The organism is Prauserella cavernicola (genome assembly GCF_016595675.1).
GTDB classification, from domain to species: domain Bacteria; phylum Actinomycetota; class Actinomycetes; order Mycobacteriales; family Pseudonocardiaceae; genus Prauserella_A; species Prauserella_A cavernicola.
Window position 1 is genome coordinate 1 of record NZ_JAENJH010000006.1, and the last position, 113,359, is coordinate 113,359.

Here is a 113,359-nt window from a genome sequence, read left to right on the forward strand (position 1 = left end):
TGCACCTGAGCCGGGCGACGGCATACGAACGGCTGCGGTCGCTGGAGCTGAAGCTGGGCACCGACCTTGCCGACGCCGAGGAGCGGACCGGACTTCACCTCGCGCTGATCGCCTACGGCCTGGGCCGACAGACCGTGGGGTCACGTGTCGAGTAGCGGTTCGATCGGGAGCGAGGTCGACGACGATCGCGGCGTCGGAGTGATCGTCTCCGCTGTCGCGGTGACCGGAGTTCGTTCGGATCGGTGGGACTCATGGTCGACCTCAGGACGACACTCGAGGAACTCCTGGAATGTCGGCAGCCGCCAGGACGCTAGTCGGCGACGACATGTCGTCGCCGACGCGTTGCACGAGTGAGTACGGGCCGTTTCCGAGCGGTGGCTGGGGTCAGATGTCGCTTTTGATTTTCTTCATGGTGAGGTGGGAGGTGACTCGCAGGACTCCGGCGAGTCCGGCGAGTTTGCGGGTCTGGAAGTCCTCGTAGGCGGCGTGGTCGGCCACGGCGACGCGGATGAAGTAGTCCGGGCGGCCGAACAGCCGCCGGAACTCGACGACTTCCTCGTAGGAGGCGACGGTGTCCTCGAAGGCTTCGATGGTCGCCCGGTCGGTCGCGTACACCTCGAGGTCGATGAGCACTTCCAGTCCGCGGCCGACCGCGGCGGGGTCGAGCACCGCCCGGTACCCGGCGATCACTCCCGCCTCCTCGAGGCGCTTGACGCGTCGCAGACACGGAGGCGGGGTGAGGCCGACGCGTTTGGCGAGCTCGACGTTGGTCAGGCGACCGTCCTGGCGCAGATGAAACAAAATTTCTCGATCTAGCCGATCCAGTGCCACTGTGTTGCTCATCAAGGCAGTTTAGCGTCATGATTGGACACCAAATTAGCCTTGTCGTGACGTAACGTTTCCGGCGTGGAATCCGCTGCTGACCTGGTTGTTCGTTCTCCTCCGCCCTGGCGGGCCGCGCTCAGGGACTCCGGCTCGGTTGGCCTGGCGCTCGTCCCGCTCGGGCTCGCGTTCGGCGCGGTGCTGACCCACGCCGGGCTCGACTGGTGGTGGGCGACGGTGTTCACCACGCTCATCTACGCGGGCTCGTTCGAGTTCCTGCTGATCGGTCTGGTCACGGTGGCCGCTCCGCTGGCGGCGATCGGGCTGTCGGCGTTTCTGGTCAACGTGCGCCACGTCTTCTACGCGTTGTCGTTCCCCCTGCACCGGGTGCGCGGACGTGCCGCGCGGACCTACAGCACGTTCGCGCTCACCGACGAGGCCTACGCGCTGACCACGACCGAGCGGTCCCGGAAGTGGCCGGGGACGCGGATTCTATGGGTGCAGTTGTTCCTGCACCTGTTCTGGGTCGGAGGCGCCACGGCCGGTGGCTTGCTGGGATCGCTGATCCCGGACAGCGTCGTCGGCCTCGAGTTCGCCATGACCGCCCTGTTCGCGGTGCTGGCGATCGACGCCGTTCGCGAGCGCCGGGGTGACGTGCCCACTCCCGTGCTCGCCGTGCTCAGCGCGGTCGCGGCCCGGCTGTTGTTTCCCGGTGAGATGCTCATGGCGGCGTTCGTGTTGTTCACCACGGGGCTGATCGTCCGGTACCTCGCCACGGGCAGGAGCGAGTGCGATGCCTGACACCGCTTACCTGTTCGCCGCCGTCGCGGTATCGGCCGGGATCACCTGGGCGCTGCGGGCGCTCCCGTTCGCCGTGCTCGCCCCACTGCGCGCCAGCAGGACGATGCGGTTCCTGAGCACCCGGATGCCGGCGGGTGTCATGGTGATCCTGCTCGTCTACTGCCTGCGCGAGGTGTCCTGGAACTCCACGAGCGCCCTCGCGCCGCTACTCGCACTGGCGGTGACCGCGGGCCTGCACCTGTGGCGCCGCAACGCATTGCTGAGCATCCTGGGCGGCACCACCGCGCACGTTCTCCTGGCGAGCCTGGTGTTCAGTCCGTGATCTCCGACTGCCCGGCCCGCATGCGTACTTTGTCGAGCTTGCCCACCGAGGTCTTCGGGACGGAGTCGGCCCGGACGAAAGCGTCCGGTACCCAGTAACGAGGGAACTTCACGCTCACATACTCCCGCAGCTCCGCGACCGGAAGGTCGCGGAACAGCGCGACGAGCGCGGTGACGTCGGCCGAACATCGCGATCGCCCTATCGCCGTTGTTGATGCGACCCAAGTCGACTTCGGCTGGCAGTCCGGCGGGCACGTCGAGACCGAGGAGTTCTTGAGCAGGTGATTCCGGCCGTCGCACTGACGAAGAAGGTCGCGGTCTACTTTGTGATCGGGGCTAGTCCATTAACGAGCGCGGCCGGCGCTGGGTCATGTACTGCGCGTTCAACCGGGAACCCGAGGAGCGCATCGGCACCTGGCGTTCAGTAGCGGCATGCACTGCTGCCTCGGCTCCAACCTCGCCAGCGCACTGTTCTGTATCGCGCTGTGCCAGGCCCCGTGCGGCTGCTCGACTACCCAGTTTGACAGACCGAGCGTGCCCGACAGCACAACGAGTCGGGCACGCTCGGTCTTGGTCATTTTGAGTTTCTCGTGGCCCGTCGAGGTCCGAACAGCCGACGTTGTGGACAAGTGCGTCGACGATCGTCCCGCCGCTGGAGCGCGTTTTCCGTCGTCGAGTGGTTTCAAACTCCGAGGGTCCGCGCAGCCCCGGAAGAGAAACGAACTTGAACTGGCGAAAGTTACGAATCGCCGCCCGCATGGATGATCAGGGCTTTCGACGACTGGACCGGCATCTCGGATCCGTCGTGGTCCACAAGAATTGGCCAAGGAACGCCGCCAGCGAGGTCAGCCTGATGACCACACTCGTCCCGTTACGGCAGGGCGTAGGACTTCAGGTTCGCGAACTGGTCCATGCCCGTGCGGCCGAGCTCTCGTCCGACACCAGAGAACTTGGTGCCCCCGAAGGGAAGTTCGACGCGCGCGGGCAGGAACTGGTTGACCCCGACGGCCCCGGTGTCGAGTGCCGTCGCGACGCGCTGGGCTTCCTGGAGGTCCTCGGCGAACACGGAGCCGCCGAGGCCGTACTTCGTGTCGTTGCCCAGTGCGATGGCGGCGTCGGCATCGAGCACCCTGAACACCAGTCCGAGCGGGCCGAAAGCCTCCTCGTGGTAGAGGCGCATGTCGGGGGTGACATCGGTCAGGACGGCAGGGCGGAAGTACGCTCCCGGGCCGTCCATCAGCCCACCGGGGGCGAGCACCGTGGCGCCCTTGTCGACCGCGTCCTGGTACTGCTCCTGCAACAGCTCTGCTGCCGCTTCGCTCGACATGGGGCCGAGTGTGGTGTCCGGGTCGAACGGGTCTCCGATGCGCTGGTCGGTGAAGACGGCGACGAACTTCGCGATGAACTCGTCGGCGACCTTCTCCGTCACGATCACGCGCTTGGGCAGGGCGCAGGCCTGGCCGCCGATGATCAGGCGGCACGTCGCGGCGGTCTCCGCGGCCTTCGCCACGTCGGCGGAATCCAGCACGACGAATGCGTCGGAGCCGCCGAGCTCCAGCACGACCGGCTTGATGTGCCGTCCGGCTTGTTCGCCGACGATCGACCCGGCCTGGTCGGACCCGGTCAGCGTCACGCCGCGGATGCGGGAGTCGCCGACGAAGGAGGAAACCTGGTCCCGGGACAGGAGCCCGGTCTGGTATACGCCTTCCGGGAAACCGGCCTCGCGGAAGATGTCGTCGAACAACAGCGTGGAGCCGGCGCAGATCGCCGCGGGCTTGACGATCACGGTGTTGCCGAGCATGAGGTTGGGTGCTGTCGCACGCATCGCCTGGTACAGCGGTGCGTTCCACGGCTCGATGCCCAGCACCACGCCGACCGGCTCGCGGCGCACAACGGCCCGCGAGATGCCCGGCACCGGAACCTCCTCGTCGGCGAGGAGGCCGGGTCCGTGTTCCGCGTAGTACGTGTACATCTCGGCTGCGCCGTGTGCCTCGGCGACCGCCTGGGAGAGCGGCTTGCCCATTTCGAGTGTCGTCTGGCGGCCGAGATCGTCGGCATGCGCGGTGATCAGCTCGGCGACCCGGCGGAACAGCCGCACGCGCTCCTCGACCGGCACGTCCCGCCACGCCAGGTAGGCCTGGTGGCTGCGCGACAGCAGAGTCTCGGCGCTCTCGTCGTCGAGCGCTGGCCACGAGCGCACCAGATCCCCCGTCGCGGGGTTGAGGGTGCGGTACGGGGCGATGCCCACGGTCGTGCTGGTCACGGTGGACCCTCCTCTTGGGAGCAGGCGAATGAGGTTGCGATGGTGCGGGGGAACGACGCGCGAGTTCAGGGCGCGGTGAGGTCGGAGGCGTGTACCTCGCCCGAGTTGGTGTGGACCAGGACGGCGAGGCGCAACAGCTGAGTTGCCGAGACCGAAGTCGTGTTCGCGTCGTCCATGCCGGTGAGGCCGAGGTCGGCGATGACGGCGGAGCCGATCTCGCCGAGCCGGTACGCGGTGTCCCAGACGAGCTCCCGCCAGCTCAGCCAGCTGAGTACGTCGCCGGATTCCGGGGCGCCCGGAAGGACTTCTGCGGCCCGCCGCGCCAGCTTCCAGATGCGCTCGATATCCACGGCCGTCCTCCTTTGGATGCTGTAGCGGGCCTCACAGGGAAGATAAGGATCGCTGGATTTGGTGTCAAGGGATGCCATTGACACGACGCTAGCGTCATCCAGTTATGTCGCTAAACTGCTCCAATGGTGGAGGGTGTCGACGGCATTTCGGACGCGCTGGAGGGGCTGGCCCTCGCGCTCGGCGAGAGCGGCGCGGTCCCCGCGGGTGAGCTCGTTCGTGCACTGGAACGCGCCGCCGACCGGTTGCGCAGGCGCGGTGAGCCGATGGTGGCGCCGAGCGATCTGGTGACTCAGGCGGAAGCGTCACGCACGATCGGTGTCAGCAGGCAGGCGGTCAACCAGTGGGTCCGGAAGGGGACCCTGCGCACGTATGCAACCGGCGACCGGCTCGGACACGGCGGATCCCGCGTCTCACTGTCCGAGGTGGCCGTGGTCGCGAACAGGCGCAGCCCCGTGCGGTTCTCGCTGACGCGTCGTGGGGAGCTGCTGGACTTCCTCGATCTCGTCGCCGACCCGTCGGCCAAGGCGCTCGCTCGCGACCTGCGGGAGGTCTTCGAGGGCGGCCAGGGGGAGTGCGGATACACCCAGGAGTCGCGGGTGCTCGGGGAGTTCGTCATCGCGGCGATGGAGACCGGCGATCGGCAGCGTGAGTTCACCGCGGACGGGGTGCGCCTGTTGGCAGATCTGCGGCCGAAGTTCGAGGTGGACCCGGCCACGTCGTTCGGGCAGCTGGCCCGCTCGCTCGACGTCCTCGTGACCTCGTCCAGCGGCGTGACGGGGTTCGACTCGCCGGTCACGGTGATCCTCGGCCTGCTCGCGGTCGCCACCGTGGGCGCCCGCTACTCGGGTGCGGACACGGACCTGGGCCGCGACGTCGCGAGGTCGGCCGAGGAGGTCTGGGGCGAGGACTGGCCCGCCCGGTTGTACGACGCCGCCTACCACGGCGGCGAGCTGAAGCCGCCGCCGCTCGTGCGCTACACGGCGTCGCTGACGTATCTGGACAACAACCGGTTCCTCCGTCAAGCGCAGAGCGCGGGCGTCACGATCTCGTACGCGCGAGGGCCGGGAGCCGTGCTGCCGCAACGGTTCTACGGGGCACCGCTGCACGACGACGTGCTCCGGGGACGCAGTCCGGGACCGGAGGTGTGGGCGTTCACCGAGGAGGCGGCCGCCGCGATCGGCCGGCCCTCGCGCAACCCGAGCGCGGTCAGCCCGTTCCGGGTCTTCAACTACGAGTACGGCCTGATGGACACCTCGATCCACGGCATTCGCCGGTACTGCTTCTCCGCCGCCGACGCGCGCGCCGAGTTCAGGGCGACACTGGGCCTGCTGACCTCCACGCAACGCAGGGCCTACATCGAGATGGCGATCGGGACGCTGGCCAAGACCGTGGGGCTGCCGCACGTCGAGCTGGTCGCCGTCGACGGTCAGGAGGACTTCGACTGGTGGAAGGACCACATCATCCGGTCCTCGGAGCGCGAGGTCCTGATCGGCCTGCGTGACGACGAGGCGCGCAAGGTCTCGCACGCACTCCTGGTCCAGACCGACATGCTGTCCACCGTCGTCGAGGCCGCCGACTCCGACAGTTCCCTGCGCGACCGGCTGCGGATCTACGTCAAGAACCTCGAGTTCGACGTCATCGAAGCCCGGTACCAGGACGATCTGCGTCGTGGCACGGCGCGCCTACTCAAGGCGGGGGGAGTCTCGCTGACACCCGACGAGAGCCGCGCGCTCGCCGAGGCCGAGATCGACTCCTACCTGACGTGACGGGACACAGCGTCGAAGTCGCCTCAGGTGCCTCCATGCTAATCTTGTTTGAAGACAATTAGTAGATAACTTGATGCTGCGCCCGTGGATCGGAGGGCTGGATGAAGCAGCCGTTACAGGTTGCCGTGGTCGGTGCCGGGATGTCCGGCCTGTTCCTCGGGTACCACCTCAAGCGGGCCGGGTTGCGGTTCACCATCTACGAAAAGCGCTCAGCCGTCGGCGGAACGTGGGACGCCAACACCTACCCCGGGCTGCACGTCGACGTGCTGACGCGCAACTACGAGTTCCCGTTCGCGCGCCGTCACCACTGGTCGAAGCGTTACGCACCCGGCGACGAGGTGCGCCGCTACCTCGCCGACTTCGCCGAGACCCAGGGCCTGCTGCCGCACATCCGGTTCGACACCGAGATCACCTCCGCCGGGTGGGAGAACGGCTCCTGGACGATCACGCTCGCCGATGGGTCCACCAGCACCGCCGACATCGTCGTCGCGGCCACCGGTTTTCTGCGCGTGCCGAAGGTGCCCACGGTGCCGGGTGCGGACTCGTTCACCGGCAAGCAGTTCCACTCCTCGCGGTGGGACCACTCAATCGACCTGGCGGACACGAGCATCCGCTACGGCGTCGTCGGTACGGGGTCCAGCGGTGTGCAGATCGTCAGCGCACTCGGAAAGACGGGCGCCGAGGTCACCCACTTCATCCGGACCCCGCAGTGGATGCAGGTCAAGCCCAACCCCGAGTACACGCTCGCCGAGAAGCTCATCCTGCGCATCCCGCCGCTGGCCACGCGCTACGACAAGCGAATGGCAGAGTTGCGGGCCAGGACCGACGGCAACGAAACCTGGCGGCTCGTGCCCGGACCGGATCGCGAGGAGATGAAGCGGCGGTTCCTGAAGATGCTCGAGGACGAGATCCCCGACCCCGAGCTGCGCGCCAAGTTCACCCCCACCGAGCCACTGGGCGTGAAGCGCATCGCGAAAACGCCCGACTACTACCGCGTGGTGCAGCGGGACAACGTCCACCCGGTGTTCGGCGGGATCCGGCGGGTCGGGCCGAGCGGGATCGTCGACGACGCCGGAACGCCGCACGAGCTCGACGTCATCGTCTGGGCGACCGGGTTCGACGCCCACGCCTACCTGCGCCCGATGGACGTGACGGGCCCGGACGGGCTGACTCTCGACGACGCGTGGCGGGACGGCGTCACCGCGTTCCGGGCCATCGGTGTGCCGCACTTTCCGAACTTCTTCCTGCTGTGCGGTCCGTTCGCGCCGGTCAACTCGCTCACGATCCCCACCACGCTGGCGCACGAGGTCGGATACCTCATGCGCCTGTTCGAGGCCATCGCGGACACCGGTCGCGGCTACGCGCCGACGGAGGCGGCGACGAAGGCGTTCGTCGACGAGGTCCGCGAAGCGCTACCCGGCACGACCTACGCGGAGGGTGACAACTGGTACAGCCAGGAGGTCGGCGTCCCGATCATCTGGCCGTTCACGCGAGCCCGGCACGAAGAGCAGTACGCCGAGCTCAGCCTGCACGACTTCGACGAGTACCCGATGGCGACCGGGGAGTGAGGCTCGTGATCGTCGACGCGCAGATCCATGTCTGGAAGGCCTCGACCCCCGATCGCCCGTGGCCGGCCGACGCCATCGAGCCACAGCGGCGGATCCCGCTGGAGGTTCCCGAGGTCGCTCGCCTGATGGACGAGGCAGGCGTCTCGGGCGCATTGCTGCTCGGGCCGACGTGGGAGGGTTCGCGCAACGACTACACACTCGCCGCCGCCGCGGCCGAGCCCACGCGGTTCGGCGCGATCTGCCGGTACGCGACGGGTGATCCGGCGGAGGTGGAGAAGCTCGCGCACTGGCGGGACGTCCCGGGCAGGTACGGGATCCGCATGTCGCTCAACCGTGGTGACGTCGACGGCGCCGTCGAGGCGGCCGCCGCCAGCGGCTTCTGGGCCGCGGCGCAACGGTTCGGGGTGCCGCTGAGCATCTACGCGCCGGGCCGGTACGCGCTGTACGAGCAACTCGCGCGGCAGTACCCGAGCCTGAGGATCACCGTCGACCACGCGGCCGTCGAGTCGGCGAACGTCGCGCTGGTGGATGCCGTCCGGCCGCTGCTCGCGCTCGCCAAGTACCCCGGAATCGCCGTGAAGGCTTCGGCGCTGCCGTGTTTCGTGCGCGAGCAGTACCCGTTCCCGTCGATATCCGAGGCGGTGTACCGGCTCGTCGACGCGTTCGGCGCTCACCGCGTGTTCTTCGGCTCGGACCTGTCCCGCCTGCCCATTCCCTACGGGCAGCTGGTGGACGTCTTCGTGAACCACACACCACGGCTCGGCGACGACGATCGTGCGGCGGTGCTCGGCGGGGCGCTGAGGGACTGGATCGGGTGGCGCGACTAGCTCTGTTGCCGGTCCGCCACCGCTCGTCGTGGTCGCTTCAGCGGGTGATCTCGTCGCGGACGCGTCTGGTCTCGCGCCACTTCATCGAGACCAGACGCGTGTGGATCCGCCAGCCGTTCTCCGTACGGCGGAGCTGGTCCACATAGGAACCACCGCCCGACACGCGGACGATCTCGCCGTCCTCGCCGCCGTTGCGCCCTGTCTCCACCAGGTAGTCCGAGTACGCCGTGGCCTCGTCGCCGTTCAGCTCGACGATCGTGTTCACCAGGGGATGCTGCGCGAACAGCCAGGCCGGGTCGGGCGCGCTCAGCCGGGCGCGCATCTCGGCCGGGGTCTCGCGCCTGCCACCCATGGGTGTGAAGTCGATGATCGCGTCGTCGGTGAACGCGAGGTCCCATGCCTCCCAGCGGCGCTCGTCGAGCCCGTAGGCATAGTGGCGCAGCGCCGTCTCGACACCGATGCGGTCACACAGTTCCTGGATGTCAGTCATCGTTTCCCTCCTGCCGGGGCACCGTGATCGTCAGCGGTTCGAACGGCTCACCCTCCACGTAGACGTCACCGAACAGCTCGACGCCGTCCGGGGCCAGCCGGACGTCGGTGGCCTCCCACCGGGCGAGCCCGTCCTCGACGTGCGGGCCGGTCAGGCCGAAAGTCACCAGCCGCAAGCGTTTTCCTTCCTTCGAGGCCGGGTCCAGTACCGTCATCTCGGCGTCGCCGTCGCGCACGACGACGCGCGGCTGGGCGATCTGGACGAACATCAGTCCGAAGTGGCCACTGAACCGCACGTCGCCCCCGAACGCGAAGACTCCGTCCTCGGGCGCCGTGTCGGCGTCGAGCGGAAAGGCGAGCTCGTTGCGCTCGGTCACCGCGGCGCCCGCACCGAGATAGGCGCGCCCGTCCGGCATCCGCGCGACGTAGCCGATGAAGCTCGCTTTGATCGCCCAGTTGAGGCCGTACGGAGGCGGGGCGGGTGTGTCCTGCTCGCCGGGGGAGTCCTCGGTCACGACTGGTTCCTTCCGCGACATGGCTGGTCAGCTCCCGGTGGGTGCGAGGTCTACGGTGCGCTCAGCGACGTGGTCGATGTGTTCCGCGGCCGACCCGAGGATCAGGGCATCGGTGGTCGCGCGCTTGAAGTACAGGTGCGGTGAGCCCTCCCAGGTGAACCCCAGTCCGCCGTGCAGCTGGATCGCGCTCGTGCTGATCCAGCGGTACGACTCCGACGCGACGGCCTGCGCGAGGCTGACCGCCAGCCGCGGATCGTCCGTGCCGTCCTCGAGCGCCCACACCGCGTGATAGGCGGCGGAGCGAGCCTGCTCGAGTGCGACGAGCATGTCGGCGCAGCGGTGCTTCACCGCTTGGAAGGCGCCGACGGGCTGGCCGAACTGGAGGCGGTCCCGCACGTGCGCGACGGTCTCGTCGAGCATCCGCTGCCCTCCGCCGACCTGTTCGGTCGCGAGCAGCGCGGACGCCACCAGCAGCGCGCGTTCGCACGCAGCCGCGCACTCGTCCTCTCCTGCGAGCAGTCGGGCCGGGGCGCCGTCGAGCGTGACGTCCGCCTGCCGCCTGGTGAGGTCGAGGGTCGACAGCGAGGTCCTGGCGACTCCCTCGGCGTCGCCGTCCACCGCGAACAGCGCGACCCCGGTCTCGGTACCGGCCGCGACGAGCAGCAGGTCAGCCGATGTCGCGTCGGGTACCTGGGCGAGGTGGCCCGACAGGGTCCACCCGTTCTCGCCGCGCGTCGCGCTGACCGCCACGTGATCGGCTGAGAAGCGGCCGCCTGCCGTCGGCGCCGCGAGCGTCGCGATCCGGTCGCCGTTGACCAGCGCGGGCAGGTAGTCGGCCCGGATCGTGTCGTCGGCCAACGCGGTCAGCGCGGGCATCGCCAGGCAGACCGTCCCGACCACGGGGCCGCACACCAGTGCGGCGCCGAGTTCCTCGACGACCACGGCCTGGTAGACGAGCCCGGCGCCCTCACCGCCGAACGACTGGGGCACCGCCAGGCCGAGTACGCCGAGCTCGGTCGCGAGACGGCGCCACAGCGCGGGGTCGAAACCGGACTCGGTGGTCATCGTCTCGCGGACGACGGACTGCGGCGAGACCTCGGCGCAGAACTCCCGAACCATCGTGCGCAGCTCGGTGAGCTCCTCGGTGAACTCGAATTCCTGTGTCATGGCAACCACCTGTGCTCGTGGCGGATGGGCAGCGAGGGACTCAGCGCGGGATCTCGCGCCACGGGATTCCCTTGTCGGCGCGAAGTTCCTGCGGGAGCTTGAGGACCCGTTCACCGATGACGTTGCGCTGGATCTCGGACGTGCCGCCCTCCAGCGTGGTGGCCCGCGACCGCAGGTACTTCCGCTGGATCGCGGTGGGTCCCGACTCGTCGTCGGGAGCGTCGGGGGAGTAGGTGTCGATGAGCGTCCCCGTCGGCCCGAGCAGGTCCACACAGAACTCGTAGATGTGCTGGGTCAGTTCTGAGCCCACCAGCTTGGTGATGGCGCTGCCCGGGCCTGCCGTCGCCTGCGTCGCGGCGGCGACGCGAGTGCGATCGGAGGTCAGCCGGTGCGTCTCGGCACGGATCCACAGCCGCGTGAGTTTCTCGCGGAGCACCGGGGTGTGGCGGTCGGGGTGCGCGTGCCACAGCTGGATCGCGTCGGCGATCGCGCCGCTGCCGCGTGCGGGCACCCGGTCGCCCAGTGAGGTCCGCTCGTCGCCCAGCGTGCTGTTGGCGACGATCCAGCCCTCGCCGATCCCGCCGAAGCGCTGGGGGTCGGGGATGCGGACACCATCGAGGAAGACCTCGTTGAACTGGGCGCGACCGGTGAGTTGCCGTAGCGGCCGGACTTCGATACCGGGAGTCGTCATGTCGACGATGAAGTACGTGAGGCCCTTGTGTTTGGGTGCGTCCGGGTCAGTCCGGGCGAGCAGCACCGCCCACCGGGAGAGGTGCGCGAGGCTGGTCCACACCTTCTGGCCGTCGATGATCCAGTCGTCACCGTCGCGGACCGCCCGGGTGGCCAGGCCGGCGAGGTCGGAACCGGCGCCGGGCTCGCTGAACAGCTGACACCACTTCTCCTCGCCGGTGGCGAGTGGCCGGAGCAGGCGCGCGGCGAACTCCGGTCCGGCGTAGCGGCGGATCGTGCCTGCCACGATTCCGTAACCGATGGTGTTGACGGTGCGCGGTTCCGGGCCACCCGCCTCCCGCATGATCCGGTTGACCACGGGCTGCAGGCTGCGTGGCGCCTCCAGGCCGCCGAGGCCCTTCGGAAAGTGCACCCACGTGAGCCCCGCGTCGTACCAGGCGCCCATCAGCTCGGTGACCGGCACCGCGCGAGGTGGGTGTGCGGCGACGACACCGCGAGCGGTCTCCTCGATCGCGCCGATGTCCGGGACGGCGGAAGGGGCTGTTGTGGTCACAGTGTGATGCTATCATGTTAAAACACCATTAGATGACCAGTAGGCATCGTCGAGGAGACCGTCATCGCCACCACTGGAACAGTGTCGCCGCGCCGCGAGTACAGCGAAGCCGACGTGCTCGCCATGGCCGAGCGCTACCGCACCTGGGGCAAGTGGGGCCCTGGCGACGAGCGCGGTGCGACGAACTACATCACGCCGGACAAGGTGCGTGCGGCCGCGGGACTGGTGCGCACCGGACAGGTGTTCGCGCTCGGCACCCCGTTCGACCGTGCCGGGCCCAATCGCGGCCGCCCGGGCAGTTCGCGGATCAACCCGCAGCACGTGATGTACAAGCACGGTGGCGACATGCTGGCGGACTGGGAGAACGCGCGGCACGGCATGCGGTCCACCGACGACGGCGTGTATCTGCCACTGCAGGCCGCCACGCAGTGGGACGCGTTCTGCCACGTCTTCTTCGACGGGCGTACCTACAACGGTCACGGTCCCGAATCGGTGACCAGCGAGGGCGCGGCGCACAACAGCATCACCGAGGTCCGGGAGACGACGACGGGCCGCGGTGTCCTGCTCGACTTCCCGCGCTGCTACGGCGTGGACTGGCTCGAACCGGAGCAGGCCATTCAGGACGACGACATCGCCGCGTGCGCCGAGCGTCAGGGCGTGGAGATCGGCGAGGGCGACATCGTGCTGGTGCGGACCGGGCACATGAAACGGCGTCGCCGGGAGGAGTTCTGGGGTGACTACGCCGCCGGGCCCGCACCCGGTCTCGGTCTGAGCGCCTGCGACTACCTCCTGCCTCGCCACGTGGCCGGCGTCGCTTCGGACACCTGGGGTCTCGAGGTCGTGCCGTGCGAGTCCTCGCCGCACGTGCGGTTCGGGGTGCATGTGGTGCTGCTCGTCAACGCCGGGGTGCTCATCGGCGAGATCTGGGACCTGGACGCGCTCGCCGACGCCTGCGCAGCCGACGGCGTGTACGAGTTCTTCCTCTCGGCGCCGCCGTTGCGGATCACCGGCGCGGTCGGCTCACCCCTCAACCCGATCGCCGTCAAGTAGGAAAGGCAGGACATGCCCGTCGAACCCGACGCGAACACCGTCCCCGACTACGCGTCCCTGATCCGGCTGGACGACCAGGTCCATGTCGTGCTGGGCGCGGGCCAGGGAATCGGCTATCAGACCTCGCACGCGCTCGCGGCGTACGGCGCGACGGTCGTCTGCGTCGACCGTGAACAGGACCGGGCCGAAGCGGTGGCCACGGAAACCGGCGGTGTGGCGTGGGTCGGCGAGCTGACCGAACGGGAGCCGGTGGCGGAGCTGTTCGAGTACGTCGGCCGTGAGCTGGGCAGGCTGGACGGCGTGGTCGACATCGTCGGCCTCGCGCGGTACAAGCCGTTGACCGACCTCACCGACGACGACTGGCGGTGGCACCTCGACATCGTGCTCAAACACGCGTACCTGGCGCTGGAGTACGCCGCGCGCTACTGGCAGCGAACCGGGACCGGCGGCTCGGTGGCGTTCGTGGCCTCGGTCGCCGGCAAGCAGAGTTCACCGAAACTGGCGGCCTACGGGGCGATGAAGGCGGCGCTGATGTCGCTGGTGCGCACCGCGGCGGTCGAGCTGGGACCACACGGTATCCGGGTGAACGCGGTCGCGCCGGGTGTGGTCCGCACGCCGCGTGCGCAGGAAAATCCGAAGTGGACGCAGGAGCTGCTCGACGCGAACATCGCGAAGACTCCGACCGGACGCCTGACCTACCCGGCCGACATCGCGTCCGCCCTGTTGTTCTTCGCCTCGCCACTGTCGCGCCAGATCACCGGCGAATCACTCGTCGTCGACGGCGGCAACATGACTCTGTTCAACGTGGACTCGCCGAGGCCGTAGCGATGTCCGGACACCTTTCAGGGGCTGATGTGAGCAGCGGTACCTATGACTACGTCATCGTCGGTTCGGGCGCCGGGGGATCGGTTCTCGCCGGGCGGCTGAGCGCCGATCCGGACGTCTCCGTGCTGCTGGTGGAGGCCGGCGGGACGGACCGCGCACCGATCCACCTCGTACCCAAGGGCTTCTACTACACCGTCGCCAACCCCAGGTACGCCAAGGACTTCCAGACCGAACCGTATCCGGACGGTTCCCACGAGGTGTGGCACCGCGGTCGCGTCATCGGAGGATCCACGACGATCAACGGGATGGTGTGGAACCGCGGCTGGGCAGCGGACTACGACCAGTGGGAGCAGGCCGGAAACAAGGGCTGGAACTGGGAGCGGTTCCGCGAGGCCTACCGCGAGATCGAGTCCCACTCGCTGGGCGGCACCTACTTTCGCGGGGCCTCCGGTCCTGTTCCGATCGAGATCGCCGGCCCGTCGGAACCGGTGTGCGATCTGCTGATCCAGTCGATGGACCGCAATGGCGTTGCGTTCGAGGACGACATGAACGGCAGTGACAACGACCGGGTGTCCTATGTCGCGTCGAACACCAGGAACGGGCTTCGCGTCAGCGCCTCCCGTGCATTCCTGCGCCGCGCACGCCGCCGCCGGAACCTCACGATCGTGCCGGACACCGAGGCCGAGCACATCCTGTTCGAGGGGACCCGCGCGGTCGGTGTGCAGGCGCGCAGGCGGGGTGAACCCGTTGCCTTCCACGCGCGCAGGGAGGTGCTGGTGTGCGGCGGCGCCTTCGACTCGCCGATGCTGCTGGAGCGCTCCGGCATCGGCGACCCCGACGTGCTCGCGGCGGCCGGGGTGCCGCTACGGGTGGCCAGTCCGCGCGTGGGTGAGAACCTCCGCGAGCACCGCGGGATCCTGTTCCAGCTGCGGCTGGACGGAGTCCGTGGGTACAACCACCTCGCGGCGAACTTCGTGCGCCAGATGTGGACCGGGTTCAAGTACCTGTTCACCCGCGACGGGCTGATGGCGCACGGCGGGTTCGCCGTCTCCGGGATCTACGCGTCGGATCCCTCCTCCAGCCGGCCGGACACGCAGAGCTTCTTCACGCCGATCTCGACGTCCGCGGTCAACCCGATGACGGGGAGGCTGGTGGTGGACAAGCACCCTGGCGCGCGGTTCGTGACGTTCCCGCTACACCCGACGAGCCAGGGCAACATCCACATCACCGGTCCCTCACCGACGGACGCGCCGAAGCTGGTGCCCAACTTCCTCAGCACCGAGCACGACCGCGCGCTGCTGCTCAAGGTGGTTCGCAAGGCACGGGAGATCCTGGCGACGCCACCGATTTCCGACCACGTCGTGGCGGAACTGGAGCCGGGACCGGGGATCTCCACCGACGAGCAGATCCTCGACTACGCGCTGAACAAGGGCAACGCCGGTTACCACACGCTCGGTACGTGCGCGATGGGCCCGGACGAACGTGACGTCGTCGACGACCGGCTCCGCGTGCGCGGCACCACCGGGCTGCGCGTGGTGGACGCGTCGGTCTTCCCCTGGGAGCCCTCGGGAAACAACAACGCGCCCACGATGGCGATGGCCTGGATCGCCGCGGACCTCATCCGCGCGGACCACGGCTGAGCGGCCATCCCAGCCCGAACCGCGACGCAGAAGGACAGGGACATGACACGGAACGACCACATCGCGGAGGCCGACTACGACGTGGTTGTCGTCGGCGCAGGGATCTCCGGCATCTACCAGCTCTACCGCCTCACCGAGCTGGGACTGCGGGTCCGGCTGCTGGAGGCGGGCTCGGGGGTCGGCGGCACGTGGTACTGGAACCGGTACCCGGGCTGCCGGTTCGACCTGGAGAGCTACAGCTACGGCTACTTCTTCTCGCAGGAGCTGCTCGACGAGTGGACGTGGTCGGAGGAGTACGCGTCCCAGCCCGAGACCGAGCGCTACCTCAACCTCGTCGTCGACAAGTTCGGCCTGCGCGAGAACATCCAGCTGAACGCGCGCGTGACGGCGATGGTCTTCGACGACGCGACGAGTACGTGGGCGACGACCACCGAGGACGGCACGCGGCTTCGGTCCACCTACGTGATCACCGCGGTCGGCATCCTGTCGGCACCGATCTACCCGCCGTTCCCCGGCCGGGAGGACTTTCGCGGCGAGACCCACCACACGGCGCTGTGGCCGCACTCCGAAGTGGACTTCCGCGGCAAGCGGGTCGCGGTCGTCGGCACGGGTTCCAGTGGGGTCCAGATAGTGCAGACCGTCGCGCCCGTGGTGAAGTCGATGGTGGTGCTCCAGCGCACCCCGAACTGGTGCACGCCGCTCAACAACGGGAAGATCTCATCGGAGAAGGCGGCAGAGCTGCGCCGGGGAGCGGGGGAACTGCACGAACGGCTGCTGTCCTCACCCGGCGGCACGCAGTACCAGGCTCGCGGCGAGCGTGCGGTGGACGTGAGCCCCGAGCAGCGGCTTGCCGTGTTCGAGGAGCTCTACGAGGCACCGGGAATGTCGATGGTGCACGCCAACTTCAGCGACGTGACACGGGACAAGGAAGCCAACGACCTGCTCAACCAGTTCCTCGCGGACAAGATCCGCGAGCGCGTCAAGGACCCCGAGACCGCGGAGCGACTGATCCCGAAGGACCACGGGTTCGGGCAGAAGCGCCCGCCGCTGGAGATCGACTACTACGAGGCCTTCAACCAGGACAACGTCCGGCTCGTGGCGACCGGCGAGGACCCCGTCGAGCGGATCACCGAGACCGGGATCCGGACCTCGGAGGGTTTCCACGAGGTCGACATGATCGTGTTCGCGACCGGCTTCGAAGCGGTCACCGGTTCCTTCCACCGCATCGACATCCGGGGCCACGACGGTGTCCAGCTGCGGGAGCACTGGGCGGGTGGGCCTCGGACGCACCTCGGCATCCAGACCGCGGGCTTTCCCAACCTGTTCATGGTCGGTGGCCCGCAGAGCACGACCGGCAACATCCCGCGCTACACCGAGGTCCAGGCGGACTGGGTGACGGCCTGCATCCGGCACATGCGTGAGCAGGGATTCGCTCGCGCCGAGGTGACCCCCGAGGCCGAGGACGGCTGGTCGGACCTGGCGTACTCGACGATCAAGGGCACATTGCAGGAATCGGCCAGTTCGTGGGCGTGGGGCACGAATGTGCCGGGCAAGAGGCGGACGTTCCTGCTCTACGGGGGAGGACTGCCGCGATACCGCTCCGAACTGGACGGGGTCCGCGATTCCGGTTACCAGGGAGTCGTGTTCACCCGCTGATCCTCGCGGGAAACTGGGGCGGCGCCGGCTTCGTGCCGACGCCGCCCCAGTTCTGTGTCGGCTATTTGGAGATCAGCAGACCGGGATAGCCGGTCCTCGCCATCGTGCGGAGCCGCTCGACGTACTCGTTCAACGCCCCGATGTAGGCGAGGTACACCCGCTTGCGCGGCGTGGCCTCCGGGTCGTTCTCGTCCGGCAGGTTGTCGCCGAAGTAGATGGATTTCGTCTGTGCCATCAAGCCGCTCGACGCGCGCCGCTGGACCTCGTCGGACCACTCGCGCTCGGCCTCGGGGTCGGCCTCGACCCGCCGGATGCCCTCGGTGAAGATGCGCTCGGCGAACTCGGCCATCCATTCCAGTACGCGCTCGGCGCACCGGGGACCGTTGCCGTGGCCGCCCTTGCCGTGCGGTCCGCCCATGATGAACAGGTTGGGGAATCCGGAGACCTGGACGCCCAGGTAGGTCACCGGACCGTCGGCCCACGCCTGCTGGAGCGTACGGCCGCCGGCGCCGGTGATGTCGATGCGCTTGAGTGCGCCGGTGAACGCCTCGAAGCCGGTCGCGTAGACGATCATGTCGACCTCGATGTCGCCCTGTGCCGTGCGAATGCCGGTCTCGGTGATCTCCTCGATCGGGTTCTCCTTGATCGAGACGAGATCGACGTTGTCCTGGTTGAACGTCTCGAAGTAGCCGCTCTCGCACGGGACGCGCTTGGTGCCGAAGTAGTGGTCGTCCGGGATCAGCAGTTCGGCGGTCTTGGGGTCGGTGACCCGGCCACGGATCTTGCCGGCGAGGAAGTCGCACCACTTCCGGTTCGCCGTCGCATCGGAGGCGATGTCGGCGGGCAGCCCGATCCACTTGGTGAAGCCGTGGCCGCGGTAGGCGGTCTCGAACCGCTCGCGCAGCCCGGCGTCGTCGAAGTCGGTGGTGGGTGTGGGATCCCAGTCGTGCAGGAAGCCGCTGAAGGTGTTCTGCAAGCGCTCGAACATCTCGGGGTAGCCCGCCCTGATCTCGGCCATCTCCCCGGACGACAGTGGCTCGTTGTTCAACGGCACGGCCCAGTTCGGGGTGCGCTGGAACACGGTCAGGTGCCCTGCCGTCTTCGCGATCTCCGTGATGACCTGGACACCTGTCGCGCCGGTGCCGACGACCGCGACCCGTTTGCCCTCGAACTCGACGTCCTCGTCGTGCGGCCACAGCGCGGTGTGGTGCACCTCGCCGCGGAACCGGTCCATTCCCGGCACGTGCGGATAAATCGGCGCCGAGAGCACACCGGTCGCGGTGATCACGAGGCGCGCGGTGAGCCGTTGCCCGGCTTCCGTCGTGACCGTCCAGTCGTCGGTGCCGTCGTTGAACGTCATCGCCGTGACGCGGGTGTCGAACTGGATGTCCTTGCGCAGGTCGTAGCGATCGGCCACGGTCTGGTAGTACCGCTCCAGCTCTGGCTGGGCCGCGAAGTGCTCAGCCCAGTCCCATTCCTCCAGCAGATCCTTGGTGAAGGCGTACTGGTAGCTGTAGCTTTCCGAGTCCAGGCGTGCGCCCGGATAGCGGTTCCAGTACCACGTGCCGCCGACGTCGCCACCCGTTTCGAGGACGCGCACGGTCAGCCCGGCTTCGCGCAGCAGGTACAGCTGGTACATACCGGAGATCCCGGCGCCGATGACGATCACGTCGAAGTCGGGTTTGCACACGGCCATGCTTGTCCTCCGGGAGAGTTCTGGATACGGATGTGGAGACGGGTCAGGAGGCGGTCGCGGGATCGAGCAGCCAGCCGAGGTTCAGCTCCCCGGCCAGCTCACGCTTGACGACCTTCCCGCTGGCGGTCCGGGGGAGCGGCCGGTGAATGATCGCGATGCGGGCCGGCACCTTGAACGGCGCGAGCCGCGCGGCGGTGTGGTCGCGCAGGTCCTCGGCGGAGACCGTGCTGCCGTCGGCCAGGTGCACGATCGCGACCAGCTCCTCACCGAGGGCCGGGTGGGGTGCGCCGAGCGCGGCCGCCTCGTGCACCTGCGGATGACTTCCGAGCGCGACCTCGACCTCCGAACAGCTGATGTTCTCGCCGCCACGGATGACGATGTCCTTGATCCGGCCGACCAGGAACACGAACCCGTCGGCGTCGATCCGGCCGAGGTCACCGGTGCGGAACCAGCCGCCGGAGAAGCTCTCGTCGGACTCGGCGCCCTCGTATCCCTGGATCACCTGCGGGCCGCGCACCGCGACCTCGCCCTCGGAGTCCGCGCCGAGGACCTTGCCTTCCCGGTCGAGGATCGCTATCTCCGCGGTGGGCAGCGCCCTGCCGACACTGGCCGGCCGCCTCGCGAAATCGGCGGCCGAGATCGCGACGACGCCGGAGGTCGTCTCGGTCATGCCGTATCCGGTGCGCGGGATGACGGCCTCGCCCAGAACGGCACGGGCCTGCTCGATCACGTGCGCGGGCGCGGCGGCGCCACCCATGCCGAGCGCGCGCAGCGAGGACAGGTCCCGGCCGGTGTCGCGCGCGGCGGACAGGAACGTCTGGACGATGTACGGCGGGCCGGAGAGCTCGGTGACTCGCTCGGCCTCGATGAGCCGGACCGCCTCGGAGGCGTCCCACTTGTACATCAGGATCAGGGACTGCCCCGCGTACAAGGTGTTGTAGAGCGTGTTGAGCCCCGCGATGTGAAAGAAGGGGAACGTGACCAGCTTGCACGACCGGGGCGGGGGCGAGACCACCACCGGCCCACCGTCGTCAGGCTCCGTGACCGGCACCGCGCGGATCAGCTTGTTGAGCAGCGAGGCCGAGTGGTTGAGGTGGGTGTGCACGGCTGCCTTCGGCCTGCCCGTGGTGCCGGAGGTGAACAGGATGGTGGCCACGTCGTCGGGTGTGACCGCGGTTTCCGGCGCGTCGAGCTCCGGCGAGAGCTCACCCAGCAGTTCCGCGTAGTCGGTCACACCGTCCGGGAGCTCGGCGCAGCGGACGCCGATCAGCTGTGGCGCGGCGATCCCGGCGTCGCGGGTGAGCTGGATCCGCTCCCGGTCGGCGAAGAGGACCGTGGGCTTGGCCTCGGCGACGAGCTCGGCCAGCTCGGGTCCCTTGAGCCAGGCGTTGAACGGGACGGCGACCGCACCGAGCAGTTGTGCCGCGCCGAAGACGAACACGAACTCCGGGTAGTTGCGCATGGCGATGCCGACGCGATCGCCCTTGGCGATCCCGAACTCGTCGCGCAGGACATGGGCCAGCCTCGCCGTCCGTGCCCACACGTCGGCATGGCTGTAGTGCTCGTCCCGGTAACCGATGGCGAGTGCGTCACCGTGCCGCCGGAGCGCCAGGAACGCGTCGCGCAGGGTGCGCGGATCACGGTCGAAGACCGTGACCGTCCGGCCGCCGACCGTCCGGTCGCGCAGGGGGAAGGCTCCGCCTGGCGCGGTCAGCAGCTCGAGTCGTCGCTTGTCGTCCAGCACCATCGGCGCGGTACCTCTCTCTGCTCGCCAAGTTATGTCATACTAGCAAAGTTCAATCATTAGTAGCATAATTAGATGTATGGACGTGACGCTCGCCCAGGGCACATTCCGGGGCGCCCGGGAACACGGCGTGCTGACGTTCAAGGGGATCCCGTACGCGGCTCCTCCCGTCGGTGACCATCGGTTCGCGCCTCCGCGGCGTCCGCTCCCGCACGAGGGTGTCGCCGACGCGACGGCCTACGGCCCCACGGTGTCGACGCCGCCGCAGCGGTCGGCGGTGATGGGCGAGCTACTCCCCGACCCCGTCCGGCCGGGTGCGAACGGACTGAACCTCAACGTCTGGACGCCGGACCCGGAGGCCAACCTGCCGGTGTTCGTCTGGATCCACGGCGGCGGTTTCGTCACCGGTGCCGGGTCGACCACCGCGTTCGACGGGACCGCGTTCGCCCGGGATGGCGTCGTTGCCGTCACGATCAACTACCGGCTCGCCGCGGAGGGTTTCCTGTTCCTGCCGGACGCCGTGCCGAACCGGGGCCTGCTCGACCAGATCGCGGCGCTGGAGTGGGTCCGCGACAACATCGCGGCGTTCGGCGGCGACCCCGACCTGGTCACGGTCGCCGGTGAGTCGGCTGGCGCGATGGCGGTGCTCACGCTGGTGACGATGCCCCGCGCGCGCGGACTGGTCCGCCGCGCGATCGCGCAGAGCGGCGACGGGCACCACGTGCACCCGCCCGAGGTCGCCCGTCTCTTCACGAGCGAGCTGTGTGCCGAGCTGGGAGTCCCGCGGAGCGTGGACGGCATCGCCGGGGTGGCCGTCGACGCGCTCCACGCGGCCACCAACGAGGTGATCACCCGCGTGAGCGCGGGACACGACCGGCGGTTCGCGGAGTTCCGCAGGCTCGCGCTGCAACCCGTGATCGATGGCGAGGTCGTGCCCCGGCACCCGGTGGAGGCGGCCGGTGACGGCGACACGAACGGCATCGACCTGATGATCGGCACGAACGCGGAGGAGTACGGGCTGTTCTGTGCGCCGACCGGGCTCGCCGACGCGATGGACGACCAGCTGCTCGCGGCCACGGTCGCGCGTCTCGGCGTGGACCCCGGGACGATGATCGAGCGCTACCGCTCGGAGATGCCGGGCGCGACACCCGCCGAGTTGTTCGTGGCCATCCAGTCGGACTGGTTCTGTGCCGTTCCGGCCGTGCGCTACACCGACGCGCGCCGGGAAGCCGGAGCGGCGAGCCACGTGTACGAGTTCGCATGGCGGCCGGACACCTACGGCGGCAAGCTGGGCGCCTGCCACACCCTGGAGATCCCGTTCGTCTTCGAGACACTCGACGACCCGTGGGGCATCGCGCTGCGCGGACCGGGCGCACCACGCGAGCTCGCCGCCGCAGTGCACCGTGCGTGGGTCGACTTCGTGACAACGGGAGACCCCGGCTGGGAGTGCTACGGCGCGGCGCGCAGAGTTCGCAGGCTGGACCTGTGCAGCACGACGGTCGAGGATCCCGGAGCGTTCCGGCGGCGGGCCTGGGAAAGCGTGATCCAGTAGGGCCCGTGCCTGGCCTCGTCAGGCTCCCGCGTGGCCGCCCGTCGTCAGCGCGACGCGCATGGCGTGCTCGAGCAGGCTCACCAGCACGAGTTTGGCCGAGTCGCGGTCGCGCACGTCGCACAGCCGCACCGGGACGTGATCGCCGATGTCCAGCGCGGCCCGCACCTCGTCCTCGTCGTAGACGTCCGCACCGTCGAAGCAGTTGACCCCGACGACAAAAGGGATGCCTCGGGACTCGAAGAAGTCGACCGAACCGAAGCAGTCCTCGAGGCGCCGCGTGTCCGCGAGCACCACGGCGCCCAGCGCACCGACGGACAGTTCCTTCCACATGAACCAGAACCGGTCCTGCCCCGGCGTGCCGAACAGGTAGAGCACCACCTGCGGGTTGATCGTGATCCGGCCGAAGTCCAGCGCCACGGTCGTCGTGGTCTTGCCCTCGACACCGGTCAGGTCGTCCACCGACGCGCCGATGTCGGAGAGCCGTTCCTCGGTCCGCAGCGGCGCGATCTCACTGACAGCGCCGACCATGGTCGTCTTGCCGACACCGAAACCACCGGCGATCAGAAGTTTGACCGCGCGCAGTCCGGCCAGTTCGCCCGTCGCCGGGCCGTCAGAGTTTGCGAACGCCATCGAGCACCGCCTGGAGCAGTTTGAGGTCGGGCCGCCCGTCGGCGGGCGGTGGTGGGGAGCGGAAGATCAGGTGCCCCGAGTCGATCAGGTCGCTGATGAGTACCTTGACCGCTGCCACCAGCAGGTCGAGGTTCGCGGCGATCTCGGCGACCGACAGGGGTCTCCGCTGGCACATACGCAGGATTTCTCCGTATTCCCGGTCGAGTGTGGCCGCGTCGGCGGCGGGCCGGACCGCCACCACGAGGGTAATGATGTCCAGGTCTTGCAGGTGGGCTCCTGCCCGGCCGCGGGTCACGGCGAACGGTCGGACCAGCGGGCCGGGGTCCTCCTCGAACCAGCGTTCGCCGTCGTCACGGGTCATGGTGCGTGCGTGGTCCGCGGCTCGGCGGGAAGCGCACGGGGAGCGGCCTTCATCGTGTCGCCCACCTGCCCCACGATCACGTTCATCTCGTACGCCACCATGCCGAGGTCAGCGGTGGCCGACGCGAGCAGTGCCAGGCAGGCGCCCTCACCGGCCTCGGTCACCACCAGGTAGCCGCCTTCGAGCTCGACCACGGTCTGGTGCACCGGCCCTTTGGAGAACTGTGTGCCCACGCCACGAGACAGGCTGCGAAACGCCGAAGCCATGGCGGCCAGATGCTCCCCGTTGTCGCGGCCGAGCTGCGTGGACCTGCCCAGCAGGAGACCGTCGGCGGACAGGACGACGGCGTTCTCCGCGCCGGCAAGTCTTCTGACCAGATCGTCGATCAGCCAGTTCAGTCGTTCGCCCTGGCCCCGGGAATCTTCGTTCATCGTGCGCCCCATCGTGTTCATCGGTTGCGTGCCTGCCGGGTTCCGCGCTGGAACGCCGACATCGAACTGCGTGCCTCGTCCGGACTGCGCCGGGCGCCGTCGTGTCCGGCGTCCTCCTGCGCGGTGTCGTCGAACTGGAGCTGCGGAACGAGGTGCTGCTGTTTGCTGCGCCGGGGCAGTGGGGCCTTTGTCCTGCCCGATGGCCGTGGTGCGGCCGGAGCCGGCGGTTTCCCGGACGCCGGGCTCGGCTCTTCCGTGGGCCACTCGTCCACTGTGACCTCTCTGTCGGGCAGGCGCGGAACCCGATCCCGCGCGGTCTCGGGCAGGAAGCTCCGCCGCTGCCGGTGCCGCCCGATATTCGGTTCCGCCCCGGGTTGTTCGTCGGGTTGCGCCGCCTCGCTCGACTCGATCACGGTCGTGGGGATGAGCACGATCGCTTTGATCCCGCCGTAGGCGGATTCGACGAGGCTGACCGAGATCCCGTGTCGCCGCGCGAGCTGGCCGATCACGAACACGCCGAGGTTGCGCTTCCCGGCCAGAGCCATCTCCTGGAACGCCGGCGGGTTGCGCAGCGTCTCGTTCAGACGTTCGCGTTGCTCGAACTCGATCCCGAGCCCCTGGTCCTCGACCTCGACCACGACGCCCTTGCCCACGACGTTGCCGCGGACGGTGACCGGGGCGTCCGGTGGGGAGAACGCCGTCGCGTTGTCGACGAGCTCGGCGAGCAGGTGCAGCAGGTCGGCGACGACCGCGCCCTGGACGCGTACCTCGGGCAGGCGCACCGAACTCACCCGCGCGAACTCCTCGGTCTCGGAGACCGCGCTGCGCACGATGTCCTCCAGCACGACGGGGTTGCGCCATTTCCGTCCTGGCTGGCCGCCGCCGAGGATCACCAGGCTCTCCGCGTTGCGCCGGGCGCGCGTGGCCAGGTGGTCGAGCTTGAACAACAGCTCCAGGTGTTCGGGATCGCTCTGTTTGGCTTCGGCGACGTCGAGTACCTCGAGCTGGCGGTGCACGACCAGCTGGCTGCGGTGCGCGATGTCGAGGAACACGCGGTTGATTCCGCCCCGCGTCTTCGCTTCGGCCGCCGCGGCGTCCACGGCGGTGCGTTGCGCCGTGTTGAAGGCATCCGCCACCTGTCCGATCTCGTCATCGCCTTCATCCACAATGGACATCTCGGTGTTCAGGTCGACGTGTTCACCGCTGTTCAACCTGCGCACGATCGAGGGGAGTTTCTCCTCGGCGATCCCCAGGATGGTGGTTCGGAGCCCACGCAGCCGCCGCACGAGCGCGCTCGCGAGCCGTGCGGCGACGGCGAACGCGCCAACGGCCAGCACGAGCACACCTGCCCCGGCCAGCACGGACTGCAGCAGTGACGTGCTGGCGGCGTCCTTCGCAAGACTCTCGGCGTAGCGGTAGTGGTCTCCCCACAGCCCCAGCAGCTCCGTCGACACGTGTTGCTCCGCCGCGAGCCAGTCCGTCATCGGCACGCCCGGCGTTCCGCGCTGCGCGAGGTTGTCCTCGGCGGTGGTCGCCAGTCGCCATTCGGGACTCGCGATCAGCGCCTCGTAGCGGGCGCGCCCGCTCTCGGTGAGCCGGGAGACCGAGGTCGTCAGCTGGTTGCGGTAGGCGCCGGTCAACTGCGCCTGGGTCAGGCGGTCGGCCTGCGTCAGCGCACCACCCTCCGCCGCGCCCGCCGCGAGCCCGACCGCCCGGGAGTGTGCGTCGCTGACCAGGTAGAGGTCGGTCGAGACCGTTTCCTCCATGGCGGCACGGGGATCCGGTGAGCTGCGGGCGACGCCTTCGAGGCCGATCACCACGAAGTTCGAGAGCTGGGTGAAGTAGCCGTCGACATCGGTGGCCGCCGCCTGACGGCTGTCGATGCTCTGGCGGATCACCGGCAGCCTGGCCCCGAGCTCGGCGAGGGCGGAGTTGGCCTCGTCGACGCCGGTGGGGTTGCTGTCCGCGGCGGTGGCGGTGGTCCCGGCGACGGTCTCGAGCACGGTGTCGGTCTCGGCGCGCCGGTCCGCCAGTTCGGCCGCGGCCTGCTGGTCACCCCCGACGGCGCGCAGGCTCGTCGCGCGTTCCGCCTGCACGACGTTGCCGAACCGCTCGGCGAGGTCGACCAGGTTGCCCAGATAGTCCGAGAAGTTGCGGGCGACGACGCCGTTGTGCACGAGCAGGCCTGCCACCGTGCCGCCCGTGATCAGCAGTGCGGCACTGGGGATGAGCACGATCGCCAGTACCCGGGTGCGGATGCTGGCCCGTTTTTTTCGAGTAAAGAATGCGCGCAATTTGGCCCTGTCCTGGCTTTTCGAAGATTTCGAGTCGCGGCGAAGGCGGATAGTAAACCATTGGTCCCGTTGTGTCGGAAGAGTGGGAAAGCCAGTCGTGGACGGCTACTTCCCTTGCAGGGCAGCACAAAAACCGGACCCCCGGACCATTCATCAATCGCCGGTTCTGGGTATTTCGGTGCTCCTGCCGCTGTCTTTTCCGAAACTTTTCCGCGGGGTCGCGACGGCGCGACCCGGTCCTCAGAGCGGGACCACCCGGTGCCGCGAACACGCGGCGGCGTCGAAGTATCGTCGGTACACCTCTTCGGGCATGACCAGTGGTGACAGATCCACCACTGCAGACGTCAGCGGCGGTGGCTAGTGAGGTTAGAAGTCAGGTTCTAGTCTTGTCAATGCAAGTGAGCATCAGTGGATCCGGGAGCGGTCACGAGGGCCCGCACACGTCCACGATGTGCGTGGTCCCGGTGACGTAGCAGCCGTCGTCGGAGACGAGGTACAGCACGGCGTTGGTGATGTCGTCCGGATCGAAGGTCGCGACCGGCATGCGCGTGAGCGTCCGGGTCGTCCTCTCGGAGCGTCGTGCGCCGAGTTCCGGCCGGAGCAGCCGGTGGAGGGCGTCGTCGAATGCCACATCGCCGGCGGTCGCGCGGGGTTGCACGGTGTTCACTCGGATCCCGTACTGGGCCAGCTCCGTGGCCAGCGTCTGTACGAGCGTGATCACCCCGGCTCTCGCGGCGCCGCGGTGTGCGGCGTCCTCGTTCGCCGGTGTCGCGAGCGGGTACGTGATCACGATCGCGCCGCCACGTTCTCCGTCGATCAGGTGGGGGATCGAGGCCTTGACCGTCCGCCACGCGCCGGTGAGGTCGAGGTCGGCAATGTCGTGCCGGGCCGGTACGGACGTCTCGAGCACGGACGCGGTAGTGGTGATGCCCGCGTTCGCCAGCACGATGTCGAGCCTTCCCAGCTCTGCCACGCCTTTGTCGACCGCGGTTGCCACGTCGTCCATGCTGCGCACGTCGGCATCGAGGGCGACGACCCGGCGGCCCGCGGCCCGGACGAGCCTGGCCGTCTCGTGCAGTTCCTCCGCCTGCGGGTCCGTCGCGATGATGTCGGCGCCTTCTTCCGCGAGCCGGACGGCGTGCTGCCTGCCCTGCTCCTTTCCTGCTCCCGTGATGAACGCGACCTTTCCTGCAAGCCGTCCCATGAGACGCCCTCCTGACATCGCCGCTGACGTCGGATTCGCCGATCAGGCAGGTTATGTCAGCCACTGACAAAAGTAAACCCCTGCGCGCGGGCGCCTCGTGCGACGATGGGCGGCATGACGGGATCACCAGCGCGAACGGGGGCCAATCTCGGTGGCAGGCCGGCGGCGACCAGCGCGCACAAGCTCGCCGAGGTGGCACAGGAGCTCTTTCTCGACAAGGGCTTCAGCGAGACCTCGGTCGACGACATCGCGGCCGCCGCGGGGGTCAGCGGCCGCACGTTCTTCCGCTACTTCGCCACCAAGGCCGACGTGCTGTGGATCAACACCCCGATCGAACTGGACCGGGTGCGGGAGGGGCTGGAGGCCGCACCCGCCGGTGAGCGTTACCAGGACACGTTGTGCCTCGTGGTGCCGACGGCGTACGTGCATTCACCGCGGGAGCGGGTCTGGGCGCTGCAGCGAGCCGAGCTGGTGATCCGCGAGCCCGCGGTCCAGGCGCCCATGTCGCCGCACCTCGCCGACTTCCGAGACGTGGTCGCGGCCTTCGTCGCGCGCAGGCTCGACTGCGATCCCGCCGACATGGTCCCGGTCGCGGTGAGCGCGTCCGCGCTGAGCGCCACGATGACCGCTCACGAGTACTGGGTGAGCCATCCGTCCGAGGACCTGCCCTCGTTGATCGAGCGCATGCTCCGGCTCATGCTGCCCAGGCTGGACGGCGTCTAGAACATCACTGCGTGGCGATACCCCTCGTGGCACCCTTCGTCTATATTGTGTTTTGGCATTATTAGACGGAACCGTGAGAGAGGGTCCCGGCGTCATGACCTTCGTCATCAACCAGGGATGCTGCAAGGACAGTTCGTGCATCCCGGTCTGCCCGGTCCAGTGCATCCGCCCCCGGCCGGGCGATCCGGACTTCACGACGACGGAGCAGCTCTACATCGATCCGGCGACCTGCATCGACTGCGGCGCGTGCATGGACGAGTGCCCGGTCGACGCGATCCACTCCGAGTTCGACCTCCCCGAGCAGCTAAGCGACTACCTCGACATCAACGCCGGGTACTTCGAGGAGAACCCGATCGCCGAGTCGCTCCCACCGGACCCGGTTCACCGCAAACTCCCCGCAGGACACACCGGACTGTCGGTCGCGATCGTCGGATCGGGACCGGCCGCCTGCTACGCGGCCGGTGAGCTGAGCGAGCTCAAGGGCGTGACCGTGTCGGTGTTCGAGCGGCTGCCGACGCCGTTCGGGCTCATCCGGGCCGGGGTGGCGCCCGATCACCCCAAGACCAAGCAGATCGCGAACCGGTTCGCCGCCGTGCTCGCCCGGCCGAACGTGCACTGCTTCTTCAACACCGAGGTCGGCCGCGACATCACGGTCGACGAACTGTTGGAGCACCACCACGCCGTGCTGTGGGCGGGTGGAGCGGACGGCGACCGGAGCCTCGGCATCCCGGGTGAAGAGCTGCCGGGCTGCTTCTCCGCGAGGGAGTTCGTCGCCTGGTACAACGGGCATCCCGACTTCGCGGGGCGCCGGTTCGACCTGGCCGGACGACGCGCGGTGGTGATCGGCAACGGCAACGTCGCGCTCGATGTCGCCCGGGTGCTCGCCCGGCCGGTCTCCGAGCTGGAACCGACCGACATGGCCACGCACGCGGTCGCCGCCCTGCGCGCCAGCGGCATCGAGGACGTCGTCGTCGCCGCGCGCCGAGGGCCGGAGCACGCCGCCTACACCACCGGCGAACTGCTGGCACTCCACAACACCGAGGGCATCGCGCTGCGGGCGGTGCCCGACGAGATCGACGGCCTGGGCGACGATCGCCGATCGGCCGTCGTCAGGGCCGCCGCGAGTCAGGACCGCGACGGCGAGCGCACGATCACCTTGCGGTACGGGCTTTCGCCGGTCTCGGTCGACGGCGATGGCGAGGTCGAGTCGGTCACCTTCCGGCGGCCTGACGGGAGCACCGAGACGATCGAGGCCTCGCTCGTGCTCCGCGCCGTCGGTTATCGCGGCCGAGCGGTGTCCGGCCTCCCGTTCGACGACGTGACCGGAACGCTTCCGCACCACGACGGCGCGGTGTTCGACCCGTCGAGCGGACTGCCGGTGATCGGCGTGTACTGCGCGGGCTGGATCAAGCGTGGCGCCACCGGGATGATCGGCAGCAACAAGTCCGACGCCGCGGAGTCGGTGGACGCGATTCTGGCCGACCTCGCCCGTGGACGGCTGACCGATCCCGTGCACGATGCCGAGCACCTCACCAAGCTTGTCGCCGACCGCAATCCCGACCTGGTGGACAAACAGGCGTGGAAGCGCATCGACCAGACGGAGCGGCGTCTCGGACGTGAGGCCGGGCGAGCGCGCACCAAGCTGGTGAGCGTGGACGAGCTGCTCGCGTCCTCGCGGTAGCGGGCCCGACTTCGCCGCCCCACCAGGGAGTTTGAGGCGGCGAAGCCGGGCGTCGGCGGCTAGTCCTCGAGCAGGACCACGCCGCGCAGGTTCTTGCCGGAATGCATGTCGGCATAGCCCTGGTTGATGTCGTCGAGGGTGTAGGTCGACGTGATCAGCTCGTCCAGCTTGAGGTGCCCGTTGCGGTAGAGGTCGAGCAGCAACGGGATGTCGCGGTGCACGTTCACGCCGCCGTAGACGTTGCCGCGCAATGTCTTCTGCGTCAACGTGAACTGGAACAGCGACAGCTCCAGCGACGTCGAGGCCGCCGGCGTCACCGAGGTGACCACCGCGATGCCGCCGGGGCCGAGCAGGTCGACGGTCTCGGCGAGCAGGCCGCCGTTGCTCACGCCGACCGACAGGATCGCGACGTCGGCCATCCGGCCGGGTGCGAGTTCGGCGAGCAGCGCGGCGGCCTCGGCGACGGAGGCCACCGCGTGGGTGGCGCCGAAGGTCGTCGCCTGCTCGCGTTTGAAGTCGACCGGGTCCACCGCGATGACCAGGTTGGCGCCCGCGTTCTTCGCGCCCTGCACGGAGTTGACGCCGACCCCGCCGCTGCCGATGACCACCACGTTGTCGCCGGCCGTGACCTCGCCGAGGTAGACCGCGGCGCCCCAGCCGGTGGTGACGGCGCAGCCCAGCAACGACGCGGCCGCGAACGGGATGTCCTTGTCGATCTTGATGGCGCACTTCTCCGAGATGACGGTGCGGTCGGCGAACGTGCCGAGGTCACCGGTCGCGGCCACCGACTCCCCGCGCGCGGTGAACGGCGTCTGCTGCCCGTAGCCCTGCTGGGCGGTGTTGAGGCACAGGTTCGACCGGCCCCGCGCGCAGTTGCGGCAGTGGCCGCACGGCGGGTTGAAGATCAGCACGACGTGGTCGCCGGGGGCGACCCGGGTCACGTCCGGGCCGACGGTCTCGACGACTCCGGCGCCCTCGTGCCCGCCGACCAGTGGCAGCGGCACGGGCATGTCGCCGGTCACCGCGTGGTCGTCGGAGTGGCACAGCCCCGTCGCCTTCATCTTGACGAGGATCTGCCCATGGCCGGGATCCGCGAGCTCGACCGGCTCGACGGTCCAGTCCCCGCGGGTCTCCCACAGGATGGCGGCTCTGTTGGTCATGGTGTGCCTTTCGTCGGTGGGCGCGGCGGACGTTTGCCCCCGCTTCTTATGCTCTCTATTATGCTCAAAGTAGGTTGTCAGCATAAGTAGTAGGGCCGACCTGTACCTCGTGAGGAGCCTTTCCCATGTCCCAAGACATCTTCGAGCTCAGATCGAGACATCGGCGCGACTACGACCCGTACAGCAAGGCCTCGATCCAGGAGCACCTCGACGAGATCGCCGACCGGCGCCGCCGGTCGCCCGTGTCCTACTCCACGCGGGGCAACGGCTGCTGGGTGCTCACCACCTACGACGACATCAGCGGTGTGTTGCGCCGCAACAACCGAGGGTTCGTCAGCTTCCCCAACGATCCCGACGGGCTCAACGTGCAGGGCGCCAGGGCCGCGCTCATCCCGATCGAGATCGACGGTGAGCGGCACCGGCAGTTTCGCCGAGTGCTCGACCCGCTGTTCTCGCCGGGCCGCGTGGCCGCGCTCGAACCCCGGCTGCGCGAAGCGGCGAACGCGCTGATCGACGAGTTCGTAGAGGAGGGCGCGTGCGAGTTCGTCGAACACTTCGCGATGCCCTTTCCCGGCGCGACTTTCCTGGCGCTCATGGGCTGGCCCGCAGAGGACCTGCCGCGGCTCAACCGGTGGGTCGCGACGGTGCACCACGGCGTGCCCGGCGCGACCGAGGAGGAGTCGAACGCCGCCCGCGCCGCGGTGGTCACCGAGATGCGTGACTACGTGGTCGCGCTGATCGCCGACCGGCGCGAGAACCCGCGCGACGACGTGACGACCCACTGCCTCCAGGCCGAGATCGAGGGCAGGCGCCTGTCCGACGACGAGCTGTTCGACCTGTTCCTGCTGATGATGCTGGCCGGGTTGGACACCGTGCAGAGCGTGCTCGCGCAGAGCTTCGCCTTCTTCGGACGGTACCCCGGCCGGTGGGCGGAGATGTTCGACGGCCCGGCCGGTGTCGAGGCCGCGATCGAGGAGCTGTTGCGCTGGACCGCGCCGGCGATCCCGACCCGCACCGTCACCGACGAGAGCGCGCTCGTGGGTGATGTCGAGTTGCCGCGTGGTGAACGGGTGCACTTCCCGCTCGCGGCGGCCAACAGGGATCCCAAGTACTACCCGGACCCCGACTCGATCGTCTTCGACCGGCCGGCCAAGCCGCATCTCGCGTTCGGGATGGGCACCCACCGCTGCGTCGGCGTGCACCTGGCCCGGCTGGAGCTGCGGGTGGCGTTCGCCGAGATTAGGCGGCGCCTGCCCGAGTTCGCCCTCGCCCCGGGCAGCGAACCGGACGAGCACCTCGGTCTGTCCTGGGGCGTCGAGAACGTTCACATCGTGTTCCCGCCAGGGCGGCGGGAAGGAAGGGATCGCCCATGACATCCATGGCCGAGCGAGCCGAGGAGACAGGCATCCCGGTCCACCTGCTGGACCTGGAGAACGACGAACGGCTGGGGGACGACCCCTTCGCGGTGTGGGACGAGGCGACGTCGGTCGCCCCGCTGTTCTACAGCCCGGCGGGCCGCGGCTTCTTCGTCGCCGCCGACTACGACACGGTCAAAGCCGTGCTCCAGAACCCTCGCATGTGGTCGAACCTGCCCAGCCCGATCACCTACACGAAGGAAGAAGTCGTGATTGACGTCCCGCCGATCACGATGGACCCGCCGCAGCACACCGCCTACCGCCGCGCACTGATCCCGCTTTTCAGCCCGAACGTCGTCACGACACTGGAGCCGCGGGTACGCGAGCTGAGCCACGAGCTGTGCGACGCCATCGAGGCACAGGGCGGCTGCGACTTCGCGAAAGACTTCGCGGGCAAGCTGCCCGCGCGCTTCTTCCTCGAGTGGCTCGGCGTCACCAGGGGCGACGCGGATCGCATGTTCAAGCTGGCGCAGGCGGCCACGTTCGACTTCCCGACCCAGGAGGAGCGTGATGCCATCGAGGAGGAGATCAACAAGGTCGTCAGCGACGTCATCACCGCCCGCCGCGAGGAGCCGGCAGACGACCTCGCCACGGCGTTCACGCAGATCCGGATCGACGGTGAGCCGGTCGAGGAGAAGCTGCTCGTCGGCATGGCGACCCTGGCGTTCATCGCGGGGCAGGAGACCACCTCCACCCAGCTGTCCTACATCGCATGGCACCTGGCGCGCCATCCCGCGGACCGCGATCTGCTCGTGGGCAACCCCGACCTCCTCCCCGACGCCGTCGAGGAGCTGATGCGGGTGTACAACACCGGCGGCCCCTCCGGCAGGGTCGCGACGCAGGACGGCGAGCTGGCCGGCTGCCCGATCAAGAAGGGCGATCGGGTCTTCATCGCCCGTTCCGGTGCCGACCGGCAGCTCGACGGCGAGGTGCAGCTGCTGCGCAAACCAAACCGGCACAGCGCGTTCGGGCTCGGCGTGCATCGCTGCCTCGGCTCGCACGTCGCGCGGATGGAGATGCGCATCGGGTTGGAGGTGTGGCACGAGCGTTTCCCGAAGTACCGGCTGGCGCCGGACTTCGTCGCCAAGCACCGATACGGCAGCTTCATGCAGCAGCTGACCACGCTGCCGCTCGACCTGAATCCCGCCTGAACCCCGCCTGACCCACGGCGATACCACCACGACACGAGGAGCACGGCAAGCATGACCTCCATTTCCGGGAAGGAAGACACCGGACTGCGATTCCGGATCGACACGGACCTCTGCGCTGGGCACGGCCGGTGCTACGCGCTGGATCCGGACCACTTCGAGGCCGACGACGTCGGCTATGCCGTGGTCCTCGACAAGGTCGAGCCCGCGGCCAAGCGGGGCGACATGCAGGACATCGTGATGGCCTGCCCGGAGGGCGCCATCCTGATCGAGGACGTCTCCGGAGACTGAGTTCGCGGCGCAAGAATGGCCACCCGGTGCGGAAACCGGGTGGCCATTCGTGTCTGGTGTGGCCACTCAACTGTCGAGCGACGCGGGGAGGTCCCGGCTCAGTGCTCGCGTGGGCCAGGGGCGAAGCGCAGGTGGACGTCGTCGACGCCCCACGCCAGCCCGAGGTGTTCCTGTGGGGCGGGCCCGGCGGGGTCCAGGCCGAACGTCGGCATTCGCCTGCGGAGCGCGGTGAAGGCGATTTTCAGCTCCAGACGGGCCAGGTGCAGGCCGACACAGCGGTGCGGGCCGACGCCGAACGCGAGGTGCGGCTTGGCTTCGCGGTCGAACCTGATCTCGTCCGGGTCCGGATAGTACTTCGGGTCGCGGTTGCCCGCGGCGAGTGGCGCGTGGATCCGCTCGCCCCTCGGAAGCCGCAGCCCGTGGATCTCCAGCGACTCGTCGGCCACCGTGCGGGTCGGCACCGGCGGCGTGGTCCACCGCAGCAGCTCCTCGATCGCGGGCGCGAGCGTCTCCGGCGTGGAGAACATCTCGTCCCACCGCGCGGGGTTGCGGGCGAAGTAGACCATGCTCTGCGCCAGCACGCTCTGCACGGTGTCCAGTCCGGCGCTCATCATCAGTACGAAGAAGTCGAACAGCTGCTCGTCGCTCAGCTTCTCGCCCTCGATCTCCGCGTCCAGGATGACGGAGGTGACGTTCTCCCGGCGTGGCGCGGCACGCCATTCCGGGATCTTCTTCATCATGTAGGCGCTGAACTCGGCGTGTGCGACGCCGCGCGCCCGCGCGTTCTCCTCCAGCGAGCCGCCGCGGACACCGTGCAACAGAACGTCGACCCAGCGGTTCATCTGCTGCATGTCCTCCAGCGGCCAGCCCATGATCGCCATCACCGTGGCACCGGGGAAGGGCAGCGCGAAGCCGTTCACGAAGTCGCACGTGCCGGCCTCGATGAACTCGTCGATCAGCTTGTTCGCCTGCAACTCGAGCTCGTCGGCGAGCTGTGCGACCCGCTTGGGCGCGAAGATCGGGTCCAGCAGCTGCCGGTACTGGCGGTGTGCCGCGCCGTCGATCTCGATCGGGATCTGCGCGACCCGGGTGCCGACGGCGTTGATGCCGTCCGGTTCGTTCGGGAAGCTCACCACACCGCGGTTGTTGCGGCGCAACAGGGCGGAGATGTCGTCGTACTCCGTGAGCACCCAGCATCCGTTGCCTCGGGCCGAGTAGCTCACCGGGAGCTGCTCCCTGCGGTCGGCCAGCTCGCCGAGGTGCTCCGAGATCGTCGACGCCGCGTAGGGGTCGTAGTCCCGGCGGTACTCGGCACGGAGCTCGTCCAGTGTGGTCTGGTCGGTGTCGGTCATGGTCGCTCCCAACGGTGGTGGTGTTCCCGCGCCGAGGTGGTCGTGGGTCGCACCGAGCGGGCTGTGGTCTCCGAAATGCGATCGTAAGAAGATAAGAGCATGAGACTGAATCCACAACCTCCAGGTGGGAAGGTGTGGCAGACGGGATCCCTATAGTTGTGTTGTAATGATATTAGGCGACGACGAACGGTGGCTGGGCATCTCGCCGGTCGTAGCCCCGGTGCCGCCCTGACATCCATCGGAGAGGGAAAAATGTCCGAGTACCGCTACCTCACCTACGAGACGTTCGACGAGGGCTCGATCGCCCGGATCACGCTCAACCGCCCGCGTTATCGCAACGCCCAGAACCGCGGTCTGCTGGTCGAGCTCGACGAGGCCTTCGTCCGCGCCGAGCGGGACGACACCGTCCGGGTGGTGATCCTCGCGGGTGAGGGCAAGACGTTCTCCGCGGGGCACGACATGGGAACACCGGAACGGGCCGCCGAACGCGACCCGGAGAACCCCGACTTCCACCCGACCTTCGCCATCAACGGCGGCACGCGCAAGAGCGCCGAGAAGCGGCTGCTCGGGGAGTATCACTACTACTACCAGAACGCCGTGCGCTGGCGGAACCTGCGCAAGATCGTCGTCGCGCAGGCGCAGGGGCCGATCTTCGCGGCGGGGCTCACGCTGATCTGGGCGTGCGACCTCATCGTCGCCTCCGACGACGCCACCTTCACCGACCCCGTTGGCGTCCGGCTGGGCATGTGCGGCATGGAGTACTTCGGCCACCCGTGGGAGTTCGGTGCCCGCCGCGCCAAGGAGATGCTGCTGCTCGGCGAGACCATCGATGCCGAGGAGGCCCGCCAACTGGGCATGGTCAACAAGATCTATCCGGCGGGCGAGCTCGCCGACCGGACCCTGGACTACGCGCGGCGGATCGCGGCCCGGCCGACCATGACCGCGCTGATGATCAAGGAGTCGGTCAACCAGACGCAGGACATCCAGGGTCACCACAACTCACTGCAGTCGGCGTTCACGTTGCACCAGCTCAACCACGCCCACTGGGCCGAGATCTACGGTGGCCGGGTCGCTCACGCGGAGGCCGATGAGGGTGCCGTGGACTGGAAGCAGGCGAAGTGAGCCCGGACTGACGCCGCCGGTGCCGGCGGCGTCAGTCCAGCAGCGACCGGATCTCGGTCTCGGCCAGTGCCCGAGCCTCGTCCTCGGTCAGCCTGCGGCCGCCTGCCTTCACGATCCGGCTGATGTCACGGCGGACGTCGTCGTGGTAGCGCACGTCCACCACGTCGAACTCGAGGTTCTTGACGTAGATGCGCAAGCGCTCGCGTAGCGATCCATCGGAGTCCGCCGCCTCCACCACTTTGGGCAGCAGGCTGGTCTGGACCAGCAGGCCGTGCGCGGTACGGCGGGCTCGCTCGTCGCGCAGGCCGATCAGGATCTCGCGCTCGGACGCCCGGATGATGTGGTCCTTCCACCAGTCGAAGTCTTCCCTGCGCGCGATCGAGACGAGCTCGACGTAGGGCTCGCGCAGCGTGCGGGTCAACGTGCTGGTCACGAGTTCGAGATAGGCGGATCGTCGATCCGAGGACAGGCCGTCGAGCTGGGCGCGCAGTTTGTCGCGCGCGTCGGCCGCCGAGAAGCAGTACCGCCGGATGCCGTAGATGCTCGAGTCGATCAGGCCGTACTCGTAGTGGAACACCCGGAACGGGTTGTCGGTGCTTGGCAGCTCGATGGGACGTTCCCGCGGGCCGTGCTCCGGCGACCACCGCCACACCGCCGACTCGTCCCTGGCATCCGACAGGATGTCGGCGAGGATGTGGGCACCGTAGAAGCGTTCCGGCAGGATCGGTCCCGGACCGCGCGCGTAGGTGATGCTCACCCCGGAGGCCTGGGCCTGGCGGAGAAAGCGGTTGTTGTCCAAATAGGTCAGTGATGCCGTGTACCGCGTCAGCGGAGTCGGGCGCAGCTCACCGATGTGGAAGGCGGCGTCGTAGAGGCGAGCGGTCCAGTCGGCGCCCCAGACCTTCTCCGCGGTGTCAGCGATCGTGCGGCCGACGTCGGCGTCGGAGCCCGGGTACTGCGCGCCGACCGTGGCCGCGCCGAGCAGGCCGACGATAGCTGTGGCGGGGGAGTCGAACCCGTCGGTCCCGTCCGTCGAGTGCACCAGCAGATCGAGCGAGTCCAGCAGCTTGCCGAACGGTGAGTTCGTGTCCACCTCGAAGCGCGGTGACATGCCCGCCAGCATCGTGACGCCCGCGGCGGTGAACTCGTGCTGCTGCTCACCGTCGCCCATGGACGCGAGCACGAACTCCCGCAGTACCCGGATCTGTTCCTGCGCCTCGCCGGGAAAGTTGTCGTCCTCGATGCAGTCGCGGAGTGCGCGGGCCAGCTGTTCGGTCGAGCCCTGCTCCAAGAGCAGGAGGAACTCGAGCAGTTCCTTGCGCAGCGGCGCGGAGAACGGGACCTCACGGGTGCGCCGGTTCGCGGCGATGGCGATCTCGGACAGCGAGACCTCGGGAGCGTACCGGCTGCTGCCGCCGTCGCGAACGAACGAGCGGACGAGCCCGTTGCGCACCCACTGGTTCACGGCTTGGCGGCTGACGCCGACCGCGCGGGACGCTTCGGCCTGGGTGACGAGGTCATGCGGCAGCTCTGTCGACACCGAGCGGGTCCGCAGCCGCTCCGCGGCGCGCTCCAGTGCCCGCACGAGCTCGGGCACTGGTACGGCGCCGTTCTCGCCGAGGGTGAGTGCGAGTCGCTCCAGTGCCTCGGAGATCGACTCTTTCGCGTTCCCGTTCATCGCGGGCAGTCTACCGCAGACGCGTCAATGGCATCACTTGACGACGGAATCGGCGCGTCCTACAGTCCTCGTGGCGGGCGTCGCGAGCGAAGGACGCCCGTCCCGTCAACGCAGATGTGCCGGCTGGAGGAGCGCGTGGAGAACTGGCAGCACATCGCGGCTCTGGCGCGTCAGGCCGCGGACCTTCTTCCCGGACCGCCTCCGGCCGACGACCGCGAAGGCTACCAAGCCTGGGAGAGTCTGGTCCTGAGCGCGGCTGCGCGGATCGGTGTCCTCGCCGGCGCCTCCGGCGCGGTCCCGGCGACCCTCGGCTCCCGTGCGCGGCACCGCCTCGATTGGCGGGCACTGCTCGGCCTCGCATCGGTGGAGCTGCCCGAAGGGGCGTTGCACCTCGGTTCGTAGCACGACTGGCAACGGTGATCGAGGACAGCTGGTTCGTCCGGGCGTTCTCTGCTTTTGCTATGTTGCCGCAACGGTGTTGCGCTACCATGTTCCGGTACGAGTGGCAGTCCGGAGTGGTCTCCGACCACGATTGGCCGCCGCGACACGGATACCGAGGCTTGAGGGTGGGTGGACATCGTGGCTCGCGATCGCACGGCCAGGACCCGCATCCGGAACTACTTGGTCGGGCAGGGGCCTGTCGATGACCCTTCCGGGCACGCGACGAGTGTGCTCAAGGATCTGATCGGTTACGAGGGATCGGGCGTCGCCTTCATCCAGCTGATCGCCGCGATGGACCGGGACGGGGAGATCGCCCGGGAGATCCGGGGCAAGCGCACCTACCGCATTTCGGCGACGCCCTCTGCCACGCGCGCCGCGGTTCCGCAGCCCGCGCCTGTCCGGCCGGACGCGTTGACGGTCCCGCTGTCGCAGGCGACGGACGTGGAGGACGGCGTCGTCCGGATCGACTACGACAAGCTCGCCCGCGCCGTGGTCCGGCAGTTGTCGGGCGTCGCCGCGAGTCCGACCGGCGAGTCGCACGAGGAGATCACCGCCGACATCGAGGCCTTGCGCGCGGAGCGGGACCGCATGATCGAGGAGCGCAACGAGTACGCCCAGCGCCTGCAGACGGCCAGGGTCAAGCTCGACGAACTGCTGGGAGTGTCGGAACAGCGGGAGCACGAGATCAAGGCGTGAGTTCGGGACACGAGAAGGGGGCCGGGGCATCCCGGCCCCCTTTTTCTTCGCGTGGTCAGCTGAAGGTCTTGGCGCCGAAGCCGACCTCGCGGGACATCCGGTCGGTGTCGGCGCCGTGCCGGGGTGCGGGGTGCGCGGGAACCGGCGCCGCGGCGGAGAACTTGATGGGGAAGCCGGCCACCTGGACGCCACCGGAGTGCTCGGCGTCGGGCAACTTCATGCACATCCCGCGATGCTGGGCCTGGTCGTGCCCGAACGCGCTGGTCAGGTCGACCACGACCGCACCGGGGAGCTTGTGCTCGAAGAACAACCGCTCCCACTCACCGGCCTCCTTGGTGAGCAGCTGCTCGTCCAGCAAGGCGTTGAGCGCTGTTTCGTTCTCCCGTCGCAGGGGCTCGGTGACGAACCGAGGGTCGTCGCGCCAGTGCGGCACTCCTGCGATCTCACAGAACCGGCCCCAGAACTGCGGCGTGATGCACATCGTGAACCAGCGGTCGTCCGCGCACTTGAACACCCCGAACGGCAGTGACCCGCTACCGCCACGCCGGGGTTCGGGCAGAAACGCCTTGCCCAGTGTGACGGCCTGCGGCACCCGGTAGGCCAGCAGCGCGACCTGTGCGTCGAGCAGGCTCACGTCCAGGCGCCTCGCCTCGCCCGTCCGATCGCGCAGGCGCAGCGCGGCGAGCGTGCCGAGCGTCGCGTACAGCGAGCCAGTGAGCCCGCCGATCGGGTTTCCCCAGCGCACCGGGACTTCCGGCCGGGTGTGGTCGACGGTGACGCTCATTCCGCCGCCGAGCGCCTGGATCGCGTTGTCGAACGCCGGGTATCGGCTCCACGGGCCGCTGTGCCCGAACCCGGTGATGGAGCAGGCGATCGTGCGCGGGTTGAGCTCCCGCAACGACTCCTCACCGATACCGAGGCGGTCCAGCACGCCCGGCCGGTAGTTGTCGAGCACGACGTCGGCTTCGCGGACGAGCCTGCCGAAGAACTCGAGGCCGGGTTCGGTCTTGAGGTCGGCGAACACGCTCGACTTGCCCCGGTTGAGCCCGTGGCGAAACGCGGCCTCCCTGGTGGAGTCGGGATAGGGCTCGAGGTGCCTGCTCGCCGGGCGGTCGACCCGGATCACGGTCGCGCCGAGATCGGCGAGCAACTGCGCGGCGAACCCCTTGCTCGGCTCGTCGCCGTTGAGTTCCAGCACCACGGTGCCGTCCAGCGACCGGCCGAGCTCTCCCCGCGGTTGCGCGGGCGGCGCGGAACCAGCGCGCGGTTGCGTCGCGTAGCTCGACTCCGCGAAGCGGCCATCCGCGGTCCGGGCCGCGTGCACCACCCCCGCGGCGCACAGCTCGTCCAGTTCGGCGTCGGTCGTGCCCAGCAACGCGGACAGCACCGCGCGGGTGTCGCTGCCCTCACGGCTCGGCGCGCGCCAGTGCTCGGAGTCGCTGAACTTCAACGGGTCTCCCGCCACGATGGCGCTACGGCCGTGGTCGTCGCCGATCTCCACCGCCATCCCACGCGCGACCACCTGCGGGTGGCTGAACACCTCCGCGACCCGCAGCACCTTTCCGCCGACCACCCCGGCCTCCATGAACCGCGCCTGCAGCTCGTCCGCGCTGTGCTCCAGGAACACCGACCGCAGGATCGACACCAGCTCGTCGCGATGGGCGTGCCGGGCGAGCTGGGTCCTGAAGCGCTCGTCGGTCGCGAGGTCGGGCCTGCCGAGGATGTCGCACGCCGCGCTCCAGGCTCGCTGGCTGATACAGATCGCGAGCCAGCCGTCGCGGCACTCGAAGTTGCCGAACGGCACCGTGCCCTGGCCGCCCTCGAAGGGCGACGGCTCTGGCTCCTCTCCCATGCTCAGCGCCTGCGGAACCCGGTAGGTGTTGAGTGCGAGCATCACGTCGAGCATCGACACGTCGACGTGCTGGCCTGCTCCGCACCGGTCGCGGTGCAGTACCGCGGCGACGATGCCGATCCCGCAGAACAGCCCGGCGAACAGGTCACCGATCGGGATGCCCCAGCGGACCGGCGCCCCAGCCCCGTCCAGGCGGGTGTAGTTCATCGCCCCCGACATCGCCTGCACGATCGGGTCGTAGGCGGGCATGGTGGACCAGGGCCCGCTCTCCCCGAACCCGGTGAGCGAGCACGTGATGATCGACGGGTTGTGCCGGACGAGCGCCTCGCGGTCGAGTCCGAGCCTGCGCATGACGCCCGGCCGGAAGTTGTCGAACACGATGTCGGACACCGAGACCAGCCGCTCGACCAGCTCCCGCCCGCGTGGGTTCTTCAGGTCGACGCACACCGAGTGTTTGTTGCGCCCGATGCCCCAGGTGAAGGCCTCCGCTTCGGTCAGTGCTCCTGGACCGGCGTCGGCGTGGGCCTGCCCGGCCGGGAGCGCCTGGATGCGGATGACCTCGGCGCCGAGATCCGCGAGCAGCTGGGACGCGAACGGACCGGACACCACCCGGGAGAAGTCGAGGACGCGGACTCCGGCGAGCGGCCGGGCGGAAGAAGTGTGAGCCATAGTAGCTCTGAGCATAGGTAGGCATCCACCCAAAACACAACATTGAACACAATAGCAAACGTCACAGTGGGAGCGTGGACTGGTGTGCGCTGTGACGGAGCCCTGTTCCGGGGAGCCTCCCGTGTCGGCTCTAAACATGTTCTAATGTTGGTCGCTGTAGTGATCGTGATGAAAGGCCGTCCAGTGACCGACAGTGCGAATCCGGGAAGCCTCGCCGGAGTCCGAGTCCTCGAGTTCGGCGACCAGAAGGGCGAGTACTGCGGCCTCGTGCTCGCGGGCCTCGGCGCCGAGGTGATCAAGATCGAGCCGCCGTCGGGCGCCGCGAGCCGCAGCACGGGCCCCTTTGTCGACGACATGCCGGATCCCGACCGCTCGCTGCACTTCTGGGCGTACAACCGCGGCAAGAAGTCGGTCGTGCTCGACCTGGACGAGCCTGCCGGCGTCACGCGGTTCGCCGAGCTCGCGGGCGAAGCCGACGTGGTGCTCGATGCCGGCGACATCGACCATCTCGACGAGCGGGGACTGGGCAGCGATGCGCTGCGGGCTCGGTTCCCCGCGCTGATCTACGCGCGCATCACCCCCTTCGGCGACACGGGCCCCCGGCGGAACTGGAAGGCCTCGGACCTGGTGCACCTCGCGCTGGGCGGCCCGGTGATGAACTGCGGCTACGATCCGGACCCCGCCGGCGGCTACGACCTGCGGCCGATCGCTCCGCAGCTCGGGCACACCTACGCCATCGGCGGTGAGCAGATGGCGTTCACCATCGTCGCCGCGCTGATGCGCCGGGCCACCACCGGAGAGGGCCAGTACCTGTCCTGCGCGCTGCACGAGGCGGTCGCGAAGAACACCGAGGGCGATCTCATGTCGTGGGTCTGCCTGCGCACGCCGTTCAACCGGCAGACCTGCCGCCACTCGGCGCCGGGTGTGTCCCGGCATCGTTCCATCTTCGCCAGCAAGGACGGCCGCTACACGCTGGCCAGCACCCGGAACGCCACGCTGCTCAAACCGTTCCTCGCCGAGCACGGCATCGGCGCTCCCGACGTCAGCGACGGCAGCGACGAGAAGGAGAAGGACTCGCGCGTGCTGCCCGGCATGGAGGGCGGAGCCGCGCGCAACATGGACGCGGTCGAGCACACCGTCCGCCGGTACCTGCACGAGAACGTCCCGTGGCGGCAGGCGCAGGAAGCCGGCCTGATGTGGGTGCCGGTGCGCAAGCCGCACGAGAACGCCTACGACGAGCACTGGTTGCAGCGCGGCACCTACACCGAGGTCGAGCATCCCGAGCTGGGCCGCAGCTTCCGTTATCCGGTGAGCAAGTGGATCAGCACGGGAAGCGGCTGGACCACCGGCCGCCGTGCGCCGCGGCTCGACGAGGATCGCGAGTCGGTCTTCACGACGAGCCCCCGGAACCCGGTCAAGCCGGTGCCGGTGCCCGAGCCGGAACAGCTGTCCGTGCACGGTCGACCGTTCCCGTTGCAGGGCGTGCGGATCCTCGACTTCACGTGGATGCTCGCTTCCGCGGGCGCGACCAGGTTCCTGGCGTCGCTCGGCGCCGAGGTGATCAAGGTCGAATGGCACAAGAACCTCGACCCGCGCCGTGGTGGGGCGCCGGAGGGCGGGCGCGAGGCGCGCGAGCGGGCAACCGGACCGGTGCCCTCGCGCTGGCCAGCCGACCTGGGCGGCCCGGTCGGTGCGCAGTACAACAACAAGAACCCCGGCAAGCGCGGGATCTCGCTCAACGTCAAGCATCCCGAGGGCCTCGCGATCGCCAGACGGCTCGTCGGGCAGAGCACCATCGTCGCGGAGGGCTTCTCCCCGGGCGTGATGGAGAGCTGGGGACTCGGCTACGACGTGCTGCGCGAGATCAAGCCCGACATCATCTACGCCAAGCAGTCCGGGATGGGCACGGAGGGTGTCTACGGGCGCTTCCGGACCATCGGCCCGGTCGCACAGGCCTTCGCGGGCACATCGGAGATGAGCGGGCTGCCCGATCCGTTCCCGCCCGCCGGCTGGGGCTACTCCTACCTGGACTGGTTCGGCGCCTACAGTTTCGCGCTCGCGATCCTCAGCGCGCTCTACCACCACCAGCAGACCGGGCAGGGACAGGCGATCGACGCCTCGCAGTGCGAAGTGGGTCTGTTCATGACGGCCGTGCCCACGCTGGACTTCCAGGTCAACGGGCGCGAGTGGAAGCGAGCGGGCAACCGCTCGCCGTACGGGACCGCCGCGCCGGAAGGCATCTACCGGTGCACTGGCGCCGACCGGTGGATCGCGATCACCTGCGAGACCGAGGACGAGTGGATCGCGCTGGCGAAGCAGGCCGGGCGCCTGGAGTGGCTGGAGCGGCCGGAGTTCGCGACGGCGGAGGCCCGCGGGCGGCATCGCGGTGACCTCGACAAGCTCGTCGAGGAGTGGACGAGCGGGCAGGACGCCTTCGAGCTGATGGAACAGCTGCAGAACGCGGGCGTTCCGGCCGGTGTCGCGCAGAACGCGGAGGACCGCGTCGAGCGCGACCCGCAGCTGGCCGCGCTGGACTGGCTCACCGAGCTGAACGCGACCGACTTCGGACGTTGGCCCGTGGCAGCGCCGTCCGTGAAGCTGAGCGACACCCCACAGCACGCGGGCGGGCCGGTCGACGCCGGTGCGCCCACCTACGGCGAGCACAACCACGAGGTCTACGGACGGCTGCTCGGCCTGTCGGCCACCGAGGTCGACGCGCTCGCCGCCGAAGGCATCATCTGAAGGGGCGGTACATGACGAGCCAACCGCGCGGAGCCATCCGCGGCCGCTCCGCGATCGTCGCGGCGGGCAACACCGAACAGGGCACCGTGCCCGGCATCTCCGCCGACGAGATCGCCGTCGAGGCACTGCGTCTCACACTGCGTGAGAACGGAATCCAGAAGTCCGAAGTAGATGGTCTGATCACGTGCAAGTCATACGGCGGCTTCGGTATCGACACCGAGATCGGCAGGCTGGCCGGGCTCAACCCCGGCTACAGCGCCACCCTCGACTACGGCACGTGCAACTTCTCGCTGCACCTGGCGTGCGCGGTGATCGACGCAGGCCTGGCGAGCACGGTCGCGATCGTCTACGGCACGAACCAGCGCAGCAGCGGCAACCGGTTCAGCCATCCGCTCGGCCGCCAGGACGAGGCGTCGGTGTACGGCTTCCTCAACGTCGCGGGCCCGGCCGGCATGGCATTCCGCAGGCACCAGCACCGCTACGGCACCACGGAGCGAGACCTGGGGCACATCGCCGTGTCGCAGCGCCGGTACGCGCGGGACAACCCGCTCGCGATCTTCCGCGAACCGCTGAGCCTCGACGACTACCTGGCCCAGCCGTATCTCGTGGAACCGTTGCGCCGGGCGGATCTCTGCATGATCTCCGACGGTGGAGCCTGCCTGATCGTCACGAGCGCCGACCGTGCTGCGGATCTGTCCGACAAGCCGGTGCACGTGCAGGGCATCGCCCAGCAGACCGGGCTGCGTGACCGGCAGAACGCCGACCAGTGGATGCGGCCGTGGATCGAACGGGTCGCCGAACGGATCTACCCTGCCGCCGGGATCGAGCGTGCCGACATCGACGCCCTCTACATCCAGGACCCGACGAGCGTGTGGGTGCTGCAGATGCTGGAGCTGTACGGGTTCGTGCAGCCCGGCGGTGTCGGCGAGGCGTTCCGCAATGGTGAGGTCGGGTTCGGCGGGAAGCTGCCGCTCAACACGAACGGTGGGCAGCTGTCCGAGGCGTACATGTGGGGCTTCCTGCACCTGTGCGAGGCGGTGCGGCAACTGCGCGGTGAGGCAGGCGAGCGCCAGCTGGACGGGCTGCGCACGGCGCAGTACTGCTCGACCTTCGGGTTCATGAAAGCGGCCAGCACGATCCTCAGCACGGACAGGAGCTGACATGGACGCCACGACGGACGGCTCTGTGTTCTGGGACCAGGCCGGCAACGCGACGCTGACCTTCCAGCACTGTGACGAGTGCGGATTCGTCCGATGGCCCGCCGCGGGCGTGTGCCCGGAGTGCCTGGGCCGCGGGTTCACCTGGAAGCCGGTGGAGCCACGGGGAACCGTGTGGAGCTGGGTGGTCTACCACCGCGCGTACGACAAGTCCCTGCGGGAGCGGATCCCGTACAACGTCGCCCTGGTGGAGCTCACCTGCGGGGTACGACTGCTGACCCGGCTGACCGGGTTCGGTTCGGCCGACCCGGTGGGAGCCGCTGTGGAAGCCACGTTCGAGGACATCGCAGGCACCGGGCTCGTCCCGGTCTTCGCCCCGGCGGCAGGAGGCACCGCATCGTGAGCGACCTGGAGGACCGGCTGGCCGCGGTGGAGAAGCGGCTCGGCGAACTGGAGGACGAACGGAGGATTCGGGAGCTGCTCTCGCGTTACGGCTACTACGCCGACGCCTGCCTCGACGACGAGTACCTGGCGTTGTTCACCGAGGACGGTGCGATGGACGTCTCCAGGGGCGGCACCGACGACCCGTACGCGGTGCTGCGCTGGGAAGGCCGGGAGGCGATGCGGACGTTTCTCACCGACCGGACGGCCGCGCACGGCGACGGGTTCGCCGGGCGGAGCCTGCACCTGCAAGGCAACAACCTGACCGTCACGGTGCGCGGCGACACCGCCGTGGCCGCCGGGTACTCGTTCATCTTCCACCAGGACGGTTCCCGGTTGAGACTGCTCAGCGCGTCGACGAACGAATGGCGGCTGGTCAAGGCCGATGGTGAGTGGCGGATCGCGGTGCGCAAACGTCGGATGCTCGGTGCGCCCGACACGGCCGAGGTGCTGACCTCGACGGAGCGGGCCTGAGATGCCCCAGCCGCTGGAGGGCATCACCGTCGTCACGCTCGAACAGGCGGTGGCCGCACCCTTCGCGACCCGGCACCTCGCCGACCTCGGTGCGCGGGTGATCAAGATCGAGCGTCCCGGCGTGGGGGACTTCGCGCGCGGGTACGACCGGACGGTGCACGGACAGTCGAGCTACTTCGTGTGGCTCAACCGTGGCAAGGAAAGCATCGAGCTCGACGTCAAGGAACCGGGTGACCGGGCACTGCTGGGCACGATCGTGGAGCACGCGGACGTGTTCGTCCAGAACCTCGCGCCCGGCGCGGCTGAGCGGCTCGGCCTCGGCGCGGGCACACTGCGTGCCGCACGGCCGAGCCTGATCCACTGCTCGATCTCGGGGTACGGCCCGTCGGGTCCCTACCGGGCGAAGAAGGCCTACGACCTGCTGGTGCAGTGCGAGACCGGGCTGGTGATGTCGACCGGTACGCCGGAGTCACCGTCGAAGGCGGGCATCTCCATCGCCGACATCGCCACCGGCATGTACGCGTACAGCGGGATCCTGACCGCGCTGTACGAGCGGGAGCGCACAGGGCAGGGCGCGAGCCTGCACGTCGCGATGATCGACGCGCTCGGGGAGTGGATGAGCCAGCCTGCGTACTACTCCAGCTACGGGCAGGAACCGCCGCGCCGCACCGGAGCGCGGCACCCGTCGATCTCGCCGTACGGTCCACACCGGACCGCCGACGGCAAGGTGTTCCTGGCGGTGCAGAACGACCGCGAGTGGCGCGTTCTGTGCCGTGAGGTGCTGCGGCGTCCTGAACTCGCCGACGACGAGCGGTTCCGCACCAACACCGACCGGGTCGGGCACCACGACGAGCTGACCGCCGTGATCGAGGAGTCGTTCGCGCAGCAGCCGGTCGAGCAGGTCATCGACCAACTCGACCGCGCCGGCATCGCGACCGCGCGGCTGCGTACTCCCGAGGCGTTCACCCGGCATCCGCAGCTGACGGCTCGCGAGCGCTGGCGCGAGGTCGCCACACCGGGCGGCGCCGTGCGAGCCCTCGTGCCGCCGGTCGAGGTCGCCGGGCGGGAGCCGGCGATGGCCGCGGTGCCGGCGCTGGGCGAGCACACCGACGCGATCCGGGCGGAGTTCGGATTCGGCGAGCAACAGAGGAAGGAACCGTGATGTCCGGGCTCAGCGAGGACGAAGCCGCGATCGTGGCGCTGGTTGGCGAGTGGGTCGACCGCGAGGTGCGGCCTGCCGCACAGGAACTGGACCACACCAACACCTATCCGGAGAAGCTCATCGAGCAGATGAAGCAGCTGGGGATCTTCGGGCTCGCGGTGCCCGAGCCGTGGGGCGAGGCATCGGTGTCGGCGCAGTGCTACGCGGCGGTCACCGAGGAGCTCGCGCGTGGCTGGATGAGCCTGGCCGGCGCGATGGGCGGGCACACCGTCGTGGCGAAGCTACTGGTGGCATTCGGAACACCGGAACAGCAGGACCGATATCTGCCGAGGATGGCGACCGGAGAGATCCGGGCCACGATGGCACTCACCGAACCAGGCGGCGGCTCGGACCTGCAGGCGATGCGGACCGTCGCGCGCAGGGTGGCCGACGGCTACGTGGTGAACGGGTCGAAGACGTGGATCACGAACGCACGGCGGTCGCAGCTGGTCGCACTGCTGTGCAAAACGGATCCCGCGGCGACACCGGCGCACAAGGGAATCAGCATCCTGCTGGTGGAGAAGGGGCCTGGTTTCCACGTCTCACGAGACCTGCCCAAGCTCGGTTACAAGGGCGTCGAGAGCTGCGAGCTGGCTTTTGCCGATTTCCAGGCTCCAGCCTCCGCCTTGCTCGGTGGCGAGGAGGGCCTCGGGTTCGGGCAGATGATGCGCGGACTGGAGATCGGCCGGATCCAGGTCGCCTGCCGGGCACTGGGAGTGGGACGTGCGGCGCTGGAGGACTCTCTGCGGTACGCGCAGGAGCGCGAGTCGTTCGGCAAGCCGATCTGGCAGCACCAGTCCGTCGGGAACCACCTGGCCGACATGGGCACGAAGCTGGAGGCCGCGCGCCAGCTGGTGCTGTATGCCGCACGCCGCTACGACTCGGGGGAGCGGGCGGACCTGGAAGCCGGCATGGCGAAGCTGTTCGCCTCGGAGACCGCGATGGAGATCGCGCTGAACGCGGTGCGGGTCCACGGCGGCTACGGGTACTCCACGGAGTTCGACGTGGAGCGGTACTTCCGCGATGCGCCCTTGATGATCGTGGGCGAGGGCACGAACGAGATCCAGCGCAATGTCATCGCGCGTCAGTTGGTCAAGCGCCATCGGATCGGCTAGCGCCGAGGTGGGAGCCCTGTTGCCGGCGGGGCACGCACTGCGCGACCGCGTCACCGGTGGCCGTCGGCTCCGTGAGCCGACGGCCACCGGTGACGCGGCTGCTCGGCCGAAGTCACGAGGGCTCGGAGCGCCTGGCCGCTCAGCGCGGTGTGAGCAGCGCGCCGAGCTCCTCCCACCTGTCCTTGATCTCGTCGACCACGTCGTCGCTTCGCAGCCAGTCGTTCGAGCGCAATAGCTGGGTCGTCTCCCGGTACTTGACGTAGCGGTCCTTGTCGAGCGACGCCCACACCGCGAGCCGGTCGGAGAACTCCAGCGAGCCGGCGGACTCCGACTGATCCTGTGGCCGGCCGTCGACGGTCACCTCGACACCGGGGATTCGGTAGTCCAGCGCGGTCGAGGAGTTCCAGCAGAACGTCACGAGTTCGCTGGTCCTGTCGTAGAACCGGTCAGCCAGTCCTCGCAGGGTGCCAGGTCGCTCGCGCAGGTGTGCGGCGATCTCGTGGGACAAGGCGCGTGCGCTGAGCGCCGCCACCGTCATGCCCTGTCCGTACACCGGATTGAACGCGGTCCACGCGTCACCGATGGTGAAGAAGTTCTCCGGTCGCTCCGCCGACCCCGCGTAGTCCCGCATTCGGTTGGTGGTGTCCCGCCAGATCAGGATGCGCTCGGGATACTCGATCTCCGAGAGGGCCTGGTCCAATTCGGGAACGCCGATGCTCCCCACGAACTCCTTGAGGTCGGCCTCCTTGCGCGGAGGGTAGTCACCTGCCGAACCCTGCACGGTCAGGATCCAGCGTCGCTCGCCCTCCACGACCCACATGGCCATGGCCCGCCGCTCGGCTGCCGTCGTGAGCGCACCCTCGCCGTAGGGCACGCAGGCCAGAGCGCGGAAACCGGGATCCCAGTCCTGCGGAACCCGCACGAACGTGCTGGCGTAGCCCCAATGAGCGTTGACCAGCGTTTCGACCGGCCTGGGGTATCCCAGTTCGTCGAGCCACCCCGGGGCGACCGAGCGTCGGCCACTCGCGTCGACGACGAGGTCCGCCGCCAGCTGTGTGCCGTCGGCCAGCCGGACACCGGTCACGGCTCCGTTCTCGCTGAGCAGGCCGGCCACTTCGTGCCGCGGCCGGAAGCTCACGGATTCGATGGCGGAGGCCCGGTCGCGGACGACCCATTCCAGCAGCGGGCGGCTCGCCATGATGAAGGTCAACGGTGAGGAGAACCGCGGCGACCAGCCCGCCCGGTCCAGCCGCATGACGTCAGCGGTGGAGTCGAGTTCGGCCGCGCCCATCTTGACCGCGAGCGTGGAGAACTCGGGCAGCAGTTCGTCCATGGCATTGCGGCCTGCCGCCAGCAGGGCATGGAAGTGAGCGCCCTGGGGAACGCCGTTGCGCTGCTGTGGTGTCTGCGGGAACTCGTCGCGATCCAGGACGAGGACTTCCTCGAAGTGCGGAGCGACGGCCGCGGCTGTCAGCGACCCGGCCATGCTCCCACCGATGATGACGGCCCGCCTGAACTTCTCCCCGGACTCGCTGCCGACGTTGGTCGAGGACTGGCTCATATCGCGTCTCTCCTGGATCAGATAGTGCGAACGCGCGCGGCGATCCGGACCGTGCATGCGTTCGGCGTTGGCTCGCCATGGCCTGACGGTGGCGTTCGACGGCTCGGGCGGGGCCGGAGCTCGCACATTTCGTGGCCGACGTGAAGTTATGTTACTACTATGTTCATATGGTCGTCCAGCGCGCTGCCGCCGGACCGCAGCGAAAGGATGCCGATGACCCCACGCGTGGAGCAGTTCGCCATCGAAGCGTCCGACAGCGAGCTGGACGACCTCCGGCGACGACTTCGGTCGACGCGATGGGCCGCCGATCCGCACAACGACGACTGGCGCTACGGCACCTCCCGGGCCTACCTCGCGCCGCTGGTCCAGTACTGGATCGACGAGTACGACTGGCGTGCCCAGGAAGCGAGGATGAACAGGTTCGAGCACTACCGGGTTGAGCTCGACGGCGTGCCCGTCCACTTCCTGTATCGCCGAGGCGCGGGCCCGGCTCCGGTGCCACTACTGCTCACGCATGGTTGGCCGTGGACGTTCTGGGACTTCGCGGACATGATCGAGCCTCTCGCCGACCCCGAGGCGTGGGGTGGCCAGGCGGGCGACGACTTCGACGTCGTCATTCCGTCGTTGCCGGGCTTCGGCTACTCGTCGCCGCTCACCGTGCCCGGTATCGGAGTCGCGGCCACCGCGCGGTTGTGGCGACGGCTGATGCGTGAGGTGCTGGGCTACGAGCGATTCGCCGCCCTCGGGGGCGACTTCGGTGCGGTGGTCACCCAGCGCATGGCACAGGACTTCCCGGCGGATCTCATCGGCGTTCACCTCAGTCGCTACCGGCGGCCGGCAGGCGCGGCCGGAGTCGGTGTGTCGGTGGCCGGTCCGCAGGACTACGGCCCCGACGAAGCCGGTGATCATGAGCGGGACCGGGCGGGCGCCGCGCTGGTGGCCAGTCACCTGGCGGTACACAGCCACGATCCGCAGACTCTGGCGTTCGCGTTGAGCGACTCACCGGTCGGCCTCGCGTCGTGGCTGCTCGAACGTCGCCGCAACTGGTCGCAGTGCGGCGGTGATCTCGAGTCGGTCTACTCGCGTGACGACCTGCTGACCGGCGTGATGATCTACTGGCTGACCGGGACGATCGGCTCGTCCATGCGCTACTACTGGGAGTCCGCGCGGGAGGACGCGCCGCCACCGGAGAACTCCCGGATCGAGGTGCCGCTCGCGATCGGTGTGCTCCCGGGTGACGTCAGTGCGCTTCCCCGGCTGCACGCCGAGCAGGACACGGATCTACGGCGCTGGACCCGCTACCCGCGTGGTGGCCACTTCGGACCGGCCGAGGTTCCCGAACTGATAGTGGCGGACCTTCGTGAGTTCTTCCGGGCCCTGAGGTGAGTGTCCCTGTCTCGCCTGCCCCTAATAAGGTTATTATTATGTTCAACATGCTATGCGCTCAAGCTTGCCAGTTTGGGGCGGATTCCTCCTTCACGCCGGACGCTGACGACGAGATTGGCGGTCAACGATGCCCGAGGTAGTCGACGAGCAGCGCGTCGTTGGCGACTCAGAGGAGGTGAGGCTGCTCTGTGTGGCCCGCAAGGAGAAGCCGGCGTCCGATGTCGTCCTGCTCGAGCTGCGGGACCCGCAGGGACGGGACCTGCCGGCCTGGGAGCCGGGTGCGCACATCGATCTGCTGCTGCCCGGCGACATGGTCCGGCAGTACTCCCTGTGCGGGGATCCGTCGGATCGGCGGTCGTGGCAGGTCGCGGTACTTCGCGAGCCCGAGGGGCGGGGCGGCTCCGTCCACGTGCACGACGAGCTGACCGAGGGCGCGTCGCTGGAGGTGCGGGGCCCGCGCAACAACTTCACGCTGGACCCGGCCGAGTCCTACATCTTCATCGCCGGCGGTATCGGTGTCACGCCGTTGTTGCCGATGATCCGCGTCGCGCAGCGGCGGGGCGTCCGGTGGGAACTCGTCTACGGCGGGCGCACGCGGGCGAGCATGAGCTTCGTCGATGAGCTGGAGGACCGGTACGGCGAGTCCGTCACCGTCCGGCCGCAGGACGAGTTCGGCCTGCTGGACCTGACCGGCCTGCTCGGCACGGTGCGTCCGGGGACCGCTGTTTACTGTTGTGGTCCCGAAGCGTTGCTGCAAGCGGTCGAGAACGCCTGCGAACGCTGGCCCAGCGGTGCGCTGCACGTCGAGCGTTTCGCGCCGAGGCAGCTGGAAGAGCCGGTGCTGTCCGAAGCGTTCGAGGTCGAACTGACGCAGTCCGGGATGACCCTGTCGGTGCCTCCGGACAAGAGCATCATGGGAGTGCTGGAGGAGAACGGCGTCCAAGTGGTGTCGTCCTGCCAGGAGGGCACCTGTGGTGCCTGCGAGACCGTCGTCCTGAGTGGACAACCGGAACACCGTGACTCTCTGCTGACGCCTGCCGAGCGGGAGACGAACGAGACGATGATGGTCTGTGTCTCACGTTCGCTCTGTCCGCGGCTGGTGCTCGACCTCTGACTCTCAGTGATGCCCCAATGCGGCTTCTGCTGCTGTCTAATTATCCTCAAGTTAAGCTATGTTGGCAGGGTCACATAGTTAGGCAGTGATTCCACCACACGACTGCTTGGAGTTGAGCATGACCACAGACGTTCCCCTCGACGACTTGCGAGGCACGCACCGGCGTGACTACGACCCGTACGGGAACGTGCCGATCGCCGAACAGCTGGACGAGCTCGCGAAGCGGCGCGACGAGCTGCCCGTCAGCTATTCGGCGCGGGGCAACGGGTGCTGGGTTCTCACGCGCTACGACGACATCGCGAGCGTGCTGCGTCGGAGCAACCGGGGATTCGTCAGCTTTCCCAACGATCCCGATGGGGTGAACTCCTCCGGCTCGGAGGACGGCATGATTCCGATCGAGCTGGATGGCAAGCGGCACCGCGGGTTCCGCGCGATGCTCGATCCGGCGTTCTCTCCCCAACGGGTGGCCAGCCTGGAGGGCGACCTGCGCGCCTGGGCCAATCGCTTGATCGACGACTGGATCGAGGACGGCCGCTGCGATTTCGGCAAGGGGTTCGCGCTGCCCTTCCCCGGGGTTACGGTCATGAAGATCATGGGCTGGCCGGAGGAGGACGTCGAGCGGCTCAACGGCTGGGTCGACGTCGTGATGCACGGATTGCCGGGAGCGAGCGAGGACGAGGCCAACGCCGCGCGAGCGAAGGCTCATGGTGAGGTCAGGGACTACATGTTCGCGTTGATCGCCGAGCGCAGGGCGGCGCCGCGACGGGACGACGTCACCTCGGCGGCTATCGACGCCGAGGTCGATGGCAAGAAGCTTTCCGACACCGAGCTGTTCGACCTGTTCCTGCTCATGATGCTGGCGGGTCTGGACACGGTGCAGAGCGTGCTGGGGCAGAGCATGGTGCACCTGGCGCAGCACCCTGAGCAATGGGCACAACTGCTAGACGAACCCGGCCGGGTGGAGTCCGCCGTGGAGGAGTTCGTCCGGTGGGCCACCCCGCCGGTGCCGACGCGCACAGTGACCCAGGACTCGGTCGAGGTAGGCGGGCTCACGTTGCCCAAGGGGGAGCGGGTGCACTTCCCGCTGGCTGTCGCCAACCGGGATCCCGCTCACTACGACAACCCCGACGAGGTGAAACTCGACCGGTTCGTCGATTCCAGCACCAAGCCCCACGTCGGTTTCGGCATGGGCCCGCACCGCTGTGTCGGGGTGCATCTCGCCCGGTTGGAACTGCGCATCGCCTACGAGGAGCTGCGCCGTCGGCTGCCGACGTTCCGCCTCGATCCCGACCAGACGCCGCAGGAACACCTCGGGCTCGCCTGGGGTGTGAACAACGTGCATCTCGTGTTCGAACCCGGCCCGCGAGAGCTGTCCTGATTCCCTCGGTCAGGTTCAATCCATGAGGGTGCGCCGTGGCGGGTCGCGGTCGGGTAACCGGTCGCGACCCACTGCGGCGTCTACATCGGACCTGAGGTGAGTCCTTGATCGTGCCGCTGCCTCGACGATCTCCTCCGGGGCGGCAAGGCGGCCTACGAGGGTGTGTTCGTTGAACTCCGCGATGATCTCGGGGTCGTCGCCGACCGTGGGTCGTCGCCCGGCACGGGGATGCCGTGGCGTTGCGCATAGGAGTTGCGGCAGCCGTGCGCGCAGAAGCCCAGCCGGACGCCGTTGTGCACGATGGTGACGGCGTTGCCGCGGTCGGCCACTGTCATGCCGCACACCGGGTCGATCAGCTTCCCTTCGGGAGCGGGCGTCGTGGTGCCGCTTGCCTGGGCTGCGCGGAAGTCCTCGGTGAGGAAGTCGAGCACGTCCTCCGAGGTCGCCGGACGTCCGTCGAGCCCGATGTCGCCGTCGGGGACGCCGTCCACGCGTACCCAGAGGGTCCCCCGTTCGCGCTTCCAGTCGCGTGCGGTGTCCAGCCGCTGGACGGCCGTGCGCAACAGGCCGATGAAGGTGCGCCCCGCTTCGGCGCGCCACGCCTCTGGCACGGTGACGGTGAGGATCATCGGTGGCGCGGCGTCCTTCGGTGGCGTGCCGTGCCCCGTGCGCCAGTTCCGCAGCTCACGGAAGGCGATGTGGGTGGTGGTCCGTGCCCGCTGGTCCGTCTCTTCGGCATGTCCGTCGGGGGCGAGAAACAGATCGACGATGGAGTTGGACAGCACCTGGTGGTCGTTGTCGTCGAGGGTGTCCTCTGGATGGGCGATCTCGATCAGGAGCAAGGTCGTGCCCTTCTGTCGTTCCGGCTGGCTGCCGGGAGATCGCAGCGTGACAGGGCCCGTCGTGGCCGGACAATTACCTCAGGGGTCAATGTGGTGTGCTCCCCTCGGGGGCCGCGAGGTGGGCCAGGAGCTCGCGGGTGGGCTGGTCCGCGGGAAAGAAGGTCTCGATGGCGATCTCGTCGAGGGTGATGTCTCGGGGAGATCCGAAGATCGTCACGGTGTAGAGCAGCGAGAGCCGGCCGAAGCCGGTGTCGAGTAGCAGCGGGGTGACGAGGTCGGTCTGCGAACCAGGCACCTCGCGGGCGGATTGCGGGGGAGCGGGGTAGCTCTCCAACTCACCGAGCAGCTCGGCCAGCGCGGGATCGGCGGTTCGCTCGTACTGGCGACGCACGCGCCGCAGGGTGAGTGTCCGCCACTGGGCGTGGTTGACCAGCCGGCCCGACATGCCGTCGGGATGCATCGTCACCCTCAGCATGTTCAGGTCGGGCTCGCGCACGTGTTGCGGCACGTCGTACAGGAAACGGGTCATCGCGTCGTTGGCGGCGAGCAGGCCCCAGCGGGTGTCGACCGCGGCAGCGGGATGAGGCTCATGTCCTGTGAGGACCGCGTCGATGGCCGTCCGTGCGAGGTCGAGGTCGGCCAGCGGGTGCTCGGAGTGAACGGGCGCGTAGCCGGCCGCCAGGTAGAGGCCGTTGCGCTCTCGCAGCGGGACGTCCAGCTCGTCGCACAGCCGGTTGATCATGTCCTTGCTCGGCTGCGACCGACCCGTCTCGATGAAGCTCAGATGACGGGTCGAGACCTCGGCCGCGATCGAAAGGTCGAGTTGGGAGCGCCTGCGGCGCTCACGCCAGCGGCGGATGAGGACTCCCACGGCTTCGTGTTCGCTCATGTCCCCACAGTAGGGATCGTGGCCGGCCCGTGAGGAGTCATGGCCTGGGCCGCGCTCAACTGCGCTGTCCACGCCGTCACCGACCACCACCTCGACGGGCCCATCGACCGCTGGCGTGCCCTGCGCGCCGACATCCACCGCGACGCCCACGCCCACGACCCGGCGGCACTAGCAGTGACGAATACCGCATGGTTCGAATAAGTGCGTTACTCAGTTGTCCGTGCGGAGTTGTAGCGCCAAGTTCGAGTGAACGGCCGGACTCGGCCCCGCGGGTCCCTCCGGGGCCGTGCTCATGTGCCTGGAAATGGATTGGATGGGGTGATGCCGGACCTGTAGCTTGCGGTGGACCTTGACATACGTCGCGGATCCCACCGCGGCATTGGATGTTCCGTGCGTCCTGCTACGCCCCGACGGTCACGTCGCCTGGATCGGTGACGACCAGCGGGACCTGGACGACCACCGCTCCCGTTGGTTCGGCAAGCCCACCAACTGATTTCGCCTGCCCTACCGAAAGGCCGGGGAGTTCTGGACCAGTGCCTCTACGGTCGGCGCTCGGCGGTCAGGAGTCGGCCTCGGTGTCGCGCCCCGGCCGCGTGTAGCCGAGCACCAGTGAGACGACGCACGCGAGAGTCGCGAGCACGAAGGCGGCGGGGCCGAGAGTGTCGGCGACGCCGGTGACCAGCCCGCCCGCGCCGAGAAGTGAACCCGCGAGCTGGACGAGCACGACCACGGTGCCGAGCACCATGCTGCACAGCAGCGAGATCGTGAAGGTGGGCCTGGCGATCCTGCCCGCGCGCTCGCGGAACCGGTCGCCGCGCGTGCTGCCGGTGATGCTCATGTGCTGCCTCCAGGAAATCGGGTCAGAAGGTGATCGGCAGGAGTCCGCCGCCGACGAGGACGCCGAGCGCCAGGAAGGGCACGACGTAGAGCGAGACGAGCGGGACGAAGGTGCGTACGGGATCGGTGCCCGCCTGCCCCGAGGCGATGTAGATCGGTGCCCCGGAGGGCGGCGACGCCCCCTCGGTCGAGGCGAAGATCAGCAACGCCGCGATCGCGGGAGCCGGTTCGATGCCCGCCTGCGTGAGCACCGTGAACGACACGCCGCCGATGGTCGCCGTGGTGGCCGCGGCCGGCAGCGGGCCGGCGACCACGATGATCACCACGCCGATGATCAGTAGCAGCACCAGCGGCTGGGCCCGGAAACCGGAGAGCAGGGCGCCCAGCTCGGCTCCGAGTCCGAGCGTGGCGAGCACTTCGGACGCGGCGAAGGCGAACACGACCGTCGCGCCCACGGACAGGAACTGCGGTGCGGTGCGCTCGAAGAGGTGGTAGACCTCCCTGGGCCGCCGTGGCAGCGAGCGCAGCCCGAGCAGCGCGCTGATCACCATCATCAGAATGGGGATCCACAGGATGATCTCGATCGACTCGAGTGCCGCCGCACCGATGTAGCCGGTGAGCGCCTCGGCGGCAGGGCCGGTGGTCAGCACCAGCGGGATGGCGATGCCCAGGAAGATGAGAAACGTGGCCCAGCCGCGCCGGAACGCCTGGCCGAACGGTTCCAGGCTCGCGGTGTCCAGCCCGGTGATCCCGTTGCGGCGCACGAAGAAGTACACGATCAGCAGCCGGTAGAGCATCACCCAGCCCGCCGCGACGACCAGTGGCAGTGCCACGTCGTCGAGCGACACGAACGGTGCCACCGAGCTCATCCCGAGCAGCAGCAACAGCGACGGGCTCGGCGGGATCACGTGCCCGATGCCGGAATTGCCCGCGACCAGCGTCGCCGCCACGTGCGAGGGCCAGCCCGAGCGCTTCATCCACGGTACGGTCACCGAGCCGATCGCCGCGGCGTTGGCCGACCCACCGTGTGAGATAGATCCGAACAGCCCGGAGGCCACTGTGGACACGTATCCCGCGCCGCCGGGTAGCCGCCCGAGCACCGAGTTCAGGATCGCCACCATCCGGTTGATCGTTCCGGTGACCTGGAACAGGATCCCCATGAACACGAACGCGGTCACCGAGAAGATCAGCGGGTTGAGCGCCGTCTCGACGAGCGAGCTCCAGGCCAGCGACGGTGCCGACGTGCCGCCGAACAGGCAGAGCACGACAAAGCCGATCAGCATCGACTCGCCGATGTTGCGGCGCAGCGCCGCCACGGCGACGATCACCGTCGCGAGGTAGACGATCAGGCCGATGAGGGCGACGCCCATGGCTGTTCCTCCTTGAACACGCGGGCAGGGCAGAGCTGGGTCAGCCCGGTAGCCCGAGCAGGTCCGCGGTGCGGGTGATCGTGTCGGCGTGGCGTAGATGCGCGGCATCGACGAGCATGCCGTCGAGCGCGGTCGCCCCTCGGCCCGCTGCTTCCGCCTCGCGGTAGGCGGCGACGAGCTCGCGGGCGTGTGCGATCTCCTCGGGGGTGGGGGAGAAGGCGGTGTTGGCGATCTCCACCTGGCTGGGGTGGATGGCCCACTTGCCGACGTAGCCCATGGCCCCGGCGCGGTCGCAGGAGGTGCGGTAGGCCTCGGGGTCGCGGTAGTTCGGGAACGGGGCGTCGATCGCGTCGATGCCGCACGAGCGGGCCGCTACGACGATACGAGCCCTGGCGTAGTGCCAGATGTCGCCGGGGTAGGGGACCAGCGGGTCGAAGTTGGTGTCGACGCGCGCGCCCTGGGAGGCGGAGAAGTCGCCTGCTCCGAAGATCACGGCTTCCAGCCGGTCGCTCGCGCGTACGATGTCTCCGACGTTCTCCAGCCCCTCGGTCTCCTCGATGAGCACCTCGAGTGCGATGCGCTCGGTGAGGCCGAGGTCGGTCTCGAGCTGGGTGAGCAGGGTGTCGACCCACCACACGTCGCGTGCTCGCCGCACCTTCGGCACGATGATCACGTCCAAGGCTTCGCGGGCCTGTGTCACGACCTCGACCACATCGCCGTAGGCCCAGTGGGTGTCGATGCCGTTCATGCGAATGGCGCGCAGAGTGCGTCCCCAGTCCAGGTCGCACAGCGCTTGCGCTGCTTTTCCTCGGGCCTCCTTGCGTTCGCTCGGCGCGCAGGCATCCTCGAGGTCGAGAAACACCAGGTCCGCGTCCGAGGCCGCGGCTTTGGCGAACATCCACTCGTTGCTGGCCGGGGTGGCCAGCTCGGAGCGACGGGGCCGGACGGTGCGGGTCATCTCAGATCACTCCGTTCTTGTGCAGTCGCTCGCGGGTGCTGTCGTCGAGCCCGAGCAGCCCGCCGTACACGCCGTCGTTGTCGGCGCCGATCGCCTTGCCGAGGTGGTCGACCTGTCCAGGCGTGCGGGAGAGCCGAGGGACAGGTCCTTGCACGCCGAGCGTCCCTAGGTCGTCGTCGGCGATCTCCACGTAGGTTCCGCGCGCCCTGATCTGCGGGTCGGCGACGAGCTGGGCCGCGTCGTACACCGGCGCGGCGGCGACCTCGGCGTCCTCGAACACCGCCATCGCCTTGTCGAGGGTGTGCTCAGCGATCCACTCGGCCATCACGCCGTCGATCTCCGCTGCGTTGCGCAGGCGTTGCTGGGCCTCGGCGAACCGCGGGTCGGTGGTGAGGTCGTCGCGTCCGACCGCGCGTAGGGCGCGCATCGCGATGGTCGGTGCGCTACCGGACATGGCCAGCCAGCGCCCGTCCTTGGTCCGGTAGGTGTTTCGTGGTGCCGAGATGTCCCAGCGGTTTCCGCCGCGATGCGGAATCGTGCCGAACCGTTCGTAGGTGAGCACCGACTGCTCGACGAGCCGGGCGAGTGGCTCGATGAGGTTCACGTCGATCAGCTGGCCTTCGCCGCTGTGCACGTCGCGGTGGTAGAGCGCCATCATCACGGCGTACGTGGCGTTGAGCGCGGCGACTCCGTCGGCGAGCATGAACGAGGGCAGCGTGGGCGGTCCGTCGGCTTCCCCGGTGAGGTGGGCGAATCCGCTCATCGCCTCGCCGAGTGTGCCGAAGCCAGGGCGGTCACTCTTCGGGCCGCCCTCGCCGAACCCGGTGACGTGCACCATCACCAGGCCCGGGTTGGCTGCGGACACCGAGGGATAGTCGAGTCCCCAGTTACGCATGGTCGATGGGCGGGCATTCATGATCAGGACGTCCGACTTCGCCGCCAACGAGCGCAACAGCTCACGGCCTTCGGCCAGGCGCAGGTTCAGGGTCGCTGTCTTCTTGTTGCGGCTCAGGCTCTTCCACATCAGGCCGACGCCGTTGTCCTGCGCACCCCAGTCCCGCATGGGGTCACCGGAGCCGGGTTGTTCGATCTTGATCACCTCAGCGCCGAACTCGGCGAGCCAGGTGGCCACGAGGGGTCCCGCGGCGAGCGTTGCCGCGTCGAGCACGCGGATCCCCTCGAGCGGGCGGGCGTTGCTGGGCATACGACGTCCTTCCTGATGTCGTGTGCGGTGATGGGTTGCAGGCCCGGGAGTCAGCCCGAGGACGGCAGGATGATCGTGAGCCACAGCAGCGCGGGCGCTGCCGCGACCACGATCCCGCCGTAGAGCAACTGGGTGCGATAGACGCGGTCACGTGCGTCCTCGGTGGCGTTGGCGATCACCGCCGCACCGTTACCCGAGAACGGGCTCACGTCGACGATCGTGGCCGAGATCGCGATCACCGCTACCACGGCGAGCACGGACATCGACGAGTTCTGCAGCAACGGAACAGCCAGCGGTGTGAGCGCCGCGATGGTGCCCGCCGAGCTGGCGAACGCCGAGACGATGCCGGCGACGTAGCCGAGCAGCAGCACGGTGAGTATCGGCGCGCCGACGTCGATCGCGAGGTCACCCAGTAGGTCGATCGCCCCGATCTGCTCCATCACCCCGATATAGGTGATCGTCCCGGTGACCAGCAGTACGACCGACCACGGGATCCGGCGGACCGCTTCGGCGTGATGCTGGTGTCGATACAGGCCGAGCACCGTGGCGAGCGTGATCGCCAGCAGACCGACATCCAGCTCCAGGATCGCGCCGACGAACAGTCCCGCGATGGCCAGTGTGGTGAGCCCGATGTCCAAGGTCAGCGCCGGCGTGGTCTTCGTCTTGGTCGCGACGCCTGCGCCGGAGGGTTCGTGCACCGATGGGGTTTCTGAGTCCTCGGGCTCCGGCCGAGCGCGGCCCAGCTTGAGCCCTCCGTAGACCAGGAACACGATCACCGCGGGTATGGCGCTGGCTGTGAAGGCGAGTGCGAAGAGCCCCCACGGGTCGCTGGGCAGCCCGCTCTGGTCGAGTACGCCCGCGACGGTGACGCCGTAGACGCTGATGGGGGACAGCGATCCCGCCGCTGCGCCGTGGACGACCAGGATGCCCATCATCGGCTGAGGAATCCGGTTCTTCGCGGCGAAGGCCAGCGCGATCGGCGCGACAATCGGAGGGGAGAACACCGCGCCGATGGCGGAAAGGAGCGCGGTGACGGCGAACATGATCCACGGGATGAACACTGTGCGGCCGCGGACCATGCGGACGGCGCTGTTGATGAGCCAGTCCACCGTGCCGTTCGCGTTGGCCACGTTGAACAGGTATGTGACCCCCACCAGGATCAACATCAGCTCCACCGGGAACCCGGCGAGCGCATCCTCGGTGGAAAGATCCGCCGCCAGGACGCCCACGGCGAAAGTGGCGCCGAGGGCGATCATGCCGAGGTTGAGGGGTCTTGTCGTGCCGAGGACGAAGGCGATGACGAGGACGACGAGAGAGACGATCTGGAGTGTCATGGGCCGGAAACCACCTTGTGGTCGGTGTTGCTGAACGACGTTGTTCAGTCCGGCGGCGTCAGTGGCCGGTGCCGGGGCGCGCGATGCCGAGGTGCTCGCGCAGGGTCGATCCCTCGTACTCGCGCCGGAACAGGCCACGCTCCTGCAGGATCGGCACGACCATGCGAACGAACTCCTCGAAAGCGCCCGGCAGGTGGGTCGCGGCGAGCACGAACCCGTCACAGCCTCGGGACTCGAACCACTCCTGCATCTGGTCGGCGACCCGCTCGGCGGTGCCGACGAACCGGGGTCCCTGCAGTAGCGTCGCTCGATGGGCTGCGAGGTCGCGCACCGTGAGGTCGTCGCGGCCGAGGTGCCGTTTCACGCCCTCGGCGAGTCCTCGAATGCCGGAGCTCGCCTCGGTCATCTCGGCGGTCACCGGATCGTCGAGATCGTGTTTGGCGAAGTCGTAGTTCATCACCTCCGAGAGCAGCGCGAGCGATGCCACCGGGTGTACGTAGGCGTCGAGGAAGAGCCGCTCCTTCTCCTCGGCGATCGCCTGTGTCTCGCCGACCACCGCGTAGGCCATCGGAAGGATCTTGACGGCCTCCGGGTCGCGGCCGGCCTCGGCGATGCGTTCCTTCTGGTCGCTGTAGTGCCGCTGCGCCACGGCGAGCCCGGGGTCAGCGGTGAAGACCAGGTCCGCCCATTCGGCCGCGAACTCACGGCCACGGCCGGATGATCCTGCCTGCAGGATCGCCGGCCGGCCCTGGGGCGTGCGCGGCACGGTGAGCGGGCCGCGCACGCGGAACCACTTGCCCTTGTGGTTGACCTCGTGAACCTTGGTGGGATCGGCGAACTCGCCGCTGTCCCGATCCATGATGAGCGCATCGTCCTCCCACGAGTCCCATAGCGCGGTGGTGGCCTCGAGGAACTCGTGTGCGCGGTCGTATCGTTCATCGTGTCCCACGTGGGCCTCGCGGCCGAAGTTCTGGCCCTCGGAGTCGTTCACCGATGTCACGACGTTCCAGGCCGCCCGTCCGCCGGAGAGGTGGTCGAGCGTGGCGAACGTGCGGGCGACGTGGAACGGCTCGTAGTACGTGGTGGAGTAGGTGGCGCCGACGCCGATCTTGCTGGTCGCCCCGACGATCCCGCCGAGAACCGCGGTGAGGTCGAGCTTGACGGGGCGGGCTCCGTGGCGCACCGCGTCCGCCACGGAGTCGCCGTAGATGCCGGGCATGGCGAGTCGGTCGTCGAAGAACACCAGATCGAACTTCCCCTGCTCCAGCGTCCGCGCGATGCGCTGGTAGTACTCCATCGACAGGAAGGAGAGGTCGGCGGAGGGGTAGCGCCACGATCCCGAATAGACGGTGACGTTTCCGGCCTGCATGAAGCCGACCAAGGTCATCTGACGTGTCATGAGCTCGTGCTCCCTCGAAGTCGGGGCTTCGGATGTAAGCTTTTACAGAAACCAAATGTAATCGATTACATTTGCGACCTAACTCATCGAACCCAATGAGCCGACCCGCTGTCAAGACCCGGGTTTCAGGTCTGTCGTCGTAGTGTTCCAGGCGCTTGACGTCTCGGGGTCGAATCATGTTCTATCGATATAGATGGAATGTAATCGATTACAGAATTGCTTGTAACGTCTTGCACGATCACGGAGCTGACTGAGCACAAAGGACTTCGGTTTCTGCGAAAGGAAGTGCGGCATGATCGCAGGTGCACAACGGGACGATGTCGGCGGGCGGTTCAGAGAGGCGATGGCCAGTTTTCCCAGTGGTGTCACGATCGTGACGACCGCCGATCCCGTTGGCCGATGGTGGGGTTTCACGGCGACGTCGTTCTGTTCGGTGTCCGCGAATCCGCCCCTCGTTCTCGTCTGCCTGTCGATCGGTGCGCGTTCACATCCGGTGTTCGCGCGGGCGACCCGCTGGCTTGTCCACGTGATCGACCCCGCCGACTCCGATCTCGCACTCCGCTTCGCCAGCAAGAGCACGGACAAGTTCGCTGATTCCGGATTCATCGTGGACGGACAGGGATTGCCGTCGCTCGAGCGCGCGGTCGTCCGGCTCGAGTGCGCGACGCACGCACGTCACCCTGGCGGAGACCACACGATTCTCGTCGGCCGTGTCGAGGACGCCCATCTGCGGTCTGGGACGCCTGCGGTGTACTACCAGCGAGGCTTCCGGTCACTCGCCGGCTGAGCTCGTCAGTGCGCCGGCGGCGGCCCGGTGGATCCGGCGAGGTACAGCTCGGCGGTGACGAACTGTTGCTGCGGCTCGGTGGCTCGCGCACCGAGGTTGCTGTCGAGCAGATTCTTGAGCTGCACCGCGGCGCGCTGAGCGAGATCCCGGTAGTTCACGGTGATCCTGGTCAGCGGAGGATCGCTCAACGCGAACCAGCTCGGATGCCCGTACACCACCAGCGAAAGCTCATCGGGCCAACGCCTGCCACTCTCGTGAATTGTCCTCGCCGCGCCGATCGAGAGCGCCCCACCGCCGACGATCAGCGCCGTGGGTGGCCTGCGGTCGGCGAGCAGTTCCTCGACGCCGCGCCGTCCGTTGTCGGTCGTCGGTTCGAGGAGCTGGACGGCGATCGCGCTCTTGCCGAGACCGGCCAGTTTCAGGCCACGACGCAGGCCGCGGAGCCTCGCCGAGCCGTTGGACAATGCCTCCGGAGTGCCGAGATAGCCGATCCGCGTGTGCCCGAGCGCGGCGAGATGCAGTACCGCTTCGGCCATGGCCTGCTCGTCCTCGCTGAACACCCCAGGCGCCGCGATCCCGCAGGCGCGGTGGAACTCCACCACGGGCAGGTTGGAGAGCAGTTGCTTGGTCGGCTCGAGAATGTGAGTGCTCGGCGAGATCACGAGCCCGGCCACCCGGCTCGCCACGAGCTCCTTGAGCTGTTGGAGCTCACGTTCTGGATCGTTCTCGGTGATCGTGAGGATCAGCTGGGTGCCGTCGGCGGACATCAGACGTGCGCATTCGGCGGCTACCGAAGAATAGGCAGGGGTGTCGACGTAGGGGATGACGAAACCGACGAAGGCGCGGCTGACATTCGCGCTGAGGGCCCTGGCCATGCGGTTCGCGACGTAGCCACGCTCCTCGGCGTGTTCCCGGATTCGCTGGGCCAGCTCAGGTCGTACGGAGGCGCTGCCATTGAGGGCCCGGGACACGGTCGCGGTGGAAACGTCGAGCTCGCTGGCGAGGTCCGCGACGCTGATCTTGGTGACTTTCCCGCGCGTACCCACAGCGGCCTCCTGTCGATGTAAGCGATTACATGGACACGGTAGGCGCCAGGCCGTGATAAGCGCAATCGCGATGTTCGGTGAGGCCTGGTCAGCGGGCCCGGCTGTTGCTTTCCCGTGTTCGCGAGAGAACGCTCGCGCCTCTGCCTTAACCTCACGGGCCGGTTGGATGGTTCATGGTCGTACATCACGTCCAAACCCCAGGACCACGTACAGCACTTTGCAGCTCGCGTGAGCCTGCGCGTTCAAGGATGGGCGGGGAGCCCCGTCGAGTTCCGCACGTGCGGCGTCTCGTTGTTCTTGCACCTGGTTGATGCTCTCGACGAGTGCGGCTTGGACGACGCCGGCCTCCGTTGCCGCCCGGAGCTTGCGCAGACGCGTTTCGGTGGCGTGACGGGCAGCAGCTGCACCGTGCGTCTAGCACAGGGCATCGCGGCGGCCGCCGGATCCTGGCCGCGACCGACACTTGTCGACATCGACATCGACATCGACAGTGGGTGCCGGCGGGCCGGGAGCAGGAGGGCTGCTTCCGGCGGGGGTGCCAGTAGGCGGAGACCCACCTTGTTGGGTGTGCCCGGGTCGCTGGTGATCGAGATCGTCGGTGTCGCGGGGCGCCCGTCGATGACGGAGGGTGACGCCGTCGGGGTGCGTGAGCCCCGTGCCGGCTGTCAGAGCGAAGACTGCTGCGAGCACCGCCGCCGGGAGACGGACGGGAGCGGCTCGGACCGGCACGAGGTCTTCCCGGTCTCGGCCAGGGAGTAGCAGGCCGTCGGCGAGAACCTGTGCCACGGGCACATTCTGGGAAGGTGTGGGCTCCGCCTCGTGGTCGCGCATGCATCCCTCCCGATGGCCCGTGCAGCCGACGACATACTGGTGTCGCCGCCGCGCCCGTGGCCGACCGGACGTGCCACGTTCACTGACCGGGCGTGCCGATCTCGTGCCGGGCGTTGCACCGGAACTGTCCGGGTGTCTGGCCGGTCGCTCGTCGGAACGCGCGATGAAAGCCGGACTCGCTGGCGAACCCGCACGCATTGGCAACGACGCTGATCGGGAGGCTCGGCGCGGCCAGAAGCATCTGTTGGGCACGGCCGATGCGGATTCGACGCAGTCGGGCGCCGAGGCCGTCTGCGCCCAGGACGCGGTAGAGCGACCGTCGGGAAAGATGGCAGGCCGCCGCGACATCGGCGACATCCAGCTGGTGGTCGGACGAGTTGGCGTACAGGTACTCGAGAATCCGTTCGAGCAGCGGTGATGGCGGCGGGACGGCTCGCTCGGTCTGGCCAGCGGCTGTCGCGGCCGTGGTGATGAGCGCGGCCACGTGGGAGGCGAACGGCGCGATCCGGTCGTTCCCGGCGCGCGCCGTTGCGCTGAGCGAGGTCAGGAAGGCCGAGACGACGGCGCCGGGAGTGCCCTCGCCGAGCGGGCGGGCGGTGCAGGTCCGGGTATCCAGGCCGGGGAGCAGCTGCTTCGGGACCCGCACGACGAGCTGGCGGAACGGACCGTCGGACTCGACCACGTAGGGGCGTGCACTGTCGTAGAAGACGATCGTGCCGGGCGCGAGCCGGGCCCGTCGGTCGTCCTGTTCGATGCGGCCGCTGCCGGCGAGCAGCACGGTCGCGAGGAGGAACTCGTCGTCGGCGGATCTGATGAGTGACCGGGTGCGTCTGACCCGTTGACCGCCCGCCGCCATTGTGGACAGGGTGATCTCGCCGCAGCGGACGTTCTCGAGCTGCCCGGAGAACGGGCCTGTCGACATCCTGTCGGCGAGCAGTCGCACATAGGTTGCGTCCAGTAGCTCCTGCCAGTGCTCGAACGTGTCGACGAGTGTGCCGCCGGGTCCTTGTGCGGCGTGAACCTTCACCAGCTGAGCATAGGATGCAGCGACATCGCGGTGGCGGGGATGACCCGAAGGTGGTCCTTCCGCACTGTCCAGGTCGAGTGGTTCAGACCATACAGTGCCGGTCGTCCCCGGGCCGGACGTCAACGCGTTCCGCACGCGGGGCCGACCGGGCACCCGGGGACGAGCGAGGTGGTAGGCGTCGTACGCCGCGATGCGTTCCTACAGGTCGCAGCGGGCTTCGGCGGGCGGCAGTGTCAGGTCGATCAGGTAGTCGGTCGCGATTTGATCGACGCACGGGCTCTGCCCGAGCAGGGCGGCCCCGTGCTGGGCCCCGTCCACGGTCAGCAGCGTGCCGTCGAGGATCCGAGCCATGTTGATGCCGCCCTGGTGAGGCGTCGCCGGGTCGTCGGTGACCGACGTGACCAGGATCGGAGGCACGTCGACGTCGCCGGTGATGAACGGCCCGGTCCGGCTCGGCGGCTCCGGCCAGGCCGCGCACTCGTGGTAGCTCTCGGAGACCGGGTTTCCGTCGTCCATGATCGGGGAGGCTTCGCGGACCTGGCGGAGCAGGTCGGCCTGGTCGGCCGGGGTTCGCCGCTCCCAGTCCATGCACCGGATCGAGCGGAACGCCTCGATCAGGCTGCCGTGGCGGCCGTCGCTGCCGCGCTGGGCGTACTGGTCGTGCAGCGCCAGCAGAAGGTCGCCGCGCCCGTCCGCCGCCTCCGTCAGCCCCCGCAGGACGACCGGGAACAGTTTCTCGGAGTACAGCCCGGAGAACACGCCGGTCGCGGCGCTCTCGTAGGTCAGGCCGCGCCCGTCGGTGGTGGGCAGAGGGTTGTCCTGCAGCGGGCGCAGCAGCGCGTGATAGGCCTCGACCGCCCGGGCCGGGTCGGTGCCCAGCGGGCAGTCGGGAGTGCTCGCGCATTGCGCGGCCATCGCGTCGAACGCCCCCTGGATCCCCACGGCCTGGGACACCGTGAACTCCGCATCGGACAATTCGGGGTCGACGGCGCCGTCGAGCAGCATGGCCCGCACGTTGTCCGGGAACGACTCGGCGTACACCGCGCCGAGTTCGGTGCCGTAGCTGTAGCCGAGGAAGGACAGCTGTTCGTCGCCCAGCGCCGCGCGCAGCACGTCCAGGTCCTGCACCGTGTCCCGGGTGCCGATGTTGACCAGCGCCTGCTCTCCGCCCGCGCTGTCGGCGCAGCGCTGCGCGATCTCCTCCGCCGCCTGCGCGTCGGGGACGTCCTCAGGCAGGAGGGTGCCGTTGAAGCCTTCGCCGCGGTCGTCCTCGGCGTTGGTGAAGCAGTCCACCCGCGGGGTGGTGGCACCCACGCCTCGGGGGTCGAACCCGACGATGTCGAAGCGTTCCCCGATGGCCATCGGGTCCCAGGTCGGCGCCATCGTGGCGGTGTGGCTCATCCCCGAACCACCGGGGCCGCCCGGGTTGACGACCAGCGATCCGATCCGCTCACCCTTGGCCTTCATCCGCAGCAGTGCGATCTCGGCCCGGGGCCCGTCGGGATCGTCGTAGTCGAGCGGGACCTGCATCCGGGCGCAGTCGAACCGGTCGTTCGCGAACAGTGCCTCGTCGGCCGCGGTCGTCGCGTACGGGGCGCACGGCTCGAACGTGAGTTGCTGGTCGTGGAACTGTGTCAGGTCCGGCGCGGATGACGCTGTCGCCTCCGGCTCCCCGGCAGGGTCCGGTTGGCCGCACGCGGTCGCCACCAAGAGCAGCGGTAATCCCACCGCTGCGAGCGCCATCGGGATACTTCGTCGCTGCACGTTTCCTCGTTTTCGTTCGGGCGGGTGCGGTCTCGCGCACTGATCCGAACGTCAGGAGACAACATGCCCTTGGGGCACCCTCAACCCCCGAACAGGTGGTCCCAGGTCCCCGGCGACGCACTCGCAGGAGGGCGAGTTTCCCTAGTCGAGGACACGGAAGCGAGACGTGCTGCGAGCAGCCGGACTCCAGGAACTCCAGAGCCGACCGGCTTAGGGCGAATCGCCGCTCGCTGCGAAGCGGCGCTGCGAACGCGTGCCGGTGACCATTCCCAGCGCGAGCTCGGCGTAGAACTCGCCGAGTTGCTCCGGCGAGTCAGGCCCGTCCGAGCGGTACCAGCGCACGAGATCGACACCGAGCGACAGCATGGCACGCACGACTCGGTGCACGTCAACGTCTGCGAAGGACCGTTCTGCCACGCCCCGTACTACGGCGTCGTGGAACGTCGCCGTCGAACACCTGCGCAGCTCGCGGATCTCCTCGTAGTGCGGGGGTGACAGGGCGGTGAGCTCGTACTGGCAGACGCGAGCGACCACGTGGTGGTGCGCGTGCCATGCGACGAACCGCCGGATCAGCGACCGTAGGTGCTCGGACGCGTCGTCGGCCGGTTCGCCGTCGTCGAGCACCTCGAGGGACCTGCGGTGTCCGGTGTGGATGATCTCGAACAGCACGTGTTCCTTCGACCGGAAGTGCACATACAGTGCGCCCGGCGACAACCCGACCGCCGACGTGATGTCCCGCGTGGTCGTGGCATGGAAGCCGTTGGCGGCGAAGCAGCGCACGCCGGAGGTCAGCAGGTTGCGGGCGACTTCGCCACGGTCGCCGTCCCACAGCTGCGACACGTCGGAATCAGAGGCGGGCGCTGCGCCATCGCCGTCGGTCCGCGCACCGGCACCCATGCCGTCCATCTACCACCTCTCCGCCATCGCCGTAGGTATCGCCGAACAGCACGAGCACCCTGTCGAGCGCGACCCACGTGTGTGGCTTGCGTCATGATAGTTGACTATCGTACCCTCCCACCAGGCTAAATGTGCGCTTAGTCAGCTTCGACCGTCCGCGTTTCATGAGCCGGAGGGAGGCACCAATGGAGGTGTCGTGCGCGTTTCCCACTGCCCTGGACACTCCCGACAACATCGCGCTTGCGGAACAGCTCGGCTTCCATCGGGCGTGGGTCTATGACACGCCGCAGCAGAGTCCGGACGTGTGGATGACGCTGGCGCTCGCCGCCGACCGGACCGAACGAATCGGTCTCGGCCCGGGCGTGCTCGTGCCGAGTCTGCGTCATCCGATGGTCAACGCGTCGGCGACCGCGACGCTGTGCGCGCTCGCGCCCGGTCGGGTGGCGGTCGCGTTCGGTACGGGTTTCAGCGGTCGTAGAGCGATGGGCTACGGCGCCGTCCGGTGGTCGTTCATGGACGCCTACATCCGCGCCTACCGCGGGTTGCTGCGCGGCGAGGTGGTCGAATGGGAGGGCGCGCGCATGCGGATGCTGCACCCCGACGGCCACGCCCCCTCCCGTCCTGTCGACGTTCCGGTGCTCGTCGGCGCGCTCGGCCCGAAGGGCGGCAAAGTCGCCGAGGAATTGGGCGACGGGTTGTTCGCCACACTGCAGATTCCGGACTACGTGGGCCAGTTCTCGTGGTCGGCGTATCTGCTGTGGGGCACGGTGCTCGACGACGACGAACCCGTGGACTCGGCGCACGCGCACTCGGCCGGAGGCCCGGGCTGGGCGTTGTCGTTGCACGGCGCCTACGAATTCGGCGGACCCGAGGCTGTGCGTGCGCTGCCCGGTGGTGACGAGTGGCTCGGCGTCATCGGAAAGTCCGCGAACGACGAACGCCATCTTTCCGTCCACAGCGGACATTGCGTCGAGCTCAATGACGCCGACGACGCCGCGTGGCGCGCGGGCGGCCACTCCACGCTCCGCGACGTCACGCTGTCCGGAACCACCGAGGAGGTCCGCCGCGGCCTCGACGACCTCGCCGCCCGCGGAGTCACGGAAGTCGTCTTCCAGCCGTGCGGGCCGGACGTGCGCACCGAGCTCGAACGCTTCCTCGACGCGGCATGCGCCTGAACCACCGACCACAGTCAATCACCTCCGAGGAGGCGTCATGAGCCGCACGGCCAGCACCATCGTGACCGACATGTCGTACACCGAGTGCCCCCGCTGGCATGACGGGCGCATCTGGTTCTCCGACTTCTACACCTACCGCGTGTACTCAGCAGCCGAGGACGGCAGCGATCTGCGGGTCGAGGCCGACGTGCCGGAGCAGCCGTCGGGGCTCGGATGGCTGCCGGACGGTCGGTTGCTGATCGTGTCCATGCGCGACCGCCGGGTGCTGCGCCGCGAGGCCAACGGAAACCTCGTCACGCACGCCGACCTGTCCGGCCACGTCGGCGGTCATCTCAACGACATGGTGGTGGACGAGCGGGGCAGGGCGTTCATCGGCGAGTTCGGCTTCGACCTCATGGGAGGCGCGGCACTGGCCACGGCCGGGATGGTGCGCGTCGACCCGGACGGCACGGTGCGGAAGGTGGCCGACGACATGTGGTTCCCCAACGGCAGTGTGATCACCGACGACGGCACGCTGCTGGTGTGCGAAACGTTCGGCAACCGCGTCACGGCGTTCGACATCGCCGACGACGGCACGCTCACTGGGCGCAGGGTGTGGGCGACGTTCGGCGAGCAGCCGACCGAGGTGGAACTCGACAAGCTGCTCGCGCAGGTCGTGGTCGGCGCTGACGGGTGCTGCCTGGACGCCGACGGTTCATTGTGGATCGCCGACGCCGTAGGCGGGCGCGTCATCCGCGTGCGCGAAGGCGGCGAGATCGACGAAGAGGTCCGCACCGGCAGCGGCGTATTCGCGTGCATGCTCGGCGGGCAGGACGGGCGCACGTTGTTCCTGTCCTGCGCGCCGGACTTCCACGAGGACGCACGCAAGCAGGCACGGGAGGGCAGTCTCCTCAGTGCCCGCGTCGATACACCCCGTGCCGGCCGCCCCTAGGTTGGCTCTCGCGGGTTGACTCTCACCGCGCAGTCCCACCGGTTCGCTCGGCTCCTCGATCACTGGGGGATCGAGGAGCCGAGCGTGGTCGCGTCGACATCGACGGGCACTGGGAACGCGGCCTACGACCGGCAGGACCGCCAGCTGGCCGAGGTCGACCTCCTCGCGCTGCCCGAGCAGCGTCTTCGACGATCGCTACGCCCAGTAGGCCCCTGCGATTCTGTGTTGTGGTGGCTTGGCGGTGCTGCGACTCAGCTTCGCCGTCAGCTGGTGCGCCCACACCGCCACCCACATCGCCTGGCAGGGGCCGCCGTCTGTGTCGCGTCCCTGGGTCTCCGCGCCGGGAGCGACCCGGGCGTCGGTTCGCCCCTTCCATGCTCCCCTCACCAGGAAAGCAACGGCTATCCTGGTGAGGGAGTGGAGGGAGTTGACCGTGACGGACGAGGAGCTGACCGTCGAGTTTTCGCTCGCCCGGCTCGACCACCCCGAGCTCGACCTCGAGGAGATCGCGGCGCTCGTCGTGCGCAGGATGGGCCCGGACCAGATGCTTGACCTGGCCGCCCGCAATCTCGCCACACGTGGCGAGTTGCGAGGCGCCGCTTTCCACACCGCCGTCGAGCACGTATTGCGTGTGGTGCTGCTCGTGCGCGGGCCCAGCGACTGAATCCGGCAGTCGGCTCGGAAACGTACCGAGCACGCTCTCGCACAGGCGAGTGGATCACCTGCCACGACACGCTGCCCGACACCGGCGACCCGCATGGAACCCAGGCCCCGAGCACGAACAGCGTTGGCCCCGCGGCTCGAACAACCCGTGCGGTGAGCGAGCGGGTGCTGCTGCCGCGGTGGTGGCGCCTAGAGCCGTGCGAGCTCGTCGTCGGTGATCCACGCGCCGTGGAAGCCGGCCGGGACCCTCCGAGGCAGGGTCACGGAGGCGACCGGCCTGCCGCCGACGTCGGTGGCGTCGAGCACGAGAAGCCTCGAACCACCGCCGTCGCGCCGGCTGGCGATGCTGAGCAGCCATCCGTCGTCCTCGGCGCGGTCGGGAGCGGCCGACGGTACGAAGACCGCCTCGCCGGCGACGACGTCGGGGCCGAGCGCGTGCTCGGCGACCACCCCGGCGTCCGCATCGAGCTTGACGATCGCCGTGGCGGAAGGGCCGCCACCGGAGACGGCGTAGCGGTACCGGGCGATGCGCCCGACGCGGTCGTCGTCAACGGTGGGGAACTCGATCCCTCGGTCGTCCATTGTGGTCTCGCTGACGGCGCCGGCGACCGGGTCGAGCACCCAGCGGTGGAGGCGGGCCAGGCCGCTGTTGGCCGCCGCGGCGGCAGGACCGGCGGGGTCGGGGTGCGCGGGGACACCGGTCGAGGCGGACGGGTCGCCGGTGCGCGCCCACGCCCGCGCCGCGTCCGCGCCCGCATACCGGGCGGCGTCGAGCACCACCCGGCCTGCCGCGTCGGTGTGGGCGTTGCCGACGTGGAAGACGTAGGACGGGTCGACGTCGTACCAGCGCACCTCGCCCGGCCGGTCGAGCGGCATCACACCAATCCGGGCACCGTAGGACTCGTCCCAGTCGAAGGGCAGCGGATGGTCGATCCGAGCCGGGTTGAACGTCATCGGCAGGTCGAGGAACACCGCGTGCCGATCGGTGATCGCGAAGTCGTGCATCATCGTCGGGCCGGGAACGGAGATCGGTGCGCTCGCCACGAGGTCGCCCGCGGCGGTGAGCCGGTGGTACGTGACGAACGGGGCCACCACGCTGTAGCCGAAAAAGTGCAGATCGCCGGTCACCGGATCGGTCTTGGGGTGCGCGGTCATCGAGGTGGTGAGCCGACCGCCGAAGTCGCTGGTGCCCAGGGTCTCCAGTTCCGGCGTGAGCACGTGCGGCAGGCCGCTCTCGACGAGTGTCAGGATCTTGCCGGCGTGAGCGATGACGCTCGTGTTCGCCTCGCCGACGGTGATGTCGGGGCTGCCGTCGGGGCGCATCGCGGGCTCCCCGGCCAGTGCCTTCGTCCGCACCCACCGGTTGCGGTACCACCGTGCGTGGCCCTGGTCGATGCGGATGCCGTGCACCATCCCGTGGCCCGCGAACCAGTGCTTCGACGGCTGTCCTGGCAGTGGGTTGGGGCCGTTGCGCAGGTAGCGGCCGACCAGCTCGGGCGGCAGTGCGCCCTCGACGGGCAGATCGACGGCGTCGATCTCGTCGGGCACCGGAGCGAGGTGACCGGTCACGTGCAGGGGGGTGGCTGGTGTGGAGGTGTTGTTCATGCACTCCATGAAAGGGCGATCCGGCGTCGGTTCGCAGGGCTGAAACGGCCATGACGAGGGGAAAACCGGACACTACTGGTGGCCGGCTCCGCGCGCCTGTGACGGCGTGCGACCGGTCCACCGGGCGTAGGCACGCCGGAACTCGCGGCTGTCGCCGAAACCGACTTCGGTCGCCACCTCGCTGACCGGCACCGGCGAGTGACGCAGCAGCGACGTCGCGCGGCGCTCGCGGACCCGGTTCGCGACGTCGCGGAAGCGCACTCCGGCCTCGGCCAGCCTGCGGTGCAGGGTCCGCTCGGTCACGTGCAGCCGCTCGGCGACGTCCCGCATGCTCAGCGGCCGCCGCAGGTGCCCGGCGAGCAGCGTCTCGAGCGAGGCGACGAGGTCGGAGGGCGGGTCGCCCGGGGCGAGCATGGCGCGGCTGGCCTCGATGGCCGCCCGCCGCGTCGGCTCGTGCCTGGTCGTGATCCGGCGTTCCATCAGCGCGGCAGGGATGACCATGCGGTTCGCCTCGGCGCGGAACGTGATCGGACACCTGAAGGACTGGTGGTAGCGCGCGGCGTGCGCAGGCGGTGCGTAGGTGAGGTCGACCCGCAGCGGCGCCCAGGTCGGGTCTGCCAGCATCGAACGGATGACCATGACGGTGCTGATCAGGGCCTCTTCGCACAGGAACGCCACCAGCTCGGGGTCCGGCCAGCGTTCCCAGAACCGGACTCCGATCCGGTCCCCGAGGTCCTCGCGCTCGACGTCGAGCAGGCTGCCCGAGGCCTGATGCAGCTCCTCGGCGAGGGTGAGCCCTTCACCGAGGGTCTCGGACGCCCGCATCGCCACACCGAGCAGTCCGAAGGACAGCAGCACATCCCGCTCACCGATGTCCAGCCCGAGCGCACGGCCCGGCATCGCGGCGAGCGCGCGGCGCAGCACCGTGCGCGCCTGCTGCAGCGAGACGCGCGCGCCGGGCGCATAGAGCAGAGCGGGATCGAGTCCCGTCCCGGAGAGCCACGACGGCACCGAGAGTCCCTCGTGGCGCCCGATGTCCAGGACCGCGGCCAGGACAGTCGGGGGGATCACCGCCCGGTCCGGAGAGTCGATCGACGGTCCGACCGACGCCATCGGTGACCCCCTCCTCGTCCACCCCGCGCCCGCAGAGCGCGGCAACGATCTTATCGCCGCGGCGACCGCACGTGGAGTACGAGCTGACCGATCGTCGTCAGGCTCGGAGCGGAGTCGGCGCGGCGGCCCGGGCGGCGCTTCCGGATCCCGTGGCGTTGGCCTCCTCGGTGTCGGCCCAGTCGGCGAGCAGCCTGAGAGCGTCAGCGGTGGGCGTGCCGGCTTCGGCGGTGTGGACGGTCATCGAGAGCCCCGGGTCGGAGGGCAGGTCGAGGGTTTCGAAAACGAGGTCGAGTTCGCCGACGACGGGGTGGTTCAACCTCTTGGCGCCGGTGCGGTGGAAGCCCACGTTGTGCGTCGCCCACCGCCGCCGGAACGCCTCGCTCCGGGCGGAGAGCTCGCCGACCAGCTCGGCCAGCTCCGGGTCGTCGGGGGTGCGCCCCGCCTCGTGCTGCAGGCTGGCGGTGATGTGGTCGGCGGCGTCGTCCCAGTCGCGGAAGAAGCCCTGGGCGGCAGGATCGAGGTAGACGAAGCGCGCGATGTTCGGGCGGCCGCTCCGATCGGCGAACAGGGGGCCGCCGAGCGCCAGGCCGAGCCGGTTCGTCGCGAGGATGTCGTGGCGGTCGTTGCGCACCCAGGCGGGCGCCTCGGTCATGGCGTCGAGGATCTGCTGCACGGGGCCGCGCACCTGGGGGAGCGGGGCGTCCCGGCGGTCCGCGGCCGACGCACCCGTCGTGCGGGCGAGGTTGAACAGGTGCTCACGCTCCGCCTCGTCGAGCTGGAGCGCCCGTGCCACCGCGTCGAGCACGCTGTCGGATGCGCCGCCGAGGTACTTGCCGCGTTCCAGCCGCACGTAGTAGTCGACGCTGACGCCTGCCAGCAGCGCGACCTCCTCGCGCCGCAGGCCCGCCACGCGTCGCCTGTTGCCGTAGGCCGGCAGGCCGGCCTGTTCGGGCGTGATGCGGGCGCGCCGTGAGGACAGGAAGTCCCGGATAGAGCGGTCGCTCATGCCCCGATGGTACGCGAGCGATCACCGTGAGGGGGGTTGTCGCAGTACCCGTCACAGCCGGTCCTGTTCGCCGCACGGGACCGGTGTTTCCGTGGAGTCCATGAACGAGATCGCGCCGGAAGACGGCGCCTTCCCACTCGATCGGGCTCACTGGAGGTGGACGTGACACCGCATCGGCTGACGTTGCCGGTCCTGCTGACCGCGACCTTCATGGGGTTCCTCGACTCCTTCATCGTCATCGTCGCCGTCCCGTCGATCGCCGACGAGCTGCAGGTCTCGATCGCCGACACCCAGCTCGTCCTGTCGATCTACGTCGTCACCTACGGCGCGGCGCTCGTGATCGGCGGTCGCCTCGGCGACCGGTTCGGCCGGCGCACGGTGTTCGGGCTGGGCATGGGGGCGTTCACGCTCTCCTCCCTCGGCTGTGCACTCGCACCGGACCTCGAGGTGCTCGTCGTCATGCGTGCACTGCAGGGGATCGCCGCCGCGCTGATGCTGGCTCAGGTTCTCGCCACGATCCAGGCCGTCTACGAGGGTGAGGCCCGCCGCCGTGCGGTACTGGCCTACACAACCGTGCTCGGCGCCGCGGCGACGCTCGGCCAGCTGATCGGTGGTGGCCTGCTCGCCCTCGACGTCGCCGGTACCGGCTGGCGTGCGCTGTTCGCCGTCAACGTGCCCATCGGTGTCGCCGCGCTCGTCCTCGTCAACCGCACGATCCCGCAGACACGCGCCCGCGGGCCAGTGCCGATCGACGTGCTCGGTGGTGTCGTGCTCGCGGCCGCACTGATCCCGCTCCTGCTGGGCCTGGGCCTCGGTCCGGACCGGGACTGGCCGGTGCTCGCCTGGGTGCTGATCGTCCTCGGCGCGGTGGTCGGCGTCCTGCTGCCTTTCGTCGAGCGCCGCGCCGTCGCTCCGCTGCTGTCCGGGCAGCTCCTGCGACAGCGTCCGGTGCGCCTGGGCCTCGTCGCGACTCTGGCCTTCTACGCGGGCAACAGCGCGACCCTGCTGGGCCTGACGCTGTTCCTGCAGGACGGACTCGGGATCGACGCCCTCGGTGCCGGGATCGCCTACCTCCCGCTCGGCCTCGCCTACCTGGTCAGCACGCTCGCCGGCCGCAGGTCCGGCGCCCCGAGCGGACCGCAGGCGATGCTGTGGGGCTCACTGGTGATGTTCGTCGGTCTCGCGGCCGCGATCATCGCAGGCCTCGCCGGCGCCGGTCCGGTCGTCGTCTCGCTCCTGCTCGCCGGCTTCGGCGCCGGGATGGGATTCGTCTACCCGGCGATCGTCGCGTCCGTGCTCGCCCGCGTGCGCCCTGGTGACGAGGGCGCCGCCTCCGGCGTCCTGCTCACGACCACGCAGATCGCCAACGCAGTGGGCTTCGCGGTCGTCACCGCGGCCTGGAACGCGACCGAGTCACTGGCCGCCTCTCTCGGCATCGCGACGGTGCTCCTGCTCGGCGTCGCTGCCGTCGGGACCCGGATGCGCGCCGGTGTGAAGGACCGGTCGCAACTGTCAGAAGACCCGCAGAGCGCGACGCGCGCGCTGCACGCCACCACTATCAACCACAAGGAGTGACAGTGCTTTTCCCCGCGAACGAGACGAACCTGCAGCACCACACCTTCGCTCAGCTGATCGACGGCGAGCTGGTGCCGGGAGCCGGCACCTCGGAGGTGATCGATCCTGGAACGGGCGAGGCGATCGCGATCGCCCCGGCCGCGGACGACGACCAGGTCGGCGTGGCGGTCGACGCCGCGCAGACCGCCTTCCGGACCTGGCGCCGCACACCACTCGCGGAGCGCGCCACCGCCCTGCGGCGCATCGCCGACGCGGTCGAGGAGCACGCCGACGAGTTCGCGCGGGTCCTGGCCCTCGAGACCGGGAAGCCGCTGGCCATGGCGCGCGACATGGAGCTGGACTGGGCCATCAGGTGGGTGCGGCACTTCGCCGAGCTGGACCTGACACCCGAGGTGCTGCGCACCGACGAGGACTACCGGGTCGAGCGCCACCACGAGCCGCTCGGCGTCGTCGCCGCCATCGTGCCGTGGAACTTCCCGTTGTTTCAGAGCCTGTACAAGATCGCGCCGGCCATCCTCGCGGGCAACACCGTGGTCCTCAAGCCCGCGCCGACCACGCCGCTGCACGCGCTGTTCCTCGGCGAGCTGCTGCGCGAGATCCTGCCGGCCGGCGTCGTCAACATCCTGGGCGACGGCGCCCCCGGCAGCAGCGTCGGCCCGACGCTGGCCAACCACCCCGCGGTCCGGTTGGTGTCGTTCACCGGCTCGACGGCCGCCGGCAGGAAGGTGCTCAGCGGTGCGTCCTCGACCATCAAGCGGGTCGTGCTGGAACTGGGTGGCAATGACGCGGCCATCGTCCTGCCGGACGCCGATGTCGAGACGGTGGCACCGCAGATCTTCACGTGGACCTTCAACTACGCCGGTCAGCTCTGCGTCGGCATCAAGCGGATCTTCGTCCCGGACGCGATGTACGAGCGGTTCGCCGAGATCTTCGCCGAGCTCGCCGTCTCGCGGCCGCTGGGCCACGCGCTCGACGCTGACGCCGACGCCGCCTTCGGTCCACTCCAGAACGCCGCGCAGTTCGAGCGAGTGAAGGGATACCTGGCACAGGCGCACGCCGACGGCAAGGTGATCGCCGGCGGCACCGTGGACCCGCGCCCGGGATACTTCGTTCCGCCCACCGTGGTGCGCGACATCGGTGACGACAGCGTCCTGGTACGCGAGGAAACCTTCGGGCCGGTGCGCTCCCTGCTGCGCTACTCCGACCTCGACGACGCCGTCGCCAGGGCCAACGACACCACTTACGGGCTCGGCAACTCCGTCTGGGCAACCGACACGATCGCCGCGGCGCGAGTGGCCGAGCGGTTGGAGAGCGGCACGGTGTGGATCAACACCCACGTCGGCGCCTACCCCGAGGTGCCGTTCGGCGGGCTCAAGCAGTCCGGCGTCGGCACGGAGTTCGGCATCCAGGGCCTGCACGAGTTCGTGGAGAACAAGGTCATCTACGTTCCGGTGGCCTGACGCGGCGAGGCGGGGAACGGGCGGGAACAGTGTGGCCGCGGTCGGCACGGTCACCGGCTGCGCGGCCTCCTCGACCTCGCGCGGCGCTCAGGACCGGTACCCCAGCGAGCGCTGGGGTACCGGTCCTGAGCCGCACCTGGACCTAACCGGGACCACCATCATCGCGACCACGCCACCGTGCACGGCCCTCGGACAAACCCCGCCGACTCAGCAAACGGCGCTACCGGCGCGCTACGCCTCCCGGGAACCTCGTCGGACACCGTTCGGTCACATCCGTGTGCCTTCGACGGCGCATCCAGCAGGTGGGCGCGAACTCGGAGTAAGCGTCCCGGAACCGACGTCCCCGATTGGAGTGTCCACAATGGGTTACCCACCTCAGGGTCCATTCCCCTACGCGCACTACGGATACACGCCCGGTCGCCGATTCCCCTGTCACGATGGCTCCGCATGGCGACTTTCGCCGCCGGTCTTTCTGGGTTCGCATCCTGGTCACGACAGGAGGTCGTCGATGAGGAGTTATCGCCCTACGAGGCCGCGGCGGGCGCCGATGGCATCGTCGGTGCACATTGGTTCTCCCTTTGCCAGGCCGAGCGGTTAGCCTGCCGCCCCCACCGCGCGGCGAAACAACCCGCGCAGCAGCGCGAAGAGTTCGTCCTCCTCCTCGGGCTGGTGTTCGCGTGAGAAGAGCAGGTAACAGTTGCGTTCGTACATGAAGCACAGGGCGATCAGCGCGGGCCTGGTAGCGCCGAAGTTCGGTAGCAACCCGGCGGCCTGGTCTCGTTCGGCGGCGATGACGAGTACCTCGCCGCAGTTGAGGAAGTAGTCCTGCCAGGACTGGCGGAAGGCCGCGTCTCGGACGGCGAGCTCGAACGCCGCGCAGACCAGCGCCGGCTGAGTGCGCCACGTGTGTGAGACGACCTCGAGAAAGGTGTCGAGTGTGTCGGCGAAGGTGCGACCAGGTTGGTCCCTGATCTCCGCGGACAGCGTCCGGGTCAGGCGCTGGAGCACCGCTCTGAGGATGGCTTCCTTGCTGTCGAAGTAGAAGTAGACCGATGGCCGCGACAGTCCGGCACCACTGGCGATGCGTTCGATAGTGATCTCAGCGAGCGGGGTCATCGCGGTGAGAAGTCGCTGGGCGCTGTCCAGCAAGGCGATTTCTTGCTGGTCACCGCGGCTCCGTGAGGGTCGGCGACGGCCAGGCGTCGTGACGTCGTCGTTCGATTCCGCACTCATGCCAGCACTGTAATCACTGAAGAGCCCGACACAGTCAACACCATGTCGAGTATCGTCGACGTTGTGGTGACAACTCGGTGGACGGAGGGTTGTGCAGACGAGTCATCCGGGTGACCTGGGCGTCTGGGATTTCCGCATTCTCGGCCCGGTGGAAGTTCGCCGGCACGGCGAGTTGGTTCCGGTCCGGGCACGCATGGTGCGTGCGGTTCTCGTGTCCCTGTTGCTCAAGCCCGGCCAGGTCGTGGCAACCGAAACCCTGATGAATCACTTGTGGGGTCGAGAGCATCCGGCCAGCGCCAGGGTCACCGTGCGCAACTACGTTCGGCGCTTGCGAATCGCTCTGCATCCGGAGCTGGTGCAGACCTCCGCCAGCGGATATGTGTTGTGCGCCCCGCGTGAGTGGGTGGACGTGTGCCGGTTCGACGACGCACTGCGGCAGGCGGGCCACGAGAGCCGTACGACGGTGGTGCGGGAACGCCTGGCACACGCTTTGTCGTTGTGGCGGGGAACGCCGATGGCCGGGCTCGGTGATCTGCCAGTCGTCACCGACGAGGGACCTCGACTGAACGAGCAGTACCTCCTGGCGGTGGAGGACCACGCCGAGGCCACGCTCGCATTGCGGACGTACGAAGCGCTGATCCCGCGACTGGCAGAGCTGGCCGTCCGGTATCCGTTGCGAGAACGACTGGTGAGTCTGTGGATGCACGCGCTGCGGCTGGCCGGTCGCCGCGCCGAGGCGTTGGACGTGTACCTGCGAACCAGAAATCACCTGGTCAGCGAACTCGGTGTCGAGCCGGGAGCCGAGCTGCGGAGTGCTCACCAGCAGGCACTGGCCGAGGACGAACCGCTGCCGAGTGGTTCGGCCAAGAGCGAGCCGGAACGTGGGGTCCGGGCACACGCTCAGCTGCCCATGGACATCGAGGAGTTCACCGGCCGGCAGCAGGAGCTGCACCAGCTGCGTGACCTGGCGCAGGCACGACCCGGCGGTACCGCGACCCCGATCGCGGTGATCACCGGAATGGCCGGGGTAGGTAAGACCCGGCTGGCGTTGCACAGCGCCCACACCCTGGTTCGGGCCGGCCGCTACCCGGATCTGCAGCTGTGGGTCGAACTCCGTGGCTACGATCCCGATCAGGACCCGGTCGGCCCTTTCGAAGCGCTGGAGCGCTGTCTGCGTCTGCTCGGTGTTCCCGCCGGCGACGTTCCTCCTGACCTGGATTCTCGTGCCGCGCTGTTCCGCGATCGACTGGTGGGCAAGAAGGTCCTGTTGATTCTCGACAACGCGGTCACCGAGGAGCAGGTCCGCCCCCTGCTGCCGGCCAGCACGGACTGTCTGGTGATCATCACCAGCAGACGGGCGCTCGTCGAGCTCGATGGGGCTCACATCATCCCTCTGGACGTGTTCAGCCCCGGCCAGGCCGTCGAACTGCTCAGCCGCCTGGCCGGCGCCGACACGATCAGCCGCGACACCGCGGCGGCCGCGGAGATCTGCCGCCTCTGCGGCTACCTGCCGCTGGCTGTCGCGCTGGCAGGGCGCCGGTTACGCGCCGACCGATCCGGCAGCGCGCAGAACCTGGTCCGGCGCCTCAACAACGACAGGCTCGGGCGTTCGTCCACGGGGTCGCGCAGCCCGCACGCGGTGTTCGACCTGTCGTACCAAGCGCTGACCGAGCAGCAACGGCACGCATTTCGGCGGCTGAGCCTGCACCCGGGAAACGACCTCACGCCGGCGGCGGCTGCCGCGCTCGCCGGTGTCGACTCCGCCAGTGCCCACCAGCTGGTTGAAGGACTCGCCGACGAGCACCTGCTGTACCGTAACGTCTCCGGCCGCTTTCGCTTCCACGACCTGATCAAGGCCTTCGCGCGCGACCGTGCGGCCATCGACGACAGTCCGGCGCAACGACAAGACGCCATTCAGCGACTGCTCGGCCACTACATCCACTCGGCCAACGCGGCCAGGAGCGTGCTCACTCCGCACGGCCGATGCCCGGTGCCGCAGCTACCCGACGGCGCGTTCGAGATCGAGCGGTTCGCCGACTACGACGCGGCTTTGGCCTGGTGTGAGGCGGAGAAGGACAACCTGTCAGCGGCGATCCGCGTGGCAGCCACGAAACCCACCCCGGCAGCCTGGCAGCTTCCAGCCGTCCTGCTGACCTTCTACTACCTCCGCAGTCATTGGGCGGAGTGGGCCGTCAGCCACCGCTCCGCGCTCGCGGCGGCCCGGACTCTCGACGATGTACGTGGAGAGGCGGTCATCCTCAAAGGACTGGGCGTGCTCTGGAGTGACCTACACCGATTCGACGAGTCACTCGACTGTCATCATCAGGCACATGAGCTGTTCGCCGAACTGGACGACAGCAACGGTACGGCCTGGAATTTGAACAACCTCGGCGTCATGCTCGTCGAGTTGGACCGGCTTGACGAAGCCGAAGACACCTTCGACCGGGCACTGGCCCTCTTCCGCGCCAGTGAGGACGGCTACGGCGAAGGCATCTGCCTGAACAACCTGGGGGACACGCGTCGCCGACTCGGTGATCCCCACCGAGCGACCGAACACCTTCATGAAGCACTCGAGATACAACGCCGGCTTGGAGACAACGGCAGCCTCCGCTACAGCCTGGCCACACTCGCCGACATCTGCTGTGAAGTCGGCAATCACGACCAGGCGATCGACTACTACCGCGCCGCCATCACAGCCAGCGAGGAGACCGGAGACCACCGCACCACCGCGCGCACCCAGGCGAACCTGGCCGACGCTCTCGAACGCACGGGCCGCGCGAAGGACGCGAGGGAGGCCGAGCACTTGCGGAAGAACGCCGTGTCCACCCTCGCCAAGCTCGGTGACCCGCTCGCGGAAAGCCCGAACGGTGGAGGTGAGCGATGAACCCGCTGGAAACGGCCTTACGAGAGCACGGATTCATGCTGCTGGTCGCCGCGATCGGCCTGGCGGTGTCGCTTGTGGTGGCGGGTCCGAGTGTCCGACGACACCGCTCCCGAGTCCGGCTGTGGCGTGAAGGAGTCCGTTGCCGTGGTGTGGTGATCGGTCACGACACCTGCGGCTCGAACGGCGACCGGCTACACGTCCTGGGCTCCCAGGGGCCGGCTCGCGGCGCATCCGGACGGCCACGCTCTCGCTTGCGGCTCGGTGGCCAGGACCTCACGCGCTACCGCCCGGTGGTGCAATACCAGACCGGGCAGGGAGATCTCCGGATCGGCCGCCCCGATCTGTGGAAGCTGCACACCGCGGCTTTCGTCCCAGGCAGAAAGGTACGAATCGCCTACGACAGCGACAATCCCTCGAGGATCGTCATCGCAGGCTACCCGGCCTGGCAGCCGCCCCTCGCGGGCGTTGTCCTCGCCGCGATCCTGGCCACGGCGAGCACGCTCCTCCTGGGCATTCTCGCTCCGTCCTCGGCCAGTTCGACCGCGCTGATCTCGGTGGCAGGCATCTTCGTGCCGTTCGCTCTGCTGGCGATCGCGGTGACCGCCGCCGGAGCCGTGGGAACACTCGGAGCCCTTCGGGTGCGGCTCGGCCCTCGTTACACCGGCACGGTGACCAGCCGGTACTCGTGTGACTCTCCGCTTGGCTCCACGCTGCACCACACCGTGGTCCGCTGGCGTCACCCGGCGAGCGAAACCGACCTGGAAGCCGCGACGACCCGAGGGCGACTCGAATCCCGGCACGACATCGGAGCCACGATCGTCGTGTGCAGCGATAAGTACGCCCCGACGCGAATCCTCGTTGACGGTGACGGACCCAGCCCGTGGTCCGCCGTCGCACTGGCCGTCGGCCTGCTGATGCTCACAGTCGCTCTGACGCTGATCAGCAACAGCTGGGGTTTCGTCTTCCGCGGCTGACCGGCAACGGTCTGGCGCGCGACGCTACCACGACGCTACGGGTGTAGAGAACACTGAGAGGCACACGGCAGACACGCCAAAACTCGACGGCCGAAGATTAGTTTCGGCCTCTTTGTTGTTCGTCTCTGGAATAGTGTCGAGCCAAGGGAGGAATTCGCATGCACGGATTTTCTGCAAGGAACGCTCGTCAGGGTTCCCGCAAAGGCTTCTCTTGGATAAAGTCCTGCTCTGAGCGGTGATCGGACAAAAAATTTGCCAACTCTCAGAAATGTTGGCCCAATCCGGAACCGGTTATATTCCCAGTGAGTCACACCCATGCTTCGCTCTTGAAATGGCATTGGGAGGATGTGATGAAGATGGGGAATTCGCGCACAAGATTGCGCGCGCTGGCGGTGGCCGTCGGCGTGGCGACCGGACTGTCGCTGTTCGCGGATGCGGCCACCGCTCAACAGGAGCGCGAACGACCCGCGCCGGTCATGGTCACCGTTGACGCGTCGGGGTCGATGGCCGACGAGGTCGAAGCCGGACTCACCAAGATGGACGCCGCGAAGGAAGCGCTGAACACCTTGGTCGACGGCATTGGCGCTGATGCTGAGCTCGGGTTGCAGGTCTATGGGTCGCAGGGGGCCACCGTCGACGGTGGCCCCGGCTGTGACGACATCCTCACCGAGGTCCCTGTCGGGCCGATGGACGCGGCCGAGGTCAAGAGCAAAGTGGCCGCGTTGACACCTACCGGTGAGACGCCCATCGGTGAGTCGCTACGCCAGGCGGCCGCCGAACTACCGGAGACGGGTCCGCGCGCGATCGTTCTGATCTCGGACGGTCTGGACACCTGCGCGCCGCCCGACCCGTGCGAGGTGGCCGCCGAGCTCGCCGAGGACGGCGTGGACCTCACGGTGCACACTGTGGGGTTCCAGATCGACGAACAGGCGAAGGAACAACTCTCGTGCATCGCTGAGACCACCGGTGGCAGCTACACCGATGCCCCGGACGCGAAGACCCTCGACGAGCAGCTACCCCAGGTGGTAGAGCGTGCGCAGCGTAGCTACGAGGCAGAGGGAACGCCGATCACCGGCACCGAGGACTACCCGCAGGCGCCGGAGATCCAGCCCGGCCAGTACGTGGACACCATCGACTCCGGCCAGACGAAGTACTACGGAATCCGGATCCCGAAGGGCTTCACCGTGCACTTCGCCGCCACCGCGATCCTGCCCAAGGACGAGGACGGTGGCTGGGCCGACATCAACACCCAGATCGTCGACCCGCAGGGCAAGGAATGCTCTGGCGAGCAACAGAGCGTCTATGTGTCGTCGGCGGACTACTCCACGGCACACGGCACGGCGGCGTTCAGCTGGGACACGGCCACGGAGTCGGACTGCGGCGCGGACGAGCAGTACTACCTCTCCGTCGAGCGGGACGGGCCCGACCAGGCGAACCACTGGACCTGGCAGACCGAGTTGCTGGTGGTGCTGGAACCGCCGGTGTCGAGCGCTGCCGGGTCCGAGGAGAACACCGCCGAGGTCCCGTTCACCAACCCGGGCGGGGCCGAGCAGCCGGTGACCGGCGGCGGCAGCTTCAACGACGCGATCGAACTGTCCGACAGCGGCGTCTACACCGACACGCTGCTCGTCAACGAAATGGCGACCTACAAGGTGCGCCTGGACTGGGGCGAGGCTCTCGCCGTGCAGACACACGCCTCGAACGACCTGGACGACTGGGTTGGCGTGGAGTACCGCATCTACGATCCAGTGCGCAACCAGGGTTCTAACTACTGGGAAGCGGGCTTCGACCTCTACGAACAGGCCGACACGGGCGATCCCGTCGCCACGTCACGAGTGCTCTACGGCAACCGCGAGGCAGGCGAACAGGCGAGCCTGCCGGGCTGGTACTACATCACCGTTCAGACCAGCGGTGACGTCGAAGCACCGGTCGAGATCCCGATCCGCATGTACGTCAGCAAGGGCGGAAAGCCGGCGCAGGGCCCGGAGTACGTGAAGACCGAGGGCTATCCGCAGGCTCCTGTCGACAACGCCGGAGCGCTGAGCGGGGACCCCGAGCGGGAACAGCGTCTGGTGGGTCAGGCATCCACCGAGAACGCGGGAATGCCCGGCTGGTTCTGGGTCGCGCTCGCCGGTGGCGGTGCACTGGTCGTGGCCGGGGTGACGACCGTTCTGGTGCGCACACGCGGCCGTGCTCCTTCGACACGGCAGCCCACCCGACACTGGTGACGACACGGGGTCTCGCGGGTGCAAGCCCTGCGAGACCCCGTGCCCTGCCGGCGCGAGAGAAGCCGACCGATCTGTGGTGCGCGGCTGTGGGCTGCCTCGAGCCCGCCATGCATTCAGGCTGCCCCAGCGCGGCGTACCGTTGGCCGACGGTGATCGCTTAGCGCAGCGGCGAGCCAGGCTAGACCGGTGGCGGGTTGCCGCCTACCGGAAGGCAGGCGTGCGATACCTCGAGCAAGGACTGGCTCAGCTGTCGAGTTCGCGGCGGCCAGGGATTGCCCCGGCACCTCACGTGGAAGTGAGTCACAGCTCCAGCGGAGCCGAGCCGAACGCGACGTTGAAGCGGTCGCACCAGATGACCACGCTGCGCAGACCTGCGAGGTCGGCGTCGGCGGGGATGGCGTAGTTGTGGTTGCCATCGGTGGCCTTGATCTCGCCGAGTGCCACGTACCGGCCGTCGTCGTACTTGTTCCAGTCCCCGCCCGCGGTCGCGTCGGAGAGCCAGACGTGCACATCGGGTCCGTCGGACGTGGAGAACTCCTCCAGCCGGAGAATCCTCGTGCCGTCGGGGAGTTCGAGGACGCGTGCGGCGCCTTCGGTGGCGTGCTCCTGCGACATGAACGATCCCTCGGCCAGAACAGCAGGCGGGGGTGGCGCGGTCGTCGACGGTGCCGACGAGCCCGTCCGGGCCTCGGCCTCGGCCTCAGCCGCGACCGGGACCGGGACCGGCTCGTCGAGCTGGCTGCTGGTGAACGCGCGCCACGGCTCGAACAGCGCGAGGCCGACGCCGAGACCGGCTACCACGACCGCTGTCACGAACCACGTCACCGGCTTCCGCATGAGATTTCGCATGCCTTGATCTTGGCCGAAGTCCGGGCGCGGACCTAGTTACCGAATTCTTAACGCTCAGCGCCCGGCGCCGTCGCTCTCCTGGAGCGCCAGATGCCGGCCATGAGCACGAGCGCCCACACGACTCCCAGCGCGACCAGCAGGCCGGGAGCGACCGCCCGGTCGTGCAGGCCTGGCATCGGTGCCGCGCCGAACTCCCGCCACAGCAGGGGGACCGACACCAGCCCGAGCACCCCGCTCACCGCCGCGCCGGTGAGCAGCGGTGCGACCCAGGCCTGCGGACTCAGCCGGACGACCGCCAGCGCGACGATGGCGACGACCGGAGCGACGATGACGTCGTGCACGACGGGGCCGCCGATCAGCCACGCCGCCGTGGCGAAGGCCTGCGGTCCGGGAGGCAGAGCGAATTGTCCGAACAGGATGAGTCCCCAGGCCAGAGCTGCCAAACCCGGCAGTACCAGCAGCACGCGAGCGATCCTCATGCCACGACCTCCAGCCTGCGCACCCACTTGGTCTGCAGCACTCCGGGCCGGTTGGGCGCGATGATGCGGCACGGGTAGCCGTGGTCCAGGTCGAGCTCCCCGCCGTTGAGGTCCAACGCCAGCAGCGTGAGTGGGTCCGCCGTGTGCTCGCCGGGCACCGTGCTCCTCGAGTACAAGCCCCGGTTCTCCAGTGAGGTCACCTTGACGGTGACGCCCGGCGCGGCACCGGTCGCCCGAAGCAGGTCCGGTAGGGCCACTCCGGTCCACGTCGCGTTCGCACTCCAGCCCTCGACGCACGCGATGGGCAGCTCCGCCGTCGTCTGCGGGAGTGCTCGCAGCTCGGCGAGCGTGAACGATCGCGTGGCAGCCGACGTCACGACCTCCAGCCGCCACTCGGGGTCGCGGGCACTCGTGAGTACGCCTGCGGCGGCCGCGGTGCGGTTCACCGGAACCCCTTGCGGGCCGTTGTCCGAGCGCCACGAGAGTACGGACACGTCGCGCAGCCAGGGCACCGTCGCGCCGGCGGTGGCCAGTACGGCGGCGCCGGTTGACAGAAGCGTCGTGCGCAGGAACCCGCGTCGCGACAGTCCCGAAGTCGTTTTTGGCTCCGGCTTGCGGTCGGTGGTGCGCTCGAGCGCGCGTCGGACGACCGGCAGTTTCACGGCGATGTGCACGAGGAGTGAGCCGACCGCGATCCACGCGACGGCATAGTGGACGGTCGGAAAGTAGAAGTTCCACGGATAGTTCTGCGCCACATTGAGCAGCCCGGTGGTCAGTTCGAAGAAGACACTGGCCGACAGGACCAGAATGGACAGTCGCTCCACCGCGTGGGGAACCGAGCGGACGACCGGCCGTTCGAACAGCTTCGGATACACCGACCACAGCTTCGCCAGCAGCAGCGGGATCGAGGCGATGCCCGAGATGACGTGCGTGCCCTGCGTGACCCGGTACAGCCACACCGGACGGCTCGGCCACGTGAACCACGACGGCGGGTGCTGGATCAGGTGGCTGAGCAGGCCGGTCGCGAAGCACAGTCCGAACGAGATCGCCAGCCAGAGGCCGATCCTGGCGGTCACCCGTTCGTCGTGTGCCGCACTGCGCGACCGGGGCTGTCCCTTCGTAGGTTCTTCTTCCACACCAGCACGCTAGAGCCGCTCGGCTCGGCCGGGCACCCTGTGCGGCCTTACCTGTTTGTGACGGAGCCGCCCGAAATGTGAACGAAGACTTACGTTTCGCGCCGAGGAACGGCGAATCCGGTGGGACCCGGCTAACGTCGGCGTCGTGCGAGTACTCGTGACAGGTGGAGCCGGCTTCATCGGCTCCCACATCGCTGACCTGGTCGCCGAGTCCGGTTGCGAACCGGTGCTGCTCGACGGCCTCCTGCCCACCGCGCACGGTGGGTCGTCGCCGCCGGGCTACACCGCGCCGCACCGGTTCGTGCGCGGTGATCTCGCCGATCATGCGCTCCTGCGGGAGCTGCTGGGCGAGGTCGATGCGGTGTGCCACCAGTCCGCGATGGTGGGCCACGGCGTGGACCAGAGCGACACGCCCGCGTACGTGCTGCACAACGACTTCGGCACGGCCGTGTTGCTCGCGGCGATGTACGAGACGGGCGTGAGCAAACTGGTGCTGGCGTCGTCGATGGTGGTGTACGGCGAGGGCCGGTATTCCTGCGAGGAACACGGTATCGTGCCGCCCTCGCCTCGCCGGAGATCCGATGTGGACTCCGGGGACTTCGAGCCGCGATGCCCGCGGTGCGCCGCGCCGTTGCGACCCCGGCTCGTGCCAGAGGACGCGCCGTTGACACCTCGCAGCACCTACGCCGCGACCAAGCTGGCACAGGAGCATCTGGCGGCGGCATGGGCGCGCCAGACCGGTGGCAGCGTGTGGGCGCTGCGTTACCACAACGTCTACGGACCCCGGATGCCCCAGAACACGCCCTACGCGGGCGTCGCCTCGCTGTTCCGCTCCGCGCTGCGCGAGGGTGTGGCACCGACGGTGCTGGAGGACGGACGGCAGCGCCGCGACTTCGTGCACGTTCGCGACGTGGCCAGGGCCAACCTGCTCGCGCTGCGGACCGAGGCGAGCCCGGGGGAGCTGACGCCGGTCAACGTCTGCTCGGGGGTGCCGCACACCGTGGGTGAACTCGCGACGACCCTCGCCTCGGCTTGTGGAGGACCGGCTCCCCGCGTTGTCGGTGGGGCGCGGCCCGCCGACGTCCGGCACGTCGTGGCCGATCCAGCCCGCGCGAGCGAGCTGCTCGGCTTCACCGCGACCGTCGGGTTCGAGGACGGGATCGCCGAGTTCGCCACGGCGAGCCTGCGCGATCCGGTTCCGGGCTAGGGCGCGCCTGACGATTCCGCTGCAGGCTGCGCGGGGCCAGCGCGCCGGCTCGTCACGTTGTCGGCCAGCCCGAGTACGCCCAGTACGAGGGCAGTCCTCCGCCTTGCGACCCGGCGCGCTGATCCCCGCTCGCTCGGCAGGGAATCGTCAGACACGCCCTGACAGGGCGCACGGTCACGTCGCGGCGAGGGGCAGTCGCACCTCGAAGCGGCAACCGATCCCGTGGTTTCGCACATCGATCTCGCCGCTGTGCGCCTCGACCAGTCCCTTGGCGATGGCCAGCCCGAGCCCCCCGCCCGCGACGTCGCGCAGCCGCGCCGGGGCCTCGACCTCGGGCGTGCGTGACTGGGAGCCGCGGAACGCCACGTCGAAGACCCGGTCGATCTCGTCCTCGGGGATGCCGCCGCAGCCGTCCTCGACGGCGAGGAACGCGTCCCTGTCGTGCACACCGATTCGCACGGCGACCGTGCCGTCCGGAGGGGTGTGCCGGATGGCGTTCGACACGAGGTTCCGCACGATCCTGGCCAGCTCCGCGTCGCTGCCCGTGACGATGGGCCAGGCATCGGCGTTCGCCCGTACCGTGACTCGTTTGCGTTCGGCCATCGGTGTCTGAGCCGCGAGCGCGTCACTCACGATCTCGCGCAGCGGTACCGCAGTGAGGGTGAGCCTCAGCGCTCCGGCGTTGATCCGGGACAGCTCGAACAGGTCGTCGACCATCAGTGACAGACGGGTGGCCTCGGTGTTGATCCGCTGTGCGTAGTCGGTGGTGTCGGCAGGTTCGACGACGACGCCGTCGGCGAGCGCCTCGGCCATCGCCCGGATACCCGAGAGCGGGCTGCGCAGGTCGTGACTGATCCAGGCGACCAGTTCCCGCCGGGACGCCTCGGCGGCCCGTTCCCTCTCTCGCGCGTCGCGCTCCCACACACTGCGCCGCGCGATGCTCCTGCCCAGCACGATCACCGCGGGCACGGTGGTGATCGCGACGAGGAGGCACACGAGCAGCATCGTCGTGAGCGTGGTGTTGAACATGAACCCGCTGACGCCGAGCACTCCGGCCAGAGTCGCGGCGAGCGGCACGACCACGAGCACCGTCAGCGCGCTCGACAGCGATCCCCGTCGCAGGCGGTACAGCAGCAGCCCGCTCAGGACGGTGATCGGCAACGTGAACAGCAGGGCCACCGGCAGGATGTGCCAGGCGTGCTCCAGCATGGCCCCGAGTGACTCGCTCGGCTCGATCACGACCGCGGCTCCGGGTTGTAGCGATAGCCCACGCCCCACACCGTCGTCACCTTGCCGGGACTGGCAGGGTCGAGCTCGATCTTCTCCCGCAGCCGTCGTACGTGGACCGTCACGGTGGACTGGTCGCCGAAGCTCCAGCCCCACACCCTGTCCAGCAGGTCCACCCGGGAGAAAGCCTGCCCTGGGTGGGCGAGGAAGAACGCGAGCAGGTCGAACTCGCGCGCGGTCAGCGACAGCTCGACGCCGCGCAGCGTCGCCTTGCGCGCGCCGGTGTCCAGGCGGAGCTCGCCGTCGGAGAGCGCCGTGGTCATCGGCGCTTCGGCGGTCATCCTGGCGCGGCGCAGCACCGAGGTGACGCGCAGGGCGAGCTCACGGGGGCTGAACGGCTTGGTGACGTAGTCGTCGGCACCGATCTCCAGCCCGGCGATCCGATCCTCTTCTTCCCCCAAGGCTGTCAGCAGCACCACCGGCACCTGGCCGGTCTGCCGCATCCTGCGGCACACCTCGAGGCCGTTGACGCCCGGCATCATCACGTCGAGTACCACCAGGTCGGGCGGCCGTGCCGCGAAGCGGGCGAGAGCCTGCTCGCCGTCGCCCGCCTGCTCGACCGTGAATCCCGCCACCTCGAGGTAGCGCCGCACCACATCCCGGACCGTCTCGTCGTCGTCGACCACGAGCACCAGGCCACCCGTCTCCGTCAACACGCTCCTCACCAGATCGTCAGGACCAGATGGTTCACCATCAGGGCCGTCGCCGCCTGCGCCGCGAGCCACCACCGGTGGGATCCGCGGGGCAACAGGGCGGTCGCGGGAAGCAACCACACCGTGAACGGTAACCAGATCCGCTCCACCTCGGCCTTGGAGAGTCCCGAAATATCCGCGGCCGCGATGGCGACCAGGGCGGCACCGGCGAGCGCGACGACCGGCTCCCAGCCCCGCAGCCTGCGCACACCGGCCACGACAGCGGGCCCGGCGGCGATCACGAGAGCTGCCAGGTTGCCCCACACCCAGTACGAGTACGGCCGGAGCGACGCGATGCCCTGGTAGTAGCGCTCGACCACGAGGTGGTAGCCGTCCAGCCACCAGAACCCGGCGAGGGTGACGATCGCGACCACGGCCAGCGCGCCCAGCACCGCGAACGCGAGCAGCGTGGCACTGCGCCACCACAGCACCACGGCGATAGCCAGCACGCCGAGCAGGACCAGGCCGTAGGACAGGTAGATTCCGAAACCGAGCAGGGCGCCGGAGGCCAGCGCCAGGGGTACCGCGACCCGCCGTCGCTGCTCGAACGCGCGCCCGGCGCACGCGAGCAGGGCGATACCACTCGCCGTCACCCCGGCGAACATGCCGTCGGCCGACACCCCCATCCACACCGCACCGGGGAACAGGACCACGAACGGCAGGCACGCGCGAGCCGCGTCGGCGCGGCCGAGCGCGGCCAGTGTCACCGGGATGGCCACGGTGACGAGCGTGCCCACCAGGACGGTGACCACGGCCGCCCACGCGCCACCGGACAGGCCGAGCCGGTCGAGCCAGACGTAGAACAGTGTCGCGCCCGGTGGGTGGCCTGAGACGTGCGTCGTCCACTGGCCGGGCTGCCCCTCCAGGATCCGGTCGGAGAAGTGGGCCAGCATCGCCGGGATGTCGGTGATACCGGGAACCTCGTGCAGGTACTCGTGCGGAGTCGAGAGGCGGGTGGCGAAGCCCCGGTGCCAGCCGTCGATCATGGCCAGTGCGAACGTCCAGCACAGAGCGCCGACGTAGCCGACGGCGAGCAGCCTGCCCCAGCTCAGCCGTTGGGCCAGCGGCGGACCCCAGAACACCACGCACCCGGCGATGAGCACGGCCGCCAGCGAGCCGGGTCCGTAGTGAGCCACCCAGCCGCCGTAGAGCGGCGCCGCCTTCGCCCACAGCACGACGTCCGAACCAGGCCGGTTGAAGTGAGCGCCGACCACGACGGCGGCCACGACCAGGAGCAACGCGAGTCCGACGGCGAGCAGATCGCCCCTGGTCTTGAGGGTGCTGCGAGCAGGGGTCTGTGCGGTGGGGATCTCGGCCACCGTCGCACGATAACCCGCGGAGACCGGCGACAGCGGGCGCGGAGACGATTCGTCAGAGATCGGTAAGATTCTTCTGGTCGTCAGAATTTCGTAAGCAGCAGCGTGGTTTCACACTGTCCATCATGGACTTAATCTGTCCGGGTGAGGACAGATCTGGTCGATGTCATTCTGCCGTGTCTCGACGAGGCTGCGGCCCTGCCGAACGTGCTGAGAGGGTTACCGCCCGGCTTTCGGGCGATCGTGGTGGACAACGGTTCCACCGACGGCTCGCCCGAGGTGGCTGCGAAGCTCGGCGCCACGGTGCTGCACGAGTCCCGCCGCGGCTACGGCGCCGCGGTCCACACCGGTCTGGAGGCGGCCGGTTCCGAGGTCGTCTGCGTCCTCGACGCGGACGGGTCCCTCGATCCCGGCGAGCTGTCCCGGCTGGTCGAACCGGTCAGCGCGGGGGAGGCCGACCTGGTCGCCGGTAGACGTGTGCCCACCACCCGGAGCGCCTGGCCGTGGCACGCCAGGGCTGCCAATGCGGGCCTCTCCGCGCTGCTGCGCATGCGCGGGCTCGCCGTGCACGACATCGCGCCGATCCGCGCCAGCCGCCGCGTCGCGCTGCTGGAACTGGGGGTCGCCGACCGTGGCTTCGGCTATCCCCTCGAGTTGCTCGTCCGGGCACGCCGCGCGGGCTGGCGGGTGCGGGAGCTCGACGTGGCCTACGGGCCCCGAGCGGACGGCACCGTATCCAAAGTCTCGGGCTCGGCGCGCGGCACCCTTCGCGCGGCGAGGGACATGGCCAGGGTGTGGCGCGTATGAGCGGCTATGTGGTGCTCGTCGTGGCCAAGGCCCCGGTTCCGGGACTGGCGAAGACCCGGCTGTGCCCGCCCGCCACCCCGGAACAGGCCGCCGAGCTCGCCGCGGCTTCGCTGCTCGACACCCTCGACGCCGTGCGGGCGACACCCGGCGTGGTCCCGGTCGTCGCGCTCACCGGCGACCTCACCGCGGCCGCGCGACGTGACGAGTTGCAGGCGTCCCTTGCCCACTGCACCGTGATCGCACAGCGTGGCGACGGTTTCTCAGAGCGCCTCGCCCTCGCGCACGCCGACACGGCCGAGATGCTGCCGGAGCGCCCGGTGGTGCAGATCGGCATGGACACGCCGCAGGTGACGCCGTCGCTGCTGGACTCGGTCGCCGACGGGCTCGCGCGAGACGACGCGGTGCTCGGCCCCGCCGAGGACGGCGGCTGGTGGGCGCTGGCGCTGCACGATCCGCGGCAAGCCGCGGTACTCGCGGACGTGCCCATGTCGCGGCCCGACACCGGATCCCTGACCAGAGCGGCGTTGCAGGCCGCGGGTCTGCGCACCGGGCCGGCCACCGCGCTGCGCGACGTGGACACGATCGACGATGTCGACGCCGTGGTGAACGCGGTGCCGGGAAGCCGGTTCGCGGCCGCGGCCCGGTCGCTGTTCGAGTCGGCAGGGCAGCGGTGAGCGGGCAGTTCGACACCGGTCTGCTCGGCAACAGGTGCTGGCTGGAGCTCGCCGACGGTCAACGGCTGGAACTGCCGGTGCAGCGCTGGCGGCTTCCACCGGGTGCGGGGGACGGGCTGTTGCTCGAGCGCTGCATGGGCCCGACGCTCGACGTCGGCTGCGGTCCGGGACGGCTGGCGGCCGCGCTCGTCGCCCGCGGTGTCGCGACGCTCGGCATCGACAGTTCCCCGGTCGCCGTCCGGCTGGCGACGGAGCGGGGTGCCGTGGCGTTGCGGCGGGACGTGTTCGACCCCGTGCCGGGGGAGGGGCGCTGGCGGCACGTGCTGCTCGCCGACGGCAACATCGGTATCGGTGGCGATCCGGTGCGGCTGCTGCGCCGGGCTCGGCGCCTGCTGCAAACCGGTGGAAGCGTGCTCGTCGAACTGGAGCCGCCCGGTCGTGGCCTGCGCAGGGAACGGGTCCGCGTCAGCGGGACCTCGGCGACCGGGTCGTGGTTCGGCTGGGCGTGGCTGGGAATGGACGCCCTCGGTGCGTCGGCGGAGGAGGCGGGCTTCACGGTGCACTGGTCGGGCGCACACGGCCAACGGTGGTTCGCCGAGCTGCGTGGCTGAGGGCGGACCGTTCCGAAGGCGTTGCGCAGGCGCGGCTGGGCGTCGAGGTCGCTGACCGGGTTGCCGGCCACTCGTCGCGCTGCTCATCGCTTCCCGCGCCCGGCGCGCACCCTTCGACGCGCCGGGCTCTCCGCCGGCCTGTTCATTTCCCGCGTGATCGCGTTCACGCTACGCGGCAGATCATCCAGTGACAGTCCAATTTGGAGTTCTGACAGCGGTCACGCCACACCATCGGTGTCCGCACGCTGCGCCGATGCCAGGATCGCCGGGGTCTTCCGTCGGCTCTGCCGCGCAATGACGATGGCGAGGACGAGAGCCCCGCCGGCGAGGGCGGCCCCTGCGAGGTTGGGGCTCGCGGCGCCGAGGCCTGCGGAGATCACGAAACCGCCCAGTCCTGCGCCGATCGCGTTTCCGAGGTTGAACATCCCGATGTTCATCGAGGCGGCGAGGTTCGGGGCTCCCGCTTGTTCCGCGCGTTCCATGACGAGCCGCTGGATGGGCGACACGGTGGAGAAGCCCGAGGCGGCCATCAGGAAGACGGCGATCAGGGTGACGGTCACGCTGCTCGCTGCGAGCCAGAACACGAGCAGTGTTGCCGTCAGCACCGCGAGGCTGCCCACCAGCAGACGCATGAGATCGAGGTCGGCGAGTCGCCCCCCGACGATGTTCCCGATGAACAGACCGAGCCCGAAGACGGCCATGTAGAGGGTGATCCAGCTCTCGGAGGTGCCGGTGACGTCGAGGGTGATCGGGGCTATATAGGTGATCGAGGTGAAGAATCCGGCTGGGCCGAGAATGGTGACGAGCATGGCGAGCAGCAGTTGCGGGTTCCTGAAGGCACGAGCCTCGGTGGCGAGGCTGAACGCCTGGCCGGTGCTGCTTCGGGGAATATAGGCCAGGATCCCGATCAGAGTGAGGATCCCGATGGCCGAGATACCCAGGAACGAGACCCGCCACGACCATTCGCCCGACACCCAGGTCGCGACCGGAGTCCCGACCAGTGTGGCCAGCGTCACGCCGCTGAACATGAACGCGATCGCGCGGGTCTTGCGGTGCTCCGGCACCACCCGCGAGGCCATGATCGACCCGACGCCGAGAAAAGCCCCGTGCGCCAGAGAAGTCACGACCCGTCCGCTCAGCGTCAGGCCGAACGAGGAGCCCAGCGCGGTGAGGAGGTTGCCGGCGACAAAAAGGACCATGAGCGCGAGCAGGAACCGCTTGGTCTCGAATCGTCGGCCGGCGAGGATGAGCAGGGGAGCGCCGATGAAAACGCCGAAGGCGTACAGGGTCGCCGCCCACCCGGCGGCGGTGAAGGAGATCTGGAACTCGTCGGCGATTCCAGTGAGGAGCCCGGAGACGGCGAACTCGGTGGTGCCGATGCCAAAAGCGCCGGCGGCCAAGGTGAGCAGCACGAGGATCGGCCGATTCGAAGTGGCGACCGAATCAGGCTGCGGACGTGAAGACGACATATCCGCACAGTCCTCGGTTCCGGGCAGCCGAGCCAGACACCTGATCGTCGTGCGAATGCGATTCCTACCACCGACAGGGTCAGGCTCGATCGCCGCGATCGACCTATCCTCGAGAGCATGAGGGATTCGGGAAGCCTGGGAGCTTTCCTACGGTCGCGTCGTTCGGCGCTGGACCCCGGCTCCGCGGGTATTGAGAGTTGGGGGAAGCGCCGACGGGTCCCGGGGTTGCGCCGCGAGGAGGTCGCCCAGCTCGCCGGGGTCAGCGTCGCGTACTACGTCCGCCTGGAACAGGGCGCGGCCCAGAACGCCTCGCGCGAGGTGCTCCTGGCACTGGCGCGGGCGCTGCAGTTGACCGACATCGAGACCGAGCACCTCCTCGACCTCGCCCAGCCCAGGTCCGTGCGGCCGACGCCACGCGCACGTCCAGAGCGACCCCATCCCCGTGCCCTGGCAATGCTCGATGCCATGTCGGCGCACCCGGCCGTGCTCCTCGGACGGCGAAACGACGTCCTGGGGTGGACGGCTCTGGGGCATGCGCTCCTCGCTTCGCACGTGCCGTTCGCAAGCCCCACCAGCCCCGGTACCCGTCCCTCGTTGCCGCGTCTGCTGTTCCTCGACCCTCAGGTGCGGGAGCTCTATCCCGATTGGCAGGGCGAAGCCCGCACCTACATCGCTTATCTGCGTTTCGTGAGCGGAAAGTATCCGGACGATGCGCGCCTCGCCGAGCTCGTCGGCGAGTTGTCCATGAAGGACGCCGATTTCGCGGCGATGTGGGCGAGTGGGCGGGTCGGGGAATGCACGTCCGGCACGAAACGCCTTCGACACCCCCTCGTCGGTGAGTTGAGCGTCGATTTCCAGCTCTGGCTCCAGGCTGACAGTCCCGACCATCGGCTCGAGGTCTACACCCCCGCCGACGCACCGTCCGCTGACGCGCTCACCCTCCTCGCCGCAGTCTCCGGCGCTGAGGACCGCGTTCGGACGGTCCACCACCACCCGACGACGAGGGGGAGTGGCCAGTGACGACTGACGCGAGCACCGCCCGGGCGGTCCTGTTCGAGCGGGACGCGGACGGGGAGGTCGCCATCGTGTTCGGAACCGTGGACGTACCGTCCGCCGGCCCGGGAATGCTGCTGATCAGGCCCGAGTTCGTGGGCATCTGCGGTACCGACATCGAGATCCTCCACGATCGGATGCCGGTGACGTTCGACCTCAACCTGCCTCATTCGATGGGACACGAGTGGTCGGGCACGGTCGTGGAGGTCGGTGACGGCGTGGACGCCTTCGCCCCAGGCGATCGGGTGCTCGGGCACGGCGACATGGGCGGCAACCACTGGTTCGGCGCGACGGACGACGGTGCGGCAGCCGAGCTCTTCGTCCTGCCCGCGTCGATGTGCTTCCCCGTTCCCGACGGCGTCGACATGGTCACCGCCGCGATCATCGAGCCGTTTGCGTGTGTCCTGAACGGATTCCAGAAGATCGGCGGGGTCACCGCCGCCGACACGGTGCACGTGTTCGGGCTCGGAGCGATCGGCCTCGCCGCCGTCGCACACGCCGCGTACACCGGAGCTCAGGTCGTCGCGCTGGATCCCAGCCCGCTGCGGAGGAGCCGCGCACTGGCACTGGGAGCCGCGGCGGCCTTCGACCCCGTCGACGACCGATTCTCGGTCGCCATGATCGCTCAGGAGGTGGGCCGCCCCGATGCCGACATCGTGGTCGAGGCCTCGGGCGCGAGCGGTGCTCAGGCCGCGGCGCTCGCCCACGCCGCACATCAGGGGAGGGTCCTGTTCATGGGGTTGTCCCGGCCCCGCTCGGCGCCGGCGCAACTGTCGTTGATCGTGGAGCGCGACCTCACCGTGTGCAGCTCCGTGGGTGCTCCGGTCGCCATCTGGGAACCTTCGATCCGATACCTGGCCCGGGCTGGTCTCGATCTCGGGTCCCTCGTGACCAGGACGCTTCCCTTCTCGCAGGCCGCCGAAGCGTTCGTGCTCGCGCAGGACTCGGCGGCCGACATCAAAGTGATGCTCCGCCCGGACACCCCGCCACCGGGTGTCCCCGTCCAGCAGGGCTGAGCGGGGCCGGGTCAACCGCGACGCTGCTGGCGCCCGACGACGACCCAGATCGCGACGCACGGCTCGGCATGGGGGTTGCTGAGCCGGTGCGGGCTGCTCGAGTCGAAGTCGATGCTGTCGCCCGCCGCGAGTGAGACGGTGCGGAAGGAGACCTGCACATCGAGGGTGCCGGAGAGAACGTGTCCGTACTCCCAGCCGTTGTGGTGCATCAGGTTGTCCTGACTGCAGGACTCGCTGCCCGGCGGGTAGGTGATCCGCAGGAACTCCACCTCGGGATCGTCCTCGGCCGTCAGCCGCTCCCAGGTGACGTCGCCGAGCTGGATGCTCGGCCGGTCGGCAGCGCTTTGGTGACCGGGCAGTGGACGCGCGTCGGTACTCACGTCGGCGAGACTTGCGACCTCGTCCGCCTCCACGACGGGCGACTCCGGTTCGGGGGACGGCCCGTCACCGTCGTTGCCCGAGGCCATGAGGGAATCCAGTGACAGGTTGAGCTCGGAGGTGATCGCGTAGAGGGTCCCGATCGACGGCGCGGCACGGCCCAGTTCGACCTGAGAGATGAAGCTCGGTGAGACCCCGACCCGCCGACCCATCTCGCGAATGGAGATCTTCTCCGTGAGCCGCGCCTGCCGGAGGCGCTGGCCCAGAGCCGCACCCGGAGCTGTCCCGGCCTCCGCGACATCTCCGCTGGCTGCCGAACTCACGTCACACCCTCCCTTTGCGCACTACCGTGCGACTGTACAGCGTGGGTACACCCGGCCGCCATGCGCGCTGCCGTCCCGATGTGCAGCAGAAGTGCACACTCAGTGGTCGTCGTCGCCGGTGCTCAGGGGAGCGGGGTCGGCTGGTAGGCGGTGAGCAGCCAGCGCCCGTCGTGGTCTGACCAGACCGCGAGAAACGCGTTGCGCATCAGCCGGGTGGTGCCGCGGGCGCGGACCTCGGTCGCCATCTCCCCGACGACGATCGCGGCTCCGTCGAGGAGCAGCGGTGGGTCCTCGCGGTGGGTGATCGGCCCGTAGAGCAGTTCACCGGACCGGATCCTGTCCAGGTATGCGGCCTTGTCGTCGCGGTCGCCGCGGGAGTGGGTGTACACGAGGCGGTCGTCGAGCAGCAGGGCGAGCGCATCCGCGTCCCCGGCGGCCATGGCCGCGTAGCGCTGCTCCTGCGCCTCGGCCAAGGTGCTCATGCGACCCGCTCGAAGAGCGCGGCGAGCCCCTGACCCCCTGCGATGCACATCGTCTCGAGGCCGTAGCGGGCCTCGCGGCGCTGCATCTCGCGGGTGAGCGTGGTGAGGATCCGGGCACCGGTGGCGCCGATCGGATGGCCGAGGGAGATGCCGGAGCCGTGCACGTTGAGCCGGTCGAAGTCCGCATCGCCGAAGCCCCACTCGCGAGTGCAGGCCAGGACCTGCGCGGCGAAGGCCTCGTTGAGCTCGATCAGCCCGACCTCGTCGAGGGTCACGCCTGCGTTGTTCAGCACCTTGGCGGTCGCCGGGACCGGCGCGGTCCCGAGCATCCGCGGTTCGGTTCCCGAATGACCCCAGCTCACGAGCCGGGCCAACGGCGTCAGCCCGAGCTCGGCCGCCCGTTCCGGGAAGGTGACCACGCAGACCGCGGCGCCGTCGTTCTGCCCCGACGCGTTGCCGGCGGTGACCGTCGAGTCGGGATCGCTCATGATCGGCCGCAGCCTGCCGAGCTTCTCGACCGACGTGTCCCTGCGTACGTGCTCGTCTCGGTCGACGACGAACTCGCCCGTGCGGTCCCGGGCGGAGACGGGGACGACCTCGTCGTCGAACGTCCCCGCCGACCAGGCCGCAGCCGCCCGCTCGTGCGAGCGCACCGCGTACTCGTCCTGCTCGCGGCGGGAGATCGAGTACTTCTCCCGCATCGCCTCCGCGGTCTCGATCATGCCGCCGGGCAGGGGGAAGTTCTGCCCGCCCGCAGTCAGGCGGCCCCGGGTCAGTGAGTCGTGCAGCATCAGGCCCGGTCCGTTGCGGATTCCTGCCCGGACCTCCGCCGAGAAGAACGGCGCACGGCTCATCGACTCCGCGCCGCCCGCGATCACCACGTCGCTGACGCCGGTCTGGATCTGCATCGCGGCCAGCAGGATCGCCTGCAGACCGGAGCCGCAACGGCGGTCGAGCTGGAACCCGCCGACGCTGGTGGGCAGGCCGGCGTCGAGCGCGACGACCCGGCCGAGGGCGGGGGCGTCCATCGACGGGTAGCCATGGCCGAGCACGAGCTCGTCCACCGCGTCGGGCGGGAGCTCGGTGCGCCGCATGAGCTCGCGCACGACGACCGCGCCGAGATCCTGCACCGGCACGTCCCGTAGTGCGCCGCCGAACGCACCGACCGGCGTCCGGACGGGCTCGCAGATCACCGCGTCACGCATGGGGTTCCTCCCGGGGTGGGCGTCCGTCGTAGGCCGCGTCGAGAAGTGCGGTGAGCGCGGCGCGATCGACCTGACGGGGATTGCTGTAGGGCGCGTCGACGGCCTGGTCGACGACACCGGCGAGGTCCTCGCGGCGGGCGCCCAGCGCGCTGAGCGAGCTGGGGGCCCCGAGGGTGCGGAGGCGGTCCCACAGCGGCTCGCAGCCGAGGGCACGCGCGACCGCGTCCGCCGCTGCGGGCGCCGCCGGTGCGTTGAACGCCAGCACGTGCGGCAGCATCACGGTGTGGGTCTCGGAATGGGGCAGGTCCAGGGTGCCGCCCAGGACGTGGCAGAGCTTGTGGTGCAGGCCCATCGTGGTCTGGCCAAGGCATGCGCCCGCCAGCCAGGCGGCGTACAGGGCGTCCGAACGGCCGTCGCCGGGGTCGGCCACGACCCGGGGGAGCGCCGCGGCCATCGCGCGCACGCTCTCCTCGGCCATCAGCGACACGATCGGCGAGGCGTCCGGGGCGTACAGCGCCTCGACAGCGTGCGCGATCGCGTTGACCCCGCTGGTCACGCTCATCGGCACCGGCAGGGAGAGCGTGAGCTCCGGGTCGTAGACCACGCCGCGCGGCAGCACGACGGGGTTCTTGCCGGTCTTCTTGATCCCGTTCTCGGTCAGCCCCCAGACCGGGGTCATCTCAGAGCCGGCGTAGGTGGTCGGCACGGCCACGATCGGCAGTCCGGAACGCAGGGCGATGATCTTGCCCAGGCCGACGGTCGAGCCACCACCGACGGCCACACACCCGTCCGCACCGCGCGCGGCGGCGACCTTCACGGCCCGGTCCGCCACCTCGACGGGCACGTGCATGCGGGCCTCGGCGTGCACGCCGGCCGCGCGGTCGCCGAGCAGGCCGGCGACCCGTTCGGCGAGCTCTCGCTGCTCGGGCGTGCTCAGCACCAGCACCCGTCGGAGTTCCATGTGGTCGAGTTCGTCGGCCAGCGCGGCCAGCCGCCCGGCGCCGAACGCGACTCGCATCGGCGGGGCCGAGTAGACGAAGTCCCTCATTCCGGCGCCAGCACAAGGTCGAAGCGGGCGTGGTGGAAGGGCGAGGCGACGCCGTACCGCGCGGCCTGCTCGGGGTCGTCGACCAGCTCGAACTCGGTGAGCAGGCTGCTCTTCACCGCGAACACCGCGTCCGAGTCGATCCACTCGCTCCCCGCGACGAAGGCGTGGGTGGTCACCGAGTGGTGCCCCTCGGCCGCGCCGATGAAGTGGATGTGGCCCGGCCGGTTGGGGTGGCGCGAGGTGGCCTCCAGTAGCTCTCCCACCGGGCCATCGGTCGGGATCGGGTAGAAGGCGGGCTTCACGGTTCGGAACCAATAGCGGCCGTCCGTGTCCGTGGTGAACAGGCCGCGCCCATTGAGGTCCGGCATCTCGCCCGGTTTCTGGACGTCGTAGAAGCCTTTGTCGTCGGCCTGCCAGACGTCGACCGTGGCGCCCGGCAACGGAATGCCCTCGGTGTCGGTGACCCTGCCCTCCACGACACACGGCACGCCGCCGCCGACCAGGTCGACGGTGTCGCCGAGTTCCCGGGGTGGGCTCTCGACCATGTGGAAGGGCCCGAGCACGGTCGATGGCGTGGAGCCGCTGGAGTTGCGTTCACTCTCCAGCGTCTCGACGAGCATCGTCACTCCGAACACGTCGGAGAGCAGGATGAACTCCTGACGGGTGTCGTCGCACTTGTGCCCGACCCGGGTGAGGAAGTCGATCACTCTCTCCCACTCCGCCATCGTCGGGTCGACCTCGCGGACGAACGCGTGCAGGTGCTGGGTCAGGCTGGTCAGCACCGACCGCAGCCGGGGGTCCTCCGTGCGGGAGAACGCCTCGACGACGACGTCGGCGGACTGTTCGGCGGTGAAGTCCATGGGGTCTCCTAGATGTCGACGGAAAGGGCGGTGCCGGTGCGCGCGACCACTTCCTCGACCGTGACGCCCGGCGCCAGTTCGCGCAGGACGGGCCCGGCCGGGGTGAGGTCGATGACGGCGAGGTCGGTGATCACCCGGTCGACGACGCCGCGGCCGGTCAGCGGCAGGCTGCACGTGTCGACGAGCTTCGGCGAACCGTCCCGGGCGACGTGCTCCATCAGCACGACGACGCGGCGAGCGCCCGCGACGAGGTCCATGGCGCCGCCGATGCCTTTGATCAGTTGTCCCGGGACGGCCCAGTTGGCGAGGTCGCCGTCGGCGGAGACCTGCATCGCGCCGAGCAGCGCGACGTCCATCCGGCCGCCGCGGATCATGGTGAAGCTGGCCGCGGAGTCGAAGAAGGCCGCGCCGCGCTGGACGGTCACCGTCTCCTTGGCCGCGTTGATCAGGTCGGCGTCCACCTGTGCCTCCAGGGGTGCGGTCCCGACGCCGAGGATCCCGTTCTCGGCGTGCACGACCACCTCGACCCCTTCCGCGAGATGGTCCGGCACGAGGGTCGGGATCCCGATGCCCAGGTTCACGTACGTGCCGTCGGCGAGGTCCGCGGCGGCCCGCGCGGCGATCTCGGTCCTGCTCCACGGCATGTCAGGTTCCCTCCGGCGCGCGCACGACGCGCTTTTCGATCTGCTTCTCGCTGGCCTGCTCTGCGGTGAGCGGCACGACCCGGCTCACGAAGATCCCGGGCAGGTGGATCTCGTCGGGGTCGAGCTCACCGGGCTCGACGAGTTCCTCGACCTCGGCGATGGCGACCCGCGCGGCCATGGCGCACAACGGGTTGAAGTTGCGCGCCGAGGCGTGGAAGACCAGGTTCCCGTGCCGGTCGCCGCGGGCGGCCCGCACGAGGCCGAAGTCGGTCGGCAGGGAGGGTTCAAGTACGTGGTCGCGGCCGCCGAAGCTGCGGACCTCCTTGGGAGGAGACGCGACCGCCACGGAACCGTCCGCGTGATGACGCCAGACCAGGCCGCCCTCCGCGACGACGGTCCCCGCCCCGGTAGGCGTGAAGAACGCCGGGATGCCGGCGCCCGCGGCGCGCAGCCGCTCGGCCAGCGTGCCCTGCGGCGTGACCTCCACCTCGACCTCACCGGCCAGGTACTGGCGGGCGAACTCCTTGTTGTCCCCGAAGTAGGACGCGACCACCCTGCGGATCCGGCCCTCCGCCAACAGCAGGGACAGCCCCCAGCCATCGGCGCCACAGTTGTTCGAGGCGATCTCCAGATCGGTGACCGTCCCCGCCATCAGGGCGTCGATCAGCACGACCGGGACACCGCACAGCCCGAATCCACCGACCGCGATCGAACTCCCGTCGGGAATGTCCGCGACGGCCTCCGACGCAGACCTCACGACCTTGTCCATGGGCTTCCTCTCAGCGCGGCGCGGCAACGGGCGGGACGGCGGTGGGCTGGTATGCGGCGAGCCGCCAGTCGCCGGTGTGCCGGGTCCAGACCGCGAGGCCGACGTTGTGGATGGTCTTCGGCGCACCGTTGATCACGGCGTCGCAGCGGAACTCTCCGACGACGAGCACGGTGTCGCCGAGCACGACGACTTCCTGCTCGGTGTAGGCGATCGGGCCGTAGTCGAAGGTGCCGTCGGCGACCATTCCGACGTACTCGGCCTTGGTGTCCCGGGAGGCGTTGGAGTGCGTGTAGAGCAAGTCCTCCGACAACAACTCGGCCAGCTCCGGGACGTCAGCCGCGCTCATCGCGGCGTATCGGCGGCGTTCGAGTCCGCGGATCGCGGTGACGAGCTGTATCTGACGCTGATCACTGGTCGTGCTCATGAGCCCCTCCTTTGCGGTCTTTGTGTCGCGGGCCGGGGACAGCGGCACCCGGACCAGCGCGGGGAAAGTATCACTGCACACTCATCGGCAGCAACCAGTTCCGAAAGTAATAGCAAACGTTTCGTGTTCTCCTTATTGACAAAGGCTGCGGACGCAGTCAGAGTGGCAATCGCTTCGCGGCGCGGTGGCCGAGCCGGTGACGGTCGGCCGGGACTGCCGCCCGAGCGACTTGATCCCGACGACGTGATGGAGTGGTCACCGTGACTGCACGGCCGGGTGCTGAGCAGGTTTCCGAGCAGGTTTCGGGGCACGAGCTGATCGCCGCCTGCTGGACCACGGCCGGAGCCTGCGATGCGATGGGCCCCGACGACCGGAGTCCGGTGCCGATCCGGGAGCGGGTCGCCGCAGCCGTCGCCGCCGGCTTCGCGGGCTTCGGGATCGGGTACCTCGACCTGATGGAGGTCGAGCGCACCGTCGGCTTCGCGGCCTTCCGGGCCCTGCTCGACGAGTACGGCGTCCGGTATCTGGAGTTGGAGGTGCTCGACCAGTTCCACTCCACCGGCGAGACGCGGGCGCGCTCGGACGCCAAGCGGGCCGACCTGCTCCGCGCCGCCGAGTCGCTCGGCGCGCTGCGGATGAAGAGTATCGGCAGTGTCGCCGGGGGCGAGGTCGACATCGAGCGCGCCGCGGACGACTTCGGCCGGCTGTGCGAGCAGGCCAAGGCGGCGTCGGGGATGTCCGTCGGGCTCGAGTCCATGCCGTTCACCGACATCCGGACGCCCGACGTCGCGCTCGAGATCGTGAGCCGGGCCGGTCAGGCCAACGGCGGGATCTTCCTCGACATCTGGCATGTGGCCCGGGCGGGTCTCGACGTGTCGGAGGTGGCGTCGCTCCCCGTCGAGCACATCGCCGGCGTCGAGATCGACGACGCGGACGCCGAGGTTCGAGGCACGCTGATCGAGGACACCTTCAACGAGCGGCGCTTTCCCGGTGAGGGTGTCCTCGACGTCCAGGGGTTCGTCGACGCGGTCGCCAAGACCGGCTACTCCGGACCGTGGGGGGTGGAGATGCTCTCCACCGACTTCCGCGCGATGCCGGTGCGCGATGCCACCCGCCGGGCGTACGACACCACGATCCGGTTCCTGGACCGGTGAGCTCGGCCGGGGTAGCGCGCCCGCGTGCGGTCCGCCCGGCCGACACGTTCCGAACCGAGCAGCACGAACCCTACGGAGGAATCATGTCGGACGAGCAGCCCAAGAAAAGGATCGCCGTCGTCACCGGTGCCGCGGCCGGGCTCGGACAGGCGATCGCACACCGGCTCGCCGAGTCCGGGATGGACGTCGTCCTCGCCGATCTCGACACCGCGGACGAGACCGCGGCACTCGTCGACAAGGCCGGCGGACGAGCCCATTCGGTGATCTGCGACGTCACCTCCGAGGCCTCGGTCGCAGAACTCGCCACGGCCGCCCAGGATTTCGGTGGTTGCGACGTTCTCGTGAACAACGCGGGCATCTACCCGTTCGTCCTGTTCGAGGACCTCACCTTCGAGATGTGGCGCCGCATTCTGTCGACAAACCTCGACTCGATGTTCTTGACCTGCAAGGCATTCCTTCCCGGAATGCAGACCAACGGGTGGGGGCGAGTGATCAATCTGGCGTCCAACGCGTACATGAACGGTGCCGACCCGATGCTCGCGGGCTATGTGAGCAGCAAGGGCGGCGTGATCGGGCTGACCCGCGCGTTGGCGAGCGAGTACGGGGCCCACGGCATCACGGTCAACGCCATCGCTCCAGGACTCACTGTCACCGGCACGACCATCGCCGCTGTGGGTGGCCGACCCGGTGAGGCGGGCGCCGCGAAGTGGGGTGCCATGGCCGCACTGCAGGCCATCAAGCGGACCCCGACCCCGGCCGACGTCGTGGGCGCGGCCGCGTTCCTCGCCTCCGAGGAGGCCGGTTTCATCACCGCTCAGACCCTCGTCGTCGACGGTGGTCTCGCCCGCGTCTGAGCGACGGAATGGGAGATCCACATGGAAGAGACTCCACGGACGCTGCTCGCGGTGTCCGGCGTGGGCAAACGCTTCGGCGGCGTCCAAGCCCTCGACGACGTGTCGATCGAGTTCCGAGCCGGTGAGGTCCACGCTCTGCTCGGCGAGAACGGCGCGGGCAAGAGCACCCTGGTCAAGATCATCGCCGGAGTGCTGGAACAGGACACGGGCTCCGTCGACTCCGTCGGGGGCGCCACGGGCGACGCGGACGACATAGCGATGGTGTTCCAGGAATGCTCGCTCATCCCGACGCTGTCGGTGCGCGACAATCTGGTCCTCGCGCTCCACCGCGGCGGCGCCATCCTGCGGCGCTCCACATTGGAGGCTGCGATGAGGTCGGCGTTGTCGCGTGCCGGGCTCGACGGTCTCGACCTCGACGTGCCGGTGGAGGTGCTGCCGCTCGCGCAGCAGCAGCTCCTGGAGATCGCTCGAGGGCTCGCCGCCGACTCCCGCACCCTCATCCTCGACGAGCCGACGGCCACACTCTCCGACGTCGAGATCGCGAAGGTCCACGAGGTCGTGCGGTCCCTGCGCGACAGTGGGCACGCCATCGTCTACATCACCCACCGCCTGGCGGAGGTGTTCGCGCTGTCCGACCGCATCACCGTCATGCGCTCGGGCCGGGTGGTGAGCAGCGGCCGCACCAGCGAGTTCGCCATGGACTCGCTCGTCGCCGACATGCTCGGCCCCGAGCACCGGATCCCGGCCCCGGGCGCGGCACCGGTCGGGGGCGGCCCGGCACCGGACGGTCCGCGGCTGATCGTCGAGGGCGCCTCCATCGAACACCGCTTGCATGGGGTGTCCTTCGAGGCCCCCGCCGGCGAAGTCACCGCCGTGTTCGGACAGATCGGTTCTGGGGCGGACGACCTCGTGCGGGCACTGGCGGGCCTGGTGCCCTTGTCGTCCGGCATCGTCCGCCTCGGCGAGCGCACCTTGACGGGGTTCGACCGTGCCGGCTCGCAACGACACCGGGTCGCGTACGTCTCGGCCGACCGCGTCGTCGAAGGGGTGTTCCTCACCGGTGACGTAGTCCGCAACATCAGCTCGGGTGCACTGCGCCGGGTCAGCAGGGGTGGTGTCATTCGTGCCGCTGCGGAGCGCGTGCTCGCCCGGGACACAGCCACCCGGGTCGCGTTCGACCCGGACCGGATCCATACGCAGATCGGTCAGCTCTCGGGCGGCAACCAGCAGAAGATCGCCATCGCCCGGGCGCTGGCCACCGAACCGGTCATGCTCGTGCTGAGCGAACCGACCCGAGGCGTCGACATCGGTGCCAGGGCCGAGATCTACGCGGCCCTGCGTGACCTGGCCGCGACCGGTGTCGTGGTCGTCGTCTACTCGAGCGACATCGTGGAGATCCGTGAGCTGGCCGACCGGGTCCTGACCTTGTTCCGCGGTTGCCAGGTCGGCGACCACCGCGTCGACGACACAGACGACGCTCGCATCCTGGCCGACATCCTCCACGGAGCCGCCGCATGACCGCCGAACTGGGCTCGCCACCCACCGCTGACACCCGTACCGCCCCGACACGAACGCCGTCCACGATCTCGCGCCTTCGGCACGCACTCACCGACGGCGCGGTCATCATCAGGCTGGTCACGGTACTGATCTTCGTGGTCGCCTCGATCGCCGTACCCCAGTTCGCCACCGGCGAGAACTTCCAGACCCTGCTCCAGTCGGTCGCGCTGATCGGGATCGCCGCGGTCGGGCTGAGCCTGATCACCATCGTCGGTCGGCTGTTCTCGCTGTCGGTGAGCGCCACGATCGCGATCTCCGCGATTCTGTTCGCAGCCACCCTGCGGTGGGGTCCATGGACCGCGCTGCTGGTCTCGGCGCTGTTCGGGCTTCTGAGCGGGGCCGTGCAAGGCGTGCTCGTAGGTCGCTGGCGGACCGACCCCATCGTCACGACGATCGCGTTCGCCGCGATCATGCTCGGGCTCGGTCAGCTGTTCACGGAGGGCCGCAACATCCGTGGTGACGGAGACGCCACCGTCTTCGGCAGCACCGTCCTCGGTATTCCCGGACAGGTCTTCGCTTTCCTGCTGGCGACCGTGGTGGCCTGGTGGCTCCACCGCTACACGGTCCGGGGCCGGGTCCTCAGCCTGATCGGTCTCAACGAGAAGGCTGCGCTGGTCTCCGGGCTGCGATCCTGGCCGATCGTCGTGCTCGCGTTCGGCGTCGCCGGACTCTTCGCCGGTGTCGCGGGCGGCCTGCTCGGTGCTCAGAGCGGACAGGGCAATCTCGGGCTGGGGGCGGCCTTCGGGTTCGACGCCATCACCGCGGTCGTCGTCGGCGGGGTGAGCGTCAAGGGTGGTCGCGGCAGTCCCTTCGACGCCGCCGTCGGAGCCCTGCTGGTCGGTTTGCTGGGCAACGTCCTCATCCTGGCGGGCCTCAGCTACGAGACACAGCTCATCGTCAAGGGCGTCCTCGTCCTCGGGGCTGTCGTGCTGGCAGGCGCCACCGCTCTCGACCCGACAACCCGCCGAGGTGGCAGATGATCTCGCTGTACTGGAACTTCCGCGTCCGCCTGGCGTGGGGACTGGTCCTGCTCGCCGTCGTCGCCTTCGCGGTCATGGCACCCGGTTTCCTGTCGGTGTCCAACGTCCATGCCCTCGTCCAGAGTTTCGCGGCTCTCGGCGTCTTGGCCGTGGGGTTGAGCCTGACGATGATCGCTGGGGAGTTCGATCTGTCGATCGCAGGTGTCGTGCCTCTCACCGCGTTGATCACCATCGCGGTGGGCCAGTCGACGTCCCTGGTAGTCGGAGTGGTCCTCGGGCTGCTCGTCGCGCTCGCATTCGGACTGCTCAACGGATGGTTGACCGCGCGCTTCTCCATTCCGGCCCTCGCGGTGACCGTCGGCACGATGGTGCTGACCACCGGTCTCGGTCATGCGGTTGCCGGCGGCGAGGTCGTGACCCTCACCGACTTCGGCATCGGCCTGTCCCTGGACGCTCCGGTGGCCGGAATCCTGTCGATCCACAGCATCGTCGAGCTCGGCCTGGTCGTCGCCGCGGTGTTCGTGATGGCGCGGACCTGGACCGGGCTGACCATCTACTCAGTCGGAAGCGATCCCGCCCGGTCCGCGGCCTCGGGCTTGTCGGTGTCCCGCGCCATGGTCACCGTGTTCGTCGCGTCCGCTCTGTTCGCCGGTGTGGCCGGCGCGTTGCAGGGCATCTCGCTCGCTGCGGCGACCCCGGGCGCCGACCTCGACACCGTCTTGCAGGCCGCGACCGCCGTCATCGTTGGTGGAGTCGCGCTGAGCGGTGGGAAGGGCAAGGTGCTCGGGGCGATCGCCGGGGCGGCGCTCCTGTCGGTGGTCGGGAACGGACTCAGCCTGATCGGCACCCCGACCGCCGTCGTCCAGCTGGCCAACGCCGCCATCCTGCTCGTCGTCGTGGTCACCGACGGCACGCTGACCCGACTGGTGAGACGCGGGGCCGAGAACGCAGCCACCACTCTCGTCCCGGCGCCCGCCGCCACTACTCCGCAGGGAGGATCGTCGTGAAAACGCTCCGCGGCACCGTCGCCGCACTGATCGGGCTCTTGCTCGTCCTCGTGGCCGGGTGCGGCCCGGCAGCCGAGCCGACCGCGGTGGGGACGGCGGCCGGCGACGACGTACGCGGCAAGCGCGTTGCGCTCCTCACCGTCGCGCAGAGTTGCGACTACTGCGCCCTGCACACCCAGCAGTTCCGGGCGGTCGCGGACGCGGCCGGGCTCGACCTGCAGGTGATCGTCAACGACTTCGACGCCGGCGAGCAGGCCCAGCAGATCAACCAGGTCATCGTCACCAAGCCGGACGCGGCCGTGGTCTGGCCCGCCGACGCCGCGGCGATCATGCCGTCGTTGGCCCGGCTGCGCGCCGCCGGCATCCCCGTGATCGTCACCAACGCGTTCCCGCAGAGCGACGACGACTCCTACTGGGCCACCTACACCGGCCCCGACGACGTCGAGAACGGCGCCCAGGCTGCGCGCGCGATGGTCGAGGGACTGAAGGAGCGCGGCAAGCCGCTCAAGGGCGACGTCGTCGTCCTCATCGGAGTCCCCGGCACCCCGGGAACGATCAACCGGTACGAGGGCTTCACCCGCGCCCTGGCCCAGCTCGCCCCCGACATCGAGGTCGTCGGGCGCCAGCCAGGGAACTGGGACCAGACGGAAGCCACCAGCGCCGCCGCCACTCTTTTCACCCAGTTCGGCGGGCCGGACCTGATCGGCATGTACTCCCAGGCCGACAACATGCTCGCCGGAGCCGTCCTCGCCGCACAGCGTGCCGGGATCGACCCGAAATCGCTGATGTTGGTCGGGCACAACTGCTCGATCGAGGCCTACGACGCGCTCGCGTCCGGTGACCAGTACGCCACCGTCCTGCAGAGCCCCATCGACGACGGTGATGCCGCCGCCAAGGCTGTGATCACGCTGCTGCGCGGGCAGCCTCAACCCAAGAACGTCTTCATCGCGAACCCCATCATCACCCGGGACACGGTGTCGCGGTGCGACGCCGCCGTCGGCAAGTGATCGGAGGAACCCCATGATCGACTGGACCATCCCGCTGCCCGACCAGGTGGTCGTCACCGGCACCGCGAGCGGTCTCGGCGAGGAGACCGCTCGGCTGCTCCTCTCCGCGGGCGTGCGCGTCTACGGAGTCGACCTCGCCGGCGCGGCCGACGACCTGTGCAAGAACGAGCTGTTCAGTTCGTTGCCAGGCAGCGTCACCGAGGCCACGACCTGGTCCCGCGTGCTCGACGCGGTGCGCTCCGACGTGACCGCGCCGCGCTCGCTCGGTTTCGTTGGGGCGGCGGCGGTGCTCGACGTCGGCATCCTCGACGACGAGGACCCGGCGGTCTGGCGCAAGGCATGGGAGGTCAACGTCCTCGGAAACGTGATCGCGTTGCAGGCGTTGCTACCACTGCTCGCCACAGCTGAGCACGGCGCGGTCGTGGCCGTGAGCAGCGTCAACGCCTCGTTCGGCGAGCAACAGCTCGCGGCGTACTCGTCGTCGAAGGCCGCGCTCACCGGGGCGATCCGCACCATCGCGCTCGACTACGCGCGGCGAGGGGTGACGGTGAACGTACTGGCACCCGGACCGATGCGGGCAGGGCTGTTCGAACGCCACCTCCAGTCAGCCGTCGACCCCGAGCGCTTCCTCGCCACCCGCGAAGCCCGCCAACCGATCGGTCGCATCCCGGGCGCCGACGAGGTCGCCCGCGCCGCGGCGTTCCTGTTGTCCCCGGCCGCCTCCGCGGTGTTCGGCACCACCCTGACCGCCGACGGTGGACTGACCGCCGGCTTCGACTTCCGCACCGGGCTCGAGGGCTCCTCCGCCTGAGCCGCCCGCGGACGGCTTCGGCTGCGACAGCGTGGCGGTAGTGGACGGTTGGCGGGTCCGGTCAGGAACTGCGCGCGTCGTGCTTCGTGCGGTTGGCCAGGACCTGGTCCATGTGGGTCTGTGCCCAGTTCCTGAGGTCGCGCGTCAGGTGGTGGAGTGAGTGGCCGAGGCCGGTCAGTTCGTAGGTGACGGTGACCGGGACGGTTGGTGTCACGGTGCGGGTGAGCAGGCCGTCGCGTTCGAGCGCTCGTAAGGTCTGGGTCAGCATCTTCTGGCTGACTCCGGCCAGCAGGCGGGAGATCTCGGAGTAGCGCATCGCTCGCGCGGCACCCGATGCGCCGGGCTGGTCGGATTTGTCTGCTGTGTCGCCGCCAAGTGCGCACAGGATCAGCACGACCCACTTGTCCGAGATCCGGTCGAGGAGCTGGCGGCTGGGGCATTCCGCGAGGAACGCGTTGTACTCGATCTTGGCCTGCGCTCGCTGGGCGGCCTTCGTCGGCTTCACTGACCTCGCCTCTCCCCGTGGGTGAGTAACGCACTTCAGAGTGCCTACTTCCTAACGGGAAGTAGCTCTCCAATACTCGTACAGGGAGGCCGACGGCGCCACCCACGGCGACAAGCGAAAGGCACAACGATGAACGCGCACACCACAGCACTTCCCGGCGGCACCTGGACGCTGGGCGACTCAACTGTCACCCGGTTCGGCTACGGCGCGATGCAACTCGCCGGCCCGTGGGTCATGGGGTCTCCCGCCGACCACGATGGCGCCGTGGCCGTACTGCGGGAGGCGGTCGCGGCCGGTATCACCCACATCGACACCAGCGACGCGTACGGACCGCGCGTCACCAACGAGCTGATCCGTGAGGCGCTGCATCCCTACCCGGCGTCGCTGTTCATCGCCACCAAGGTGGGGGCGAACCGAGATGCGCAAGGCGGCTGGCCCACGGCGCGGCGGCCTGAAGATCTGCGCAAGCAGGTGCACGAGAACCTCCAGTCCCTCGGAGTCGAGACCCTCGATCTGGTCAACCTGCGCATGGGCGATGCCGAAGGCCCTCAGCCCGGCTCGCTCGCCGAGGCGTTCGAGACGCTCGTCGAACTCCAGCGAGAGGGCCTGATCCGTCACCTCGGGGTCAGCAACGTGACCAGCGAGCAGGTCGCCGAGGCGCGCGGTATCGCCTCCATCGTGTGCGTGCAGAACATGTACAACCTGGCCCA

105 protein-coding genes and 1 pseudogene (1 of these 106 cut by a window edge) are annotated in these 113,359 nt (G+C 69.0%); 54 read left to right on the plus strand and 52 right to left on the minus strand.

The window, feature by feature from the left end; all coding sequences use genetic code 11:
• Window positions 1-5 precede the first annotated feature (5 nt).
• Window positions 6-155 carry a helix-turn-helix domain-containing protein gene (locus tag JHE00_RS36125; protein ID WP_372440492.1) on the plus strand — a complete coding sequence of 50 codons (150 nt, stop codon included), beginning with the start codon at window positions 6-8 and terminating at the stop codon, window positions 153-155.
• A 229-nt stretch (window positions 156-384) separates the two neighbouring features.
• Here JHE00_RS36125 and JHE00_RS22380 read toward each other — a convergent pair whose 3' ends face one another.
• Window positions 385-843, minus strand: a complete 459-nt coding sequence (locus JHE00_RS22380) for an Lrp/AsnC family transcriptional regulator (RefSeq protein ID WP_200321331.1) — start codon at window positions 841-843, stop codon at window positions 385-387.
• 63 nt (window positions 844-906) lie between these two features.
• On the opposite strand from JHE00_RS22380, the gene JHE00_RS22385 reads away from it, so the two are divergent.
• Together JHE00_RS22385 and JHE00_RS22390 are read left to right on the plus strand one after the other, a co-directional pair.
• On the plus strand, window positions 907-1,623 hold the full coding sequence (locus JHE00_RS22385) for an AzlC family ABC transporter permease (RefSeq protein WP_200321333.1): 717 nt from the start codon (window positions 907-909) through the stop codon (window positions 1,621-1,623).
• Window positions 1,616-1,945 (plus strand): branched-chain amino acid transporter permease, encoded by a 330-nt coding sequence (locus tag JHE00_RS22390; protein WP_200321335.1) that lies wholly within the window; start codon window positions 1,616-1,618, stop codon window positions 1,943-1,945. The genes JHE00_RS22385 and JHE00_RS22390 overlap by 8 nt, the downstream gene beginning before the upstream one ends.
• Here JHE00_RS22390 and JHE00_RS35645 read toward each other — a convergent pair.
• From JHE00_RS35645 to JHE00_RS22400, 3 genes are all read right to left on the minus strand, one after another.
• A complete protein-coding gene (locus tag JHE00_RS35645; protein ID WP_268958358.1) occupies window positions 1,935-2,057 on the minus strand; it encodes a hypothetical protein in 123 nt (40 codons plus the stop codon). The two genes, JHE00_RS22390 and JHE00_RS35645, sit on opposite strands and share 11 nt — an antisense overlap.
• A gap of 758 nt (window positions 2,058-2,815) precedes the next feature.
• Window positions 2,816-4,207 carry an NAD-dependent succinate-semialdehyde dehydrogenase gene (locus tag JHE00_RS22395; RefSeq protein WP_200321337.1) on the minus strand — a complete coding sequence of 464 codons (1,392 nt, stop codon included), beginning with the start codon at window positions 4,205-4,207 and terminating at the stop codon, window positions 2,816-2,818.
• Window positions 4,208-4,272: 65 nt separating this feature from the next.
• A complete protein-coding gene (locus tag JHE00_RS22400; RefSeq protein WP_200321339.1) occupies window positions 4,273-4,557 on the minus strand; it encodes a hypothetical protein in 285 nt (94 codons plus the stop codon).
• Window positions 4,558-4,680: 123 nt separating this feature from the next.
• Between JHE00_RS22400 and JHE00_RS22405 the strand changes: the two genes are divergently transcribed.
• The 3 genes from JHE00_RS22405 (at window position 4,681) to JHE00_RS22415 (ending at window position 8,719) form a co-directional block, all read left to right on the plus strand.
• Window positions 4,681-6,324 (plus strand): helix-turn-helix transcriptional regulator, encoded by a 1,644-nt coding sequence (locus JHE00_RS22405; RefSeq protein WP_200321341.1) that lies wholly within the window; start codon window positions 4,681-4,683, stop codon window positions 6,322-6,324.
• Window positions 6,325-6,425: 101 nt separating this feature from the next.
• Window positions 6,426-7,892 (plus strand): flavin-containing monooxygenase, encoded by a 1,467-nt coding sequence (locus tag JHE00_RS22410; protein ID WP_200321343.1) that lies wholly within the window; start codon window positions 6,426-6,428, stop codon window positions 7,890-7,892.
• A 5-nt stretch (window positions 7,893-7,897) separates the two neighbouring features.
• Window positions 7,898-8,719 carry an amidohydrolase family protein gene (locus JHE00_RS22415; RefSeq protein WP_200321345.1) on the plus strand — a complete coding sequence of 274 codons (822 nt, stop codon included), beginning with the start codon at window positions 7,898-7,900 and terminating at the stop codon, window positions 8,717-8,719.
• Between the two features lie 37 nt (window positions 8,720-8,756).
• Here JHE00_RS22415 and JHE00_RS22420 read toward each other — a convergent pair whose 3' ends face one another.
• The 4 genes from JHE00_RS22420 to JHE00_RS22435 are packed head-to-tail and all read right to left on the minus strand — an operon-like array spanning window position 8,757 to window position 12,133.
• Entirely contained in the window at window positions 8,757-9,209 is a 453-nt protein-coding gene (locus JHE00_RS22420) for a nuclear transport factor 2 family protein (protein ID WP_200321347.1), read from the minus strand.
• The gene (locus JHE00_RS22425; protein ID WP_200321349.1) at window positions 9,202-9,723 is read right to left on the minus strand and encodes an HtaA domain-containing protein; all 522 of its coding nucleotides are present in this window, start codon (window positions 9,721-9,723) and stop codon (window positions 9,202-9,204) included. The genes JHE00_RS22420 and JHE00_RS22425 overlap by 8 nt, the downstream gene beginning before the upstream one ends.
• A gap of 27 nt (window positions 9,724-9,750) precedes the next feature.
• Window positions 9,751-10,890 (minus strand): acyl-CoA dehydrogenase family protein, encoded by a 1,140-nt coding sequence (locus tag JHE00_RS22430; protein ID WP_200321351.1) that lies wholly within the window; start codon window positions 10,888-10,890, stop codon window positions 9,751-9,753.
• Between the two features lie 40 nt (window positions 10,891-10,930).
• Complete coding sequence (locus tag JHE00_RS22435; protein ID WP_307832065.1) at window positions 10,931-12,133, minus strand: acyl-CoA dehydrogenase family protein; 1,203 nt, start codon at window positions 12,131-12,133, stop codon at window positions 10,931-10,933.
• A gap of 81 nt (window positions 12,134-12,214) precedes the next feature.
• On the opposite strand from JHE00_RS22435, the gene JHE00_RS22440 reads away from it, so the two are divergent.
• From JHE00_RS22440 to JHE00_RS22455, 4 genes are read left to right on the plus strand one after another with little or no spacing between them, the layout of a single operon-like run.
• Window positions 12,215-13,183, plus strand: coding sequence for a cyclase family protein (locus JHE00_RS22440; RefSeq protein ID WP_200321353.1), 969 nt, complete (start codon window positions 12,215-12,217; stop codon window positions 13,181-13,183).
• A 12-nt stretch (window positions 13,184-13,195) separates the two neighbouring features.
• Complete coding sequence (locus JHE00_RS22445; RefSeq protein ID WP_200321355.1) at window positions 13,196-14,008, plus strand: SDR family NAD(P)-dependent oxidoreductase; 813 nt, start codon at window positions 13,196-13,198, stop codon at window positions 14,006-14,008.
• 29 nt (window positions 14,009-14,037) lie between these two features.
• Window positions 14,038-15,648: a GMC family oxidoreductase gene (locus JHE00_RS22450; protein ID WP_200321357.1), complete on the plus strand. Its 1,611-nt coding sequence runs from the start codon at window positions 14,038-14,040 to the stop codon at window positions 15,646-15,648.
• Between the two features lie 42 nt (window positions 15,649-15,690).
• The gene (locus JHE00_RS22455) at window positions 15,691-17,304 is read left to right on the plus strand and encodes a flavin-containing monooxygenase (RefSeq protein WP_200321359.1); all 1,614 of its coding nucleotides are present in this window, start codon (window positions 15,691-15,693) and stop codon (window positions 17,302-17,304) included.
• A 61-nt stretch (window positions 17,305-17,365) separates the two neighbouring features.
• On the opposite strand, the gene JHE00_RS22460 is transcribed toward JHE00_RS22455, so the two are convergent.
• Together JHE00_RS22460 and JHE00_RS22465 are read right to left on the minus strand one after the other, a co-directional pair.
• Window positions 17,366-19,000 carry a flavin-containing monooxygenase gene (locus tag JHE00_RS22460; protein ID WP_200321361.1) on the minus strand — a complete coding sequence of 545 codons (1,635 nt, stop codon included), beginning with the start codon at window positions 18,998-19,000 and terminating at the stop codon, window positions 17,366-17,368.
• A 43-nt stretch (window positions 19,001-19,043) separates the two neighbouring features.
• Window positions 19,044-20,747: a class I adenylate-forming enzyme family protein gene (locus JHE00_RS22465; RefSeq protein WP_200321363.1), complete on the minus strand. Its 1,704-nt coding sequence runs from the start codon at window positions 20,745-20,747 to the stop codon at window positions 19,044-19,046.
• Window positions 20,748-20,823: 76 nt separating this feature from the next.
• On the opposite strand from JHE00_RS22465, the gene JHE00_RS22470 reads away from it, so the two are divergent.
• Window positions 20,824-22,296, plus strand: a complete 1,473-nt coding sequence (locus JHE00_RS22470; RefSeq protein ID WP_200321365.1) for a carboxylesterase/lipase family protein — start codon at window positions 20,824-20,826, stop codon at window positions 22,294-22,296.
• 18 nt (window positions 22,297-22,314) lie between these two features.
• Here JHE00_RS22470 and JHE00_RS22475 read toward each other — a convergent pair whose 3' ends face one another.
• The 5 genes from JHE00_RS22475 to JHE00_RS22495 all read right to left on the minus strand — a co-directional run bounded on the left by JHE00_RS22475 (window position 22,315) and on the right by JHE00_RS22495 (window position 27,216).
• Window positions 22,315-22,926, minus strand: coding sequence for a GTP-binding protein (locus JHE00_RS22475; protein ID WP_200321367.1), 612 nt, complete (start codon window positions 22,924-22,926; stop codon window positions 22,315-22,317).
• Window positions 22,907-23,287, minus strand: a complete 381-nt coding sequence (locus JHE00_RS22480) for a DUF742 domain-containing protein (RefSeq protein WP_200321369.1) — start codon at window positions 23,285-23,287, stop codon at window positions 22,907-22,909. Before JHE00_RS22480 ends, JHE00_RS22475 begins: the two co-directional genes overlap by 20 nt.
• Complete coding sequence (locus JHE00_RS22485) at window positions 23,284-23,718, minus strand: roadblock/LC7 domain-containing protein (RefSeq protein WP_200321376.1); 435 nt, start codon at window positions 23,716-23,718, stop codon at window positions 23,284-23,286. The genes JHE00_RS22480 and JHE00_RS22485 overlap by 4 nt, the downstream gene beginning before the upstream one ends.
• A gap of 17 nt (window positions 23,719-23,735) precedes the next feature.
• Window positions 23,736-26,012 (minus strand): sensor histidine kinase, encoded by a 2,277-nt coding sequence (locus JHE00_RS22490; RefSeq protein ID WP_200321378.1) that lies wholly within the window; start codon window positions 26,010-26,012, stop codon window positions 23,736-23,738.
• Between the two features lie 424 nt (window positions 26,013-26,436).
• Window positions 26,437-27,216, minus strand: coding sequence for an SDR family oxidoreductase (locus tag JHE00_RS22495; protein ID WP_200321381.1), 780 nt, complete (start codon window positions 27,214-27,216; stop codon window positions 26,437-26,439).
• A gap of 114 nt (window positions 27,217-27,330) precedes the next feature.
• Here JHE00_RS22495 and JHE00_RS22500 point away from each other — a divergent pair, with 114 nt between their 5' ends.
• Both JHE00_RS22500 and JHE00_RS22505 read left to right on the plus strand, forming a co-directional pair.
• A complete protein-coding gene (locus JHE00_RS22500) occupies window positions 27,331-27,939 on the plus strand; it encodes an acyl-CoA-like ligand-binding transcription factor (protein ID WP_200321383.1) in 609 nt (202 codons plus the stop codon).
• A 94-nt stretch (window positions 27,940-28,033) separates the two neighbouring features.
• Complete coding sequence (locus JHE00_RS22505) at window positions 28,034-29,620, plus strand: FAD-dependent oxidoreductase (protein WP_200321385.1); 1,587 nt, start codon at window positions 28,034-28,036, stop codon at window positions 29,618-29,620.
• A 59-nt stretch (window positions 29,621-29,679) separates the two neighbouring features.
• Here JHE00_RS22505 and JHE00_RS22510 read toward each other — a convergent pair whose 3' ends face one another.
• Entirely contained in the window at window positions 29,680-30,780 is a 1,101-nt protein-coding gene (locus tag JHE00_RS22510) for a Zn-dependent alcohol dehydrogenase (RefSeq protein ID WP_200321387.1), read from the minus strand.
• Between the two features lie 125 nt (window positions 30,781-30,905).
• Between JHE00_RS22510 and JHE00_RS22515 the strand changes: the two genes are divergently transcribed.
• Genes JHE00_RS22515 through JHE00_RS22525 form a run of 3 tightly spaced genes read left to right on the plus strand, consistent with a single transcriptional unit; the run spans window position 30,906 to window position 33,634 of the window.
• Entirely contained in the window at window positions 30,906-32,153 is a 1,248-nt protein-coding gene (locus tag JHE00_RS22515; RefSeq protein WP_200321389.1) for a cytochrome P450, read from the plus strand.
• Window positions 32,150-33,346, plus strand: a complete 1,197-nt coding sequence (locus JHE00_RS22520; RefSeq protein WP_200321391.1) for a cytochrome P450 — start codon at window positions 32,150-32,152, stop codon at window positions 33,344-33,346. Before JHE00_RS22515 ends, JHE00_RS22520 begins: the two co-directional genes overlap by 4 nt.
• 51 nt (window positions 33,347-33,397) lie before the next feature.
• Complete coding sequence (locus JHE00_RS22525; RefSeq protein WP_200321393.1) at window positions 33,398-33,634, plus strand: ferredoxin; 237 nt, start codon at window positions 33,398-33,400, stop codon at window positions 33,632-33,634.
• Between the two features lie 98 nt (window positions 33,635-33,732).
• Here JHE00_RS22525 and JHE00_RS22530 read toward each other — a convergent pair whose 3' ends face one another.
• Entirely contained in the window at window positions 33,733-34,986 is a 1,254-nt protein-coding gene (locus tag JHE00_RS22530) for a cytochrome P450 (RefSeq protein WP_200321395.1), read from the minus strand.
• A gap of 252 nt (window positions 34,987-35,238) precedes the next feature.
• On the opposite strand from JHE00_RS22530, the gene JHE00_RS22535 reads away from it, so the two are divergent.
• Window positions 35,239-36,108, plus strand: a complete 870-nt coding sequence (locus tag JHE00_RS22535; RefSeq protein WP_200321397.1) for an enoyl-CoA hydratase — start codon at window positions 35,239-35,241, stop codon at window positions 36,106-36,108.
• A gap of 31 nt (window positions 36,109-36,139) precedes the next feature.
• On the opposite strand, the gene JHE00_RS22540 is transcribed toward JHE00_RS22535, so the two are convergent.
• On the minus strand, window positions 36,140-37,786 hold the full coding sequence (locus JHE00_RS22540; RefSeq protein WP_200321399.1) for a hypothetical protein: 1,647 nt from the start codon (window positions 37,784-37,786) through the stop codon (window positions 36,140-36,142).
• A 135-nt stretch (window positions 37,787-37,921) separates the two neighbouring features.
• On the opposite strand from JHE00_RS22540, the gene JHE00_RS22545 reads away from it, so the two are divergent.
• Window positions 37,922-38,188 (plus strand): hypothetical protein, encoded by a 267-nt coding sequence (locus tag JHE00_RS22545; RefSeq protein ID WP_200321401.1) that lies wholly within the window; start codon window positions 37,922-37,924, stop codon window positions 38,186-38,188.
• Between the two features lie 177 nt (window positions 38,189-38,365).
• Entirely contained in the window at window positions 38,366-38,923 is a 558-nt protein-coding gene (locus JHE00_RS22550; RefSeq protein WP_200321403.1) for a hypothetical protein, read from the plus strand.
• A gap of 55 nt (window positions 38,924-38,978) precedes the next feature.
• Here the strand turns inward: JHE00_RS22550 and JHE00_RS22555 are convergent, their stop codons facing one another.
• Window positions 38,979-41,444, minus strand: coding sequence for a CaiB/BaiF CoA transferase family protein (locus tag JHE00_RS22555; protein WP_200321405.1), 2,466 nt, complete (start codon window positions 41,442-41,444; stop codon window positions 38,979-38,981).
• A gap of 183 nt (window positions 41,445-41,627) precedes the next feature.
• On the opposite strand from JHE00_RS22555, the gene JHE00_RS22560 reads away from it, so the two are divergent.
• The 6 genes from JHE00_RS22560 to JHE00_RS22585 are packed head-to-tail and all read left to right on the plus strand — an operon-like array spanning window position 41,628 to window position 48,574.
• Window positions 41,628-44,186 (plus strand): CaiB/BaiF CoA-transferase family protein, encoded by a 2,559-nt coding sequence (locus tag JHE00_RS22560; protein WP_200321407.1) that lies wholly within the window; start codon window positions 41,628-41,630, stop codon window positions 44,184-44,186.
• A gap of 11 nt (window positions 44,187-44,197) precedes the next feature.
• Window positions 44,198-45,346, plus strand: coding sequence for a thiolase family protein (locus JHE00_RS22565; RefSeq protein ID WP_200321409.1), 1,149 nt, complete (start codon window positions 44,198-44,200; stop codon window positions 45,344-45,346).
• A 1-nt stretch (window position 45,347) separates the two neighbouring features.
• Window positions 45,348-45,746, plus strand: coding sequence for a Zn-ribbon domain-containing OB-fold protein (locus tag JHE00_RS22570; RefSeq protein ID WP_200321417.1), 399 nt, complete (start codon window positions 45,348-45,350; stop codon window positions 45,744-45,746).
• A complete protein-coding gene (locus JHE00_RS22575) occupies window positions 45,743-46,258 on the plus strand; it encodes a nuclear transport factor 2 family protein (protein WP_200321419.1) in 516 nt (171 codons plus the stop codon). The genes JHE00_RS22570 and JHE00_RS22575 overlap by 4 nt, the downstream gene beginning before the upstream one ends.
• A 1-nt stretch (window position 46,259) precedes the next feature.
• A complete protein-coding gene (locus JHE00_RS22580; protein ID WP_200321421.1) occupies window positions 46,260-47,420 on the plus strand; it encodes a CaiB/BaiF CoA transferase family protein in 1,161 nt (386 codons plus the stop codon).
• On the plus strand, window positions 47,420-48,574 hold the full coding sequence (locus JHE00_RS22585) for an acyl-CoA dehydrogenase family protein (protein WP_200321423.1): 1,155 nt from the start codon (window positions 47,420-47,422) through the stop codon (window positions 48,572-48,574). Before JHE00_RS22580 ends, JHE00_RS22585 begins: the two co-directional genes overlap by 1 nt.
• A 139-nt stretch (window positions 48,575-48,713) precedes the next feature.
• On the opposite strand, the gene JHE00_RS22590 is transcribed toward JHE00_RS22585, so the two are convergent.
• The gene (locus JHE00_RS22590) at window positions 48,714-50,135 is read right to left on the minus strand and encodes an FAD-dependent oxidoreductase (RefSeq protein ID WP_200321425.1); all 1,422 of its coding nucleotides are present in this window, start codon (window positions 50,133-50,135) and stop codon (window positions 48,714-48,716) included.
• Between the two features lie 213 nt (window positions 50,136-50,348).
• Between JHE00_RS22590 and JHE00_RS22595 the strand changes: the two genes are divergently transcribed.
• The 3 genes from JHE00_RS22595 (at window position 50,349) to JHE00_RS22605 (ending at window position 54,013) form a co-directional block, all read left to right on the plus strand.
• Complete coding sequence (locus JHE00_RS22595; RefSeq protein WP_200321427.1) at window positions 50,349-51,521, plus strand: epoxide hydrolase family protein; 1,173 nt, start codon at window positions 50,349-50,351, stop codon at window positions 51,519-51,521.
• Between the two features lie 127 nt (window positions 51,522-51,648).
• A complete protein-coding gene (locus tag JHE00_RS22600; protein ID WP_200321429.1) occupies window positions 51,649-52,635 on the plus strand; it encodes a PDR/VanB family oxidoreductase in 987 nt (328 codons plus the stop codon).
• Window positions 52,636-52,753: 118 nt separating this feature from the next.
• The gene (locus tag JHE00_RS22605) at window positions 52,754-54,013 is read left to right on the plus strand and encodes a cytochrome P450 (protein WP_200321431.1); all 1,260 of its coding nucleotides are present in this window, start codon (window positions 52,754-52,756) and stop codon (window positions 54,011-54,013) included.
• A gap of 152 nt (window positions 54,014-54,165) precedes the next feature.
• Here the strand turns inward: JHE00_RS22605 and JHE00_RS22610 are convergent, their stop codons facing one another.
• Both JHE00_RS22610 and JHE00_RS22615 read right to left on the minus strand, forming a co-directional pair.
• Window positions 54,166-54,855 (minus strand): hypothetical protein, encoded by a 690-nt coding sequence (locus tag JHE00_RS22610; protein WP_200321433.1) that lies wholly within the window; start codon window positions 54,853-54,855, stop codon window positions 54,166-54,168.
• 85 nt (window positions 54,856-54,940) lie between these two features.
• The gene (locus tag JHE00_RS22615; RefSeq protein ID WP_200321435.1) at window positions 54,941-55,744 is read right to left on the minus strand and encodes a helix-turn-helix domain-containing protein; all 804 of its coding nucleotides are present in this window, start codon (window positions 55,742-55,744) and stop codon (window positions 54,941-54,943) included.
• A 39-nt stretch (window positions 55,745-55,783) separates the two neighbouring features.
• Between JHE00_RS22615 and JHE00_RS22620 the strand changes: the two genes are divergently transcribed.
• Both JHE00_RS22620 and JHE00_RS22625 read left to right on the plus strand, forming a co-directional pair.
• A complete protein-coding gene (locus JHE00_RS22620) occupies window positions 55,784-55,945 on the plus strand; it encodes a hypothetical protein (protein ID WP_200321437.1) in 162 nt (53 codons plus the stop codon).
• Window positions 55,946-56,099: 154 nt separating this feature from the next.
• Window positions 56,100-56,237, plus strand: a pseudogene (locus JHE00_RS22625) (aromatic-ring hydroxylase C-terminal domain-containing protein); the annotation flags it as partial.
• Between the two features lie 66 nt (window positions 56,238-56,303).
• Here the strand turns inward: JHE00_RS22625 and JHE00_RS22630 are convergent.
• Genes JHE00_RS22630 through JHE00_RS22655 form a run of 6 tightly spaced genes read right to left on the minus strand, consistent with a single transcriptional unit; the run spans window position 56,304 to window position 62,846 of the window.
• Window positions 56,304-56,582 carry a hypothetical protein gene (locus JHE00_RS22630; RefSeq protein WP_200321440.1) on the minus strand — a complete coding sequence of 93 codons (279 nt, stop codon included), beginning with the start codon at window positions 56,580-56,582 and terminating at the stop codon, window positions 56,304-56,306.
• A 22-nt stretch (window positions 56,583-56,604) separates the two neighbouring features.
• A complete protein-coding gene (locus JHE00_RS22635) occupies window positions 56,605-57,951 on the minus strand; it encodes a TRAP transporter large permease subunit (RefSeq protein ID WP_200321442.1) in 1,347 nt (448 codons plus the stop codon).
• A 40-nt stretch (window positions 57,952-57,991) separates the two neighbouring features.
• Window positions 57,992-58,909: an HpcH/HpaI aldolase/citrate lyase family protein gene (locus tag JHE00_RS22640; RefSeq protein WP_200321444.1), complete on the minus strand. Its 918-nt coding sequence runs from the start codon at window positions 58,907-58,909 to the stop codon at window positions 57,992-57,994.
• Window position 58,910: 1 nt separating this feature from the next.
• Window positions 58,911-60,113: a CaiB/BaiF CoA transferase family protein gene (locus JHE00_RS22645; protein ID WP_200321446.1), complete on the minus strand. Its 1,203-nt coding sequence runs from the start codon at window positions 60,111-60,113 to the stop codon at window positions 58,911-58,913.
• Window positions 60,114-60,163: 50 nt separating this feature from the next.
• Entirely contained in the window at window positions 60,164-61,447 is a 1,284-nt protein-coding gene (locus JHE00_RS22650) for an SLC13 family permease (RefSeq protein WP_200321448.1), read from the minus strand.
• Window positions 61,448-61,505: 58 nt separating this feature from the next.
• The gene (locus JHE00_RS22655) at window positions 61,506-62,846 is read right to left on the minus strand and encodes an LLM class flavin-dependent oxidoreductase (protein ID WP_230424813.1); all 1,341 of its coding nucleotides are present in this window, start codon (window positions 62,844-62,846) and stop codon (window positions 61,506-61,508) included.
• 292 nt (window positions 62,847-63,138) lie between these two features.
• On the opposite strand from JHE00_RS22655, the gene JHE00_RS22660 reads away from it, so the two are divergent.
• Entirely contained in the window at window positions 63,139-63,633 is a 495-nt protein-coding gene (locus tag JHE00_RS22660; RefSeq protein WP_200321450.1) for a flavin reductase family protein, read from the plus strand.
• 5 nt (window positions 63,634-63,638) lie between these two features.
• Here JHE00_RS22660 and JHE00_RS22665 read toward each other — a convergent pair whose 3' ends face one another.
• Window positions 63,639-64,679: a LacI family DNA-binding transcriptional regulator gene (locus JHE00_RS22665; RefSeq protein WP_200321452.1), complete on the minus strand. Its 1,041-nt coding sequence runs from the start codon at window positions 64,677-64,679 to the stop codon at window positions 63,639-63,641.
• A 567-nt stretch (window positions 64,680-65,246) separates the two neighbouring features.
• Here JHE00_RS22665 and JHE00_RS22670 point away from each other — a divergent pair.
• Window positions 65,247-65,438 (plus strand): hypothetical protein, encoded by a 192-nt coding sequence (locus JHE00_RS22670; protein WP_200321454.1) that lies wholly within the window; start codon window positions 65,247-65,249, stop codon window positions 65,436-65,438.
• Between the two features lie 151 nt (window positions 65,439-65,589).
• On the opposite strand, the gene JHE00_RS22675 is transcribed toward JHE00_RS22670, so the two are convergent.
• From JHE00_RS22675 to JHE00_RS22685, 3 genes are all read right to left on the minus strand, one after another.
• Window positions 65,590-66,537, minus strand: coding sequence for an AraC-like ligand-binding domain-containing protein (locus JHE00_RS22675; protein WP_200321456.1), 948 nt, complete (start codon window positions 66,535-66,537; stop codon window positions 65,590-65,592).
• Between the two features lie 198 nt (window positions 66,538-66,735).
• Window positions 66,736-68,301, minus strand: coding sequence for an alpha/beta hydrolase (locus tag JHE00_RS22680; protein WP_200321458.1), 1,566 nt, complete (start codon window positions 68,299-68,301; stop codon window positions 66,736-66,738).
• Window positions 68,302-68,511: 210 nt separating this feature from the next.
• On the minus strand, window positions 68,512-69,207 hold the full coding sequence (locus tag JHE00_RS22685; RefSeq protein WP_200321460.1) for a TetR/AcrR family transcriptional regulator: 696 nt from the start codon (window positions 69,205-69,207) through the stop codon (window positions 68,512-68,514).
• 176 nt (window positions 69,208-69,383) lie between these two features.
• Here JHE00_RS22685 and JHE00_RS22690 point away from each other — a divergent pair, with 176 nt between their 5' ends.
• From JHE00_RS22690 to JHE00_RS22700, 3 genes are all read left to right on the plus strand, one after another.
• Complete coding sequence (locus JHE00_RS22690) at window positions 69,384-70,373, plus strand: LLM class flavin-dependent oxidoreductase (RefSeq protein WP_200321463.1); 990 nt, start codon at window positions 69,384-69,386, stop codon at window positions 70,371-70,373.
• 37 nt (window positions 70,374-70,410) lie between these two features.
• On the plus strand, window positions 70,411-71,304 hold the full coding sequence (locus JHE00_RS22695; RefSeq protein ID WP_200321465.1) for an SMP-30/gluconolactonase/LRE family protein: 894 nt from the start codon (window positions 70,411-70,413) through the stop codon (window positions 71,302-71,304).
• A 433-nt stretch (window positions 71,305-71,737) separates the two neighbouring features.
• On the plus strand, window positions 71,738-71,968 hold the full coding sequence (locus tag JHE00_RS22700; RefSeq protein WP_200321467.1) for a hypothetical protein: 231 nt from the start codon (window positions 71,738-71,740) through the stop codon (window positions 71,966-71,968).
• Window positions 71,969-72,156: 188 nt separating this feature from the next.
• On the opposite strand, the gene JHE00_RS22705 is transcribed toward JHE00_RS22700, so the two are convergent.
• From JHE00_RS22705 to JHE00_RS22715, 3 genes are all read right to left on the minus strand, one after another.
• On the minus strand, window positions 72,157-73,572 hold the full coding sequence (locus JHE00_RS22705; RefSeq protein WP_200321469.1) for a carotenoid oxygenase family protein: 1,416 nt from the start codon (window positions 73,570-73,572) through the stop codon (window positions 72,157-72,159).
• A gap of 72 nt (window positions 73,573-73,644) precedes the next feature.
• On the minus strand, window positions 73,645-74,685 hold the full coding sequence (locus JHE00_RS22710) for an AraC family transcriptional regulator (protein ID WP_200321470.1): 1,041 nt from the start codon (window positions 74,683-74,685) through the stop codon (window positions 73,645-73,647).
• Between the two features lie 97 nt (window positions 74,686-74,782).
• Window positions 74,783-75,691: a helix-turn-helix domain-containing protein gene (locus JHE00_RS22715; protein ID WP_200321472.1), complete on the minus strand. Its 909-nt coding sequence runs from the start codon at window positions 75,689-75,691 to the stop codon at window positions 74,783-74,785.
• Between the two features lie 162 nt (window positions 75,692-75,853).
• Between JHE00_RS22715 and JHE00_RS22720 the strand changes: the two genes are divergently transcribed.
• Together JHE00_RS22720 and JHE00_RS22725 are read left to right on the plus strand one after the other, a co-directional pair.
• Window positions 75,854-77,266 (plus strand): MFS transporter, encoded by a 1,413-nt coding sequence (locus tag JHE00_RS22720; RefSeq protein ID WP_200321474.1) that lies wholly within the window; start codon window positions 75,854-75,856, stop codon window positions 77,264-77,266.
• Window positions 77,267-77,268: 2 nt separating this feature from the next.
• Window positions 77,269-78,726: an aldehyde dehydrogenase family protein gene (locus tag JHE00_RS22725; RefSeq protein ID WP_200321476.1), complete on the plus strand. Its 1,458-nt coding sequence runs from the start codon at window positions 77,269-77,271 to the stop codon at window positions 78,724-78,726.
• Window positions 78,727-79,320: 594 nt separating this feature from the next.
• On the opposite strand, the gene JHE00_RS22730 is transcribed toward JHE00_RS22725, so the two are convergent.
• On the minus strand, window positions 79,321-79,959 hold the full coding sequence (locus JHE00_RS22730) for a TetR/AcrR family transcriptional regulator (RefSeq protein ID WP_200321478.1): 639 nt from the start codon (window positions 79,957-79,959) through the stop codon (window positions 79,321-79,323).
• A 91-nt stretch (window positions 79,960-80,050) separates the two neighbouring features.
• Here JHE00_RS22730 and JHE00_RS22735 point away from each other — a divergent pair, with 91 nt between their 5' ends.
• From JHE00_RS22735 to JHE00_RS22745, 3 genes are all read left to right on the plus strand, one after another.
• On the plus strand, window positions 80,051-82,843 hold the full coding sequence (locus JHE00_RS22735; protein ID WP_200321480.1) for an AfsR/SARP family transcriptional regulator: 2,793 nt from the start codon (window positions 80,051-80,053) through the stop codon (window positions 82,841-82,843).
• A 251-nt stretch (window positions 82,844-83,094) separates the two neighbouring features.
• Window positions 83,095-83,817, plus strand: coding sequence for a DUF3592 domain-containing protein (locus tag JHE00_RS22740; protein ID WP_443678461.1), 723 nt, complete (start codon window positions 83,095-83,097; stop codon window positions 83,815-83,817).
• Between the two features lie 356 nt (window positions 83,818-84,173).
• The gene (locus JHE00_RS22745) at window positions 84,174-86,045 is read left to right on the plus strand and encodes a vWA domain-containing protein (protein WP_200321484.1); all 1,872 of its coding nucleotides are present in this window, start codon (window positions 84,174-84,176) and stop codon (window positions 86,043-86,045) included.
• Between the two features lie 300 nt (window positions 86,046-86,345).
• Here JHE00_RS22745 and JHE00_RS22750 read toward each other — a convergent pair whose 3' ends face one another.
• Genes JHE00_RS22750 through JHE00_RS22760 form a run of 3 tightly spaced genes read right to left on the minus strand, consistent with a single transcriptional unit; the run spans window position 86,346 to window position 88,509 of the window.
• The gene (locus JHE00_RS22750) at window positions 86,346-86,894 is read right to left on the minus strand and encodes a DM13 domain-containing protein (protein WP_200321486.1); all 549 of its coding nucleotides are present in this window, start codon (window positions 86,892-86,894) and stop codon (window positions 86,346-86,348) included.
• A 47-nt stretch (window positions 86,895-86,941) separates the two neighbouring features.
• On the minus strand, window positions 86,942-87,373 hold the full coding sequence (locus JHE00_RS22755; RefSeq protein ID WP_200321488.1) for a hypothetical protein: 432 nt from the start codon (window positions 87,371-87,373) through the stop codon (window positions 86,942-86,944).
• Entirely contained in the window at window positions 87,370-88,509 is a 1,140-nt protein-coding gene (locus tag JHE00_RS22760) for a molybdopterin-dependent oxidoreductase (RefSeq protein WP_200321490.1), read from the minus strand. Before JHE00_RS22760 ends, JHE00_RS22755 begins: the two co-directional genes overlap by 4 nt.
• A gap of 145 nt (window positions 88,510-88,654) precedes the next feature.
• Here JHE00_RS22760 and JHE00_RS22765 point away from each other — a divergent pair, with 145 nt between their 5' ends.
• On the plus strand, window positions 88,655-89,716 hold the full coding sequence (locus tag JHE00_RS22765) for an NAD-dependent epimerase/dehydratase family protein (RefSeq protein WP_200321492.1): 1,062 nt from the start codon (window positions 88,655-88,657) through the stop codon (window positions 89,714-89,716).
• Window positions 89,717-89,890: 174 nt separating this feature from the next.
• Here JHE00_RS22765 and JHE00_RS22770 read toward each other — a convergent pair whose 3' ends face one another.
• The 3 genes from JHE00_RS22770 to JHE00_RS22780 are packed head-to-tail and all read right to left on the minus strand — an operon-like array spanning window position 89,891 to window position 93,014.
• A complete protein-coding gene (locus JHE00_RS22770) occupies window positions 89,891-90,955 on the minus strand; it encodes a sensor histidine kinase (protein ID WP_200321494.1) in 1,065 nt (354 codons plus the stop codon).
• Window positions 90,952-91,656 (minus strand): response regulator transcription factor, encoded by a 705-nt coding sequence (locus tag JHE00_RS22775; protein ID WP_200322083.1) that lies wholly within the window; start codon window positions 91,654-91,656, stop codon window positions 90,952-90,954. The genes JHE00_RS22770 and JHE00_RS22775 overlap by 4 nt, the downstream gene beginning before the upstream one ends.
• An 8-nt stretch (window positions 91,657-91,664) precedes the next feature.
• Complete coding sequence (locus JHE00_RS22780; RefSeq protein WP_307832066.1) at window positions 91,665-93,014, minus strand: hypothetical protein; 1,350 nt, start codon at window positions 93,012-93,014, stop codon at window positions 91,665-91,667.
• Between the two features lie 141 nt (window positions 93,015-93,155).
• On the opposite strand from JHE00_RS22780, the gene JHE00_RS22785 reads away from it, so the two are divergent.
• The 3 genes from JHE00_RS22785 to JHE00_RS22795 are packed head-to-tail and all read left to right on the plus strand — an operon-like array spanning window position 93,156 to window position 95,103.
• On the plus strand, window positions 93,156-93,818 hold the full coding sequence (locus JHE00_RS22785) for a glycosyltransferase family 2 protein (RefSeq protein ID WP_200321496.1): 663 nt from the start codon (window positions 93,156-93,158) through the stop codon (window positions 93,816-93,818).
• On the plus strand, window positions 93,815-94,492 hold the full coding sequence (locus JHE00_RS22790; RefSeq protein ID WP_200321498.1) for a TIGR04282 family arsenosugar biosynthesis glycosyltransferase: 678 nt from the start codon (window positions 93,815-93,817) through the stop codon (window positions 94,490-94,492). The genes JHE00_RS22785 and JHE00_RS22790 overlap by 4 nt, the downstream gene beginning before the upstream one ends.
• On the plus strand, window positions 94,489-95,103 hold the full coding sequence (locus JHE00_RS22795) for a class I SAM-dependent methyltransferase (RefSeq protein WP_200321500.1): 615 nt from the start codon (window positions 94,489-94,491) through the stop codon (window positions 95,101-95,103). The genes JHE00_RS22790 and JHE00_RS22795 overlap by 4 nt, the downstream gene beginning before the upstream one ends.
• 218 nt (window positions 95,104-95,321) lie before the next feature.
• Here JHE00_RS22795 and JHE00_RS22800 read toward each other — a convergent pair whose 3' ends face one another.
• Window positions 95,322-96,572 (minus strand): MFS transporter, encoded by a 1,251-nt coding sequence (locus tag JHE00_RS22800; protein WP_200321502.1) that lies wholly within the window; start codon window positions 96,570-96,572, stop codon window positions 95,322-95,324.
• A 117-nt stretch (window positions 96,573-96,689) separates the two neighbouring features.
• On the opposite strand from JHE00_RS22800, the gene JHE00_RS22805 reads away from it, so the two are divergent.
• A complete protein-coding gene (locus JHE00_RS22805; RefSeq protein WP_200321504.1) occupies window positions 96,690-97,592 on the plus strand; it encodes a helix-turn-helix transcriptional regulator in 903 nt (300 codons plus the stop codon).
• Window positions 97,589-98,641, plus strand: a complete 1,053-nt coding sequence (locus JHE00_RS22810) for a zinc-dependent alcohol dehydrogenase (protein ID WP_200321506.1) — start codon at window positions 97,589-97,591, stop codon at window positions 98,639-98,641. The genes JHE00_RS22805 and JHE00_RS22810 overlap by 4 nt, the downstream gene beginning before the upstream one ends.
• Before the next feature lie 11 nt (window positions 98,642-98,652).
• Here the strand turns inward: JHE00_RS22810 and JHE00_RS22815 are convergent, their stop codons facing one another.
• From JHE00_RS22815 to JHE00_RS22850, 8 genes are all read right to left on the minus strand, one after another.
• Window positions 98,653-99,342 (minus strand): cupin domain-containing protein, encoded by a 690-nt coding sequence (locus JHE00_RS22815; protein WP_307832067.1) that lies wholly within the window; start codon window positions 99,340-99,342, stop codon window positions 98,653-98,655.
• A 122-nt stretch (window positions 99,343-99,464) separates the two neighbouring features.
• Window positions 99,465-99,824: a DUF4440 domain-containing protein gene (locus tag JHE00_RS22820; RefSeq protein WP_200321508.1), complete on the minus strand. Its 360-nt coding sequence runs from the start codon at window positions 99,822-99,824 to the stop codon at window positions 99,465-99,467.
• Window positions 99,821-101,029 (minus strand): acetyl-CoA C-acetyltransferase, encoded by a 1,209-nt coding sequence (locus JHE00_RS22825; RefSeq protein ID WP_200321510.1) that lies wholly within the window; start codon window positions 101,027-101,029, stop codon window positions 99,821-99,823. The genes JHE00_RS22820 and JHE00_RS22825 overlap by 4 nt, the downstream gene beginning before the upstream one ends.
• The gene (locus JHE00_RS22830) at window positions 101,022-102,077 is read right to left on the minus strand and encodes a maleylacetate reductase (RefSeq protein WP_200321512.1); all 1,056 of its coding nucleotides are present in this window, start codon (window positions 102,075-102,077) and stop codon (window positions 101,022-101,024) included. The genes JHE00_RS22825 and JHE00_RS22830 overlap by 8 nt, the downstream gene beginning before the upstream one ends.
• Window positions 102,074-102,937, minus strand: a complete 864-nt coding sequence (locus JHE00_RS22835; protein ID WP_200321514.1) for a dioxygenase family protein — start codon at window positions 102,935-102,937, stop codon at window positions 102,074-102,076. The genes JHE00_RS22830 and JHE00_RS22835 overlap by 4 nt, the downstream gene beginning before the upstream one ends.
• Before the next feature lie 8 nt (window positions 102,938-102,945).
• The gene (locus JHE00_RS22840) at window positions 102,946-103,581 is read right to left on the minus strand and encodes a 3-oxoacid CoA-transferase subunit B (RefSeq protein WP_200321516.1); all 636 of its coding nucleotides are present in this window, start codon (window positions 103,579-103,581) and stop codon (window positions 102,946-102,948) included.
• A 1-nt stretch (window position 103,582) separates the two neighbouring features.
• On the minus strand, window positions 103,583-104,350 hold the full coding sequence (locus JHE00_RS22845) for a CoA transferase subunit A (RefSeq protein WP_200321518.1): 768 nt from the start codon (window positions 104,348-104,350) through the stop codon (window positions 103,583-103,585).
• 10 nt (window positions 104,351-104,360) lie between these two features.
• The gene (locus tag JHE00_RS22850; protein WP_200321520.1) at window positions 104,361-104,774 is read right to left on the minus strand and encodes a nuclear transport factor 2 family protein; all 414 of its coding nucleotides are present in this window, start codon (window positions 104,772-104,774) and stop codon (window positions 104,361-104,363) included.
• 260 nt (window positions 104,775-105,034) lie between these two features.
• Here JHE00_RS22850 and JHE00_RS22855 point away from each other — a divergent pair, with 260 nt between their 5' ends.
• The 7 genes from JHE00_RS22855 (at window position 105,035) to JHE00_RS22885 (ending at window position 112,144) form a co-directional block, all read left to right on the plus strand.
• On the plus strand, window positions 105,035-105,928 hold the full coding sequence (locus tag JHE00_RS22855) for a sugar phosphate isomerase/epimerase family protein (protein ID WP_200321522.1): 894 nt from the start codon (window positions 105,035-105,037) through the stop codon (window positions 105,926-105,928).
• 83 nt (window positions 105,929-106,011) lie between these two features.
• Complete coding sequence (locus JHE00_RS22860; RefSeq protein ID WP_200321524.1) at window positions 106,012-106,782, plus strand: SDR family NAD(P)-dependent oxidoreductase; 771 nt, start codon at window positions 106,012-106,014, stop codon at window positions 106,780-106,782.
• A gap of 21 nt (window positions 106,783-106,803) precedes the next feature.
• The gene (locus JHE00_RS22865) at window positions 106,804-108,300 is read left to right on the plus strand and encodes a sugar ABC transporter ATP-binding protein (protein WP_200321526.1); all 1,497 of its coding nucleotides are present in this window, start codon (window positions 106,804-106,806) and stop codon (window positions 108,298-108,300) included.
• Window positions 108,297-109,319: an ABC transporter permease gene (locus tag JHE00_RS22870; protein WP_200321528.1), complete on the plus strand. Its 1,023-nt coding sequence runs from the start codon at window positions 108,297-108,299 to the stop codon at window positions 109,317-109,319. The genes JHE00_RS22865 and JHE00_RS22870 overlap by 4 nt, the downstream gene beginning before the upstream one ends.
• The gene (locus JHE00_RS22875) at window positions 109,316-110,326 is read left to right on the plus strand and encodes an ABC transporter permease (protein WP_200321530.1); all 1,011 of its coding nucleotides are present in this window, start codon (window positions 109,316-109,318) and stop codon (window positions 110,324-110,326) included. The genes JHE00_RS22870 and JHE00_RS22875 overlap by 4 nt, the downstream gene beginning before the upstream one ends.
• Window positions 110,323-111,333: a sugar ABC transporter substrate-binding protein gene (locus JHE00_RS22880; protein ID WP_200321532.1), complete on the plus strand. Its 1,011-nt coding sequence runs from the start codon at window positions 110,323-110,325 to the stop codon at window positions 111,331-111,333. Before JHE00_RS22875 ends, JHE00_RS22880 begins: the two co-directional genes overlap by 4 nt.
• A gap of 13 nt (window positions 111,334-111,346) precedes the next feature.
• Window positions 111,347-112,144, plus strand: a complete 798-nt coding sequence (locus JHE00_RS22885; protein ID WP_200321534.1) for an SDR family NAD(P)-dependent oxidoreductase — start codon at window positions 111,347-111,349, stop codon at window positions 112,142-112,144.
• 61 nt (window positions 112,145-112,205) lie between these two features.
• Here the strand turns inward: JHE00_RS22885 and JHE00_RS22890 are convergent, their stop codons facing one another.
• Window positions 112,206-112,649: a winged helix-turn-helix transcriptional regulator gene (locus JHE00_RS22890; protein WP_200321536.1), complete on the minus strand. Its 444-nt coding sequence runs from the start codon at window positions 112,647-112,649 to the stop codon at window positions 112,206-112,208.
• Between the two features lie 129 nt (window positions 112,650-112,778).
• Here JHE00_RS22890 and JHE00_RS22895 point away from each other — a divergent pair, with 129 nt between their 5' ends.
• Window positions 112,779-113,359, plus strand: partial view of an aldo/keto reductase family oxidoreductase gene (locus JHE00_RS22895; protein ID WP_200321538.1) — the 5' portion only. It continues 310 nt past the right edge of the window; only the first 581 of its 891 coding nucleotides appear in the window; its start codon is at window positions 112,779-112,781; its stop codon lies off the right edge, out of view.

Excerpts from the sequence above, each read along its gene's own strand:
- JHE00_RS22380 (WP_200321331.1), bottom strand. The coding sequence starts at position 843 with ATGAGCAACACAGTGGCACTGGATCGGCTAGATCGAGAAATTTTGTTT.
- JHE00_RS22390 (WP_200321335.1), top strand. The coding sequence starts at position 1,616 with ATGCCTGACACCGCTTACCTGTTCGCCGCCGTCGCGGTATCGGCCGGG.
- JHE00_RS22405 (WP_200321341.1), top strand. The coding sequence starts at position 4,681 with ATGGTGGAGGGTGTCGACGGCATTTCGGACGCGCTGGAGGGGCTGGCC.
- JHE00_RS22410 (WP_200321343.1), top strand. The coding sequence starts at position 6,426 with ATGAAGCAGCCGTTACAGGTTGCCGTGGTCGGTGCCGGGATGTCCGGC.
- JHE00_RS22420 (WP_200321347.1), bottom strand. The coding sequence starts at position 9,209 with ATGACTGACATCCAGGAACTGTGTGACCGCATCGGTGTCGAGACGGCG.
- JHE00_RS22430 (WP_200321351.1), bottom strand. The coding sequence starts at position 10,890 with ATGACACAGGAATTCGAGTTCACCGAGGAGCTCACCGAGCTGCGCACG.
- JHE00_RS22445 (WP_200321355.1), top strand. The coding sequence starts at position 13,196 with ATGCCCGTCGAACCCGACGCGAACACCGTCCCCGACTACGCGTCCCTG.
- JHE00_RS22455 (WP_200321359.1), top strand. The coding sequence starts at position 15,691 with ATGACACGGAACGACCACATCGCGGAGGCCGACTACGACGTGGTTGTC.
- JHE00_RS22460 (WP_200321361.1), bottom strand. The coding sequence starts at position 19,000 with ATGGCCGTGTGCAAACCCGACTTCGACGTGATCGTCATCGGCGCCGGG.
- JHE00_RS22465 (WP_200321363.1), bottom strand. The coding sequence starts at position 20,747 with ATGGTGCTGGACGACAAGCGACGACTCGAGCTGCTGACCGCGCCAGGC.
- JHE00_RS22470 (WP_200321365.1), top strand. The coding sequence starts at position 20,824 with ATGGACGTGACGCTCGCCCAGGGCACATTCCGGGGCGCCCGGGAACAC.
- JHE00_RS22475 (WP_200321367.1), bottom strand. The coding sequence starts at position 22,926 with ATGGCGTTCGCAAACTCTGACGGCCCGGCGACGGGCGAACTGGCCGGA.
- JHE00_RS22480 (WP_200321369.1), bottom strand. The coding sequence starts at position 23,287 with ATGACCCGTGACGACGGCGAACGCTGGTTCGAGGAGGACCCCGGCCCG.
- JHE00_RS22485 (WP_200321376.1), bottom strand. The coding sequence starts at position 23,718 with ATGAACGAAGATTCCCGGGGCCAGGGCGAACGACTGAACTGGCTGATC.
- JHE00_RS22495 (WP_200321381.1), bottom strand. The coding sequence starts at position 27,216 with ATGGGACGGCTTGCAGGAAAGGTCGCGTTCATCACGGGAGCAGGAAAG.
- JHE00_RS22500 (WP_200321383.1), top strand. The coding sequence starts at position 27,331 with ATGACGGGATCACCAGCGCGAACGGGGGCCAATCTCGGTGGCAGGCCG.
- JHE00_RS22505 (WP_200321385.1), top strand. The coding sequence starts at position 28,034 with ATGACCTTCGTCATCAACCAGGGATGCTGCAAGGACAGTTCGTGCATC.
- JHE00_RS22510 (WP_200321387.1), bottom strand. The coding sequence starts at position 30,780 with ATGACCAACAGAGCCGCCATCCTGTGGGAGACCCGCGGGGACTGGACC.
- JHE00_RS22515 (WP_200321389.1), top strand. The coding sequence starts at position 30,906 with ATGTCCCAAGACATCTTCGAGCTCAGATCGAGACATCGGCGCGACTAC.
- JHE00_RS22520 (WP_200321391.1), top strand. The coding sequence starts at position 32,150 with ATGACATCCATGGCCGAGCGAGCCGAGGAGACAGGCATCCCGGTCCAC.
- JHE00_RS22525 (WP_200321393.1), top strand. The coding sequence starts at position 33,398 with ATGACCTCCATTTCCGGGAAGGAAGACACCGGACTGCGATTCCGGATC.
- JHE00_RS22530 (WP_200321395.1), bottom strand. The coding sequence starts at position 34,986 with ATGACCGACACCGACCAGACCACACTGGACGAGCTCCGTGCCGAGTAC.
- JHE00_RS22535 (WP_200321397.1), top strand. The coding sequence starts at position 35,239 with ATGTCCGAGTACCGCTACCTCACCTACGAGACGTTCGACGAGGGCTCG.
- JHE00_RS22540 (WP_200321399.1), bottom strand. The coding sequence starts at position 37,786 with ATGAACGGGAACGCGAAAGAGTCGATCTCCGAGGCACTGGAGCGACTC.
- JHE00_RS22555 (WP_200321405.1), bottom strand. The coding sequence starts at position 41,444 with ATGGCTCACACTTCTTCCGCCCGGCCGCTCGCCGGAGTCCGCGTCCTC.
- JHE00_RS22565 (WP_200321409.1), top strand. The coding sequence starts at position 44,198 with ATGACGAGCCAACCGCGCGGAGCCATCCGCGGCCGCTCCGCGATCGTC.
- JHE00_RS22570 (WP_200321417.1), top strand. The coding sequence starts at position 45,348 with ATGGACGCCACGACGGACGGCTCTGTGTTCTGGGACCAGGCCGGCAAC.
- JHE00_RS22580 (WP_200321421.1), top strand. The coding sequence starts at position 46,260 with ATGCCCCAGCCGCTGGAGGGCATCACCGTCGTCACGCTCGAACAGGCG.
- JHE00_RS22585 (WP_200321423.1), top strand. The coding sequence starts at position 47,420 with ATGTCCGGGCTCAGCGAGGACGAAGCCGCGATCGTGGCGCTGGTTGGC.
- JHE00_RS22590 (WP_200321425.1), bottom strand. The coding sequence starts at position 50,135 with ATGAGCCAGTCCTCGACCAACGTCGGCAGCGAGTCCGGGGAGAAGTTC.
- JHE00_RS22595 (WP_200321427.1), top strand. The coding sequence starts at position 50,349 with ATGACCCCACGCGTGGAGCAGTTCGCCATCGAAGCGTCCGACAGCGAG.
- JHE00_RS22600 (WP_200321429.1), top strand. The coding sequence starts at position 51,649 with ATGCCCGAGGTAGTCGACGAGCAGCGCGTCGTTGGCGACTCAGAGGAG.
- JHE00_RS22605 (WP_200321431.1), top strand. The coding sequence starts at position 52,754 with ATGACCACAGACGTTCCCCTCGACGACTTGCGAGGCACGCACCGGCGT.
- JHE00_RS22615 (WP_200321435.1), bottom strand. The coding sequence starts at position 55,744 with ATGAGCGAACACGAAGCCGTGGGAGTCCTCATCCGCCGCTGGCGTGAG.
- JHE00_RS22620 (WP_200321437.1), top strand. The coding sequence starts at position 55,784 with ATGGCCTGGGCCGCGCTCAACTGCGCTGTCCACGCCGTCACCGACCAC.
- JHE00_RS22630 (WP_200321440.1), bottom strand. The coding sequence starts at position 56,582 with ATGAGCATCACCGGCAGCACGCGCGGCGACCGGTTCCGCGAGCGCGCG.
- JHE00_RS22635 (WP_200321442.1), bottom strand. The coding sequence starts at position 57,951 with ATGGGCGTCGCCCTCATCGGCCTGATCGTCTACCTCGCGACGGTGATC.
- JHE00_RS22640 (WP_200321444.1), bottom strand. The coding sequence starts at position 58,909 with ATGACCCGCACCGTCCGGCCCCGTCGCTCCGAGCTGGCCACCCCGGCC.
- JHE00_RS22645 (WP_200321446.1), bottom strand. The coding sequence starts at position 60,113 with ATGCCCAGCAACGCCCGCCCGCTCGAGGGGATCCGCGTGCTCGACGCG.
- JHE00_RS22650 (WP_200321448.1), bottom strand. The coding sequence starts at position 61,447 with ATGACACTCCAGATCGTCTCTCTCGTCGTCCTCGTCATCGCCTTCGTC.
- JHE00_RS22655 (WP_230424813.1), bottom strand. The coding sequence starts at position 62,846 with ATGACACGTCAGATGACCTTGGTCGGCTTCATGCAGGCCGGAAACGTC.
- JHE00_RS22660 (WP_200321450.1), top strand. The coding sequence starts at position 63,139 with ATGATCGCAGGTGCACAACGGGACGATGTCGGCGGGCGGTTCAGAGAG.
- JHE00_RS22685 (WP_200321460.1), bottom strand. The coding sequence starts at position 69,207 with ATGGACGGCATGGGTGCCGGTGCGCGGACCGACGGCGATGGCGCAGCG.
- JHE00_RS22690 (WP_200321463.1), top strand. The coding sequence starts at position 69,384 with ATGGAGGTGTCGTGCGCGTTTCCCACTGCCCTGGACACTCCCGACAAC.
- JHE00_RS22695 (WP_200321465.1), top strand. The coding sequence starts at position 70,411 with ATGAGCCGCACGGCCAGCACCATCGTGACCGACATGTCGTACACCGAG.
- JHE00_RS22705 (WP_200321469.1), bottom strand. The coding sequence starts at position 73,572 with ATGAACAACACCTCCACACCAGCCACCCCCCTGCACGTGACCGGTCAC.
- JHE00_RS22710 (WP_200321470.1), bottom strand. The coding sequence starts at position 74,685 with ATGGCGTCGGTCGGACCGTCGATCGACTCTCCGGACCGGGCGGTGATC.
- JHE00_RS22715 (WP_200321472.1), bottom strand. The coding sequence starts at position 75,691 with ATGAGCGACCGCTCTATCCGGGACTTCCTGTCCTCACGGCGCGCCCGC.
- JHE00_RS22730 (WP_200321478.1), bottom strand. The coding sequence starts at position 79,959 with ATGAGTGCGGAATCGAACGACGACGTCACGACGCCTGGCCGTCGCCGA.
- JHE00_RS22745 (WP_200321484.1), top strand. The coding sequence starts at position 84,174 with ATGGGGAATTCGCGCACAAGATTGCGCGCGCTGGCGGTGGCCGTCGGC.
- JHE00_RS22750 (WP_200321486.1), bottom strand. The coding sequence starts at position 86,894 with ATGCGAAATCTCATGCGGAAGCCGGTGACGTGGTTCGTGACAGCGGTC.
- JHE00_RS22755 (WP_200321488.1), bottom strand. The coding sequence starts at position 87,373 with ATGAGGATCGCTCGCGTGCTGCTGGTACTGCCGGGTTTGGCAGCTCTG.
- JHE00_RS22790 (WP_200321498.1), top strand. The coding sequence starts at position 93,815 with ATGAGCGGCTATGTGGTGCTCGTCGTGGCCAAGGCCCCGGTTCCGGGA.
- JHE00_RS22800 (WP_200321502.1), bottom strand. The coding sequence starts at position 96,572 with ATGTCGTCTTCACGTCCGCAGCCTGATTCGGTCGCCACTTCGAATCGG.
- JHE00_RS22805 (WP_200321504.1), top strand. The coding sequence starts at position 96,690 with ATGAGGGATTCGGGAAGCCTGGGAGCTTTCCTACGGTCGCGTCGTTCG.
- JHE00_RS22820 (WP_200321508.1), bottom strand. The coding sequence starts at position 99,824 with ATGAGCACCTTGGCCGAGGCGCAGGAGCAGCGCTACGCGGCCATGGCC.
- JHE00_RS22825 (WP_200321510.1), bottom strand. The coding sequence starts at position 101,029 with ATGCGTGACGCGGTGATCTGCGAGCCCGTCCGGACGCCGGTCGGTGCG.
- JHE00_RS22830 (WP_200321512.1), bottom strand. The coding sequence starts at position 102,077 with ATGAGGGACTTCGTCTACTCGGCCCCGCCGATGCGAGTCGCGTTCGGC.
- JHE00_RS22835 (WP_200321514.1), bottom strand. The coding sequence starts at position 102,937 with ATGGACTTCACCGCCGAACAGTCCGCCGACGTCGTCGTCGAGGCGTTC.
- JHE00_RS22840 (WP_200321516.1), bottom strand. The coding sequence starts at position 103,581 with ATGCCGTGGAGCAGGACCGAGATCGCCGCGCGGGCCGCCGCGGACCTC.
- JHE00_RS22845 (WP_200321518.1), bottom strand. The coding sequence starts at position 104,350 with ATGGACAAGGTCGTGAGGTCTGCGTCGGAGGCCGTCGCGGACATTCCC.
- JHE00_RS22850 (WP_200321520.1), bottom strand. The coding sequence starts at position 104,774 with ATGAGCACGACCAGTGATCAGCGTCAGATACAGCTCGTCACCGCGATC.
- JHE00_RS22860 (WP_200321524.1), top strand. The coding sequence starts at position 106,012 with ATGTCGGACGAGCAGCCCAAGAAAAGGATCGCCGTCGTCACCGGTGCC.
- JHE00_RS22865 (WP_200321526.1), top strand. The coding sequence starts at position 106,804 with ATGGAAGAGACTCCACGGACGCTGCTCGCGGTGTCCGGCGTGGGCAAA.
- JHE00_RS22870 (WP_200321528.1), top strand. The coding sequence starts at position 108,297 with ATGACCGCCGAACTGGGCTCGCCACCCACCGCTGACACCCGTACCGCC.
- JHE00_RS22875 (WP_200321530.1), top strand. The coding sequence starts at position 109,316 with ATGATCTCGCTGTACTGGAACTTCCGCGTCCGCCTGGCGTGGGGACTG.
- JHE00_RS22885 (WP_200321534.1), top strand. The coding sequence starts at position 111,347 with ATGATCGACTGGACCATCCCGCTGCCCGACCAGGTGGTCGTCACCGGC.